Genomic DNA, 112,238 nt, shown 5'->3' on the forward strand with positions numbered 1-112,238 from the left:
ACACCGACGCCTCGAACCACGACTCGGGCAACACGTCGCTGCACACCGACTCGCACAACACCGACAACTCCGGGTCGCACAACATCACCGACTCGCAGAACCACGACTCGCACGACACCGACTCGTCGGACTCGAACAACTCGTCGATCGAGTCGCACGAGACCCACAACGCGCTCGTCGACGCCAGCCACGCGTCCCCGGTCCTGGACGCGCTGCACGTCGCCGGCGTCTGAGCAGGTCCACCCATCGGGTGAGCGGTCCCCGGGGACGAGCGGCACGGCGGTCGGAGCGGGCCGCGTAACGTCCCCGGGGTGACGAGGGAGCCGGGACACGGGAGACCGTGTCCCGGCTTTCGCGCGTGTCGGGGAGGGACATGAGCAGGGACCTGGTCGACCTCGTCGAGGTCGCCCGCCGGGCGGCGACGGCCTACGGCCGGCCCGACCTGGAGAAGCGGCTCTCGACCGTGGCCGCGACGGTCGCGGACGACCGGGCGCGCGTGCTCGTCGTCGGCGAGTTCAAGGCGGGCAAGACCGAACTGGTCAACGCGGTCCTCGGGGGACGGGCCCTGCCGACCGACGCGCACCGGGCGACCACGGTCCCCACGGTCTGCGTCCACGGCGCGGAGCGCGCGGTGAAGCTCGCCCGAGCGGTCGAGGGCGGCGAGGAGCAGCAGCAGATCGCGCCCGCCCAGCTCGCCGAGCACGTCACCGAGGCGGGCAACCCCGACAACGCCGCGGGCTGGTCGTACGCCGAGGCCACGCTGCCGGTGGACGTGCTCGAGGGCCTGCGGCTGGTCGACACCCCGGGTGCGGGCGGGCTCGCCTCCCCGGCGTCGGTGTCGACGATGGCCGAGCTCCCCGGTGCCGACGCGGTGCTGCTCGTGTGCGACGGCGGACGCGAGCTGACCGCCCCCGAGCTCGCCCTGGTCCGGACCGCGGTCGCGGTGTGCCCGACCGTCGCGGTCGTGCTCACCCGCACCGACCTGCACCCGCACTGGCGCCGGATCGCCGAGCTCGACCGCGCCCACCTGGACCACGCGCACGACTCGCTGCGGCGGGTCCCCGTGCTCCCCACCTCGGCCGCGCTGGCCCTGCACGACGAGGCGTCGCTGCTGGCCGAGTCGGGCGTGCCGGAGGTGCGGGAGCTGCTGCGCTCCGAGGTCGTCGGCGGCCGCCACGCCCGGCGGACCCGGATGGCCGCGGACGAGGTGCTGGTGGTCTGCGAGCAGCTGGCGGGCCGCTTCCGGGCCGAGCGGGACGCCCTGTCCGACCCGGGCCGCGCGCAGCGGATCAGCGACGAGCTGGAGCGGTCGAAGGTCCGGGTCGTGGCCCTGCGCGACCGTGCCGCCCGGTGGCAGCAGACGCTCAACGACGGCACCCAGGACCTCGTCTCCGACATCGAGTACGACCTGCGCGACCGCCTCCGCACGGTCACCACCGACGCCGAGGCCGCCCTGGACGACACCGACCCCGCGAAGACGTGGGAGCAGTTCTCGCCGTGGCTGCACCAGCAGGTGTCGGCCGCGGTCTCGACGAACGTCGTCTGGGCCGAGGAGCGCACGCGGTGGCTCGCGGAGCGGGTCGCGACCCACTTCGCGGAGGACGGCGCCGGCGTCCTGCCCCCGATCGCGTCGCCGGAGGGGCAGGCCCTGTCGGCCGACCCGGTCGGGCTGCTGGCCGCGCCGGACCACGAGAAGTTCGGCCTCTCGCAGTCGCTGATGATCGGCATGCGCGGCTCCTACGGCGGCGTCCTGATGATCGGCATGCTGACCACCATCGCCGGGATGGCCCTGCTCAACCCGTTCTCGATCGGGGCCGGTCTGCTGCTCGGCTCGAAGACGCTGGTCGACGAGCGCAAGCGCGCCCTGCGCCGTCGGCAGGCCGAGGCCAAGCAGGCGGTCCGCCGACACGTCGACGACGTCATCTTCCAGGCGGGCAAGAACTCCCGCGACATGCTCCGCGAGGTCCAGCGCACGCTGCGCGACCACTTCACGACGACGGCCGAGGAGCTCGAGCGCTCGCTGAACGCCACCTCGCAGGCGGCGAAGGCGGTCGAGGCCGACGGGGCCAAGCGCCAGGCGCGGCTCGCCGACGTCGAGGCGGAGCTGGAGCGGCTCGACGCGCTGGAGAAGCGGGCCCGCCGGATCCGGGAGAGCGTCGGCACCGCCCGGCTGGTCGGCGCGTGAGCGGCGCCGCCGACACGCGCACCCGCCTCACCGACCAGGCCCGGTCCGTCGTCGGGAACGCGCAGCGGCTGTACGGCAGCGGGGCGCCGGACGCGGCGACGGGGTGGGCGCGGGCGGTGCTGGCCGACGCGCGGGCCCGGCTCGACGAGCCGCTGCGCGTGGCGCTCGCGGGAACGCTCAAGGCCGGGAAGTCGACGCTGCTCAACGCCCTGGTGGGGGAGCGGGTGGCGGCGACGGACGCGGGGGAGTGCACCCGCCTGGTCACCTGGTACCGCGACGCGCCGTCGCCGGGTGTGCTCCGCGAGGACGTCGACGGGCGCCGCGGGCCGATCCCGTTCGCGCGCGACGGCGAGGGCCTGCGGATCGACCTGCGCGGCGTCGATCCGGCGCGGGTCGGGCGCCTGCTCGTCGACTGGCCCTCGCGCGGGCTCGCGGAGACGACGCTGGTCGACACCCCGGGGCTGGACTCGATCCGCGAGACCAACTCCCGGCGCACGCTCGCCTTCGTCACCCCCGACGACCGCCCGTCCGGCGCCGACGCCGTCGTCTACCTGATGCGCCACGCCCACCGGAACGACGTCGGGTTCCTCGAGGCCTTCGCCGACCTCGCGCAGGGCGGGGCCGGCGGGTTGGGCGCGGTCGGCGCGTCGGGCACCGTCGTGGTCCTCTCCCGCGCCGACGAGATCGGCGGCGGGGGCCTCGACGCCATCACGACGGCGGGTCGGGTCGCCGAGGCCTACCGCTGCGATCCGGCGCTGCGGCCGCTGTGCCAGACCGTCGTCGCGGTGGACGGGCTGCTCGCCGAGACCGCGCGGACCCTGCGGCAGACGGAGTTCACGGCGTTGCGGGCGCTGGCCCGGGCGCCGCGCGCCGAGGTCGACGCGCTGCTGCTCTCCGCCGACCGGTTCTGCTCGGCCGAGCCGCCCGCCGTCGTCGCGGAGGCCCTCGCCTCCGACCCGGACGGCGTCCGCCTCGACGCGACGACCCGACGTGCGCTCATGGACCGGTTCGGCGTCTACGGCATCCGCACCGCGACGACCGTGCTGCGCCGCGGGGCCCGCACCGGGCGCGGGGTGACCGACTCGGTGTCGCTGGCCGAGGAACTGGTGCGCCGGTCGGGGCTCGAGGAGCTGCGCGAGGTGCTGGCCTCGCGGGTGGTCGGGCGGCGTGACGTGCACAAGGCCCGGTCGGCGCTGCTCGCCGTCGAGATGGTGCTGGCCCGGGTGCCGCGCCCCGACGCCGGGCCGCTCGCCGCCGAGCTGGAACGGGTCCTCACCGGCGCCCACGAGTTCACCGAGCAGCGCCTGCTGGCCGCCCTCCGGCAGGGCCAGGTGACCATGCCGGCCGACACCCAGCCGGAGGCCGAGCGACTGCTGGGCGGCGACGGTCCGGGCCCGGTCGAGCGCCTCGGCGGGGCCGACGACGTCCGGGCGGCGACCCTGGAGGCGCTCGACCGCTGGCGTACGCGGGCGGAGTCGCCGCTGACCTCACGCGCGGCGGCCGAGGTCGCCCGGGCCGTGGTGCGCTCCTGCGAGGGGATGCTGACGCACGGCTGAGGTGGGCTGCGCCCCGGGGAGTACCTCTCCGCGTTCCGGCACGGATCAGGACGCACGGGCGCGGAGCGCACATCCGACCGCCCCCAGCACCAGCGCGGCGCCCACCAGGACGACCGGACGGAACTCCTCGCCGAGCACCAGCACGCCGGTCAGGTAGGCGACGACCGGCACCGCATACGCGTACGTGCCGACCAGCGACACCGACGCGTGCCGCAGCAGCCACGTGAACAGCGCGAACCCGGCGAGCGAGTCGACGACCAGGAGCACGGCCACGGCCACCCACGAGGAGGCGTTCCCGACGACGGGTGTGGCCGGGTCGAGCACCAGGCCGGCGGTCAGCACCAGCGCGCCGCCCGCGACGAGCTGCACCGCCGTCGCCGCGCCGAGCGCCGGGAGGACGACGCTGCGGGCGGCGACGAGCGTCCCGGCCGCCCACAGCACGCTCGACGCCACGATCACCAGCGCCCACGGGGTCCAGCCCGGTCCGCCCGCCTCGGCCAGCACGATCACGGTCACCCCGGCGAGCCCGATCGGCAGGCCCAGCAGCTCCCGCCGCGACGGCCGGTCGCCGGTGAGGGCGCGGAGGACGACGAGCCACAGCGGGATCGACGCCGCGAGCAACGCCGCCGTCGATGCGGGCACATGGACCACGGCGAGTGCCGCGCTGCCCTGCGCGCCGAGCAGACAGCCGCCGACCAGCGCGGCCCGCCGCAGTGCGAGCGGCCCGGTCCGCCGCAGGTCCCGGGCGTGCACGACCGACAGGACCAGACCCGCCGTCAGGAAGACCGCGCCGGAGGTGGTGAGCGGCGGGAGGGTCGCGACCACGACCCGCATCGCGGGGAAGGACGAGCCCCAGCAGAGCCAGAGACAGACGAGGGCGAGCAGGACGCGGGCGGACATGACGACAGGAGAAGTCCGGGAGCCCCATGAGTCCAACGACTTCTCCTCCTACCCGGCATGATGTGCGCTCATGGACGTCGCGCTGGCCCAGCTGGACGCCGTGCTCGCGCTCGCCGAGCACGGCAGCTTCACCCGGGCGGCCGCGGCGCTGGGGCGGACGCAGTCGGCGGTCAGCCGGTCGGTCGCGACCCTGGAGCGGCGCCTGGGGGCGCCGGTCGCGCACCGAGGGCCGGTCGTGACGCTCACCGCGACCGGCCGGGAGGTCGCCGAGCACGCCCGCGCGGTGCGGGAGCACCTCGACGCGGTGGCGGGGCTCGCGCGGCGCGCCGAGCGGGCCGACCTGCGGATGGGGGCGGTGCACTCGGCGACCGTGCGGCTGGTGCCGGCGGTGGTGCGGCGGGTGCCCGGCCGGGTGTGGGTCGTGCAGGGCGACGACGACGAGCTGGCGGCCTGGTTCGCGGCCGGGACGGTCGACCTGGCGGTCTCGACGTGGGGCCCGGAGGAGTTCGCCACGGCCGACGTGCACCTCGCGCGCGAGGACGCGTTCCTCGCGGTGCTGCCGGCACGCCATCCGCTGGTGGGGCGGGGGCCGGTCGGGTTGCGGGCGCTGGTCGAGGCGGGGGTCGCCGACCCCGGGGGGACCTGCGGGCCGCAGTTGGCGGACGGCTACGTCGCGCACGGCGAGTCGTGGGTGCCCGCGCACGTGGTGCGCGACGTCGGGACCGTCCTGGCGATGGCGGCGGCCGGGATCACCGTCGGCGTGCTCCCGGCGTTGGCGTTGCCGGACCCGCTGCCCGCGGGTGTGGTCGTCCTGCCGCTGGACCCGCCGTTGGGCCGGACCGTGCACGTCCACGTGCGGTCGGTGCCGGGCGCGGCGGACCTGGCGGAGCTGTTGGCGTCGGTCTGACCCCCGCTCCGACCGGCCGCGCGAGCGGCACCCGGTTACCGTCGGCGGAGTGATCGTTCTCGACCTCGGTGGCGTCCTCGTCGCGTCGGACCAGGTGATGACCGCCGTCGCGGACCGGCTCGGGGTGCCCCGGCCGGCGCTCGAGGCGGTCTACTACGGGCCGCCCCGGCAGGCGTTCGACCTCGGCGGTGCCGACCTGGACTACTGGACCGCCGTGGGGGACGAGCTCGGCGTGTCCGTGACCCCGGAGGACGCCGCCGAGCTGACGGTGATCGATGCGCGCAAGTGGGCGGACCTGACGCCGGGCTCCGCGGAGTTCCTCGCCGCGCTCGCCGGGCGTCGCACCGCGGTGCTCTCGAATGCCCCGGCCCATCTGGCCCGCACCGTGCGGGACGCCGGGTGGTCGCGGGGCTTCGAGACGTTGGTGTTCTCGGCTGAGATCGGCCTGGTGAAGCCGGATCCCGCGATCTACGCCGCGGCCGACGAGGCCTACGGGACGGCGCCGGGAGAGTGCGTCTTCTTCGACGACCGCCCCCGCAACGTCGAGGCGGCCCGCGAGCACGGCTGGGAGGCCCACGTGTGGGAGGGGCCGGCGGCGGCGCTGGACCGCCTCGGCGTCAGGACGGGGTGAGGCGACCGACCAGCTCCTCGGACACCTGCCAGACGCGCGCCGCCTCGGCGTCGTCGCGCAGCGGCTTGTAGAGCGCCTGCTCGGCGGGTCCGCCGCCGACGTGTCCGGGGCCGGACGGTCCGTAGAGGTGACCGCCGCGGGCGTCGGGGGAGGTCGCGGCGAGCAGCGCGGGCAGGGCGGCGGACTCGGGCGTCCCGGTGAGACCGATCCGGGACAGGAGGCCGATCACGGCCCGACCGCGTGCCGGGCGCGCCCGGCCGAGCTCGCTGCGCGCGTTGAGCAGGTTGGTCGGCGCGACCCCGGGGTGGGACAGCAGGCTGGTGATGCCCCAGCCGTTCGCCCGGCTGCGCCGCTCCAGCTCGAGGCCGTAGAGCCCGAACGCGACCTTCGACTGGCGGTAGGCGGCCATGCCGTCGTAGGAGCGCTCCCACTGCAGGTCGTCCCAGTGGATCGGCCCGCGGGCCGCGGCCACGCTGATCTGGTGCACAACGCGGGCGCGCCCGGCCTGGAGCAGCGGCATCAGTCCCGCGACCAGCGCGACGTGCCCGAGGTGGTTGGTGCCGAACTGCAGCTCGAACCCGTCGGCCGTGACCTGCCGGTCGGGCGGGGTCATGACGCCCGCGTTGTTGATCAGTAGGTGGATCGGCCGGCCCTCGCGGCGCAGGGTGTCGCCGAGAGCGCGCACCGAGGTGAGCGAGGACAGGTCGAGGTCGCGCGGGGCCACCCTGGCCGCCGGGGCCTGGCTGCGGATGGCGGCGAGCGCGGCCTCCCCCTTGCGCGTGTTGCGGACGGGCAGCAGGACCTCGGCGCCGGCGACCGCGAGCCTCGTCGCCAGGTGGAGGCCGACACCGTCGCTGCCGCCGGTGACGACGGCGAGGCGGCCGGTGAGGTCGGGGACGGTGATCTCCCGCATGGTGTCTCCTTCGGTGGGCTGGCACCGAGACTGCTGTGCTTCGCGGCGGCTCACCACGGCCCGCTCATCAGGGGATCGGCGGTCCGCCCCTACGGTCGGCGCGTGGAGCTGACCCTCGACGAGCTGCGCGCGGTGGCGACCTTCGCGGCCGCGTGCGCCCGCCCGGTCCTCCCGCTGTTCGAGGCGAGCTTTCCCGATGACGGGCGCCCGCGGCTCGCGATCGCGGCTGCGGCGGCGTTCGCAGAGGGCGGTCCCCGGACGAAGGCCATGCGCGACGGGGCCTGGGGTGCGCAGCGGGCGGCGAGCGGAGCCTGCGACGCCGGCTCGCCGGTGGCCGAGCAGGCCGCACGTTCCGCCCTGGCGGCGGCCGGGGCGGGATATCTGCACCCGTTGCCCGACGCGGCTCAGGTCCGGCACGTCCTCGGCGCTGCGGCACACGCGCTGCGGGCCCGGGAGCTGGCCGGTGATCCTGCGCCGGTGGCGGCGACGGCGGACCTGGCCGGACCTGTCGTCAGGACGGTGCTGCAGCGGTACCCGGCCGCGCCGGCCGGCGGGGGACGGATCGGTGAGCTGATGCGGGCGCTGGACGCCGCGGTGCGCGACGTGGGCAGTTGATCATGCCGAGCGCGACAGGGCTCTGATGTCAGCGGTGGCACACGGCGCACGCTGAGCGTCAGCAGGTCGCCACGGTGGAGCTGGCACTACCCTCCGCGGGCGTGCGGCAGCCCGACGACCTCGACACCGTCCGCGCGTCCTACGACCGCGTGGCCGACGCCTACGTCGAGATGGTGGAGTCGACGGGGCTCGGCGACATCCGGACGCACCCCTGGCTGGAGGCGGCGGTCGACGCGTTCGCGACGTCGGTGGCCGGGCTCGGCCCGGTGCTCGACGTCGGGTGCGGGCCCGGGCTGGTGACGGCGTACCTGGCCGAGCGGGGCCTCGACGTGAGGGGTGTGGACCTCTCGCCACGGATGATCGCCCACGCCCGGCGGCGGTACCCGACGTGCTCGTTCGACGTGGCGTCCGCGACGGAGCTGGACCTGGCCGACGCGTCGTACGGCGGTCTGCTGGGCTGGTGGTCGCTGTTCAACCTGCCCCGCGACGCGCTGCCGGAGGTCCTCGCGGCGTTCGCGCGGGCGCTCGTGCCGGGTGGGCGGCTGCTTGTCGCGACGCACGTCGGCGACGAGGACCGGGTCCGCACTGAGGTGTACGGCCACGCCGTCACCTGGACCACGTACCAGTGGCGGCCCGAGCAGCTCGCGAACCTGATCGAGGGCGCGGGCCTCACGACCGTGGCCGAACTCCGACTTCCGGCCGAGCCGCCGATCGGGCCGACGGTGGTGATGTGCGCGCAGCGCACAGGGTGGGATCGGCAGGGCGTGGCTGGCGACGGACCGGAGCGGTAGGCAGGAACCGTGATCGATCGGACGGGGCTGGCGGAGTTCCTGCGACGCCGTCGGGAGTCGTTGCAGCCCGAGGACGTCGGGCTCCCGCGCGGCGCACGGCGGCGGACCAGCGGGCTGCGCCGCGAGGAGGTCGCCGCGCTCTGCCACATGTCGACCGACTACTACTCGCGGCTCGAACGGGAGCGCGGCCCGCAGCCGTCCGAGCAGATGGCGGCCTCGATCGCGCAGGGGCTGCACCTCTCGCTCGACGAGCGCGACCACCTGTACCGGCTGGTGGGGCACGTACCGCCGAGCCGCGGCGGGTCGGGCGACCACATCGGTCCGGGCCTCCTGCGGGTGCTGGACCGCCTCACCGACACCCCGGCCGAGATCACCACCGAGCTCGGCGAGACGTTGCGCCAGACCCCGCTCGGGGTCGCGCTCACGGGCGACCTCACGAGATTCCGCGGCCCCGCCCGCAGCATGGGCTACCGGTGGTTCACCGACCCGGCGAGCCGGGAACGGTACGTCCCCGAGGACCACGACCACCTGTCGCGCATGTTCACCTCGGGGCTGCGGCAGATCGTCGGACAGCGGGGTCGGGACTCCGCCGCCGGCCGGCTCGCCGACGACCTGCTCGACCGCAGCGCGGAGTTCCGGACGCTCTGGGAGCAGCACGAGGTCGGGGTCCGACCCCGGGAGCCGAAGCGGTTCCTGCACCCCGAGGTCGGGGTCCTCGAGCTGAACTGCCAGCACCTGCTCGACCCGGACCAGTCGCACCGCCTGCTCGTCTACACCGCCGTCCCGGGCAGCGAGAGCCACGAGAAGCTCCAGCTGCTCGGGGTCATCGGGGCGACGGTGTAGGAGGCCTCAGACCGACTCGGTCGCGGATGGGGCGACCGTGCGCTCTGGCTCCTTGGTCGAGAACAGCATGAAGCACCGAGTACCTGCTGCCCGGACTCGTGGGAGAGGGGCTCAAGCGCGGGCTGCCGCTGTCGCGGATCGCGGAGCTGACCTCGACCGCCCCGGCGCAGCGTTTCGGCCTGGGCGCCACCAAGGGCGACCTCGCGCCCTGGTTCGACGCCGACATCGCGCTGGTCGACCCCGACCGCTCGTGGACCGTCGACCCCGCCGACTCCGAGTCGACCCAGGAGTACACGCCGTTCCGGGGCTGGCGATCGGCTCCACCGTCACCCGCACGTTCCTGCGCGGACGGACGGTCTACGCCGACGGGCGGTGGTGGGGGAGCCGTCGGGTCGCTTCCTGTCGCGACCCATCGCACGCTGGCGGGGCCGTTCGGCGGAGATCAAGTTCGTCCGGACGGTCGCTGGTTCTGTTCGAACGTGTGTTCGATACTGGAGTCATGACCGCGCCTCTGCTCGAACTCGACCCGGCCTCGCTGCCGGGCGAGCTCGTGGAGGCCGAGCTGCGGGCGGCGTTCGCCGTCGAGAACCGGGCGGCGTGGACCAAGCTGCGGTGGCTGCGGGAGGCGTGCCGTTCGCGGGCAGGCACCACGGTTCGCGAGGTCGGTCGCGACGACGGGGCGGTGGCTGCGGCTGCGCTGGGCTGGTCGGCGTCCATGGCCGGAGCGCGGCTGGAGCTGGCCGACGGTGTCCTCGAGCGGCTGCCCGCCCTCGGGGAGGCCATGGCCTCGGGCGTCCTGGAGCCGACGAAGGCCTGGTTGTTCGTCTCGACCCTGCGCGAGCTCGACCGCGAGCGGGCCGTCGCGGTGGTCGACCGGCTGCTCGCCCGCGCACCGCGCACCCCGCACCAGAGGCTGCGCGAGATGATCGAGATCGCCGCAGCGGAGATCGACCCAGACTGGGACGAGGCGCGCCGGGCCGCAGCGCTCGCCCGGGCGCGTGTGCTGGCGCGGATCGGACCTTCCGGCGCGGCCGAGCTGTCCGGCCTCGACCTGCCGTGGGAGGCCGCCAAGGACGCCTACGACCACCTCGTCGCGGTCGCCGACGCGGTGCTGGTCCGGCTGCGCGTCGCCGGGGTGGACGAGAGCGAGGGCGTCGTCCAGGCGCACGTCTTCGTCCGGCTGCTCGGCCGCGACCACCTGGGCCACGACGACCCCGACCTGGTCGCCCGTCTGACCGCCGAACTCCTCCCCGCGAATCCCACGGCCCGCGGTGACGACGGCCCGGATGCCGACGGTCCTCAAGACGGCCCGGACGGCAACGGTCCGGACGACCATCCGGACGGCGACGGACCCGGCGACGGACCCGGCGACGGACCCGACGACGGACCCGACGACGGCCCGGACGACGGTGGCCCGGACGACGGTGGCCCGGACGACGGTGGCCCGGACGACGGTGGCCCGGACGACGGCGCCGACGACGATCCCGCGGCCGGCGGCACGCATGGCGACGTGAGCCCCGACCCGGCTGAGGGCTCCCCCTCACGGGACGGCGCGGGCGCGACGAGCGCGGACGCGGACGACCCCGGCCGGTCCCACGCGGTGGGCTCCCGACTGTCCTTCCGGCGTCGCGTGGCGGTTCGGCTGGGGCTCGCGACCCTGCTCCGGTTCGACCGTCGCCCCGCCGAGATGCCCGGCTGGGGTGCCGTCGCCGCCCCGACGGCCCGGGCGCTCGCCCTCAGGCGGAGGGCGGGTCGATGGCGCCTGCACCTCTACCGCCGGGTCGACGGGTTCCTCGAACACTCGCTGCTCGTCGAGCCGGCCGGCGGCAGGCCCGGCGCACACGACGACCCGCACTGCGCCCAGATCGTCGAACTCGCGGCCTTCACCGACGAACTCGACGCCCTCGATCCCGCGGACGTGCTGCACGGCGACCTCGTCGCGTCCGCCCAGGCGGCGCTGGCGCATGCCCGCGCCCACCCCGAGCGGCACCCGGCTCACAGCGACCGCGACGCCGCTCGCCGGTTCCCGGGCGCCGACCTCGACGACTGGGTCCGGGCCCGGGACCGCACGTGTCGCTTTCCCGGCTGCTCACGCCCGGCCTACGGCGCCGACCTCGACCACACCGTCGCGGTGACCGACGACGGACTCACCCTCGCGGACAACCTCGGCGCACTCTGTCGACGGCACCACCGACTCAAGCACACCCCGGCCGCCGGCTGGGTCCTCGAGCAGCCCGACGCCGGGCTCTTCGTCTGGACCACCCCGAACGGCACCCGTCACGAGGTGCGGCCGGAGCCCTTCGAGCCCCTCCTCGAGATCCCTGCGGCGACCGGTCCCGCCGTGCCCCTCGCGGCGTTCGCTCCGCCCCGCGACACGCGGCCGTGGCGGGCGCGACGCAACCGCTACGGGCACGTCACGAGTGCGGCGCGGGCGACGGTCGTCGCCATCCGGGCCGCCGACCGGGAGCGCCGGCCAGCTCCACCCGTCGACGACGAACCGCCGTTCTGACGCTCCGAGGTCACGAACCCACGGCGCGGAGGACGAGGTCCAACAGACGTCCGACGCGGACCCGGTCGTCGGCGTCCTGCAACGTGACGAAGGTGCCGACCAGCAGCGTCACGACGTCGTCCGCCTCGACCCCCGCGCGCATCGACCCGTCCGCCGCACCCGCCGTCAGGAACCTCCCGACCGCCTCGTCGACCACCTCCCGCGTGCGCAGCGAGGCCAGCGACCCGTCGGCGACCATCGCGCGGAAGGTGTCGGCCATGCCCCGCTTGGTGAGGACGAACTCGGCGTAGCGGTCGAGCCAGGCGCGGAACGCCGTCGCGGCGTGGGGGCCGGGGTCGACGTCGCGGCACAGGGACTCGAGCTCCGTGCGGTAGACGGCCGCGACGAGCGCCTCGCGGGTGGGGAAGTGCCGGTACAGCGTCCCGATCCCGACCCCGGCGTCCCGCGCGATCTTCTCCAGCGTCGGATCCCCGCTGCGATCCCCCGTCGCTCCGCTCGCCCCGGCGAGGAACGCGGCCGCGGCGGCCTCGAGCAGGCGGGCACGGTTGCGCTCGGCATCGGCGCGGGGCATAAGTGGAGGCTCCTCCGGTTCACGTGCTAGCGTCGTCGGGCAGAACCGGAGGCTACTCCGGATCAGCGGACGAGAGGAGCCATCATGCGTCCCGGAGGCACCGCGAAGCTGGGGGAGCACGAGGTCGTGCGCGTCGGGTACGGCGCGATGCAGCTGCGGGAGGCGGGTCCTGACGACGGGTCGGTCGCCGTCCTGCGGCGCGCCCGCGAGCTGGGGGTGGACCACGTCGACACCGCCGAGTTCTACGGCGACGGCGTGGTCAACCGCCGCATCCGGGCTGCACTCGCGCCCTACGACGACGTCGTGATCGTCACCAAGGTCGGCGCCGAGCCCACGACGGGGGAGATCGATCTCCGCCTCGCCCAGCGCCCCGAGCAGCTGCGCGCGCAGGTGGAGGCGAACCTGCGCTCGCTCGGGGTGGAGCGGCTCGACGTCGTGAACCTGCGCCGCGCCGACGCCCCGCCCGGGCTCCTCGCCGAGGGCGACCAGGTCGTGGACCTCGACGACCAGCTCGCGGCCCTGACCGCCCTGCGCGACGAGGGGACGATCGGCGCGATCGGGCTCTCGCACGTGTCGGCCGAGCAGCTGCGCCGTGCCCTCCCGGTCGGCGTCGTCTGCGTGCAGAACGCGTACTCGCTGGTCGACCGGTCGTCGGAGCCGGTGCTCGACCTCTGCCGCGAGCGCGGCATCGCCTGGGTCCCGTACTTCCCGCTCGGCAGCGCGTTCCCCGGGCAGACGCACGTGACGACGCTGCCGACCGTGCAGCAGGTGGCCGCGCGGCTCGGGGCGACGCCCTCGCAGGTCGGGCTCGCCTGGGTCCTCGCCCGGTCCCCGGAGGCGATGGTGATCCCAGGGACGCGGTCGGTCGCGCACCTCGAGGAGAACGTGGCGGCCGGGTCGGTGTCGCTCACGGCGGAGGACCTCGCGACACTCGACGCGTGACCCGGTTCGTCCTCGTCCACGGAGCCGGCGGCGCTGCGGCGTACTGGTCGCGGGTGCTGCCGCTGCTGCCCGACGCGGCGGCGGTCGAGCTGCCGCCCGACGCCGCGACGTGGGAGGAGTGCGTCGGCGTCGTCCGCGACGCGGCCGACGCCGGCTCGGTGCTCGTCGGGCAGTCCATGGGCGCCTTCGTCGTCGCCCTCGCGGCGGCCTCCTTCCCGACGTCGGGTGTGGTGCTGCTGGCACCGATGGTCCCGGCGCCGGGAGAGACCGCCGGGGCGTGGTGGGAGAACACCCGGCACGCCGACGCCGCGTCCGAGGCCGCGACCGGGCAGGGACTCGACCCCGCCGCCGTCGTGCCGGGCCCCGGGTTCGACGGCGACGTGACCTTCCTGCACGACGTGCCGCGCGAGGGTCTCGTCGAGCCGCCCGACCCGTCGTGGCCACCGGCGGCGCTGTTCGACGCGCCGTACCCGCTCGAGGCGTGGCCCGACGTCCCCACCCGGGTCCTCGCCGCCCGGGACGACCGGCTGTTCCCGCTCCCGTTCGTGCAGCGACTCGCTCGCGAGCGGGCCGGGGTCGAGGCGGAGGTGCTCCCCGGCGGGCACCTGGTGGCGCTGGCGCAGCCGGGCGCGGTCGCCGCGGCTCTCCTCGCGTGACACGGTGGAATCCATGGCGGACGACATCGAACGGGCGCGGGAGCTCATCGCCGGAGCGCAGCGGATCACCGTCCTCACGGGCGCCGGGGTCTCGACCGACTCCGGGATCCCCGACTTCCGCGGCCCGCAGGGAGTGTGGACCCTCAACCCCGCCGCCGAGCTGATCTGGAACTACGACAACTACGTCGCCGACCCCGAGGTCCGCCGTACGGCGTGGCAGGAACGCGTCGAGCACCCGATGTTCAGCGCCGTGCCCGGGCGCGCACACCAAGCGCTCGTCGACCTCGAGCGCTCGGGAAAGCTGTTCGCGCTGCTCACGCAGAACATCGACGAGCTGCACCAGAAGGCCGGGTCGTCGCCGTCGCTGGTGGCGGAGCTGCACGGCTCCAACCACGGCACGGTGTGCCTGACCTGCGGGGCGATCGCTCCGATGGCCGACGCGCTGGCGCGGGTGCGCGCGGGCGACGACGACCCCGCCTGCGAGCGATGCGGCGGCATCCTCAAGGCGACGACGATCATGTTCGGCGAGATGCTCGACGCGGACGTCCTCATGCGGGCCCGCGAGGCGGCGATCGCCTGCGACCTGTTCCTCGCGGTCGGCACCTCGCTCGGCGTGCACCCGGCGGCGGGCCTGGTCGACATCGCGGCGCAGGTCGGCGCCGAGGTGATCATCGTCAACGCGGAGCCCACGCCGTACGACCCGATCGCCTCCGTCGTCCTCCGCGGCGGCATCTCCGAGGTGCTGCCGGAGGTGCTCCGCAGGTGAGCACTTCTCCGTGCCAGAACACGGATTAGTGCTCACCTGCGAAGCACCTTGCGTTCGAGCGCACTCGAAGTCCTACGGTCGGACCGTGCCAGGATCCATTCTCGGAACCGCCGTCCGTCGCGTGGAGGACCCGGAGCTGATCCGCGGTCGCGCCACCTACGTCGACAACATCGTCCCACCGGGCGCCCTGCACGTCGTCTTCGTGCGGTCGCCGCTGGCGCACGCGCGGCTGGAGGACGTCGCCGTCGACAAGGCCCGCGAGGCGCCCGGCGTCGTCGCGGTCCTGACGGCGGACGACCTCGTCGACCTGCCCGACCACCGGCCCTTCATGGTCCTCAACGACGCCTGCGCCCGCCCACTGCTGGCCCGCGGCAAGGTGCGGTTCGTCGGGGACATGGTCGCCGCGGTCGTCGCGACCACGAAGGCCGAGGCGGTCGACGCCGCCGAGCTCGTCGAGGTGGACTACGACCCGCTCGAGCCCGTCGTCGACCCGGAGGCCGCCCTCGCTGCCGGGGCCCCGCTGCAGTTCGAGGAGCTCGGCTCCAACCTCGCGGCCGGGATGCGCGACCCCGACGATGTCGACCCGTTCGTCGGCGCCGACGTCGTCGTCCGGGCCCGCATCGTCAACCAGCGGCTCGCCGTCGCCCCGATGGAGGGCAACTCGGTGACCGCCGAGCCGGGCGACGGGACGTACGAGACGACGATCCACGTCTCCACCCAGATGCCGCACGGGCTGCGCGACCAGGTCGCGAAGCAGTGGGGCTGGGACCCCGCGCGGGTGCGCGTCGTCGCCCCGCACGTCGGCGGCGGATTCGGCGGCAAGGCCGGTCTCGCCCCGGAGCACGCCGTCGTCATCGAGCTCGCCCGGCGCCTCGGACGGCCCGTCACCTGGACCGAGACCCGCAGCGAGAACCTCACCGCGATGCCGCACGGCCGCGGCCAGGTCCAGTACGCCGAGCTCGGGCTGCGCCGTGACGGCACCTTCGTCGGCCTGCGGGCCCGCGTCGTCGGCGACGCCGGCGCCTACGCCGGGTTCGGTGGCGCCCTCGCGCTCGGCCCGACCCGCAACATGGCCCAGGGCGTCTACCGCATCCCGACGATCTCCTACGGCGCCGCTGCTGCCCTCACCACGACGACGCCGATGGGCGCCTTCCGCGGGGCCGGTCGCCCCGAGGCGGCGGCGATGCTCGAACGGCTCGTCGACATGGCCGCGCTGGAGCTGGACGTCGACCCCGCCGAGCTGCGCCGCCGGAACTTCCTCGCCCCCGACCAGTTCCCGTACACCACCGTGACCGGCTCCCTGTACGACTCCGGCGACTACGTCAAGCCGCTCGACGAGGCCCTCCGCCTGGCCGGCTACGAGGAGCTGCGCGCCGAGCAGACCCGTCGTCGGGAAGCCGGCTCTCGGGTCGCACTGGGTATCGGCCTCGCGGTCTACGTCGAGGTCACCGCGGGTGGCGCGGCGCAGGAGTACGGGAAGGTCTCGGTCGACGACGACGGCGGCGCGACCGTCGCCGTCGGGACCTCCGGGCACGGGCAGGGCCACGCGACGTCGTTCGCGATGATCGTGTCCGACCGGCTCGGCATCCCGATGGACCGGATCCGCTTCGTGCAGTCCGACACCGCGGCCGTCCCGCACGGCGGCGGCACGGGCGGCTCGCGCTCGCTGCAGCTCGCCGGCTCGAGCGTCCTCGTCGCCGCCGACACGGTGCTGTCCCGGGCCCGTGAGGTGGTCGCGTCGGTCTTCGAGGCCGCGCCCGAGGACATCGCGGTTCTCGACGACGGGTCGGTCGGCGTGGCGGGCGTGCCCGGACGGTCGCTGGGCTGGCAGGAGGTTGCCGCGGCCGCGCACGAGCAGGGGGTGTCGCTGGCCGAGGCGCGCGACGAGTCGCAGCCCGGCGCGACCTACCCGTTCGGCGCGCACGTCAGCGTCGTCGAGGTCGACCTCGACACGGGGCGGGTCACGCCCGTCCGGCACATCGCGGTCGACGACTGCGGGCGCGTGCTCAACCCGACGCTCGTCGCCGGCCAGCAGCACGGCGGGTTGGTGCAGGGCATCTCGCAGGCGCTGTGGGAGGGCTTCTCCTACGACGCCGACGGCAACCCCGTGACCGGCTCCTTCGCCGCCTACCTGCTCCCGACCGCCGCCGAGCTGCCGACGTTCGAGGCCGCGTCCACCGAGACGCCGACCCCGTACAACCCGCTCGGCGCCAAGGGGATCGGCGAGGCCGCGACGATCGGGTCGACCCCGGCGGTGCAGAACGCGGTGGTCGACGCGCTCGCCCACCTCGGCGTCCGGCACGTCGACATGCCGCTCACCCCGGACCGCGTGTGGCACACCGTCCGCGACGCCGAGGCGGGCACGCTCACCGAGCCGTGGTCGGAGCCTCCGGCCGTCTTCGCGACCCTCCCGGTGCGCGGCGCCTCGGCCGACCCGGAGGCGGCGTCGGTCGACGTCTGACCCGGATCGACGCGAACGGCCCCCGACGACGGGGCCGTTCGCGCAGGCTGGGGGCATGACGGAGCTACCTGACCACGTGCCTCGTCCGGTCCGCGCAGGTCGCCGGAGACCGGGTGGCGGCCCGGCGTCGCCACCGGCAGCGCCTGCGGGAACGACCCCGCGTGATCGACTGACGTATCCGGGAACCGGTGACGGTCGCACCGGTTCCGCGGCGTGGTCGGGGGACCGGGCTGACCGTGCGCGACGTCGCCGGTCACGGCGCGGTGCCGACCAGCACCTTCAGCTCGCTGAACAGCTCCGCCCGGCTCTCGGACCCCAGCCGGCGGCGGATGCGCGCCACGTGGTGCTCCACCGTCTTCGTCGAGAGGAACAGCCGCCCGGCGATCTCCCGGTAGGTCAGGCCCTCGAGGACGAGCTCGGCGATGTCCCGTTCCCGGTCGGTGAGGGTGGCCTCCCGGCGGGCGCGGGTGACCGCGACGGCCCGGGAGGACCCGGCGTCGGGAACGGGGACGGGTGCGGGAGCGGTGGGGACGCGTCCGGCCTGCAGGGTCCGCGCGCAGGCGAGGAGGGCGGCGGAGTCGGCGCGGTCGGTGGTCCGGATGGCGGCCTCGCCGGCGAGGCGGGCGCCGTCCCGGCCGAGGCCGACCGCGCGCAGGGCGGTCGCGGCCGCGTTCACGGCGTCGGCGTCGACCTCGCCCGCCAGCACCGCGAGCCACACGCGGGCGGCGCGGGCGGGGGCGACGGCGCGGTCGTTGACCAGGGCGGCCGTTTCGAGGGCGGTCGCGTGGGCGCCGGCTCCGGTGTGGTCCTCGGCGGTGATCGCGGCGTGCAGCCGCGCCCAGTGCCACGAGGTCGACCACGACGGCGGGTCGCCGAGGGACGCGAGCAGCGCGGTCGCCTCGGCGAGGTGCGGCTCGACCCAGCGGCTCTCGCCGAGCCGGGCGGCGGCGATCGCGAGCTCGCCGACCGGGAGCAGGGAGTACAGGTCGACCGGGTGGCGCAGCAGCGCCTGGCGCGCGCGCGACCACAGGTCGAGCAGGCGCCGGGTGTCCCCGGCGTGGCGGGCGAGCGCGACCTCGCAGGCCACGGTCACGAGCGCGTCGCGCGCTTCGGGGGTGCCCGGGAGGTCGTCGGCCGCGGTCAGCGCGGCGCGGGCGGCCGACTCGTCGTCGCGCAGCATCGCCGACCACGCCCGCAGCAGGACGTGGCGGCGGCGGAGCGCGGGCCCGCCGAGGTCGGCGTCGGCGGCGAGGTCGAGCAGCGGCTCGGCGAGCTCGGGCTCCCCCCGGTGCAGGGCGAGCAGCGCGCCGATCGCGGCGGGGGAGTCCGCGGCAGGAACCTGCTCCCCGGTCGCCGCCAGCGACGTCGTCGCGCGGACCAGCAGCGAGAGCGAGGTGCCCGCGCTGCCGTCGCGGCCGTCGACCGAGGCGAGCAGCCCCTGCGCCAGGAGCGCGTCGGCGCCGTCGCGCAGCCCGGGCAGGACGTCGGCCGCCGGGGCGAGGGCGGCCCGCGCCTCGGCGAGCGCACCCGTGCCGAGCAGGCTCACCACCGCGTCCGGCGTCCCCGCGCCCTGGCGCGCGAGCCACCGGTGCACCTCCGCGGCCCGGGCGAGCAGCCCGCGCTGGGGCAGGACCGCCGCGAGGACCCGTGCGCCGAGCAGGCGGTCCGGCCCGTCCTGGGTGCGCAGCGCGACGTCGGCCAGGCGCAGGGCCGTGTCGGAGTCGCCGGCGAGGGCCGCGTCGGCGGCCGCGGTGGCGCCGTCCGGGCCGGTCACGAGGCCGTCCCGGTCGTCGGGGTCGCCGACCCGCTGGGGGTGGGACCTGCGGCGACGGGGGTGTCGGCGACGCTCGGTGTGACCACCGGCGCCACGGGGGCCTGGGCCGCGGGCTCCGGCGCCGGGCTCGCGACGTCGGAGGCGGGGGGCGCCGGGGCGACGGCGGCCGGGGCGACGGCGGCCGGGGCGACAGGTCGCGGTGCGGCCACGGGCGGCGTCCCCCCGGAGGCCTGCGGCCGCAGGTTCTGCGCGGTCGGCGTCCGCGAGGAGCGGGTCGTGGACGCCGCGCGCCGGGTGGTGGTCTCCTCGGCGGCGCCGTTCCCCACGGTCCCGTCCCCGTTCCCGACGGCGGGTGGTGGGGCGGCGGGGGAGGAGGCCGGGACCAGGGGGCTCGCCGGGGCCGCCGCGCCCGGCGTGGCGGACGGGGCGGTGGTGGTGGGAGCGGGCGTCGTGTCCGCGGTCCGGGTCGAGGTGAGACCGGGGATCGGGACGGTGACGGCCACCGCCGCGAGCACGACGATCGCGAGCGCCACCAGGATCCAGGTGCGGTGGCGGCGCAGCGGGCCGTGCGGGGCGAGCTCGCCGACCGGGGCGGCCGCGGTGGTGACCGGTGGTCGCGGGACGTCGTCGCCGGCGATCCGCGGGCGTTCCATGAGCGCCGTCGACCCCGGGCGGGCGGGCCGGCGGACCTCCTCGTCGGCCGCGGGCAGTGCGGACGCGGGACCCCAGTCGTCGGTCGACCGCCGGTGCACCCGGGCGGCCGCCGCCCCGACCGCGGCCCCGGCGGTGACGGCCGCCCCGACCGCGGTGTGCCGCTCGACCGGCGCCGGGCGCTCGGCCTCGAGCCGACGCCGCTCCCGGACGTCCGCCGCGACCGCGGCGAACGCGCCGTGACCCGCCGTCGGGGAGCCGGAGGCCGGTCCGGTCAGGGCTTCCTGACGGCGGGCGGCCGCGTGTCCGGCGGCGGCGAGGGCCGCGCCCTCGGCGACGACGGTGACCGGGTCGAGCTCGGGGTGCACGGGGCGGCCGAGCTCCTCGGCGAGCAGGCGTGCGACCAGCGGGATGCGGGCCGAGCCGCCGACGAGGACGACCTGGTCGGGCGTGACCCCGGCCGCCTCGACGGTGCCCGCGAAGGCGTCGACGGTCGCCGCGACGAGCGGCGTGATGCGGGCCTCCAGGTCGGCGCGGGTGACGCGGACGGTCGTGTCCAGCGGTCCGATCGTCACCCGCACCGGCGCCTCGGTGTCGGCCGAGAGACGCTCCTTCGCCACCCGCGCGGAGCGCTGCAGGGCCGCGAGGGCGTGGCGCGAGGCGTTGTCGTCGAGGGCGGCGAGGGCCTCGTCGAAGGGCGCGCCGAGCTCCTCGCGGACGTGGGCGAGGACGGCGGCGTCGACGTCGGTGCCCCCCGCCCGGACCGGCGCGCCGGAGTCGGCGAGCACCTCGGTGGTGGTCGTCCCGGGTCCGGCCGCACCGGCCTCGACGCCGGACGCGACCACGCCGCGCGCGCCGCGCCGGACCACGGCGGCGCGGAACCGGCGGCCGCCCAGGTCGTAGACCGCGGCGACCCGGCCCGCGCGCAGACCACCGAAGGTCGCCGCGGCGAGCACGGCCGCCCGCGACTCGGCGACCAGCGTGGCGTGCCCGAGGCCGACCCGGACCAGCGCGCGGCGCAGGGTGCGCTCGCGGTGTCCGCCCCACCCGGCGGGGTGGGTGACCGCGAGCGAGCGGGCGGCACCGCCCTCGAGGGCGGCGACCCTCCGCACGGCCGCGAGGACGATCTCGGCCGCCACGTCGTCGGCGCGCCACGGCTCGTCGCCGACGATCAGCGGGACGTCGTCGCCGAGGCGGGCGGTGACGTCGCGGACCGCGCGGTCGGGCTCCAGGCCCGCGCGCCGCTCGGCGTCGGACCCGACCCGGACCACCCCGTCGCTGCCGCGGTGCGCGGTCGCGGGCATGCCCGGCGAGCCGTCGGCCCCGAGGGGCACGGGCTCGGTGCGGGCCTCGCCGTCACGCAGGACCGCCGCGACGACGGTCGTGCTGCCCAGGTCGACCCCGAGGTCGTAACCCACCGTATTCCCCCATCACTCGGTCGACCGCACATCGGCGCTCCCCCGTCAAGCGCAACATACTGCGCCAATCGGAGGATCGAGAGTCACGGTTGAGGCATGCCACCCGAGTGGGCGTCGAGAGTCGGGTGAACGGTGGGGCTGCTGGGGTGAACGGGACCCCCGGGACGGTCACGCCCCGGGGGTGGTCGGATCCCCCTCCTCCCCGGATCGGGTTCGCGGGGTCAACACCGATGTCCGCGGAGCCCGGGATTCCTAACGTTGCTCCCAACGCCGGATCAGACAGGTCCGGAAGGAGCAACCCTGGAGATCACGATGCCGGCGACCGAGGCCAAGACCCTGCTGCAGTTCCTGCTCGACCTCCTGCGTGACCCGCAGGCCCAGGCGGAGTTCGACGCCAACCCCCAGGGCGCGCTCACCGCGGCCGGCCTCGACGGGATGTGCTTCGCCGACGTGCGCGACGCGCTGCCGCTGGTCATGGACCACGCGCCCGCCGCCGTCGCCGCCCGCTACGACGACGACGTCCGCGCCGCCTCCGCCTCGGCCGTCGCGGTCGTCGGCGAGGAGCACCACCACGGTGGGCACGGCGAGCACCACTGGATCCCCGGCCCCGTGCTCCCGCCGCACGCGCCGGAGGTCGACAAGGTCATCCAGCAGCTGCAGTACGTGACGAACAACTACGCCTACGACTCGCACGACATCGAGACCAACCTCGAGCAGAACATCCGCGCCAACGGCGACGTGACCACCACGCTCAACCAGCCGGTCGCCTCCGGCGACGGCGCGGTCGCGGCCGGCGGCGACATCACCTCCCCGGTGGCCACCGGCGCCGGTGCGGTGGCGGGCGAGGGCAACATGGTCAACCACGACGGCACCGCGTCCTTCGGTGCGGGCGACGCCTCCAGCGTCGGCGGCTCGATCGCGGCCGGCGAGGGCGGCGCGGTGTCGCTGAACGACACCGCCACCGGGGCCAACACCGACGAGTCGGCCACCAACTTCGGTTCGGGCGCCGCGTCCTCGCAGGCCCCGGCGACCCACACCGAGACGCCGACCACCACGGTCACCCAGACCGACAACTCGCAGGCCAACGAGACCGACAACTCGACCCACACCGCGACCAACAGCGGCGCGGGCGACCTCGACGCCGGCCGCGAGGCGACGCCGCTGTTCGCCCACGAGGACGCCTCGGGCACCGCCGACGCCGACACGCTCGCCGCGCACGAGCCGCAGCACCACGACGTGGTCACCCACGCGTAGTCCGCACCGATGTCCCGGGGGCTGCCCCCCGCACTCCGCCCCCGGGACGGGTCGTGGCGACCGCGCCCGCCGCGACCCGCGTCGAACAGCCGGGACCCCGTCACGTCCGGGGTCCCGGCTGTTCCCGTATGGGCCCGTGGTTCCTCCGTCCGGGCGTCCGCGTCGCTCCGGCAGGGGCGGGTCGGCGCGTTAGAGTCGGCCGGACGGACCAGGGGGCTGGTCCTTCTGGGCTGATATTCGAGGGCGGAGACCGACGCGGGGGGCCGACGTGGAGGGGCAGCGACCGGGACCGGACCGGGACGAGGCGCGCGCGGTCACCGCGCTCGCGGTCCGGGCCGCCTCGGCCTACGGACGCCCCGACCTCGCGGCCGACCTCGGGGCGGCCGCGGACCGTCTCGCCGACCCCGGTGCCCGCGTGCTCGTCGTGGGGGACTTCAAGCAGGGCAAGAGCTCGCTGGTCTCCGAGCTCGCCGGCGCGGCGGTCTGCCCGGTGCACGACGACGTCGCCACCCGGCTCCCCACCGTGGTGCGCCACGGCCCGGAACCCGCGGCCGTCCTGGTCGGGACCGACGACGAGGGGACCGAGGTCCGCCGGCGGGTCGGGACGACCGAGCTGACCGCGGCGGTCACCGGCCGCGCCGTCGACGGCGCCGGGTGGCGCCACGCCGAGGTCGAGCTGCCGGACGGTCTGGTCGGGGACGGGCTCGTCCTCGTGGACACCCCGGGGGAGGGCGGTCCCCGCTCGGCCCGCGGGCTCGCCGTCCGCGCCGGGTTCCCGGCCGCACACGCCGTCGTCGTCGTGACCGACGCATCCCGCGAGCTGACCGCCCCCGAGCTCGACCTGCTGCGCGCCGCGGACCGGCAGTGCGCCACCGTCGTCGTCGCCCTGACCAGGATCGACCTGCACCCGCGCTGGCGGGAGGTCCGCGACCTGGACCTGCACCACCTGCGCGCCCACGACCTGCCGCAGGTCCGCGTCGTCGGGGTGTCCGCGTCGCTGGCCGCGCACGCACGCCGGACCGGCGACGACGCCCTGCTCGCAGAGTCCGGGGTACCGGCGCTGGCGGGGCTGCTGCGCGCCGAGGTGGCCGACCCCGCCGGGGCCCGGCACGCCGTCGCGGTGCTCGACCAGGTCGCCGAGGCCGTCACCGAGTTCTCCGCGGCGCTCGAGGCCGAGCGCGTCGGGTTGGAGGACCCCGAGCGGGCGGCCGGGATGGCCGCCGAGCTGACCGCGGCCCGCGACCGCGCCGCCGAGCTCCGGGAGCGCAGCGCCCGCTGGCAGCAGACGCTGGCCGACGGCGTGACCGACCTCGTCTCGGACATCGACTGGGACCTGCGTGACCGCATCCGGCACGTCGTGCGCGCCGGGGAGGAGGCGCTCGACGCGGCCGACCCGGCGTCGTCGTGGGACACGTTCGCGCCGTGGTTCACCGAGGAGATCTCGGAGGCGGTCACGACGACGTTCATCTGGGCCGGGGAGCGCACCTGGCGGCTGGCCGAGCGGGTCGCCGAGCACTTCGCGCTCTCCGGGGACTCGGTGCGCTCGCAACTGCCGGGAGCACCGTCGGTCGTCCCCCCGGGCGCCCAGGCCCTCGTCGCCGGCCGCCCGGAGCCCCCGGAGTCGCCGCTGGAGCAGACGATGCCCGGCGGGATGGTGGTCCGCGCCGAGCTGCCCGACGTCCCGGGGATCGACCTCCCGGAGCTGGAGAAGATCGGCTGGGCGAACGGGCTCGTCGTCGGGATGCGCGGGTCCTACGGCGGGGTGCTCATGGTCGGGATGGTGACGACGCTGTCCGGCCTCGCCCTGATCAACCCGTTCTCGGTGGGGGCCGGCGTGCTGCTGGGGTCGAAGACCATCCACGACGAGCGGAAGCGGGCGCTGCAACGACGGCGGGCGGAGGCCAAGCAGGCGGTCCGGCGCCACGGTGACGAGGTGCTGCACCTGGCGGGCAAGCGCTCCCGGGACCTGCTGCGCGACGTCCAGCGGACACTGCGCGACCACTTCACGGCGCAGGCCGAGTCGCTGGCACGGTCGGTGTCGGAGGCGGTGACCGCGGCGGCCGCGGCCCAGGAGATCGAGAGCGGCCGGCGGGAGCGGCGCCTGCGCGACGTGCAGGCCGAGCTGGCCCGCGTCGAGCTGCTCGCCGGTCGGGTCGCGACGTGCCGGGCGGGATTCGTCGCCGCCCTGCAGCGTGCGGGGAACCCTCGTGCCACACGAGCGCCCGGATCCTCCCCTCACGACCGCGCGCTCACCGGAAGCGGTGTCGCATGAGCCGCCTCCTCGACGAGACGCGCGGCGTCCTCGACCACGCGATCACCGTCCTCGCGGGCGACCCCCACGCCGTCGCCACCCTCACCGCACACCGGGCACGGCTCGGCGGACCCCTGCGGGTGGCGCTCGCGGGGTCGATCAAGACCGGCAAGTCGACGTTGCTCAACGCGCTGGTCGGCGAGCAGATCGCGCCGACCGGCGTGGGGGAGTGCACCCGGGTCACCACCCACTACGCCGACGGCCCGAGCCCCCGCATCGGCGTGACCTACCGCGGCACCCGTCGGGACGCCGACCCCGTCGAGCTGCCCGCCCTGCACCGCCGTGGCTCCCTCGTGATCGAGACCGAGCGGCTCGACCTCGCCCGGGTCGCCGCCCTGCACGTCGACTGGCCCACCCAGCACCTGCGCGACGTCACGCTCATCGACACCCCGGGCGTCGACTCGGCGGTCACCCGCAGCGTGTGGGGGCAGCCGGACGCCGACGACTCCACCCCCATCGACGCCGTCGTGCACCTCGTGCGCCACCTGCACGAGCCCGACGTCGCCTTCCTCGAGTCCTACGGCGACCGTGTCGCGGAGAACGTCGGCGCCGCCGGCACGCTCGTGGTGCTCTCCCGCGCCGACGAGGTCGGGGGCGGCCGCGTCGACGCGGTGATGGCCGCCCAGCAGGTCGCCCGCCGCTACCGCACCGATCCGGCCCTGCGTCCGTGGTGCGCCACGACGACGACCGTCGCGGGCCTCGTCGCCGAGACCGCCCGCACCCTGCGCGGCGTGGAGTTCACCGCGCTGCGCACCCTGGCCCGCCTCGACCGCGCGGAGCTCGACGCCCAGCTGCTGACCGCCGACCGCTTCGTGGCGGCGTCCGGGGTGCTGCCGTCCGGGACGCGGCTGGCCCTGCTCGACCGGTTCGGCCTGTTCGGGGTCCGGCTCGCCACCTCCCTGCTGCGCCGCGGCGTCGACGACTCCGCCGCGCTGGCCGCCGAGCTCGCGCGCCGCAGCGGCCTGGACGAGCTCCGCGACATCCTCGCGACGCGTTTCCTCGCCCGCCGCGACGTCTTCCAGGCCCGCTCGGCCCTGCTCGCCGTCGACCGTCTCCTCGCGCGGGCCCGGAACGCCCCGACCGCGGGCGGGCCGTCGCGGCCGTCCCCGGTACCGCGCCCGGCACCGGCCGGTCTCGCCGCGCTCGCCGAGGACGTGGAGCGGGTGCGGGCGGGTGCCCACGGGATCGTCGAGCTGGACACCCTCACCCGGCTGCGCCGCCGTCCGCTCGACGTCCCCGGCCGCGGCGCCGGGCTGAGCGCGGAGGCCGAGCGCCTGCTGGGCGACCAGGGCCCGTCGGCGTCCGCCCGGCTCGGGGTGGCCGAGGAGACCGGGGCGGGGGAGCTGCGGGCCGTGGCCCTCGCCGCGCTGGGGCGCTGGCGCGGGCACGCCGAGAACCCGCTCGCCGACCCGGACACCGTGGAGACCGTGCAGGTCGTCCTCCGCTCCCTCGAGGGGATGCTCGCCGAGCTCCCGCGCCCGGTGCCCGTCGGCGTCTGACCCGGGCGCGACGCGCTGCCGACCCCCGACGTGGCGCGCTGCTGACGTCCGGCGTCAGCGGTGGGTCACGGCTGACGGCCGGGCGGCGGGAGGAATCCTGAGTCGACCGCGCTCACGGCCGTCCCACCCGGGACCCACGTCTCGCCTACGATGGGATGTCGGGTTCTCGAACAGCGTGGGGAGGTCGACGACATGAACGCCGAGGAACGCCGCATCGCGGTACTCCGCGCGATCGTGGCCGACTTCGTCGCCACCAACGAACCCGTCGGCTCCAAGGGCATCGTCGACCGGCACAACCTGGGCGTCTCCAGCGCCACGGTCCGCAACGACATGGCCGCCCTGGAGGACGAGGGCTACATCATCCAGCCCCACACCAGCGCCGGCCGGATCCCCACCGACAAGGGCTACCGCCTGTTCGTCGACCGGCTCTCGCAGGTCAAGCCGCTCTCGGCCGCCGAGAAGAAAGCGATCGCGACGTTCCTCGACGGCGCGGTCGACCTCGACGACGTGCTCCGACGCAGCGTGCGGCTGCTGGCCCAGCTCACGCGCCAGGTGGCGGTGGTGCAGTACCCGACGCTGACGCGGTCGACGGTGCGCCACCTCGAAATCGTGAGCCTCACCCCGGCGCGCCTGATGCTCGTGCTGATCACCGACACGGGCCGGGTCGACCAGCGGGTCGTCGACCTCGGCGACGTGCTCTCCGACGAGGACGTCGCCCGCCTGCGCGCGCTGTTGAACCAGGCCCTCGTCGGGAAGCCCCTGATGACGGCCGCCGCCGCGGTCGCGACCCTGCCCGAGGAGGCGTCCGACCTGCGTACCGTGGTCACCACGGTGAGCGCGGTGCTGGTCGAGGCGCTGGTGGAGCATCCCGAGGAGCGGCTCGTGCTCGGTGGCACCGCCAACCTCGCCCGGCAGGGCGCCGACGCCGCCTCCCTGCGCGGGGTGCTCGAGGCGCTCGAGGAGCAGGTGGTGGTGCTGCGTCTGCTCGCCGCCTCCAACGACCCGGCGCAGGTCACCGTGCGCATCGGTGAGGAGAACGAGGCCGAGGACCTGTTCGCCACCTCGACGATCTCCATCGGTTACGGCCCGGTGTCCGCACCGGCGCTCGGCGGGATGGGCGTCGTCGGACCGACCCGGATGGACTACCCGAGCACGATCGCGGCGGTGCGGGCCGTCGCGCGGTACGTCGGCGAGATCGTCGGCGGACGCTGACCGGAACGCTCCCCAGAACCAACGGATCAAGGACGACATCGGACTGTGGCCACGGACTACTACGACATCCTCGGCGTGAGCCGGGAGGCCGACGACGCGGAGATCCGCCGGGCGTACCGGAAGCTCGCCCGCGAACTGCACCCCGACGTGAACCCCGACGCCGCGGAGCGGTTCCAGCAGGTCAAGAGCGCCTACGAGGTGCTCTCCGACCCGGAGAAGCGCCGCATCGTCGACCTCGGCGGCGACCCGAACGCCACGGCGGGCTCGGGCATGGGCGGCGGGTTCGGCGGCGCCGGCTTCGGCGGGCTCGGCGACATCATGGACGCCTTCTTCGGCGCGGCCGGGGGCGGCGGACGCGGCCCGCGCGGGCGCGTGCAGCCCGGCGAGGACGCCCTGATCCGCATCGACCTCACCCTCGAGGAGTGCGCGGCCGGGGTCGCGCGCGAGCTGACGGTCGACACCGCGGTGCTCTGCGAGCGCTGCCAGGGCGGCGGCGCGGAGGCCGGGTCGCACCCGATCCCCTGCGACACCTGCGGCGGGCGCGGCGAGATCCAGAACGTGCAGCGCAGCTTCATCGGCCAGGTCGTCACGGCCCGGCCGTGCCCGGTCTGTCGCGGCCTCGGCGAGATCATCCCGAACCCGTGCCAGCAGTGCGGCGGCGACGGCAGGGTCCGGGCGCGGCGCACCGTCACCGTGCAGGTGCCCCCGGGCGTCGGCGACGGCATGCGGATCCGGATGGCCGGGCAGGGCGAGGTCGGGCCCGGCGGCGGTCCGGCCGGCAACCTGTACGTCGAGGTCACCGAGGCCCCGCACGAGTACTTCGAGCGCGACGGGGTCGACCTGCACTGCCACGTCAGCCTCCCGATGACGGCGGCGGCGCTGGGCACCACGCTGCGCCAGCGCACCCTCGAGGGCGACGAGGAGCTGCACATCGACCCGGGCACGCAGCCCGGCACCGTGCACACCCTGCGCGGCAAGGGCATGCCGCGGCTGCGCTCGTCCGGGCGCACCGACGGCCGCGGGGACCTGCTCGTGCACCTCGACGTGGCGGTCCCCGAGAAGCTCGACGCCCGCCAGACCGAGCTGCTGCGCGAGCTCGCGGCGCTGCGCGGCGAGGAGCAGCCGGAGTACGCGGGCCAGGGCCGCAACGGGCTGTTCGGTCGGCGCAAGGCGGGGCGCCCCCGGTGACGTCCACCCTCTCGTGGCAGGAAAGCGTCGTCGCTGCCGCTCGACGACGGCAACGACGCTTTCCTGCCATCTCGTCGTGAGCCGGGCGGACTGGACCCGTCCGGCGCTCTTCCTCGTGGAGGCGATCCCGACGACGGGTGCGGCGGTCACCCTCGAGGGCCCCGAGGGTCGGCACGCGGCCGACGTGAAGCGGGTGACGGTCGGCGAGGTGATCCTCGTGGGCGACGGCGCGGGCACCCGGGCGCGCGCGACCGTCACCGCGGTCGGCAAGGGACGGGTGACGGCGGAGGTCGACGAGATCCGCACCGACCCGCCGTCGGGAACCCGCCTGGTCCTGGCGCAGGCCCTGGCCAAGGGTGACCGCGGGGAGCTGGCCGTCGAGACCGCGACCGAGGCGGGCATCGACGCCGTCATCCCGTGGCGGGCGGAACGCTGCGTAACGCGGTGGGACGACGGGCCGCGCGGGGCGAAGCAGCTGGCGCGCTGGCGGTCGAGCGTCACGGAGGCGGCGAAGCAGGCGCGGCGGGCGTGGGTCCCCGAGGTCACCGCGCCGCTGACGACGAACCAGCTCGCCCAGCGCCTCGAAGGTGTCACCGGACTGCTCCTGGAGGCGACGGCGGAGGTGTCGGTGGCGGACGTGGCGCTGGGCGGCGAGGTCGTGCTGCTCGTGGGGCCGGAGGGCGGGGTCACGGAGGCCGAGACCGCGCGGCTGGTGGCGGCGGGCGCGACGCCCGTGCGCCTCGGCCCGGACGTGCTGCGGACCTCGACGGCGGCCGCGGTCGCCCTCGGAGCGCTCGGGATGCGGACCGGACGGTGGGAGGCGTGATGGCCCGTCGGAGCCTGCTCGCCGCGCTGGGCCTCACGGGGTTGCTGGCCGCGTGCTCGACGAGCCCCGCCGGCACCACCCCCGCCCCGCGCCCGGGCACCCCGGAGCCCGTCCCGCTGCGCTACGGCCCGGACCCGTCGCAGTACGCGGTGCTCCACCTGCCCCCGGGCGACCCGGGGGAGGGGCCGGAGGGCGCGCTGCCCGTCGTCGTGGTCATCCACGGCGGGTACTGGCGCTCAGCCTACGGCCTCGAGCTCGGCACGCCGCTCGCCGTCGACCTGACGAACGCGGACGTGGCGGCCCTGAACGTGGAGTACCGGCGGGTCGGCGACGGCGGCGGGTTCCCGGCCACCCTCACCGACGTCGCGGCGGCGATCGACCTGCTCGCCACGCAGGGCGTCGAGACCGCCCGGCGGGCCGGCCGGGAGCTGGACCTGCGCTCCGTCGTGCTCCTCGGCCACTCGGCAGGCGGGCAGCTGGCGGCCTGGGCGGCGTCGCGGCCGCGGCTGCAGGCACCGGCGCCCGGGGCGGACCCGGTGGTCGTGCCGAAGGGCGTCGTGTCGCAGGCCGGGGTGCTCGACCTCGTCGCCGCGGCCCAGCAGAACCTGGGCGGCGGGGCCGTCCTGGACCTGCTCGGCGGCGACCCCGTGAGTCAGGCCGCCCGCTACGCCGTCGCCTCCCCGACGGCGCTGGTGCCGGCGTCGTGCCCGGTCGTGGCGGTGCACGGGACCGCCGACGACACCGTCCCGATCGACCAGTCGCGCCGCTACGTCGCGGCGGCGACGGCGGTCCGGGGGCAGGCCCGGCTCGTCGAGCTGCCCGGTGTCGACCACTTCCAGCTCATCGACCCGGCCGCGCCCGCCTGGCAGACGGTCCGCGAGGAGACGCTCGGCCTGCTGCGCTGAAAACCGGTGGCGGGTCCTGACGGCGGGTGTACCGTCGCCTCCATCATGGAGCTCTGACGACGCCTCGACCCATCGCTGCGGCCATCGCCCGGCGGGGTCCTCGCCCTCCGATCCCGGAGTGTCGTCATGTCATCGAGCCTCGTCACCACCCTCGAGCCCGTCGTCGCGCACGGACTCGCCCGCACCTTCGGCGCCCGCCGCGTCCTCGACGGGGTCGACCTCACGGTCGCGCCGGGCACCCGCCTCGGGCTGATCGGGGAGAACGGGACCGGCAAGTCGACCCTGCTGCGGCTGCTCGCGGGGACCGACGTTCCCGACGCCGGGTCGGTGCGGGTCCCGCCCGACCTCGTGTACCTCCCGCAGGAGCCCGCCGTCGGGGCCGGGGTGACCGTCGGCCGGCTGCTCGACGACGCGCTGCGCCCGTTGCACGACGCGGTCGGCCGGCTGGAGGAGCTCGCCACGCGCATGGCGGAGGAGGACGTCGCGGCGGAGTACGACGCCGTGCTCGCCTGGTCCGTCGCCCACGACGCGTGGGACGCCGACCGCCGCGCGGAGGTCACGGCGGCGACCCTCGGGGTGGCCGACCTCGACCGGGACCGCCCGGTGGACACCCTGTCCGGCGGCCAGCGCACCCGGCTCGCCCTCGCGGCGGCCCTGGTGCGTCGGCCGGCGGCGCTGCTGCTCGACGAGCCGACCAACCACCTCGACGACGAGGCCCTCGACCTGCTGGAACGCAGCCTCGTGGACCTGCCCGGCGTCGTGGTGGCCGCGAGCCACGACCGGATGTTCCTCGACCGCGTCGCCACCGAACTGCTCGACCTCGACGCCGGCGTCCTCGGCACCGACGGTCGGGGCGGGCGCCGCTTCGGCGGGTCGTTCGCGGAGTACCTGGTCGCCCAGGCCGACTCCCGCCGCCGCTGGGAGGAGACGTTCGCCGCCCAGCAGGAGGAGATCGCGGCGCTGCGCGCGCGGACGCACGTCGACCTGCGGTCGGTCGCCGCGGGACGGGGGCCCACCGACAACGACAAGTTCATCCACGCGTTCAAGGGCGCCGGGGTCGAGCGGGCCCGCGCGCGGCGGGTCCACGACGCCGAGCGGCGGCTCGAGGTCGCCGAGCGCGAGGCCCTGCCGAAGCCCCCGGAGCCGCTGCGCTTCGACGCCCCGGTGACCGGCGGGGCGGCGACCGTGTCGGTCCGGGGCCTCCGGGTGACGGGGCGGCTCACCCTGAACCGGCTCGACGTCGGCGCGGGGGAGAAGCTGCTGGTCACGGGGCCGAACGGGACGGGGAAGTCGACGCTGCTCGACGTCCTCGCCGGGGAGCTCCGTCCCGACGCCGGGACGGTGGCGGTCGGCGCGCGCCGGGTCGCCCTGGTCCGGCAGGACCCGATCTTCGACCGGCCGGACCTCGCGGCCGGCGCGGTGTACGCGGCGGCGGTGGGGGCGGAGACGGCCGAGGCCGTGCCGCTGCGGTCGCTGGGGCTGCTGCACCCGCGCGACCACGGCACCGCGGTCGGCGCCCTGAGCGTCGGGCAGCGCCGCCGGCTGTCGCTCGCGGTCGCCGTGGCGGTGCGCCCGGACCTGCTCCTGCTCGACGAGCCGACCAACCACCTCTCGCTGCGCCTGGCGGGGGAACTGGAGGTGGCGGTGGGCGCAACGACGGGCACCGTGGTCGTGACCTCGCACGACCGCTGGTTGCGGTCGCGCTGGTCGGGTCCGACGCTGGATTTGACTGTCGGAGAGGCGGTCTAGACTGATTCACGCACGCATCACCGCACGGGGAGCACGCATCCTGAGTCCCACGTCCACCGACTCGTCCGGCGAGTCGCGCATCGTCGTCCCCGAGTCCGCGCTGCTCGCGCTGTTGGGCAAGCGTGACGAGAACCTCCGCGAGGCCGAGGACCTGCTCGACGCCGACGTCCACGTCCGCGGCAACGAGCTGACCCTCACCGGCGCCCCGCCCGACGTGGCGTTCGCCGAGCGGGTCTTCGCCGAGCTGGTCGTCCTGGCCAGCCGGGGCCAGCAGATCGACCCCGACGCCGTCCGGCGCACCGTCCGCATGCTCGGCGACGACGCGGCCGAGTCGGCGTCGCCGGCCGAGGTGCTGAGCCTCGACATCCTGTCGCGGCGCGGACGCACCATCCGGCCGAAGACGCTCAACCAGAAGCGCTACGTCGACGCGATCGACGTCAACACCATCGTCTTCGGGATCGGCCCGGCCGGCACCGGCAAGACGTACCTGGCCATGGCGAAGGCCGTGCAGGCGCTGCAGGCCAAGCAGGTCACCCGGATCATCCTCACCCGGCCGGCCGTCGAGGCGGGGGAGCGGCTCGGGTTCCTGCCCGGGACGCTCTCGGAGAAGATCGACCCGTACCTGCGCCCGCTCTACGACGCGCTGAACGACATGATGGACACCGAGTCGGTGCCCAAGCTGATCGCGTCGGGCACGATCGAGATCGCGCCGCTGGCCTACATGCGCGGCCGGTCGCTCAACAACGCCTTCATCATCCTCGACGAGGCCCAGAACACCACGCCGGAACAGATGAAGATGTTCCTGACGCGGCTCGGGTACGACTCGAAGATCGTCGTCACCGGCGACGTCACGCAGGTGGACCTGCCCGGCGGGCAGACGTCCGGCCTGCAGGTCGTCCGCGAGATCCTCGACGGCGTCGACGACGTGTACTTCAGCGAGCTGACCAGCGCGGACGTGGTGCGGCACCGCCTCGTCGCGGAGATCATCGACGCCTACGGCCGGTGGGACGCGCGGCAGAGCGAGGGGCCCAAGGCCGTGCCGCCGCGCAACGGACCGCCGCAGAATCGTCGGGAACGGCGGAACCGCTAGATGAGCATCGAGATCGCCAACGAGTCCGGGGTCGACGTCGACGAGGCACCGATCGTCGACGTCGCCCGGTACGCGCTGGACCGGATGGGCGTGAGCCCGCTCGCCGAGCTGTCGATCCTGCTCGTGGAGCTCGAGCCGATGGCCGAGCTGCACGAGCGGTGGCTCGACCTGCCGGGGCCCACCGACGTCATGAGCTTCCCGATGGACGAGCTGGACACGGCCAAGCGGCCGGACGCCCCGCCGTCGGGGCCGAGCCTGCTCGGCGACATCGTGCTGTGCCCCGCGTTCGCGCGGGACCAGGCGGTGTCGGCGGGGCACACCCTCGACGACGAGCTGCACCTGCTCACCGTCCACGGCGTGCTGCACCTGCTGGGATACGACCACGCCGAGCCCGACGAGGAGGCCGAGATGTTCGGCCTGCAGGGCGAGCTGCTCGGCGCGTGGCGGGCCGAGGTGGCGGAGCGGGCGCGCGCGGAACGGGACCGGCTGACGCGGGAGCGTCAGCGGGCTGCGGACGCGAAGCTGCTGGGCACGGTCGGGCTGGACGAGAGTTCGACGTGACCGCCGCCCAGATCGGGCAACTGATCGCCGCGCTCGTCCTGGTCCCGCTGGCCGGGGTGTTCGCGGCGGCCGACTCGGCCATCACCACGATGTCCCCGGCGCGGGTCGAGGCACTGGTGCGCGAGGGCCGGACGGGGGCGCGGGCGCTGGCCGCGGTCGTCGCCGACAAGCCGCGCCACCTCAACCTCCTGCTGCTCATGCGGCTCGCCTGCGAGGCCGTGGCCACCGTGCTCGGCGCCTACGTGGCGCTGCAGCTGGTGTCGGCCGAGGGCTGGGCGGTGACGATCGCGGCGCTCGTCGTCATCGTCGTGTCCTACGTGCTCATCGGCGTCGGGCCGCGCACGATCGGCCTGCAGCACCCGTACGGCGTGGGGCTCGCCGTCGCCGTGCCGATCCGCGCCCTCGCCCGGCTGCTGGGCCCGCTGGCGTCGCTGCTGATCCTCGTCGGCAACGCGATCACGCCCGGACGTGGCTTCCGTGAGGGACCGTTCAGCCAGGAGGTCGAGCTGCGCGAGCTGGTCGACATGGCCGAGGCGCGCGGGCTCGTCGACGACGACGAGCGCTCCATGATCCAGTCGGTGTTCGAGCTCGACGACACGATGGTCCGCGAGGTGATGGTCCCGCGCACCGAGATGGTGTGGATCGAGCGGGACAAGTCGGTCCGCCAGGCCCTCGCGCTCGCACTGCGCTCGGGCTACTCGCGCATCCCGGTGATCGGCGAGAACGTCGACGACACCGTGGGCGTCATCTACCTCAAGGACCTGGTGCGGTTCACCACCGCCCGCCAGAACGACCCGTCGAACTCGCCGGCCGACCACGCCGGCGCGGTCGGCGAGATCATGCGTCCCGCGGCCTACGTGCCCGACTCCAAGCAGGTCGACGACCTGCTCCGCGAGATGCAGCGGACCCGCAACCACATGGCCCTCGTCGTCGACGAGTACGGCGGCATCGCGGGTCTCGTGACGATCGAGGACATCCTCGAGGAGATCGTCGGGGAGATCACCGACGAGTACGACACCGCCGAGCACCGGCCCCTCGACCGGCTCGAGGACGGGTCACTGCGGGTCTCCGCGCGGCTGCCGGTGGAGGACCTCGAGGAGGCCGCGGGCGTCGAGTTCGAGGCCGAGGACGTCGACACCGTGGGCGGCCTGCTCGCCCAGCGGCTCGGCCGGGTCCCGCTGCCGGGTGCGGAGGCCGAGGTCGGGGGCCTGCGTCTGCGCGCCGAGGGCGGCGAGGACGATCGGGGCCGGATGCGGATCGTGTCGGTGCTGGTGTGGGACCCGCACCCGGCGCCGTCGGAGTCCGCCGCCGACGGGTCGGAGGACCACGGCGACGACGCCGACACGCTCGTGAGTGCGAGCGGGAGACGGACCGGGGCCGAGCTCGGCCGCCGGGCAGGAGACGCAGCGCAGCGGAGCTCGACCATGTGGTCGGGAGAGACGGGAGAGGGCCAGCGTGGGTGACGTGTCAGGAGTCCCGGGACCGAACCCGCGGCACGACGTCGTCGTGGTCGGCGGCGGCATCGTCGGGCTCGCGGTGCTCACGGCGCTGCTCGACGCCGGGCACACGTCGGTCGCCCTGGTCGAGCGGGAGTCGTCGCTGGCCGGGCACCAGACGGGGCGGAACTCCAACGTCATCCACTCCGGGCTGTACTACGCGCCGGGCTCGCTGAAGGCCCGGCTCGCGGTCGCGGGCTGCGCGGAGACGAAGGCGTTCTGCGCCGAGCACGACCTCCCCTTCCTCGAGTGCGGCAAGGTCGTGGCGGCCACCGGCGAGGACGAGCTGCCGCGGATGGCGGAGCTGGTGCGCCGGGGCCGGGCCAACGGCGTCGAGGTGCACGAGCTCGACGCGGCGGGCGTGCGCGACCGCGAGCCCGCCGTCAGCGCGGTGGCGGGCCTCTTCGTCCCCTCGACCGGGATCTGCGACTACGAGGCGATCACGGTGAAGCTGGCCGAGCTCGCCGTCGCGCGCGGCGCGGTGATCCACACCGGGCGCGCCGTGCGGTCGACGGTGCGCCGGCGTCGGGACGTCGTGGTCCACACCGACGGCGGCGACCTGCTCGCCGGGCAGGTCGTGGTGTGCGCGGGGCTGCGCTCCGACGAGATCGCACGGGCCTCGGGCTTCGACCCCGGCGTGCGGATCGTGCCGTTCCGGGGCGAGTACTCCGACCTGCGCGGACCGAAGGCCGACGCGATCCGGGGCCTGGTCTACCCGGTGCCCGACCCGGCGTTCCCGTTCCTCGGCGTGCACGCCACGCGTGGGGTGGACGGTTCGGTGCACGTCGGGCCGAACGCCGTCCTCGCGCTGGCCCGCGAGGGCTACGACTGGCGGACCCTGAAGGTGCGCGAGCTCGCCGGCACCCTGACCGACCCCGGATTCCTCGCCCTCGCGGCCAGGCAGTGGCGCTACGGGATCGGCGAGATGCAGCGCTCGCTGTCGAAGGCCGCCATGGCGAAGGCGGTCGCGAAGATGCTGCCCGGCACCACCGCCGCCGACCTGCACCCGCCGCACGACGTCATGCGCCGGGCCGGGGTGCGTGCGCAGGCGGTGCGGCCGGACGGGTCGCTGGTCGACGACTTCCTGTTCGCCGAGGACCGTGCCGAGGACGTGTCGGTGCTGCACGTGCTCAACGCGCCCTCCCCGGCGGCCACCGCGGCGCTGCCGATCGGACGCGAGATCGTGGCCCGCCTCGAGGGCAAGTCGGTGGAGGCCGCGTGACGCAGCCCTGGCCGGAGGACTTCCGTTCCGGGTTCGCCTGCTTCGTCGGGCGGCCCAACGTCGGGAAGTCGACCCTGACGAACGCGCTGGTGGGGCAGAAGGTCGCGATCACCTCGTCGCGGCCGCAGACCACCCGGCACGCCATCCGCGGCATCGTGCACCGCCCCGACGGGCAGCTCGTGCTCGTCGACACCCCCGGGCTGCACAAGCCGCGCACGCTGCTGGGGGAGCGGCTCAACGACGTCGTGCGCACCACGTGGGCCGAGGTCGACGTCGTCGGGTTCTGCGCGCCGGCCGACCAGGCGGTGGGACCGGGCGACCGGTTCATCATCTCGGAGCTGCGCAAGATCGCCGACCGGACACCCGTCGTCGGGATCCTGACGAAGACCGACCTCGCGCGCCCGGAGGTGATCGCCGAGCGGCTGCTGGAGCTGCAGCAGCTCGCCGACTTCGCCGAGATCGTGCCGGTGTCGGCCGTGTCGGGGAAGCAGGTCGAGCTGCTCACCGAGCTGCTGCTCGCCCAGATGCCGCCCGGCCCGCCGCTCTACCCCGAGGGCGAGCTCTCCGACGAGCCGGAGACGACGATGATCGCGGAGTTCATCCGCGAGGCCGCCCTCGAGGGCGTGCGCGACGAGCTCCCGCACTCGCTCGCCGTGGTGGTCGAGGAGATGGTGGAGGGGAAGACCCTCAGGATCCGGGCCGAGATCTTCGTCGAGCGGCCGTCGCAGAAGGCGATCGTGATCGGCCGGGGCGGGTCCCGCCTCAAGGAGGTCGGGACCAGCTCCCGGCAGCAGATCGAGAAGATGCTCGGCACCCAGGTGCACCTCGACCTGTTCGTCAAGGTGGCCAAGGACTGGCAGCGTGACCCCCGGCAGCTGCGCAAGCTGGGGTTCTGACCGCCGGCTTGGTGGCAGGAAAGCGTCGTTGCTGTCATCCAGTGGCAGGAACGCCGCATCGTCGGGGGGCGATCAGCCGAGCGCGGCGAAGAGCGGCGTGAGCTGGCCGGAATCGACGTACTGCGCGAGCCCCGGCTCCCCGCCGAGGGTCACACCAGGCAGCGTCCCGGGCTGCGGAACCTGCGTGACGTGAACCTCGCGCCGGATGGGGCGGCCAACCTCGCGCCGAGGGTCACACCAGGCAGCGTCCCGGGCCGCGGAACCTGTCTGACGTGAACCTCGCCGGAGCGGGCCCCTACATCGAGTAGGAGTACGAGAAGCTGCCGCCGTTGGCGATGATGAGGACCCAGAACAGGATCCACATCGCGCAGCCGATCCCGCCCAGCACGAGCGCGGTGATCGCGAGCGGCCGGCCGTTCTCGCCCGAGCGCGCGATCTGGCGCAGCGACACCCAGCCGCACACGACGGCGGCGAGCGGTACGAAGAACGCCGCGATCAGAGCGACGATCGACAGCACGTTGGTGCGCCGGGCGACCGGCGGGCCGTACCCCGCGGGCTGGGCCGGGGGTTGGCCGTAGCCGACCGGCTCGGGGGCGAAGGGCTGCTGCTGCGGAGTGGTCATGACGGGTTCCTCCCGGCTCGATGTGACGGAACGTGACATTAGCGGGGAGCCACTCCCCGTCGTATAGGCCGGACGAGTGAGCAGGGCGGGATGTCGGACCGGAGTGCCAGGATGGGTCCGTGGGCTTCTACCGCGACACCGGTGTGGTGCTGCGGTGTCAGAAACTCGGCGAGGCCGACCGGATCGTCACGCTGCTGACCCAGCACCACGGCAAGGTGCGCGCCACCGCGAAGGGCGTCCGCCGGACCACGTCGAAGTTCGGCGCCCGCCTCGAGCCGTTCGGGCACGTCGACCTGCAGCTGCACACCGGACGCAGCCTCGACATCGTCACCCAGGTGCAGACGATCGACGCCTTCGGCGGGGATCTCGTCGCCGACTACCCGCGCTACACCGCCGGCTGCGCACTACTCGAGACCGCCGACCGGCTCACCCCGGAGGAGGGCGAGCCCGCCCGCGAGCTGTTCCTGCTGCTCGTCGGCGCGCTCCGCGGCCTCGCCCTCGGGCGCCGCGACCCGCACCTGGTCCTCGACGCCTACCTGCTGCGGGCCATGGTCGTCGCCGGCTACGCGCCGGCCGTCACCGAGTGCGCCCGCTGCGGGGTCGAGCCGGAGACTCCCCTGGACGCCCCGGACGGCACGCACGGCTTCCACCGTCGCTTCGCGGTGGCCGCCGGGGGAGCGGTGTGCGACGACTGCCGACCCGGCGGGTCGGTGGTGCCCTCGTGGTGGACCTGGCGGCTGCTCGAGGCCCTGCGCGACGGCGACTGGAGCGTCGCCGAGCAGAGCCCGCCCGACGCCCGCCGCGACGCCGCGGGCCTCGTGGCCGCGCACCTGCAGTGGCACCTCGAGCGCCAGCTGCGCTCGCTCCCGCTGGTCGACCGCCGTGGCGCGGTCCCGCGGGTGGACCTCGAGGACGGGGTCCCGACGACGGAGGACGACGGCACCCGCCGTCAGGAAGCATCGGAAGGAGTCGTGTGAGTCCGCTGCGTCAGCGCGCCGAACGGAGTCGCGGCCGGTCGGGAGCCCGGCTGCGCGGACCGGGCGACCCGACGGTGATGGCCCCGACGCCGCACCCCTCGGGGGCCACGGCGCCGCCGATCCCGGCCGACCTGGTCCCGAACCACGTCGCGCTCGTCATGGACGGCAACGGCCGGTGGGCCAACCAGCGCGGCCTGCCGCGCATCGAGGGGCACCGGCACGGCGAGGCGCAGCTGCTCGACGTCGTGCGCGGGTGCATCGACGTCGGCGTGAAGTGGATCAGCGCGTACGCCTTCTCCACCGAGAACTGGCGGCGCAGCCCGGAGGAGGTCCGCTTCCTGCTCGGCTTCAACCGCGACGTGATCCGGCGCCGCCGTGACGAGATGCACGCGATGGGCGTCCGGGTCCGCTGGTCGGGGCAGCGCCCGCGGCTGTGGCGCAGCGTCATCAAGGAGCTCGAGATCGCCGAGGAGCTGACGAAGGACAACGACGTCGTCACCCTCACCATGTGCGTCAACTACGGCGGGCGGGCCGAGATCGTCGGCGCGGCGCGGGAGCTGGCCCGCCGGGCGGCCGCGGGGGAGATCGACCCGGAGCGCATCGACGAGCGGGCGCTCGCCCGCTACCTCGACGAGCCGGACATGCCCGACGTCGACCTGTTCGTGCGCAGTTCCGGGGAGCAGCGCACCTCGAACTTCCTGCTCTGGCAGTCCGCGTACGCCGAGATGGTCTTCCTCGACACGCTGTTCCCCGACTTCGACCGCCGCCACCTCTGGCAGGCCTGCGAGATCTACGCCTCCCGCGACCGTCGCTACGGCGGCGCCGTCGACGCGTCCCGGGTCGATCCTGCCGAGGAGAGCTGAGTGAGCCGCGAGGCCGCCACCACCGCCACCCTGCTGATCACGGCCCGCGAGGCCCTGGAGAAGTTCGTGGAGGTCCGCGTCGACGACGACGGGGCCCTCTCCTTCCGTCACGGCGACGTGCCGTGCGCGGTGCAGGGCGTCGAGCTCGTCGAGGGGCTCGCCGTCCTCTCCCTGACCTGCGTCGTCGCGTGGGACCTGCCCGACGACGACGTCCCGCGCCGGATCGCCGAGCGCGCCGGGCAGGGGCTCTTCGGCACGCTCGGCGTGGTGCGGGCCGAGGCCGGCTGGGACGTGACGCTGCGCTACGCGTTCCCGGCCGAGGACCTCGCCCCCGATCCCCTCGGCACCCTGCTCATGCTCGTCGTGTCCACGGCATCTCAGGTCCGGGCCGATCTCGTCGGCGCGTCCTGACGCTGCGGTTTACACCGATTGCACGCTCTCTGTCCGTTTTCTCCCGTAGTCTCCTCCGGACGTCGCATCCGGAGAGGAGGGCGCCCGCCGCACCGGGGGGCGTACCGGTATGACACAGCAGCAGGAGAGTCCCCCCGCGAGACCGCCCGAGGAACAGGGCGGGAGCGCCGCGGACGTGAAGGGCGTGCCGGTCGACAAGGTCGTCTTCGGCGTCGGCGCGTCCCTGGCCGTCGTCTTCGTGCTCTGGGGGATCCTCAGCACGGAATCGTTGAGCTCGGTCTCGAGCAGCATGATCGGCGGCCTCATCCAGGGCGGCGGCTGGCTGTTCATCCTCGCGGCCACCGGCTTCGTGGTGTTCGCGCTCTGGCTCGCGTTCTCGAAGTTCGGCCGCATCAAGCTCGGCGGTGAGGACGAGCAGCCCGAGTTCCGCACCGTGTCGTGGATCGCGATGATGTTCTCGGCGGGCATGGGCATCGGGCTGATGTTCTACGGCGTCGCCGAGCCGCTCTCGTTCTTCACCAGTCCGCCGCCGGGGTCGGTGGCCGGCGGAGACCAGGTGGAGGCGCTGCGCACGGCGATGGCCACGTCGCTGTTCCACTGGACGCTGCACCCGTGGGCCATCTACGCCGTCGTCGGGCTCGCGATCGCCTACTCGACGTTCCGCAAGGGTCGTCGGCAGCTCATCAGCCAGGCCTTCATCCCGCTGATCGGGGAGAGGGCGGCCAACGGCACGCCCGGCCGGATCATCGACATCATCGCGATCTTCGCGACCGTCTTCGGCTCGGCCGCCTCGCTCGGCCTCGGCGCGCTGCAGATCGGCGGCGGGCTCGACGCCACCGGCTTCCTGCCCGACGCCGGCAACGAGGTGCTCGTCCCGATCATCATCGTCCTGACGGCGGCGTTCATCCTGTCCGCGGTCTCGGGCGTGGCCAAGGGCATCCAGTGGCTCTCGAACATCAACATGGTGCTCGCGGGCGTGCTGGCGCTGTTCGTGTTCGTGGTCGGCCCGACGGTGATCATCCTCGACCTGCTGCCCACCGCGGTCGGCGCCTACTTCTCCGAGTTCTTCGAGATGGTGGGCCGGACGGAGGCCACCGGCGGCGCGCCGATGCTCGACTGGCTCTCGTCGTGGACGGTCTTCTACTGGGCCTGGTGGATCTCCTGGACCCCGTTCGTCGGCATGTTCCTCGCGAAGATCAGCCGGGGTCGCACGATCCGGCAGTTCGTCGGCGGCGTCATGCTGGTGCCGAGCCTGGTCTCGCTGATCTGGTTCGCCATCTTCGGCGGCACCGCGATCACTCAGCAGCAGCAGGGGCTGAACCCGGCCGGGGCGGACACCGAGTCGCAGCTGTTCTCGGTGCTGCAGGCCTACCCGCTGGCCACCGTCACCGGGATCCTGGTGATGGTGCTGGTCGCGATCTTCTTCGTGTCCGGCGCGGACGCCGCGTCGATCGTCACCGGCACGCTCTCGCAGCGCGGCACCGACGAGCCGAAGAAGTGGGTCGTCATCTTCTGGGGCGCCACGATGGGTCTCGTCGCCATGGTGATGCTGCTGGTCGGCGGCGAGGACGCCCTGTCCGGGCTGCAGAACCTGACGATCCTGGTCGCCGCGCCGTTCGTGATCATCATGATCGCGCTCTGCGTCGCCCTCACCCGCGATCTCAACCACGACCCCGTCGTGCTCCGCGAGATCAAGGGCACCGAGGTGATCGAGCAGGCCATCGACTACGGCACCGACAAGCACGGGGACGACTTCTACCTGCGGGTGCAGTCGTTCCCGGCCGACGCCGACGGTCCGTGGCGCACCGCGGTGAACGACGCCGGGGAGCGTGTCACCTACGCCGACGTGCGGCGCAACGCCGACCCGTTCCGGGAGTCCGACGAGCCGGTGCCCGCGGACGCGCCGGAACGCGGCCGCCCCGACGCCGACGGGATCGACGACACCCTGCAGGTCGGTCCGACGGGTGGCGCCGAGCGCGAGACCGCCGGTCGCCCGAGCGCCGACCGGGAGTAGCGCACGCCGCACCGTGGCCCGTCCCCGCGCGTCGGGGGCGGGCCACGCTGGTGTCCGGGCCGGCCGCGAGACTCACATGAGGCAGCCTCGACGTTCCGCGGGCATGCCTGGTGTGCACCTCGGCGCCCCGGGTCAGCGCGGGCCGGGCGAGGGACCCGTCGTCAGGAACGGCAGCCCGAGCAGGTCCCGATGATCTCGACCGTGTGATCGATCTCGGCGAAGCCGTGCTCCACCGCGACCTTCTCCGCCCAGTGCTCGACGGCGGGCCCCTCGACCTCCACCGTGCGCCCGCAGACCCGGCACACGAGGTGGTGATGATGGGTGTCCGAGCAGCGGCGGTAGGAGGCCTCGCCCGCCGTCGTGCGCAGGACGTCGATCTCGCCGGCGTCGGCGAGGGCCTGCAGCGTGCGGTACACGGTCGTCAGGCCGATGCCCTCGCCGCGGCGGCGCAGCTCCTCGTGGATGTCCTGGGCGGAGCGGAAGTCGTCGAGCTCGTCGAGGAGGTCGCCGATCGCCGCCCGCTGCCGGGTCGACCGCTGCCCGGGGACGACGGTCGGCCTCGATTCAGAGACCATGGGTCGAGCTCCGCCGTGCTGCGTCTCCCGCACTCATGCGTCCTCCTGCACGTGGTCGACGGCATCGACCACGATATGGGCCAGGTGATCGTCGACCAACCGGTAGACGACCTCGCGGCCCCGACGTTCGCCCCGGACGACGCCGGCGGCCTTGAGGACGCGCAGGTGCTGGCTGATCAACGGCTGGGTGACGCCGAGCGTGTCCACCAGCTCGTGCACGCAGCGTGGTGACTGCCGCAGCTGCATCACCACGGCGATCCGCACCGGGGCGGCCAGCGCGCGCAGCAGCTCACCCGCGGCCTCGAGGGTGGCCGGCTCCAGCAGCGGCGGCGGCGCGGGAGCGGGGGCCGGGGCCTCGTGGGAGATCGTCATCGCAGCGCCACCCCGATCGTCACCAGCACCAGCACCGCGAGGATCAGGCTCCGCGCCAGCCGCTCGGGCGGCGACATGCGCCCCCACGTCGTCGCGAGCAGCACCGCGACCCCGGCGGCGAGCAGCGCCAGCAGCAGCGCCCCGACGACGCCGCCGAGGAGCACCCCGGCGGCGAACACGACGGCCACCAGCGCGAACACCAGCACCGGCGGCGCACCCGCCAGCGGGCCCACCCCGGGCAGCAGCGGGCGGCGCAGGTCGCCCCGCCCGTTCCGTCGTCCGCGTCCGTTCGCCACGGCGCTCCTCTCCGGTGACTCCCGTCGACCTCCAGAATCCCATACTGACACCGGGTGTCGATAAGGTCCGGCGGTGCTCCTCGTCTGCCGCTTCCGTCCCGCCGACGAGGGCGAGTTCCTCACCCGCGCCCGGCGGGCGGTCGGGCTGCTGGCGGGGCAGCCGGACTGCGAGCGGGTCGAGCTCGCCCGGGCCGTCGAGGCGCCCGGGCAGTGGGTCCTCGTGGCCGTCTTCGCGTCGCTGACCGCCTACCGGCGCGCGCTGCAGCCCTTCGACGTGCGCGAGCACGTGGTGCCATTCCTCTCCGAGGCCTCCACCGCGGACGAGGCCACCTTCGAGCGGCGGCTGACCGGCCTTCCCGACGGCGGGTGCGTCGAGCACGCGAGCATCCTCGACTGAGCCGCTCGCGCCCGGTCGATACCCTGGGAGGGCCACCGAGCAGCATCAGGAGAGACCGAAGTGCCCACCCCCACCGGAAGCGCCCGCATCGAGACCGTCGTCAACCTGTGCAAGCGACGCGGTTTCGTCTTCCCCTCGGGCGAGATCTACGGCGGTACCCGGTCCGCCTGGGACTACGGGCCCCTGGGCGTCGAGCTCAAGGACAACATCAAGCGCCAGTGGTGGCGGTTCATGGTGCAGGGCCGCGACGACGTCGTGGGCCTGGACTCGAGCGTCATCCTGCCGCGCCAGGTGTGGGTCGCCTCCGGCCACGTGGACGTGTTCACCGACCCGCTGGTCGAGTGCACCAACTGCCACCGCCGCTACCGCGCCGACCAGCTCGCGGAGGACTTCGCCGAGCGCACCGGCGGCCCGTCGCTGGAGACGGTCGACGCCGAGGGCAAGGTCGGCTACGACCTCTCGACGGTGCCCTGCCCGAACTGTGGCGTGCGCGGCCAGTACACCGCGCCGCGCGAGTTCAACATGATGCTCAAGACCTACCTCGGCCCGGTGGAGTCCGAGGAGGGCCTGCACTACCTGCGCCCGGAGACCGCGCAGGGCATCTTCGTGAACTTCGCCAACGTCATGTCGACCGCGCGCAAGAAGCCGCCGTTCGGCATCGGCCAGATCGGCAAGAGCTTCCGCAACGAGATCACGCCGGGCAACTTCATCTTCCGCACGCGCGAGTTCGAGCAGATGGAGATGGAGTTCTTCGTCGAGCCGGGCTCCGACGAGCAGTGGCACCAGTACTGGATCGACGAGCGCACCCGCTGGTACACCGAGCTGGGGATCGCGCCGGAGAACCTGCGCCACTACGAGCACCCCAAGGAGAAGCTCTCCCACTACTCCAAGCGCACGGTGGACGTGGAGTACAAGTTCGCGTTCAACGCCGGCCAGGAGTGGGGCGAGCTCGAGGGCATCGCGAACCGCACCGACTTCGACCTCACCACGCACTCGAACCACTCGGGCGTCGACCTGTCGTACTACGACCAGGCCACCGACTCCCGGTACCGGCCGTACGTCATCGAGCCGGCCGCGGGTGTCGGCCGCCCGATGATGGCGTTCCTGCTCGAGGCCTACACCGAGGACGAGGCGCCGAACGCCAAGGGCGGGGTCGACAAGCGCACGGTGCTCAAGCTCGACCCGCGCCTGTCGCCGGTGAAGGCCGCCGTCCTGCCGCTCTCCCGCAACGCCGACCTCTCGCCGGTCGCCCGGGACGTGGCCGCGCGCCTGCGGCAGCACTGGAACGTCGACTTCGACGACGCCGGCGCCATCGGTCGCCGCTACCGCCGCCAGGACGAGATCGGGACGCCGTTCTGCGTGACGGTCGACTTCGACTCGCTGCAGGACCAGGCGGCCACGGTCCGCCACCGCGATGCCATGACCCAGGAGCGGGTGGCCTTCGACCAGCTCGAGGGCTACCTCGCCGCACGGCTCATCGGCTGCTGAGGCCCGTCACGACGACGGGTGCGGCGAGACCGTCGGACCCCTCACCTACCCTGGTTCCCGTGACCGAGCTGAGTGAGGTCCTGGCCGGGGGCGACGACCCGGCCGCCCCCGTCGGCGTCGTCCGCGTGCTCGCGCGGCACGGCTTCGGCACCGTCGAGCCCGGGCAGCTCCTGGCGGCCCGCGGCACGCTAACGGGCGAGATCGTCACGGCCGGCGACCTGCTGCGCGGGGCGCTCGACGCGCCGGCCACCGAGCTGGTGCGCACGGCCCTGAGCGCGCCGGGCACCCAGGAGGCGCACGTCGCGGAGGACGACGCGGTCGCCGCGGGGCTCGCCTGCGCCGGCGGGGCCACGCTCCTCGCGCACCCCCTGGCGGGCGACGCCGCGCACGCCCTGGCCCGCGGGTTCGCCGACGGCGTCCCGGCGGCGCTGGTCTCCACCGCGGACGGGACGGCGGCGCTGGTCCTCGTGGGCGGCGACCTCGCCGAGCGCCACGGCACCCTCGGCTCCACCGACCTCGACGCGGCCGCCGCGGAGCACCTGACGGCCCTCCTGCGGCGCGGGGCCACCGCCACGGAGCGCACCGAGCTCGCGGGCACCGACGTGCTCGTCGACCTGTGGGTGCCGGTCCCCGCCCTGCTCGTGGTCGGCGCCGGCGCCCTCGGGGAGGCCCTCGCCGCGCAGGCCGCCGTCCTCGGCTGGGGCTGCCGCACGACGAGCACGGTCGCCGAGACCACGGCCGCGGTCGAGGCGTTCACCGACGCCGACGTGCTCGTCCTGCTCGACCACGACCCGGCCTTCGACGAGGCCCTGCTCGCCGGCCTGCGCCACGGGCGTGGGTTCCTCGGCGCCCTGGGCTCCCGCCGCACCCAGGCGGCCCGACGGGAGCGGCTCCTCGCCGCCGGGGTCACCGAGGAGCAGCTCACCGCGATCCACGGACCGGTCGGGCTCGACCTCGGGGCCCGCACGCCCGCCGAGACCGCCGTGTCGGTCGTCGCCGAGGTGCTCGCCGTCCGCTCGGGCCGGGATCCGGGAGCGCTGTCCGCCGGGCGCGGGCAGATCGGGGCGTGAAGCGCGGGGACGCCGCGCCGCGGAGCTCGACCGGACGGTCCCGCTCCCGGGCGGCCCTGACGTGGGCGCCGCGGGTGGTGGTGGGGGCGCTGGTGATCGCGCTGCTGCTCGTCGGCGGCACGGCCGCGCGGGTGTGGTGGCTCGGCCGCGTGGACGAGCGCAGTCCCACCGACATGATCCTCGTGCTCGGCGCCGCCCAGTACGACGGCCGCCCGTCCCCGGTGCTCGAGGCACGCCTGGAGCACGCCCTGGCGCTCTACCAGCAGGGGGTCGCACCGCGCATCGTCACGGTCGGTGGCGCGGCCCGCGGGGACCAGTTCTCCGAGGCCGAGAGCGGCGACCGCTGGCTCACCGACCACGGCGTGCCGAACCGCGACGTCCTCCCGATCGACGAGGGGCGCGACACCCTCGGCAGCTTCGAGGCCGTCGGTTCGGTGGCCCGGCAGCGGGGGTGGACCTCGGCGGTGATCGTGTCCGACCCGTGGCACTCGCTGCGCTCGCGCACGATGGCCCGCGACGTCGGCCTCGACGCCACCACGTCACCGGCCAAGGGCGGCCCCGTGTCGCAGACGCGGCGCACGCAGTTCTTCTACATCGTCCGCGAGACGGCGGGGCTGATCTACTACCACCTCGCCCACGCCTCGTCGGACTTCTCCGACCCCGGCCTGCAGTGACCACCGCGCCGATCCTCCGTCGGGACGAACGCTTCTCGCCCGAGGCCCCCAAGCGCGGCCGGGACGGACGCTCGCCGTTCGCCCGGGACCGCGGGCGGGTGCTGCACTCGGCGGCCCTGCGGCGCCTCGCGGGCAAGACCCAGGTGGTGGGCCCGGGGGAGGACGCCGAGGTGACCGGCGTGCCGCGGACCCGGCTGACGCACTCGCTGGAGGTCGCGCAGATCGGCCGCGGGATGGCCGAGGACCTGGGCCTGGACCCGGACGTCGTCGACACCGCGGGGCTCGCGCACGACATCGGCCACCCGCCCTTCGGCCACAACGGCGAGCGCGCGCTCGACGCCGTCGCGGCCGAGGCGGGTGGGTTCGAGGGCAACGCCCAGACGCTGCGGCTGCTGACCCGGCTGGAGCCCAAGGTCCTCGAGGACGGCCCCGCGTCCGGGCTCAACCTCACCCGGGCCACGCTCGACGCCTGCATGAAGTACCCATGGCGTCGCAGCAGCGGGGGTCGATCGAAGTTCGGGGTCTACGCCGACGACGCCGAGGTGTTCGCCTGGATCCGCGACCCGGCCGACCGCCGGGCCTGCCTCGAGGCGCAGGTCATGGACTGGGCCGACGACGTCGCCTACTCCGTCCACGACGTCGAGGACGCCATCCTCGCCGGGCGCATCGACCCGGTGCGGCTCGCCGTTCCCGACGACGGGTTGATCGCCCTGGCGGCCGCGACCTTCGGCGGCGACCCCGACGAGCTGGGGGCGGCGGCGGAGCGGCTGGCGGCCTACCCGCCGTTGCGGGCGGTGGCCGGGCTCGCCACCCCCGGCAGCCTCACCGCCCAGGTCGCGCTCAAGCGCCTGACCAGCGAACTCGTCGGCCGGTTCGTCGCCGCGGCGGTCGAGGAGACGGTCGCGACGACCGGCCGCGAGTGCCCGGAGCCTTCCGACGACCTGGTCGTGCCGCCCTGGGCCCGGGCGGAGGTGACGCTGCTGAAGGCCGCCGCGGTGCGCTGGGTGATGTCCGACCCCGCGCGGCTGCGCGCCCAGGAGGTCGAACGGGGCATCCTGACCGACCTGGTCGGGCGCCTGTGGGACGGCGCGCCGGAGGCGTTGGACCCCGCGTTCCGCCCGGCATGGGACGCTGCCCCGGACGGTGCGGCGCGCCTGCGCGTCGTCGTCGACCAGGTGGCGGTGCTGACCGACGCCCAGGCCCGGTCGTGGCACCACCGCGGGGAGGGACGATGAGCGACACCATGGCGGTGCCGGCTCCGACGCGGGTGCGCGCCCTGCCCGCCGGCCTCGCCCGGCGGGCCCGCCGCCGTCCCGTGACGGTGACCGCGGTCGCCCTGACCCTCGCCGTCGTCGCGTACGGCCTGCTCATCTGGCAGCGACGCTGGGTCTCCGACGACGGTCTGATCTTCCTGCGCACCGTCCGCCAGATCCTCGAGGGCCACGGCCCCGTCTTCAACGTCGGCGAGCGCGTCGAGACCAACACCTCCACGCTCTGGACCGTCGTCCTGCTCGGGCTGGCCCTGCTGCCCGTGCCCCCGGAGCCCGCGGCGCTCGTGGTCGGCGGTCTGCTCTCGGTCGCGGCGCTCGGCTTCGCCATGGACGCGGCCCGGCGCCTCACCGGCCTCGGCCGCGTCGTGGTCCCGGCCGGGGCGCTCGTCGTCCTCGCCATGCCGCCGTTCTGGGACTTCGGGACGTCGGGTCTGGAGACCGGGCTGTCGTTCTCCTGGCTCGCCTTCTCCTGGTGGCTGCTGGTGCGCCGCTCCCACCGCGAGCCCCGGCTGTTCGTCGCCGAGGGGTCCCGACGACGGCCCGGGCGGGCCTGGCCGGTCGCGCTCGTCCTCGCCCTCGGGCCGCTGGTGCGGCCCGACATGGCCCTCGTCGCCGCGGTCGGCGGGGTCGCGCTCGCCGTCCTCGAGCAGCCGCGCGACCGGCGCGGGATGCTCCGCGTGGTCGGCCTCGGGGCGCTCACGGTGGCGCCGGCGCTGGCCTACGAGGTGTTCCGGGCGGGCTACTACGGCCTGCTCGTGCCCTCCACCGCGCTCGCGAAGGAGGCCGGCGTCTCCCGCTGGGGACGCGGCTACTCCTACCTGCGCGACACCGTGGCGACCTACTGGCTCCTGATCCCCGCCGCCGTGCTCGCGGTGGCGGCGCTGCTCGTCGTCGCGCAGCGGGTGACGCGGTCGGGCTGGTGGGCCCGCCGCCGGGGCGGGGTTGCCGGGCCGGACGAGGGCAGCGCCGACGTGCGCCGCACGCGGGGGTGGGACCGGGCGGGCACCGTCGCGGTGGCCGTCGCACCCGTGCTCGGCGGGCTCGGCATGCTGGTCTACGTCACGCGGGTCGGCGGCGACTTCATGCACGCCCGGATGTTGCTGCCGGCGATCTTCGCGATGCTGCTGCCGGTCATGGCCCTGCCGGTCCGCCGGCGGACCGTGGTGCCGCTGCTCGTGCTGCTCGTGTGGGCGGCGGTGGTGGGCACGAGCGCGCGCCCGAACTACCACGGCATCTCCGCGTCCGGCATCGCCGACGAGCGCGGCTTCTACACGCAGCTGCTCGGCAACCCGCACCCCGTCACCGCCGACGACTACCGCGCGCACCCCTACGTGGCGGGCGGCGCGGCGCTGGTCGCGCAGAGCCCGCGGCCGGTGGTGGCGCTGCTCGCCCGCGGTACCGGCCCGGCCGGGCCGCAGTGGGATCTCGTGCCGCTGGCGCCGGGACAGCCGTCCGGGCTGGTGTTCCTCAACCTCGGGGCGGCGGGGGCGCTGAACCCGCTCGACGTGCGTGTCACCGACACCGTGGGGCTCGCCGACCCGCTCGCGGCGCACACGACCAACGTGCCCGACGGCCGGACCGGCCACGACAAGAACCTCCCGGCGGCCTGGTTCGTGGCCGCGGGCGGGGGAGCGGCCGTGGACAGCCGCGCGGCCACCGGGGCGGACGTGGCGGCGGCGGCCCGGGCCCTGCGGTGCCCGGCGATCCAGGAGCTGCGGGACTCGGTGTCCGCCCCGCTGACCTGGTCCCGCTTCTGGCAGAACCTCGTCGGCGCCCCGGCCCGGACCGAGCTGCGCTTCCCGCGCGACCCGGTGCTCGCCGAGGTGTCGTGCTCCTCGTCCGTACGCTGACGACCAGGCGACCGAGCGGGCGACGACCGGGGGAGATCCGGTTGCTCCGAACCGGTGCACTTTGCCGTCGGCGCCGACGTGCTGACACGGCGTACCCAGGGCCGCCTGTCGTAGTCGCATTGCCCGGACGCCCGGAATGCACTGCGCTCTTCGGACCTGGCTGGTAGCCGAACGCCACGGCCCGACTGCTGCGAACGCCACGCTTCGTGACCGTCTCCGACCAGACCCCGTGGTGAGGCGAACGACCCGGACCGTCGACGCACCGTCGCGTCGCGAACGGACGATTCGCGTCGAGCTACTCCGTTCGGAGTCGTTGCCGCTCACGCTGGGCGAACCTACGGTGCGTCGGTCCAGTTCAGTCCCGTTCTTCGGACCAACGAAGGATTCGCGTGGTCGCACTCGGTCGGGGCACCACCCCCGTCGACGCGGTCCCGCTCGCAGCCAGTCCGCGAGCGGTCACCGCTCTGCCGGAGTCCCTGGTCGCGCTCCGTGATCTTCCCGGAGCCCGGTACGTGCTCGTCGTCGATGCCAGCGGGGAGCGCGTCCGCGGGGAGCTCGGCGGCCCGCCCGACGCGGACCTCGCGGTCCTCTCCTGGGCGAGGCGGCTCGCGGACGTGTCGCGGGAACGCGGGCGCGCGATGGAGGACGTCGTCCTGACGACGGAGTCGGCCTTCCACCTCGTGCGGTCCGTGCCCGGCGTGGGCGAGGACGTGTGGGTGGCCCTGCGCATCGACCGGGAGCACGGCAACCTCGCGCTCGCCCGGCGGGCGCTCGCGGCCCTCGTCGGCCGGTCCCGGGCCGTGACCACCCGTGCCCTGCCGTCGGGGCCGGCCGCTCCGGTCTCCGGGTCCTTCCCCGCGCCCCGCGTGGTGCCGGCGGCGCCCGACGGGTTCCGTTCGGGCACCGGGCCCGCGACCGGGTCGCTGCCCGCCGCGATGCCGTCGGCCGGTACCCCGATGCCGCCCGCACCCCGCCGTGCGCCCGACCGGGAGCTGCCCCGACCCGCGACCCGCCCCGGCGCCGACGTGCCCGCCCTCGCGTTCCTGCCGCCGAGTGCTCCGGCCGACCGTCCGGAACTCGTGGCGCCCGAGGAGGTCCCGCCGCCCGCCGTCCCGGCGGTTCATGCCCCTGGCGTCGGCGAGGTGTCGTCGACCGGCGAGTCCCACGATGGCGAGCTGCACGCATCCAGCGGGAGCAGCGCGCCATCGTCGGGCCCGGAGCCGGCGGAGGAGCCGGAGTCGGCGCCGGAGACCGTGCCCGACGAGCCCGGCCTCTGGGACCCCCGCCGTCGTCCGCTGACGGTGCGCCAGGCCCGGACCTGGCGGACCGCCCCGGAGGTCCCGCCCGCCCGGGAGCCGGCCGAGCCGATGGAGTCGGCGCCGTCCGCGCCGTCCGCGCCGTCCGCGCCGTCCGAGCCGATGGAGTCCGCGCCGTCCGCGCCGTCCGCCCCGGTGATCCCCGCGCCGCGGGCGGCCTCGCTGTTCGCGCCCGTCGTCGTGGTCCCGCCGCCGCCGTCGCCGGTCGACGACGACACCACCGAGGTCCCCGCCCCGGTGCCCTACCCGATCATCACCGCCCCGCCGCTCGAACCGGCCCCCGAGCCGGTCGTGACGGCCCCCGGACCCGCACCGGAGGAGGAGCCGCCCGCCACCGACGCCGGGCTGCCCCGACGTGTCCCCGGTGCGCACCTGCGGTCGCCGACGCCCGCACCCGAGCCCGCCCCGACCGCCGCCGCGCTGTCGACCGGGCTCCCGGGGTGGAGCACCGAGCCGTCCGTCCTGCGCCGCCTGCTCCTCGGGCTGCGGCGCCTGACCTGACCTCTCGCCGTTCCCGCCCTCCCCGACCCCGCCCGAGACCGCGGCGACCCACCCCGATCCCCCGAACACCACCAGAACCGGAGCGAGCCATGGCCGACATCGACTACATCCTCAACGCCGCGACCAACATCAAGGGCGCCTTCGCGGTCGCGCTCGTCGACTACGAGAGCGGCATGACCCTCGGTTCGCGGGGCGGCAGCGCCGAGTTCGACCTCGACGTCGCGGCGCCGGGCAACTCGGAGGTCGTCCGGGCGAAGTTCGACGTGATGGCGAAGCTGGGCCTGCGCGAGACGATCGAGGACATCCTCATCACCCTCGACACCCAGTACCACATCATCCGGCCGATCTACTCGCGCTCGGACGACGACAAGCTGTTCCTCTACCTCGTGCTGAACCGCCAGCAGGCCAACCTCGCGATGGCCCGTCGTGACCTGCGCATGATCTGCTCGCGCTTCTCCATGGACGACCCGACCGTCGCTCCGGCCGAGCCCGGGTACTTCCCGCAGCAGGCCGGACGACGCTGACCCGCCGCCGGTGGCGCGTCATCGTCATGTGACGTGCGTGCGGTCGGACGGCCTGTCGACGGTGCTCGCGTCGTTGCTCGCCGACCGGCGCGTCCTGGCCGCCACGCTCGTCGACGTCGGGAGCGGGTTCCTGCTCGACGCCTGCACCCGCGACGACGGGCTCGCCGATCTCGAGCTCCTCGGAGCGGCCCACGCCGACCTCGCCCGCACCGGCGCGACCCTCGCGCCGGGCGGCGGGGCGCTCGTGCTCGAGACCGCGGACGGCCGCGTGCACGTGCTGCGGGAGGTCGACGACCCGCACGGCGACCGGATCGTCCTCACGGCGGTCGTCCGTGGGTCGGCACGGGTCGTCGCCCGGGTGCGGCAACGGCTGGCCGAGGTGCCGGTCGAGGCGCTCACGGCCGGACCGACCCTCCAGCGCCGTCCCGTCGACGGCCGGTGGGACCTCGCGCCCGCCACACCCGACGTGCCCGCCGTCGCCCCGGAGGGCCTCCCGGGTCTCGACCCGGTCCCGACGACGGCGGACGGCGCGGCCTGGGCACCGCGGAGCGAGCCCGCCCCGTGGGCGACCGCGATGACCCCACCGGCGGTCGAGCCGGAGCAGCCCGAGCCGGACCGTGACCCGTCGTCGGGCCCCTCGGAGGCGCTCACCCGACCATGATCACGTCGCGAGGGAACGCCCACGGCGGTCGCGAAGATCGACATGGCCATGGTGGTCCCCTCGACGTGATCATGGTCGGACCTGATTCGATGCCCGGCATGGACCACCTGATCGTCACCGTCGACGGCCACGCCCCGCAGATCGACCCGACGGCGTGGGTCGCGCCCGGCGCCGTCGTCGCGGGGCGCGCGACGCTCGGGCCGGAGGTCGGCATCTGGTACGGCGCCGTGGTCCGGGCCGACAACGACACGATCACCGTCGGGGCCGGGTCCAACGTCCAGGACGGCTCCGTGCTGCACGCCGACCCGGGCTTCCCGTGCACGGTGGGGGAGAACGTGACCGTCGGGCACCGTGCGGTCGTGCACGGGTGCACGGTGGAGGACGACGTCCTCGTCGGGATGGGCGCCGTGATCATGAACGGCGCGACGGTCGGGCGAGGCTCGGTGATCGCCGCCGGCGCGGTGATCTCGCAGGGCGTGAGCGTCCCGCCGGGGTCGCTCGTCGCGGGCGTGCCGGGGAAGGTCCGCCGCGAGACCACCGAGGACGAGCAGGCGTTCAACGGCGTCAGCGCCGCGGCCTACCGCCACCTGCTCGGCGTGCACCGCACGGCCACCGACTGAGGCGGGTCACTCCGCCAACGGCGTGGAGTCGTCCGGCGCCGGACCGATCGGCTCGTCCGGCGCCGGAGCGTCGTCCGGGGCGGCCGGCATCGACTCCAGGATGAGCTGCTCGCCGTGCTCGGCGTGGCGCCGGGCGAGCTGCTCCGCGCGGTCGCCGTCCCGGTCGCGGATCGCGTCGAGGATCGCGGCGTGGTCCTCCCACACCCAGGCCGGCGCACCGCCCTGGAGCAGTACCTCGCCCATCACACGCTGCACGTTGCGCCACATGACGCCGGCGCTCTCGGCGAGCAGCGGGTTCGCGGTCGCCTCGACGACGGCGCGGTGGAACTCGACGTCGTTGCGGACCATGAGCGCGAACGACCGGTCGTCGAAGGCCTGACGCCCGGCGACCACGATCCGGGTCGCGTGCCGCAGCCAGTCGTCGGTGTGGCGGTCCGCCGCGAGGCGTGCCGCCTGGCCGTCGAGGATCGCCCGCAGCTCGTAGAGGTGGCTGACGAAGTCGCGTTCCAGGGGCGCCACCTCGAGGCCGCGCCGCCCGAACTCGCGCACGAGACCCTGATTGCGCAGCAGGAGCAGGGCCTGCTGGATCGGCTGGCGGGAGACGTTGAAGCGTTCAGCGAGCTGTTCCTGGCGCAGCGGGACGCCCGGCGCGAGCCGGCCGGTGCAGATGTCGTCCACGATCGCCTCGAAGACCTGCTCGGTCCGCGAGGGCCTCTGCGGCAGCTCCGCCATCGGCCGTCCTCCCGTGTGCCTCCGTCCCCGCTGCTGGATCAACGGATCCCGACACGGCACCGCGCCGCCCCCGCATGGTAGCGGGCGGTGATCGCCAACTCATCCTTGACTTCTGAATTCAGAATGTCGCACCGTGGAGTGACATGCGCCACGTCCATGATCGTGGTGCTGATCACCTCGACGAGGAGGGTCCATGGCGGACCGGCAGGACGCGGAGCGCAGCGGAGCCGGCCCGGCCCGTCGGCCGGTGCAGGTCGCGAGCCTGGTGGCGGAGTTCCTGACCGAGCACGGGGTCGACCGCGTGTTCGGTCTCCAGGGCGGCCACATCCAGCCCATCTGGGACCAGCTCGCACGTCGCGGGGTCCGCATCGTCGACGTCCGCGACGAGGGCTCGGCGGTGCACATGGCGCACGCCCACACGGAGCTGACCGGTCAGACCGCCGTCGCGATGGTGACGGCCGGACCCGGCGTCACGAACACCGTGACCGCCGTGGCCAACGCGTCGGTCTCGCGCATCCCGCTGCTGGTCATCGGCGGCTGCCCGCCGATCCCGCAGTCGAACATGGGCCCGCTGCAGGACATCCCGCACACCGCGATCCTGGAGCCGGTCACCCGGTTGGCGCGGACGCTGCGCAGCGCCGACCAGGTCCTCCGCGAGTTCGACGAGGCCTGGGCGCGCGCGTCGGGCGACCGCGGCGAGCCCGGCCCGGTCTACCTCGAGATCCCCACCGACGTGCTCCGCCGCGAGGTACCTCCCGCCCTCCAGATGCGCGAGCACCTGCGGGCGAAGCCCAAGCGCCGCCCGCAGCCGCACCCCGACGACGTCGCCGCGGCGGCCGACCTGATCCGCGCCGCGGAGAAGCCCGCGATCATCTCCGGGCGCGGGGCCCGGACCACCGACGGGACCGACCTGGTCCGCCTGCTCGACGCCTCCGGCGCGGCCTACCTGGACACCCAGGAGAGCCGCGGCCTCGTGCCCGACTCGCACCCGGCCGCCGTCGGGAGTGCGCGGTCCGCGGTCATGCGCGACACGGACCTGCTGATCACCGTGGGCCGCCAGCTCGACTACCAGCTGGGCATGGGCTCCCCGGCGGTGTTCCCGCACGCGACGGTCGTGCGCATCGCCGACACCGCGAGCGAGCTGATCGACAACCGCCGCGGCGAGGTCGAGATCCTCGCCGAGCCGGGCGCGACGCTGGCCGCGATCGCCGACGCGCTGAAGGACCACACGCCCGACACCACCTGGCGTGACGAACTGAAGGCCAAGCACCGGACGCGGGCCGAGGACTACCGGCAGGCCCTGCACACCACCGAGAACGGCGCCGACGGGCACATCCACCCGAACCGGATCTTCGGAGCGCTCGACGCGCTGGACGGAGACGCCCTCGACCTCGGCGACGCGATCATGATCGCCGACGGCGGGGACCTGCTGTCCTTCGCGCGGCTCGGCATCACCCGCGCACGGCGCTACCTCGACGCCGGGGCGTTCGGCTGCCTCGGCGTCGCGACCCCCTTCGCCATCGGCGCCGCGCTCGCGTACCCGGACCGCCCCGTGGTGGCCGTGACCGGCGACGGCGCCTTCGGCATCACGGCCACCGAGATCGACACGGCCGTGCGCCACGGCGCGAAGATCGTCGTGATCGTCTCGAACAACCGCGCCTGGAACATCGAGCGGTACGACCAGGAGGAGAACTACGGCCTGGTGGCCGGAACGCTGCTCGCCGACTCCGACTACGCCGCCATGGCCCGGGCGTTCGGGGCGCACGGCGAGCGGGTCCAGTCGGCCGAGGACCTGGAGCCGGCGATCCGGCGTGCGCTGGAGAACACGCCCGCCGTGGTCGACGTGGTCACCACGCAGGACGCGCCCTCGCCCGACTCCGGCAAGGGCCTCGGCTTCGTCCCGGACTACCAGGCACTGACCCCGTGGAACGACGCCGAGGTGGCCCGGCGTCAGGAAGGGCTCTGACGTGGCACGGATGGAGGAGTGGGCGTTCCCCACCCGCTACGACCAGGACTACCTGCCCGCCCCCGACTCGCCGTACTGGTTCCCGGTGCGGGAGACGATGGACCCGGCCGAACGGGACGCGGCCGTGCTCGTGCGGCTCCGCGAGGTGATGGAGTACGCCTACGCGAACTCCGGCTTCTACCGCACGAAGTGGGACGCGGCCGGGCTCAAGCCCGCGGACATCACGTCGTTCGAAGCCTTCGAGCAGGTCCCCGTCGTCACCAAGGCGGAGATGCGGGAGTCGCAGGCGAACCACCCGCCGTTCGGCGACTACACCTGCGTCGAGCCGTCGGAGATCCACCACATCCACGGCACCTCCGGCACGACGGGCGCCCCGACGGCCTTCGCGCTCGGCCGGCGGGACTGGGAGGTCATCGCCGACAACCAGGCCCGGATCCTGTGGGGGATGGGCGTCCGGCCCGGCGACACGGTCTTCGTCGCCGCGCTGTTCTCGCTCTACCTCGGCTCCTGGGGTGCGATGACGGCGGCCGAGCGCCTGCGCTGCACCGTCCTTCCCTTCGGCGCGGGCGCCCAGGGGATGACGGCGCGGGCGGTGAACTGGCTGGCCCGGATCCGGCCCGCGGCCTTCTACGCGACGCCGTCCTACGCGCTGCGCCTGGCCGAGGTCGCCGAGAAGGAGAAGATCGACCCCCGCGAGTTCGGGCTCAAGGTCATGTTCTTCTCCGGCGAGCCCGGGGCGTCGGTGCCCTCGGTGCGCAAGGCGATCGAGGACAGCTTCGGGGCGACGGTGATCGACTGCGGGACGATGGCCGAGATGACGCCGTTCATGTCGGCGTCGGCCACCGCGGGGACGCCGGACGGGATGCTCCTCTGGCAGGACATCGTCTGGCACGAGGTCTGCGACCCGGAGACGTTCCGCTCCGTGCCCTACGGCTCCGAGGGCACGCCGGTCTACACCCACCTCGAGCGCACCTCGCAGCCGATGATCCGGCTCGCCTCCAACGACCTCACCCGCTGGGTCATGGAGGACAACCCCTGCGGACGCACCTATCCGAAGCTGCCCGACGGCGTGTACGGCCGGATCGACGACATGATCCACATCCGCGGGGAGAACGTGTACCCGACGGAGGTCGACAACTACCTGCGCACCGTCGAGCACTACGGCGGCGAGCACCAGATCATCGTCCGCCGCACCGGCTCGATGGACGAGATGATCGTCCGCGCGGAGTGCACCCTGCCCGACGGGCAGCGGTCGGAGTTCGAGTCGATCACCGGCTCCGGGCTGCAGTCCTTCCTCGGCGTCCGCGTGACCTTCGAGTCCGTCGACGCCCGGACCCTCGAGCGCGCGGAGCACAAGTCGCGCCGCGTGGTCGACGAGCGCACGCACAACCAGCGCTAGACGCACCTCGACGAGGAGGAGATGGGAATGACCGTGCACACCGAGAACGGCGACCGGGTCGGGGAGGCCCCGGCCCCCTGGGGTGCGCCCGAGGCCACCGTGGAGCCCGGGAAGGGCGGCGGCTACTTCGAGACCGGCCGACCCCGGCTCGGCGGGCTCGAGCGCCCCGTGCAGTTCAGCGAACCCCGGCAGGCCGTGATCAGGGCGCTGGCCGACACGATCATCCCGCCGCACCCGGACTGGCCGGACGCGAGCGCCGTCGACATCGTCGCGTTCTGCGGCCGATACATCACGCCGACCGGCTACAAGAACAAGCACTTCCCGTGGGCCGACGAGGACTCGTTCGTCGCCGCGCTGGACGAGCTCGGCCAGGCGTTCGTCGATGCCGACCGAGCGAGCGGGCCACGGCGTTCGAGGCCCTGGAGAAGGCGGAGGACCCGTTCTTCGAACAGATCCGCGCCCTCGTCTACTACGGGTACTACTCGCGGCCCGAGGTGGTCATCGCGATCCGGAAGAACGTCCCGGCCGGCAAGGACTACCACGGCCCGCCGCTGCCCTACGGCTACATCCAGTCCCTCGAGCCGTGGGACGAGACGACGCTCGCGCAGGCGAACGACAACGGCTCCTACCTCGAGACCGACCAGGTCGAGCGCGTCGACCTCTCCAAAGTCACCTGGATCCAGTGAGGCACCCATGGCCAGCTACGAAGAAGTCGACGTCCTGATCATCGGCGCCGGTCCGGGTGGGGCCGGTGTCGCCTACGAGCTCAAGGACACGGGCGCGAAGATCGTCTGCCTCGAGCAGGGCCCGTGGGTCACGGCCCCGGAGCACCCGCACTACCACGACGAGTGGGAGATCGAGAAGCAGCGCGGGTGGGCCTACGACCCGAACGTCCGCCAGCTGCCCGAGGACTATCCGGTCACCGGGACCACGACGCCGTACATGATGAACAACGTCGGCGGCTCGACCGTGCACTACGCCGGGCACTGGCCGCGCTACAAGCCGGTCGACTTCCGCAAGGGCACCGAGCACGGCCTCGAGGGCACGATCGACTGGCCGATCTCCTACGAGGACCTCGCGCCGTTCTACGACCGCAACGACGCGATCTACGGCATCTCCGGTCTCATCGGCGACCCGTCGTACCCCGACCGCAAGAACGCCCAGCGCGACCCGATGGTGCTGCCGGGCAAGCTCGGGCTGAAGTACGCGAAGGCCTCGCGCGACCTCGGCTGGCACTGGTGGCCGTCGGACAACGCCGTGATCACCCGCCCCCGCGAGAACCGCGAGGCCGACGTGGGCATGGGCAACGAGCTCTCCGGCAGCCCGACCGGGTCGCTGTCGACGCCGGCCCACGCGCACTGGCCCTACAACGTCCGCGCCGGGGTCGACCTGCGGACGATGGCCCGCGTCGAGACGATCACCGCCGACGGCGGCAGGGCCACGGGCGCGGTCTACATCGACCGCAACACCGGCAACCGCCACGAGATCCGCGCGAAGATCGTGGTGCTCGCGGCCAACGGCATCGGCTCACCGCGCATGCTGCTCGCGAGTGCGCAGAAGGGCCACGAGAACGGTCTGGCGAACTCGAACGGCATGGTCGGCAAGCACCTGATGCACCACGTGTTCTCGTTCTGCGACTCGTGGTTCGACGAGCCCGTCGAGGGATTCAAGGGCTCCTTCGGGTCGCCCATGTACTCGCACGAGTTCTATCACACGGACGTCAACCGCGGATTCGTCAACGGATTCGGCATGCAGGTGGCCCGTTCCTTCGGTCCGTCCTACGCGGCGATGGGCACGCACACCGGCTACACGGCGCCGTGGGGGGAGAAGCACCGGGACTTCTTCGCCAACCACTTCGCCAACCACCTCATGGTCTTCATGTTCGGCGAGGACCTCCCGGTGGAGACCAACCGCGTCACGCTCGACCCGGACGTGACCGACTCCGACGGCATCCCCGCCGCCCACGTGAACTACGAACTGCACGAGAACGACATCGCGCTCGCGAAGTACGGCATCGAGAAGATCTTCGAGGCCACGCGGGCGGTCGGAGCGGTCGAGACCAACGACACCGGGGTCCTCTACCCGCCGCCGGCCTGGCACCTCATGGGCACCTGCCGGATGGGCAACGACCCGCAGGACTCGACGCTCAACAAGTGGTGCCAGACGTGGGACCTGCCGAACCTGTTCGTCGTGGACGGCTCCACGCTCACCACCGGCGGAGCGGTCAACCCGACCTCGACGATCGGTGCCCTCGCGGTGCGGGCCGGCGAGTACATCAAGCGCAACCACGACCACATCACGAGCCAGAGGACGACGCCGACGATGTGAGCTGCGCTCAGGTGAGCAGTAATCCGTGCTCCAGCACGGATTACTGCTCACCTGCACCGCACCGTAGGGTCGGTCCGGTGACGTACGAGGTGACCCAGGACGACACCGCACTGGCCCTCGGGAGCGGCGACGTTCCCGTGCTCGGCACCCCCCGGCTCATCGCGTGGCTCGAGGCCGCGACGCTCGAAGCGGCCCGCCCGAAGCTCGCGGACAGCCAGACGACCGTCGGCACGGCGGTCCGGGTCAAGCACCGTCGTCCGACCCGCGTCGGCGGCACGATCACCGCGTCCGCGAAGCTCACCGCCGGCCCCGACGAGAAGGGTCGCCTCTCCTTCTCGGTGTCCGCGGTCGACCACGACGGGTCCACCGTCGCCGACGGAGAGATCGACCGCGTCATCGTCGAGCGGATGGGCGCGTTCGCCTCCTGATCACGCCGGGCCGGTGACGACGGCGACGGCCGTGTCCCGCAGGGCCGCCGTCGCCGCGTCCGGGTCCAGGCCGCACAGGTCCAGCAGCGTGAAGACCGACTCGGCGCTGATCACGACGGCGAGCCGGGTCGCCAGCGCCGCCCGCGTCGGCGACTCCGGCAGCGGCGTCAGGGCGTGCTCGATGAGGGCGAAGCGGTGGGCCGCCCGCGTCCCACGGCCGGTGAGCGACGCGGCGACGATGGCCCGCACGGTGGCCTCGTGGCCGATGGTCCGCTCGGCGAAGGCCGTCGCGACCCGCGCGACGCGCTCGGTCAGGTCGTCCACCCCGTCCAGCGGCACCATCTCCGCCGGTGCCGGCCACGTGTCGCCCACGGTCTCGCGCAGGAGCGTCACGAGGTCGGGGTAGTAGCGGTACGCCGTCGCCTCCGAGACGCCCGCCCGGGCGGCGACCGCCGGCATGGTCACCTCCGCGTTCCCGACGACGAGCTCCTGCGCCGCCGCGGCGATCGCCTGCCGGGTCCGCTCCTTCTGTCGAGTTCGCACCGCCATCGTGAGAGCGTACTTGCACGAAGCCTCCCGAAGCGACTACCGTCCCGTCGTGAAAGTTCACTCTCACGAGAGAAGGTCAGCATGACCGAGGTGTCGATCGTCGGCCCGGAGGCGGGGGAGATCGCGCCGCTGGGCCCGGTCACCATGCGGATCCTCGAGGACGGGAGCACCACCGACCACCGGCTCGGGATCAGCGAGATCACCATCGCGCCGCACACCGAGGGCCCGCAGCAGCACCGGCACGCCCAGCACGACGAGGGCTTCTACGTCGTGCGCGGGACGGCCCGCTTCACGGTCGGGACGACGACGCACGACGCCCCCGCGGGCACGCTGGTCATGGTTCCGCCCGGGGCGCCGCACACCTTCGAGAACCCGGGCGACGAGCCCGCGGTCCTGCTCAACACCTTCACGCCCGACCTCTACGTGCAGTACTTCCGCGACCTGCGGGCGATGATCGAGAGCGGCCGGCCGATGTCCCCGGAGAACGTGACCCCGGTGATGGCGCGGTACGCCACGGTGCCCTCGACGGAGTACGCGCCGGCGGTCGCCGAGCAGGGGAGCGGCCGCCCGGTGATGGTCCTGCACGGTGGCGGAGGGCCGTTCTCGGTCGCCGGGCTCGCGGCGCAGCTCGGCGCCGACCACCACGTCCTCGCCCCGACCGTCCCGGGCTTCGACGGCACTCCGCGGCCCGAGGGCTGCCGGACCGTCGCCGACGTCGCCGCCCGCTTCCTGACGGTGCTCGCGGAGCGCGACCTGCACGACGTCGCCCTGGTGGGCAGCTCGATGGGCGGTTGGGTCGCCGCCGAGATGGCGTTGCAGGACACCGACGGACGCGTCGGGTCGGTGGTGTTCGTCAACGCGGTGGGGATCGAGGTGCCCGACCACCCGGTCCGCCCGATCCTCGGCCTGCCGATCGATCAGATCGCCGAGTTCTCCTACGCCGACCCGGACCGCTTCCGCATCGACCCCACCACCCTCCCGCCCGAGCGCCAGGCCGTGATGGCGGCCAACGCAGCGGTGTTCGCCGACTACGCGGGCGAGCCCTACATGCACGACCCGACGCTGCTCGGGCGGCTCGGTGGGATCCCGGTCCCGACCGCCGTCGTCTGGGGCGAGGCCGACCGGATCGTCGACCTCGACTACGGCCGGGCCTACGCCGCGGCGCTCGGGGCCCCGTTCACCGTCGTCGAGGGCGCGGGTCACCTGCCGCACATGGAGCAGCCGGCCGCCACGCTCGCGGCGGTCACGGCCGTCGTCGACGGGCCCGGCCGGATGCGGCCCCGGCCGCAGCGCCCGTCGTCGTAAACTCGCCTCCGTGGCGGGACGCATCCGGGACTCCGACATCGCGGAGGTGCGCGACCGCAACCGCATCGACGAGCTGGTCGGCGACTACGTGGCCCTGCGACCCGCGGGGCCGGGCTCGATGAAGGGGCTCTGCCCCTTCCACGACGAGAAGTCGCCGTCGTTCCAGGTGCGGACCAGCCACAACACGTACCACTGCTTCGGGTGCGGGGCGCACGGCAGCGCCATCGACTTCCTCATGCAGATCGACCAGCTCGGGTTCGTCGAGGCGGTCGAGAAGTTGGCCGACCGGGTCGGGTTCCGGCTCACCTACGAGGGCGGCGGGTCCAGCGTCCAGCGCGACCGCGGGACGCGCTCCCGGCTGCTGGCCGCCAACAAGGCCGCGGCCGAGTTCTACGCCGGGGAGCTGCGCGCGCCGGGGGAGGCGCAGCGCGCCCGGGAGTTCCTCGCCGAGCGCGGGTTCGACCAGGCGGCGGCCGAGCAGTTCGGGTGCGGGTTCGCGCCCGGCGGCTGGGAGAAGCTGACCAAGCACCTGGTAGGCCTCGGGTACACGCTCGACGAGCTCGAGAAGGCCGGGCTCTCGGTGCCCGGCCAGCGGGGCCACCGCGACCGGTTCCAGCGTCGCCTGCTCTGGCCGATCCGCGACCTGGGCGGCGACGTCGTCGGGTTCGGGGCGCGGCGGCTGTTCGACGACGACCGCATCGAGGCCAAGTACCTCAACACCCCCGAGACGTCGATCTACCACAAGTCGAAGGTGCTCTTCGGGCTCGACAAGGCCAAGCGCGACATCGCGAAGTCCCGCCAGGCCGTGATCGTCGAGGGCTACACCGACGTCATGGCCATGCACCTCGCCGGCGTGCCGACCGCGGTCGCGAGCTGCGGGACGGCGTTCGGCGAGGACCACGTCGCGGTGCTGCGCCGGCTGTTGCTCGACGACTCGTTCGACCGCGGCGAGGTCATCTACGTCTTCGACGGCGACGCCGCCGGGCAGGCCGCCGCGCTGAAGGCCTTCGACGGCGACCAGCAGTTCTCCGCGCAGACCTTCATCGCCACCGCCCCCGACGGCATGGACCCCTGCGAGCTGCGCCAGGCCAAGGGCGACACCGCGGTGCGCGACCTCGTGGCCCGCCGCTCGCCGCTGTTCACCTTCGCGATCCGCTCGATCCTCGACGAGTACGACCTCGGCACCGTCGAGGGCCAGACCGCCGCGCTGAAGCGCTGCGTCCCGCTGGTCGCCCAGATCCGCCAGGTCGAGCTGCGCGACGGCTACGCCCGCCGGCTCGCGGGCTGGACCGGGTGGGCCGACGAGGCGCAGGTGGTCCGCCGCGTGCGCGAGACCGCGGGCCAGCCCGTGGACCAGCGCCAGGGCTCTTCCCGACGGCGGGTGCGGCCGGTCGAGCAGGCCGCTCCCGACGGCCCGGCGCTGCCCCCGCGCGACGACCCGCGCCTGCGCGTGCAGCGCGAGGTGCTGAAGTCGGCGCTGCAGGTGCCGGCCCTCGCCGGCCCGGTGTACGACACGCTGCCCGACGACGCGTTCTCCCACGAGGGCTACCTCGCGGTACACCGGGCGATCCTCGCCGCCGGCGGGACCTCGACCGGCTACTCGGGGGCCTCGTGGGTCGCCGCGGTCACCGAGGCGATCACCCCGCCGTCGTACGGCCGGCTGGTGGCCGAGCTCGCCGTCGAGCCGATGCAGTCCCGGGAGGCCGACGACCACCGGTACGTCTCCTCGATGCTCACCGCCCTGCAGGGCGCGCTGGTGGAGCGCCAGGTCGCGGAGATCAAGTCCCGGCTGCAGCGCATCTCGCCGGTGACCGACGCCGACGAGTACCACGAGCTGTTCGGCGACCTCGTCGCCCTCGAGCAGTACAAGAAGGCCCTGCGCGACCAGGCGATCGGCGGGCAGTGGTCGGCGTGAGTCGTGGTCCTCGCCGCGAGAGTGACGTGAGGCAGCTTTCTGGCGCTGCGAGCCTGCCTGGTGTGCACCTCGGGAGGGACGCGTGAGGTTCACCGACCGTCTCGCCTCGGTCCTGCTCGGTCGCGAGATCACGCCCGAGGGGTTCACCGGCACGCTGGAGCCCGAGGAACGGGTGCTGGCCGACGCGCGGACGCGGGCGGGCGACGTCGTGCTCGCGACCGACCGCGGCCTCTGGTTCGGCGACCGCCGGGCGCCGTGGCACCTCGTGTCGAAGGCGACGTGGGCGAACGGGGCCCTGACCGTGGTCGAGGCGACCGAGTCGGCGCGACACGGTTCGGTGGTCGTGCTCCGCGACGCCGCCCCGGTCCGGCTGCCGCTGCCCGACCCGGGGCGGGTGCCCGAGACCGTGCACCGCCGGGTCACCGCGGTGATCACCACCCGACAGCACCACGACCTCCCCAGCGGCGGCGCCTGGTTCGTGCAGCGCCGCACCCCGGAGGGCATCGAGGTGCACGTGCGCCCCGACCCCGGGACCGACACCGACGAGGTGCTGACGCTCGCCGAGGGGATCGCCGAGAAGCTCGGCTGACCTAGGGTCGACCGTCACCGACACCCGTGGGGGACGAATGGACACGATGGCGCTCGCGCGCGACGAGCGGACCGACTTCGCGGAGTTGCTCGCGGGACTGACGCCGGAGCAGTGGGACGCCCCGACCCTCTGCGTCGGCTGGCGGGTCCGTGAGGTCGTCGCCCACGTGTACAGCTACGAGGACCTGGGCTGGCTCGGCCTGGCCGCGCGGATGGCGCGAACCGGCTTCAACGTCGACCGGGCCAACGCCGCGGGCGTCGCCGACCACGCCGCGAAGGACCCGCGGGAGCTCACGGACCTGGCCCGGAGCCACCTCCGACCGACGGGCCTGACCTCGATGCTGGGCGGCCGCATCGCGCTGACCGACGGGATGATCCACCAGCAGGACATCCGCCGGCCCCTCGGACTGCCGCGCAGCATCCCGGACGAGCGGCTCGCCGCGGCCCTCGACACCGCGCGCATCGCCCCCACGATCGAGGGGGCGAAGCGCGTGAAGGGCCTGCGCCTGGTCGCCACCGACCTCGACTGGAGCCACGGCCGGGGCGACGAGGTCCGGGGGACCGGAGAGGCCCTCCTCCTGGCGATCGCCGGCCGCCGTGGGATCGCGGAGGAGCTGGAGGGTCCGGGCGTCCGGACCCTGGCCGCACGCGCGTAGGGAGCCTCCGTGAGCCCGTCAGCGGGGTCGAGGGTGTGGCTCCGTGTCAGGTCGGTGGCAGGTCACGGCTGCGGGGTGGAGGAGTCCGCCGAGGATGTCCCGGCAGGAGGATCGAGTCGGTCGCGGAGGATGTCGCGGAGACGGTGCGCAGCCTTCACCGAGCACGGCCAGCCGGCGTAGAACGCCAGATGGGTGGCGAGTTCCGCGAGTTCGTCGGCGGTGACGCCGTTGTCGAGCGCCAGTCCGAGGTGGAGGTCGAGTTCGGCATCGCGGTAGAGCGCGAGGAGAGCTGCGACGGTGATCAGGCTCCGATCGCGTTTGCTCAGAGCCGGACGCTCCCAGACGTCTGCGTAGAGCACCTCGTCGGTGAGATCGGCGAGCTTCGGGGTGATGTCCCCGATGGTGCGCTGTCCGGGCTTCTGCGTGGTCATCGTCGGGGGCCTCGGGTGATGGTGGGGCACGATCGCGTGGGTGGGGCTGTCACGCCGCACAGTCTCGGAGCGCGGCAGTCCCTGGACGAGGTGCCGGCGAGACAGATGGCGTCAGGATCGGGCCATGGGGCGTCACCGGATCGGTGCCGCTGCCCCGCTCTCATCGGCGCGACGCCAAGACACCGACGGAGGGGGTTTCGGGTGCGTGAGAGCAAGCCCGATCGTGCGGTGGTCGGGCCGTGAAGGCCCTGACCTGGGGGAGTGCTCCTCCTACTGGACTCGAACCAGTAACCCTGCGATTAACAGTCGCATGCTCTGCCAATTGAGCTAAGGAGGACCGTGCAAGCGGGCCGGTCCGGTGTCCGATCCGCTCGTCGTAGACCGTACCCGACCCCTCTCCGCGGCCGTCAGGCAGGATGGGTCAACGCCGTCGTCGGGAGGATCCGGACATGAAGTTGCTGCCGTTCGCGCTGGGTGTGGGCGTGGGCTACGTACTGGGAGCCCGCGCGGGACGGGAGCGCTACGAGCAGCTCTCGCGTGCGTACCGCCGGGTGGCGGACAACCCGCAGGTGCAGGCGGCCGCCGGCGTCGCCCAGGCGAAGGCGGGCGAGGCCGTGCACGCGGCGGTGAACGTCGCGAAGGAGAAGGTCGCGCCGTCGTCGGGACCGGGCCAGCCGCAGGGCCACCAGCCCGCCGCCCCGGGTCGTTCGGCCGGCCCCGGGCGCTGACGACCGCACCTCGAGAACCGGACGGACCGGACTCTTCGGGCGGGCTTTACCAGCCCTGGAGGCGCTGTTCAGCGGTTGTTCCCCGGCGTGGGCGTCGGGTGGTGGTCGCGCGTACCTACCGTGCGTGGTGATCGCGCCCGTTCGCCGCCCGGAGGGACCCGCCAGGGCATGGACATCTCACTGATCGTCATCGTCGTCATCGTGACGGCCTTGGCCTTCGACTTCACCAACGGCTTCCACGACACCGCCAACGCCATGGCGACCTCGATCGCGACCGGGGCGCTCAAGCCCAAGGTCGCGGTGCTGATCGCCGGTGTCCTCAACATCGTCGGCGCGTTCCTGTCGGTGGAGGTCGCCAAGACGATCTCCAGCGGGCTGGTCGACGAGACGAAGATCAACCCGTACATCATCTTCGCCGGCCTCGTCGGTGCCATCCTCTGGAACCTGCTGACCTGGCTGCTCGGCCTGCCGTCGAGCTCGTCGCACGCCCTGTTCGGTGGCCTCATCGGCGCCGTGCTGGTGGCGGCGGGCGCGGGCGCGGTGCACTTCCCGACGCTGCTCTCGAAGATCATCCTCCCGGCCGTGATCTCCCCGGTCCTCGCCGGGGTGATCGCCCTGGTCGGCACGGTCATCGCCTACCGCAGCACCCAGCGCTCCGACGACGAGACGGTGAAGAAGGGCTTCAAGGGCGGTCAGATCGTCTCCGCCTCGCTGGTCGCGCTGGCGCACGGCACGAGCGACGCCCAGAAGACGATGGGCGTCATCACGCTGACCCTCATCGCCGCCGGCGTCCTGGCGCCGAACTCCGGGCCCCCGATCTGGGTGATCCTCGCGGCCGGTCTCGCGATCGGCCTGGGCACCTACCTCGGCGGCTGGCGCATCATCCGGACCCTCGGCAAGCGGGTCTCGGACATCCAGACCCCGCAGGGCTTCGCCGCCGAGACCTCGACGACGGCGGTCATCCTCGCCTCCGCGCACCTCGGCTTCGCGCTGTCGACGACCCAGGTGGCCACCGGCGCGATCTTCGGGGCCGGCGCCGGCCGCCGGATCGCCGGCGTGCAGTGGGGCGTCGCGGGACAGATGGCGGTCGCGTGGATCCTGACCCTCCCCGCGGCGGCCGTCGTCGGTGCGGTGGCGGCCTTCGCCGCCTCGCAGGGCGTCGTCGGGACCGTGCTCGTCGGGGTCGTCGCGGTCGCGGTGGCGGTCGGCATCTACGCGGCCTCGCGCCGCACGCCGGTGACCGCCGACAACGTCAACGACGTGCCGGCGCCGGTGGCCCCGGACGAGCAGCGTGAGGTGGCGCAGGCATGACCGGGCGAGCGAAGCGACGGGAGAAGTAGATGAGCATCGCGTGGGGTTCCCTCGGACTCGTGGCGCTCGTGTCGTTCGCCGCGGCGATCGTCGTGACGGCGCTCGTCTCGTTCGGCATCGTCGGGCTCGCCGCCCGGGCGCCGCGGGCCGACGGCCCGGAGCCGGCGCTCTCGCCCGCGGTCGGCACCGCGGTCGGGGCGATCTGCCTGACGGTGGCCGTGCTGATCGTCCTCTACGGGCTGTACCTGATCGTGGCCTGAGCGGCGTTCTCGGGAAAGTCGGCGGGGGTCGTCGAAACGACGGCCCCCCGTTCGACGTCGGGTCGGAAGGACGCCCACCCCGAGAGAGGCCCGCCATGACCAGCACCGCCCGTCGGATGTTCGACCTCCTCGAACCCATCTGCCTCGTGACGTACCTGGAGGACGAGACCAACGAGGAGTACGCCGCCCTGGGCCACCGCACCTACTGGGACGGGTACTTCGCCGCCCGGGCCGCCGGCCTGGGCCGCGTGTCGGCCGAGGTGGTGGACGCGGCGTTCTACAGCTTCGCGCCGGGCGAGGTCGCCCGGCACATCCCGAGCGCGTGGGAGACGGCGTCGCCCGCGGAGTCCTTCGCCGCCCAGCAGCGGGGGAGCGTGGCGTCGCTGCGTCGCATCCTGGGTGAGCAGGCCGACGCGCCGCACGTGGCCCGCGCGGCCGACCTGACGCTGCAGGCCGCGTTCGGGGCGCCGGTCGCGGGGCGGGTGATGTACGCCGGGATGCGGACCCACCCGGTCCCGGAGGAGCCGCTGGCCCGGTTGTGGCACGCGGCGACGATCCTGCGGGAGCACCGCGGGGACGGCCACGTCGCCGCGCTGGTCGGGGCCCGGATCGGCGGCACCGAGGCGCACATCCTCTCGGCCCTGGACATGGGCATCCACCCGGCCGAGTCGTTCGGGCGCGTCCACCACCTGCCGCAGCGGCGCCTCGCGGCGGTGATGGAGGGCCTGCGCGAGCGCGGGCTGGTCGACGCCGAGGGCCGGTTCACCGACGCCGGGCGGGAGACCAAGCAGCGCGTCGAGGACCTCACCGACGCGGCCGCCGCCGCGCCCTACGAGTCGCTCACCCCGGCCGAGCTCGACGAGCTGATCGCCTCGCTCGAGCCGATCACGGCGGTCCTGACCGCCCCGGCGCCCACGGCCTGACGGTGGGCCCGGTCACACCCGGACCGCCCCGCGGGTCGGCAGGATTTGGTGGGATCGGGCCATGGCCACGCTCCCGATCCTCGACCTGGCGCAGCTCGACCGGGACGGTTCGGCGGCGGAGCGGTTCCGGGCCGACCTGCGCGACGCGACGCACGAGATCGGGTTCTGCTACCTCGCCGGGCACGGCATCCCCGACGACGTCGTGGCGGGCGCCTTCGCCGCGGCGCAGCGGTTCTTCGATCTGCCCGACGAGGACAAGCGTGCCGTCGAGATGCTGCGCAGCCCGCACTTCCGCGGCTACACGCGGACGGGCGGTGAGCTGACCCGCGGGCAGGTCGACTGGCGCGAGCAGATCGACCTCGGGGCGGAGCGCCCGCGTTGGAGCGCCCGCGACGCCCCCGACTACATGCGCCTCGAGGGCCCGAACCTGTGGCCGGCCGCCCAGCCCGAGCTGAGGACGGTGTTCACCGACTGGGAACGCCGCTGCACCGTCGTCGCGCAGCGCCTCATGGAGGCGTGGGCGCTCTCCCTCGGCGGCCCCGCCGACCTCTTCGACGGCCTGTTCGGCGACCGCCCCTCCACGCTGATCAAGCTCGTCCGCTACCCGGGCCGCGAGGAGCGGGGCCAGGGCGTCGGCGCCCACCAGGACCCCGGGGTGCTCACGCTGCTGATGATCGAGCCGGGCAGGGGTGGCCTGCAGGTCGAGCGCGACGGGGAGTGGATCGACGCGCCCGCCGTGCCCGGGGCCTTCGTCGTCAACATCGGGGAGCTCCTGGAGTTCGCCACCGACGGCTACCTGCGGGCCACGGTGCATCGCGTCGTGTCGCCGCCACCGGGGGAGACGCGCCTGTCGATCCCGTTCTTCTTCAACCCCGCGCTCGACTCGACGGTGCCCCGCGTGGAACTCCCGCCGGAGCTGGCCGACCGGGCCCGGGGCGTGACCGTCGACCCCGACAACGTCATCTCCGGCACCTTCGGCGAGAACATGCTCAAGGCACGGCTGCGCGCGCATCCCGACGTCGCCGCGGCCCACCACCCCGACCTGGTGGCTGCCCTGGCACGATGATCGTCCGTGGCGGGTTTCGCGGTGTCGGACTGGCTCGAGGACCGCTGGTTCATCCGCTCGCACCTGCTGCAACGACGGCTCGTGGGCACGGTCGGGTTCGCCCTGCCGGTGCTCGTGGTCCTGTTCGCCTGGGCCTGGGCGCTCGTCGTCGACGCCGCGAACGGCACGCACGTCGCCCCGAGCTTCTGGGACTCCGTGCAGAGCTCGATCAGCGCGTACTACTACACGTACTCGGCCAACATCTTCGTCGGCGCCCAGATCGCCTTCGCCGTGTTCCTCGTGACCTACCGCTACGGCGTGTGGGAGCGTCGCGTCGGCGTCGTGGCGGGGCTCGGCGCCGCGGTCGTGGGGCTGTGCCCGACCACCCCGAGGGACCCCACGACGCTGCAGCGGCTGGTCGGCGGCCTGCACCTCACCGCCGCCGCGGTCTTCTTCGTCGGGATGGCGGTCTTCTGCCTGTTCCTGTTCCCGCGGGACCCGGGCGCGGCGGTCAACACGGTGCCGCGGGGTCGTCAGGTGCTCTTCCGGGTGTGCGGCGTGATCATCGTCGTGGCGCTGCTCGTCGCCCTCGTCGGCGGGTTCGTGCTCGACGACGCCACCCGCGACGCGATCCGCTTCCTGCTCTGGCTGGAGTCGGTCGCGGTGTTCGCGTTCGCCCTCGCCTGGCTGGTCAAGGGGCAGGATCTGAAGCCCTGACGTCGGGTCGGGGCACGATGGGCGGATGCCGCCCGCCCTGTTCGCCGGCTTCTGGGTCTCCGACCTCGAGGCCGCGATCGCCTGGTACTCCGCGCTGCTCGGCGCCGGGCCGGTCATGCGCCCGAAGGACGACGAGGCGGTCTGGGAGATCGCCGAGGACCGGTACGTCTACGTCGAACGTGCCGCGGACCGGGCCGGGCACTCCCACGCCACGGTCTTCCTCGACGACCTCGACGGGTTCCTGACGGCGGCCGGGGTCCCGCCGGCCTCGACCGAGACCTACGACGACGGTGTCCGCAAGGTGGTCTTCCGGGACCCCGACGGCAACGAGTTCGGCGTCGGCGGGGCCCCGTGAAGAGCAGGATCCGGTCGCGCCGAGCGAAGTGGTCGCTCAGCGAACGGATCGCGCGGCGGAACGGGATCTCTGCCGGGCCGGGGCTCCGTCAGCCCTCGATGACCTTCTTGATCCGCTCCAGGGTCACCGGGATCGACGTGTGCGCGTCGTTCACCCGCAGCGTGACGCCGTCCTCGCCGAACGTCTCCCGGAGGGCTTCGCGCCCGGCGGGGCGCAACTCCCAGTTCTGGGTCAGGCGCGTGCCGCCGCGCTCGGGCGCCATGGTGAAGCCCCAGTGGACGAGACCGTCGCGGACCTCCCACGCGAACTCCTGCCCCGGCGTGGCGACGACGACCTCGCTGCGGGTCGACCACTCCCGGCCCGGGCGCGAGTTGTGGCCGGTGAAGTGGGCGCCGACGACGGCGCTCGTGGCGTCCTCCCACTCGCAGGACCGGGTGAACTCGCTCCACTCGCCGTGGCGGGTGACGTCGGAGACGACGTCGTACACGTGGTGCGGGGTGGCGTCGACCCACACGAAGTCGGCGAAGGTGTACGGGTCGCGGGGGTCGTCGGTCACGGTCACATCCTGTTCGGCGTCGATCGGGGGCATCGTGTGGATCATGACCACCTCCTACGCGGGAGCGTCCGCCCACTACCTGTCACCGCACCGTCGGGACCCCGTGAAGCGGTTCTGGGAGGAGCCGGTCAATCACCGCATCCTGGCCCGCGCCCTCGCGTTCGTCGAGGGCGACCCGGTGCGGGTGGTCGACGTCGGGTCGGGCACCGGCGACGGGCTCGCCCTGCTGGAGGCGGTCACCGACCGGCCGCTGGACTACACCGGCATCGACCCCGACCCGGAGATGGTCGCGACGGCGGGCGCCACCCACGAGGGCCGCGCCGGCGTGCGGTTCCGGCAGGCCGACGTGCGCGACGACCTCGCCCTCGCCCCTGACCTGTGGCTCTCCGCCGGCGCCCCCTGGTCGCACCTCGACCACGACGAATCCCGCACCACCCTCGTCCGCCTCCTGCGCGACGCCGCCCGGCGCGACCGGCCCACCGCCGTCGTCGTCGACACCCTCGGCCGCTGGTCGCCGGAGTGGCCGGCGCACTGGGCCGACGAGCGCTGGGACTACCGCATGTCGTTCTTCCAGGGCGCGGGCGACGACCCGGTCGCCGCGCCGATGAGCACCCACACCCGCTGGTCGATCGACGCCGCGGTGCTCGAGGCGGACGTCCCGCTCGCGGCGCTCGAGTTCCACGACCGCGCGATCACGGTCGGCCGCCACACCTCGACCGCCGCCTTCCACCCGGGCCTGCCGGACTACCGCGGCCTGGTCAACGCCCTCTACGACGGCGACGTCGAGCTCGACCTCACGGAGCTGGCGCTGCGCCCGCCGTCGGGAACGGCGCCCGCGGAGGTGGAGGCGTTCTTCGCGGCGTTCGCCGCGCTGTGGAACGCCCGGCTGGACCGGGCGATCGAGCAGGAGGCGGCCCTCGGCCGGTCCCCGTCCCGACGACGGGTGCTGGCGGCGGATCTCTGCGCCCTCGAGCACGGCGCCGCGCCGGGGCTCGGCGTCGGGCACTCGCTCATCGCGCTGATCGTGGTCGCACCGTGAGGGGGGTCCTGTTCGACTTCGACGGGCTGCTCGCCGACACCTACCCGGTCTGGCGCGCGGCGTCCGTCGCCGTGGTCCCGACCTGGACCGAGGAGGACGAGCGGTCGCTGCACGGGCTCGACACGGAGACCGCGATGACCCGGCTCAGCGCGCGGGCCGGGCGGGAGGTCACCCGCGAGGAGATCCTGGGCGCCTACCGGGAGCGGATCGACCAGGTGCGGCTCATGCCGGGGGCGGCGGAGCTGGTGCGCTCGCTCGACCTCCCGCTGGCCGTCGCCTCGAACAGCCCGACCGACCTCGTCGGCGAGCAGCTCGTCGCGCTGGGCCTCGGCGACGCGTTCGTCGCGGTCGTCGGGCTGGAGCCACCCCTGGCCCCGAAGCCCGCGCCGGACCTCTACGAGGCCGCCGCGCGCCGGCTCGGCCTGCTGCCGGGGGAGTGCGTGGCGCTCGACGACTCCCCGGCGGGCGTGCTGGCCGCGGCGAGCGCGGGCTGCCGGGTGATCGGCGTGTCCGCCGCGACCCTGCCGGTGGACCGGCAGGTCACGTCGCTGACCGAGCTCGTCGGCGTCGGCACCCCGGAGTGGTGACCGCCGGAATCCCCACGCGGCCCGGTCCGGCCACGTCGTACGGTGCGTGATCGTGTTCGCCGTCGATCTCACGCCCGACCTCGTCCGGGGTGCCCTCGAGCTGGAACCCACCCCGGCCGGCCTGCGCCCGCACCGGCTTCCCGCCTGGGCCCGCGCGCAGAACGTCGAGCCGCAGCTCGCGATGGCGGAGTCGCAGCCGTCGGGGGTGCGGCTCGCGTTCCGCACCGGGGCGACGACGGTCGAACTCGACACCCACCGCACCGTCCACTCCTACCGCGGCCTGCCGCCGCGCCCGGAGGGCGTCTACGACCTCGTCGTCGACGGCGAGGTCCTCGCCGCGGCGAGCACCACCGGCGGGACGGTCGTGGAGATGGACCCGATGACCGGCGAGACGGTCACGACGGCGGGCCCGCCCGGCACAGTTCGCTTCGCCCTGCCCGACGGCGAGCACGACGTCGAGATCTGGCTGCCGACCCACGAGACGACCGACCTCGTGGCGCTCCGCGCGGACGGGCCCGTGCACCCGACGTCGGGACGGGGTCGGCGCTGGGTGCACCACGGCAGCTCGATCAGCCACGGCTCGAACGCCGCGTCACCGACCGGCATCTGGGCCGCCGTCGCCGCCCGCGCGGCCGGGGTGGAGCTGACGAACCTCGGGTTCGGCGGCAGCGCGATGATCGACCCGTTCGTCGCCCGGACGATCCGTGACCTGCCGGCCGACGTGATCAGCCTGAAGCTCGGGATCAACGTGGTGAACGGCGACGTCATGCGCCGGCGCGCGTTCATCCCGGCGGTCCACGGCTTCCTCGACACGATCCGCGAGGGGCACCCGACGACGCCGCTGCTGCTGGTGTCGCCGATCTTCTGCCCCATCCAGGAGGACACCCCCGGGCCGGGGAGCATGTTCGTCGTCGACGGGCGGCTGCACTTCGGCGCGACCGGCGACCCGGCCGACGTCCCGGCGGGACGGCTCACGCTGCGGGTGATCCGGGAGCTGCTGGCCGCGATCGTGGCGCAGCGCGCCGACGACCCGCACCTCACCTACCTCGACGGTCGGCAGCTCCACGGGGAGGCCGACGAGGCGGAGCGGCCGCTGCCCGACGCGCTGCACCCCGACCCCGCGACGCACCGGGTGATGGGGGAGCGGTTCGCCGCGCTCGCGTTCGGCGAGGGGGGTCCGCTCGGCGGCTGATCCGGGCATCCTGCGGGCTCGCGACGACGAGGGGTGGCCCGACGATGCTGCTCGACCCGAACGACCCGCTGCTGGCCCACGCCCACGAGCGGCTGCACGACGAGCCGGTGATCTGGCTGGCCACGAGCCGCCCGCACGCCGTGCCCGTGTGGTTCCGCTGGGCCGACCCCGCGCTGACGGTCTTCAGCCGCCCCGACACCGCCAAGATCGCGCACCTGCGCCGCGACCCGCGCGTCGCGCTGAACCTCGACACGGCCGCGCACGGCACGGACGTCGTCCTGCTCGAGGGGCGGGCGGAGCTCGACGCGACCCCGGTCGGCGAGGAGGCGTTCGCCCGGAAGTACGCGGAGATGCTGGGGGAGCAGTCGTTCGCGGACTGGCGGGAGACCTTCTCGCTGGCGCTGACGATCACGGTGCGCCGGCTGGTGGTGTGGCGGGCGGGCGCGGACGGCCTCGAGCAGCGGTCGGTGCCATGATCGGCGCCGTGACCGAGGTGCTCAGCGCGACGGACTTCCGCGCGCCGATCGACGACCGCTGGTTCGACGACTACGTGGTGGGCGAGACCTACGAGTACGGGAAGCTCGCGCTGGCCGCCGACGACATCGTCGAGTTCGGCCGGCAGTACGACCCGCAGCGCCTCCACACCGACCCCGCGTGGGCCGCGACCGGGCCGTTCGGCGGCCTCATCGCCAGCGGCTGGCAGACGGCCGGGCTGATGATGCGGATGTACTGCTCCCACTACATCTCGGCGGTCGCGAGCCTCGCCTCCCCTGGCGTCGACGAACTGCGCTGGCCCGCGCCGCTGCGCCCCGACGAGTCCGTGCGGCTGCGGACGACGGTGCTCGAGTCGCGGCTCTCGCGCTCGAAGCCCGACCGCGGGATCGTGCGGACCGGGATCGCGGTCCTCACCGACGACGACCGCGCGGTGCTGACCGGGATCGCGATGAACATGGTGGCGGTCCGCCCCGGGTCGTGATCACGCGGCGTCGTGGCCCCCGCGGAGGCGGCGCGAGATCGCGCCGGCGATGGCGACGACCGCGGCGCGCACGGTCTCCGGATCGAGCTCGCCGGGGGGACCGACGACCGAGACGGCCGCAGCCGGGTCCGGCGTGCGACCGAAGACCGGCGCCGCGACCGACGCGTAGCCGGGACCGGCCGAGCGGGCGATGGTCGCGACCCGGTCCGCGCGGACACGGGCGATGCGCCTCTCGAGTGCGGCCCGGTCCACGAGCGCCCCCTCCGGCTCGATGCGGTGTTCGCGGGCGGTGAAGCCGTGCCGGAAGTCCTCGGGCGCGAACGCCAGGAGGGCGAGACCGACGCCGGTCCCGGCCAGCGGGAGCCTGCTCCCGACCGGGTAGATCGGGCTCCGGTCGTCGACCGGGGACAGCAGTTCGATCAGGACCGCCTCGTCGCCGTCGCGCACCCCGAGCAGGACGTGGTGCCCGGTCGCGCCGTGCAACTCCTCGAGGTAGGGCAGGGCGATCGACCGGAGGCCGTGACCCCGCGGGGCACGGGCGGCGAACTCCAGCATCCGCAGGCCGATGGTGAAGGTGCCGTCGTCGGCGCGCTCGAGCAGGCCCAGGTCCGAGAGCCGCCGTGCGAGGCGCAGCGCGGTCGAGGGCGAGAGGCCCGAGCGACGGGCCAGCTCGGCGAGCCGGAGTCCCCGTCCGGACGCGTCGAACGCGTCGAACAGCCGGACGGCACGGTCGAGCAGCGGTTCGCCGACCGGCGGCTTGCGTCCCCGGGACGACACGGAGCGCACTGTGCCACTGAATGGCACGTTCCGGGGCGCGGGGACGGGAACCGTCGACGATCACCGCATGACCGACAGCACGGCGACGTCCCCGGCGACCCGCGACGCGACGGACCGCATCGATCTCCATCACCACTACTTCCAGCAGTTCGGGGACGCCCCGGCGTCCGACGTCACGGCCGCCCTCGCCGCGGTGGCGCGCTCGACCGGCTGGCGGATGCCGGCCGAGAACGTCCCGTGGAGTCCGGAGAAGAGCATCGCGGCGATGGACCGGCTCGGGGTACGGCGCGCGGTCCTGTCGGTGCCCCAGGGCGGCAACGAGGCCGACGCCGACCACCGCCGGGCGGTGCGCCTGCTCAACGACACCGCCCACGCCGCGGTCGCGCGCCACCCGGAGCGGTTCGCCTTCTTCGCCAGCGTCCCCGTCCCCCTCGACCCGCAGGCCGCGATCGACGAGATCGCGCGCGGCCTCGACGAGCTCGGCGCCGTCGGTGTCACGCTCACGACGTCCTACGGGGAGGGCGACGACGCGCACTACCTGGGCAGTGACGTGTTCGACCCGGTGTGGGAGGACCTCGACCGCCGCGGTGCCGTCGTCTTCGTGCACGGCGACCAGACCCCCAACCGCAACCGGTGGCCGAACCGCTTCCTGCCCCTGCCGGTCACCGAGGTGCCCAACGAGACCTACAAGGCCGCCGCCGACCTCGTCACGACCGGCAAGAAACGCGCCCTGACGAACACGAGGATCGTGCTGTCGCACTCGGGCGGGAGCACGCCGTTCCTCGCCGCCCGGGTCGCGGGGCTCAGCCGGTACCTGGGCACCGCGCTGTCGGAGACCGAGCTGATCGACGACTTCCGCTCGTTCTACTACGAGACGGCGCTCTCCGGCTTCGAGACGAACCTGGCCGTGCTCGAGTCCTTCGTCCCGGCCGACCACATCCTGTTCGGCACCGACTTCCCGGCGGTCCCGGTCGAGACCGCGGCCTGGTACACCGCGAACGTCGCCGACTTCTACGCCACGCGCCCCGAGCGGCACCGCGCCGTGGTCCGCGACAACGCGGTGGCCCTCCTGCCGGCGCTCGCCTGACGGTCGTTCAGGCTCCGACCAGGTCCCCTCCGCCGTCGTCCACCCGGTCGGTCGGCAGGGCGTGCAGGAGGTGGCGCTCGGCCCCGAGGGCGGAGAGGACGAGCCGGGCGAGGGAGGGCTCGTCGTCGCGGAGCAGGGCGCGGAGGACCTCCAGGTCGGAGACCTTCCCGTGAGCGGCGCTCGGGTGGCCGGCGGTCCGGATCAGGGCCAGCACGCGGGGCGACACCGGGATCCGCTCCGTGGGGACCGCGCCGGTGCGGCACCCGGTCCCCGCGATGCCGGCGAGCGCCGCGACCACCGACGCCTCGTCCGCGCCGGCCGTGCGCAGGATCGTGGCCGCGTCGGTGTCGCCGTGGCGCAGGAGGGCCTGGAGGACGTGCTGGGTGCCGACGCTGCGGTCACCGCCGGCCGCGGCGATCTCGCGAGCCGTGGCGATGCCCGGCCAGAAAGGGACCCGGAGCCCGTGCGCAGTCACGTCCCCTCATCGCACGCAACGGGTCTTGCGTGACCCGCCGTCGGGAATCGATCCGGTCACAGCACGCGATGCGACCGACCGGGCACGGACCGAGATCCTCCCTCAGCGTTGCCCGTAGCCCCGGAACCGCTCGACGGCCTCGGCGACCTGCTCGGTCGACAGCAGCCGCGGGGTCCCGACGGCGGCCGCGCGCAGCCACACGTCGCAGAGCCACTCGAGGTGCACCGCTCCGTCGTACGCGGCGCGCAGCGACGACCCGAGCACGACCGTGCCGTGGTGGCGGAGCACCGCGGCGGAGCGGTCGGTGAGCGCGGCCGAGGTGTTCGCGGCGAGCTCCTCGGAGCCGTAGGGCGCGTACTCGGCCACCGCCACGGCGCCGCCGAAGATCGCGGTCTGGTAGTGCACCAGCGGCACGTCGTCGCGGAGCAGGGACAGCGCGACGGCGGCCGCGGAATGCGTGTGCACCACCGCCGACGCGCCGTGGCGGGCGTAGCAGAGCAGGTGCAGCGGGAGCTCGCTCGTCGGCCGCAGGGTCCCGACGACGGGCGTCCCGGCCAGGTCGACGACCACGACGTCCTCGGCGGTCATCGTGTCGTAGGCGACGCCGGAGGCGGTGACGGCGACGAGGTCGCCGACCCGCACGCTGACGTTTCCCGCGGTGCCCGCCACGAGGCGGTCCGCGACGAGGCGCCGGGCGTGGTCGGCGACCGCCGTCCGGGCTGCGAGCAGGGCGTCGTCCTCGATACCGGTCACGGCCAGGTCGTACCAGGGCCGTGGGAGCGTGCCCGGCCGCCACGTCGTCCGATCGTGTCGTCCCGGGCCGTGACGGCGACCGCCCGGCGCGTGGATCGACCGCTCCACGCGCATGCAGAGAGTGACATGGTTGTACTTTAAGTAACGTCCGACCCGTGAACGATCAGCACCGAAGGAGTGAGCAGGCGCGGGTCGCCGCCCGCTCGGTGCTCGCCAACGTGGAGTCGCTGGACGACCTCGGCGCGGACCACCGCGCGCAGGTCGTCGCCCTCGCCGAGCAGCTCAGCCGGGGGCACCTGGACCGGGCCGGCACCCTGTGGGCCGCCGCGCAGCTCCGCGGTCTGCTCGGGCCCGCGCGGGCGCTCGCGGCGCGGACCGTCGTGTCCTGGCTCGACGACCTCTGCCTCGCGGCCTGACGTCGCTAGGGTGGCGGCCATGGTGGAACGTCTCGCGGCACGTGTCGGGACGACCCCGATGCGCCTGCTCCTCGGCGGTTGGGGCGTCGCCGCCGTGCTCCTGCTCGGCGGCCTGGCGCTGGTGCTCACCGGCGCGTCGACGGCCCTCGGCTTCGTGCTCTTCATCCTCGGGGTGATCCTCACGATGGGCGTCTCCGTGAACCTGCTCCGCCTCCGGGCCGGGGACCACGTCCGCAAGCCCTCGAAGTAGCACTCCACCGGGTGAACTCATGTGGTGATCGAGGGTTGAGGCTGGACGAACGCGTGGTCCGTGCCTCACTCTTTCCTCACCGACGGACGGTTGGTGTCGGTGTTCGGGGAACGCCGACTGCCCGGGTCGGCGGCGGTCGCTGGGGAGCGGACCGCCGCCGGCCCCGGCACTCCTCGCCGCAGGTCAGGACGCTGCGGTGACCCGGTAGAGGCGCTGAGCCCCCCGGATGCCCTTGAACCGTCGGGGTGCGGCCACCCGCCACCGGAACTCCCCGCCCTGGCCCGACTCGCCGGTCCGGGCGACCACGGCGTCGTGCACCGCCGCCGTCACCACCACCTGGCCGGGCCGCGCCGTCGTCGTCACCCGCGACGCCAGGTTGACCGGCGGGCCGTACCAGTCGCCGGCGTGCGGCACACCGATCCCGTTCGCGACCCCCACCCGCACGTCCGGGCGGCCGTCGTCGGAGTCCGACCAGCGCCGCGCCAGTTCGACGGCGGCCCGGACCAGCGCCGTGGTGTCGGAGGACACCAGCATCACGGCGTCGCCGATCGTCTTCGCGAGCCGGACCGGCCGGGTGGCGATGTCGGTGGCGCAGGCCGAGAGCTGCTCGGCCACCTCGGAGAGCTCGGCGGCCGAGACGTTCTCGCCGAGGTCGGTGAAGCCGACGAGGTCGGCGAAGCACACCGACACCTCCTGGGCCCCCTGCAGCCGCCCCGCCGTCGACTCCTCGATCGCGAGGGCGTGCGAGCGGATGCGATCGGCCAGCGCCACCGAGACGAGGTGGGTCAGGTGCAGCATGTCCTGCTCGGCGATGCGGCGCGCCTCGATCGCGTAGCGCAGCGCCATCTCCGGCTCGGGCTCGCCCGCCGCCAGCAGCGCCTCGCCGAGCAGCCCGCCCAGCGCGTCGGCCATGTTCAGCACCCCGCGGCCGATCGCGCGGACGACCGGCATCATCTCGTCGTCGCTGAAGCCCAGCGCCCGGTAGCGCTCGATGCGCTCGGCGATCTCGGCGTCCTCGTCGGTGTACATCTCCTCGTCGGGGTCGCTCGACACCGGCCGGCCCAGCGCGCGGAACCACTTGGACACGACCTCCGGGTCCTGCCCCGTGTGCGCGCAGATCCCCGACATCGACCAGCCGTCGTCGGGAGCGAGCGTGCGCTCGATGAGGAGCAGGCCGAGCCGGCCGCGCTCGATGGCCTCGCGCATCGTCTCGATCCCGACGCCGTCGCCGGCGAGGGCCGAGAGGACCTCGACCCGGATCCGGCGCTCGTTCCCGGTGAGGCCCTCGAGCAGGCCGGCACGGTCGTAGTCCGTCTCCGCCATCGCCGAGCGCAGGCGTTGCGGGATCGGCAGCGACGTCAGGTGGCGCGGTGGCACGACCTCATCATGGCGAATCCCGGGGCGCGTGGCGCGGCTAGAGTGATCGCTCGATGGCCCCCAGCCTGCTCGCCACCAGCGACCTCCACGTCAATCGCTCCGAGAACGAGACCGTCGTCCGGGATCTGCACCCCACCGACCCGGGGGACTGGTTGATCGTCGCGGGCGACGTCGCCGACAAGGTCGCCGACGTCCGGTGGGCGCTCGCCCTGCTGGCCGACCGCTTCGAGCAGGTGATCTGGGTGCCGGGCAACCACGACCTGTGGACGCCGCCCGGCGACGAGGTCCAGCTCGTCGGGCCCGCCCGCTACGAGCACCTGGTGGAGGTCTGCCGCTCGCTCGGGGTGCTCACCCCCGAGGACGAGTGGCCGGTGTTCGCCGGACACCTCGTCTGCCCCATGTTCCTGCTCTACGACTACTCCTGGCGCGTGCGCCCGGACATGGCGGCCCTGTCGACCGCGGACGCGCTCGACGTCGCCCGCGAGGCCGGGGTCGTCTGCACCGACGAGTTCCTCATGGCCTCGCGTCCGCACGCCGGCCCGGCGGCGTGGTGCGCCGCGCGCCTCGCCGAGACCCGCCGCCGACTTGCCGCGCGCCCGGCCGGGATGCCGACGGTGCTGGTCAACCACTGGCCGCTCACCGAGCTGCCGCTGCGCGTCCTGCGGTATCCGGAGTTCTCGCTGTGGTGCGGCACCACCGAGACCGCGCGCTGGCACGTCGAGTACGACGCCTCGGTCGTGGTCTACGGCCACCTCCACGTCCCCCGCACCACCTGGGAGGACGGGGTCCGCTTCGAGGAGGTCTCGGTCGGCTACCCGCGCGAGTGGCAGCGCCACGACATGCTGCGCGGGCCGCTGCGCCGGATCCTCCCGGCCCCGGAGCCGGCGCCGGACCCCGAGGTGCCCGACCCGTTCACCGCCTGGGCCCTCGGGCACGGCGCGCGGTGGGAGTCGGTGCGGTGAACCCGCTCGCCGACGTGCTCCCCGCCGCGGCGGTCACCGCGGTCCGGTTCGACGACGACGGAGCCGGCCCGCTGCACCCGGACGAGGAACCCGCCGTCGCGAAGGCCGTCCCCACGCGGCGGGCCGAGTTCACCACCGCGCGGCGCTGCGCCCGGGACGCGTTGACCGCGCTCGGCGCGCCGGTCGCGGCGGTGCCGGTGGGGGAGAAGCGCTCGCCGGTGTGGCCGCCCGGGGTGGTCGGGTCGATCACGCACACCCGGGGCTTCCGCGGTGCCGCCGTCGCGTGGTCGACGGAGCTGCGCTCGGTGGGGGTCGACGCCGAGCAGCACGGTCCGCTGCCCGACGGCGTGCTCGAGGCGGTGTCCGCCGCGGGGGAGCGGGCGGTCCTCGCGGACCTGGCGGCCCGGCACCCGGGCGTGCACTGGGACCGGATCCTCTTCTCGGCCAAGGAGTCGGTCTACAAGACCTGGTTCCCGCTCACCGGCCGCTGGCTCGGCTTCGAGGAGGCGTTCCTGACGCCGGGTCCCGACGGCACCTTCCGCGCGCAGCTGCTCGTGCCGGGCCCGGTGGTCGACGGCGTGACGGTGTCGGAGTTCCACGGCCGGTGGGCGGTGCGCGGCGAGCACGTCGTGACGGCGATCGGGCTGGGGCCCCAGGTCTGAGGCCGGCCCGCCGTGGCCGCGAGCCTCACGTGAGGCAGGGTCCGGGGCGGCCGGGCCTGCCTGGTGTCGCCCTCGCGAGGGGACACCGTCAGCCCGCGCGGAACTCCTCGGAGGGGGTGTCGGCCGGGCCGTCGTCGTTCTCGGCGTCGGCGTGGTCGTCGTTCCCGTCCGGCACGGCCTGCGGCGGCGGGTAGGACGGGTTCAGCGTCACCGTCCGGGTCGCCCCGATGCCGCGGTAGCGGGCCGGGGTGCACGTGAGCACCACGACCTGGTGCGAGGACCCCGCGGCGGCCGCCCCGAACACCGCCGCCAGCCGCTCCAGACGGCCCGGGTCGGAGTGTCCGAGCGCGTCGTCGATGAGGACCGGCACACCGTCCTCGGCGTCGACGAGCGCGGCCACGGCGAGGCGGGCGCAGAGGCCGAGCTGCTCCTTCGCGCCAGTCGACAGCGCGTCGAAGGGGACCGTGACGCCGTTCAGCGTGCGCGAGACGATCCGCAGCGCCGGATCCACTTCGAGGGCGAGCGACGGTCCGAAGACGATCCGCGCCAGCCGCTCCACCTCGCGGCGGAACGGTGCGACGTAGGCCCGCCGGACCTCGTCGCGACGCCGGGCCAGGGTCTCGTGCAGCCGCACCGCCGCGGCCGCCCGCCGGGACACCGATGCGTGCTCGCGCTCGGCCGCGGCCAGCTCGGTGCGAGCCGCGGCGAGGCGGTCGTGGCGGCCCTCGCCGCCCGCGACCTGCAACCGACCGGTGACCTCGGCCCGGCGGCGCTCCACGTCGGCCGTCCGCCGGGTCAGCGCCTCCACCGCGCGCTTCGCCGTCGCGTACAGGGCCTCGACGGTCGTCGGGTCGTCGGCCTCCAGCGCGGCGGCGCGCTGCTCGTGGTCGGCCTCGAAGCGCCGGGCGCGCGCCAGCGCCTCCGTGGCGGCCGCGGTCAGCGCCTCGTCGGCGTGCTCGGCCCGGGCGGCCCGGAGTTCCGCGACGCGTCGATCCGCCTCGCTGCGCGCGACCGCCTGCGCCGTCCGGGCCGCCACGACCTCCGCGCCGGCCGTGGTCACCGACGCGTCGAGTCGGCGCCACGCGTCCTCCGCGGTGCGGGCCAGCCGGTGGGCCTCGTCCGCCAGGTCCAGGCTGCGCACCGCCTCGAGGCGGAGCGGTTCGAGGTCCTCGGGCTCAGGGTCGGCCGAGGGATCGTCGAGCAGGCCGGCCTCCTCGAACAGCCCCGGCTCGTCGGGTACCGCGCGCCGGGCGCCCCGCCGCCGCGTCGTCGGCTCCGGGGCCGCCTCGGCGGGCATCCGCTCGGCGAGGGCCGTGACCGCGGTCCGGACGTCGTCGAAGGACCGTCCGGCCAGCTCCCGCTCCACCACCGCGGCGAGTTCCCGCGACCGCGCCGCGGCCTCGCCGGCCGTCCGCAGCGCTGCCCGGGCCGCGGCCACGTCGGGGACCTCCAGCGCGGCGCACGCCGCGTCGCGGGCCGCCCGTGCGTCGGCGACCCGGCGCCGGGCGCCCTCGCCGTCGAGGCCGGGTCGGACCGTGAGCCGCACCGCCCCCGGCACGTCGATGGTCACCGCGTCGGCCACCGGCAGCGTCGTGGTCTCCCCGTCCGCGATCTCCCGGTCGGCGCCGTCGACCGTGAGCGGGGTGTGGTCGGCGAGTCCGGTGACCTCCACCGTCGCGGCTCCGGCGGCGAGCTCGGCCTCGGCCTGCACCACGGCCCGGTCCAGCGTCTCCAGCCGGTCGACCGCCGCCGCGTCCGCGCAGGGTCCGGCCACGGCCCGGGCGGCCTCGCGCCGCGCCTCCTCGGCGGTCCCGGCCCGTCGGAGACGGCCGCGCAGGTCGGCGAGCTCGGTGCGGTCGCGCGCCGCGGCGAGCGCGTCGGCCGCCGTACGGGCTGCCGCGGTGGCGGCGTCCGACGCGGCCTGGGCCCGGTCGGCCTCGGCCCGCCGCTCCGCGAGGTCCTCGCGCCTGGCCCGGTCGCCCGCTTCGAGGCCGGCCAGGATGCGCCCGGCGTCCTCCGCAGCGCCCTCGGCAGCCGCGGTCACGGCCACGAGCGACGTCCGCGCGTCCTGTCGCTCCGTGGCCCGGGCGGCCCGCTCCCGCGCCGCCTCGGCCCGCTCCGCGCTGGTGGCCACCTCCTGCTGCCGCGCCTGCAGCGCCGACCAGCGGTCCTCCAGCTCGTGCACCCGGGCGTTCTGCGTGCGCCGTTCCTCGGCCAACGACGCGGCCTCGCGGTCGAGGTCGGCGCGCAGGTCGACGTCGCGCTCCACCTCGGACACCGCCGCCGCGGCGGCCTCCGCCTCGGCGCGCGCGACCCGCTCCCGCTCGGCGGCCTCCCGCAGCGGTCCGACCGGACGCCCGTGCCCGCCGTGGTAGCGCCGGACCTCGGCGAGCGCCCGCTCCACCAGCCCCTCGGCCGCCGCGTCGGCCGCGGGCCCGACCGCCTCGGCGCCGCCACCGCCCGCGGCCCGGTCGAGCGCGCGGGTCAGCGCGTCGTGCCCGCCGAGGTCCGCCTGCCCGAGCGGGGTGTGCTGCTCCACCCGCAGCGCGAGCCACAGGTCCCGGTCCATCGTCTCGTCGAGGATCGCCAGCAGCCGGTCGTGCGCCTCGCGACCGGTCAGCTGCTCGGTGGCGGGGCCGGTGACGGTCAGCTCGGTGAGCCGGCGCCGGAGCCACCGCTTCCGGTAGACGACGCGGTACGGCCCGGTGACGAACTCGGCCTCCACCTCGGGCCCGGCGTCGCGGCCGGACGGGGCGGCGGCCCGCACGGGGGCGGCCCGGGAGTCGTCGCGGAAGTCGATCAGCAGGTCGAGGGCCACGACGGTGGAGGTCTTGCCGACCTCGTTCTCGCCCTCGAGCACCGTCACGCCGGACTCCGCGAGGTGGACCTCGCGGTCGTGCACCCCGCGGAAGTCGCGCAGCCGGATGCGGAGCAGCCTCATCGCGCCACCGCCAGGCGGTGCAGCAGCGCGAGCGCGTCGAGCGCCGCGGGGTCGGCGGCGTCACGGGCCGCGTCGGCGAGCTCGCGCGCCGCCTCGGCCGCGAAGCCGGTGAGCCCGAGCGCCTCGACGTCCGCGTCGTCGGGTCGGGTGGCGACGGCCGTCGTGTCGACCTCCAGGGCCGCGAACACCGGGGCGTGCGCCTCGGTGACCTCGTCGAGCCGCGCGCGCTGCCGCAGCGTCACCGTGCCCTCGACCGCCAGCCGCAGTGCGGTCCGCTCCGGCGCGTCGAGTGCGTCAAGGCGGGCGTCGAGCGCCGCCAGGTCGTCGTCGGTGTCGACCACCGCGTGCTCGCGGGCGAACGTCCACCGCCCCACCCGGACCGGACGCACGGACGCCGCCCCGTCGGCCCCGACGTCGACCACCAGGACGTTGCCGGGGTCGGTCTCCTCGTGCGAGGTGACCTCCGGGGCGCCGGAGTACGCGATCCGCGGCTCGCCGTGCAGCTGCCACGTGGAGTGCCGGTCGCCCAGCGCGACGTAGTGCACCCGCCCGTCGGCGAGGGCGGCGCGGCACTCGGCGGTGCGGATCACCGCGGGGTTCTGCTCGTCGGGGCTCAGCACGTCGACCGCGCCGTGCCCGGCCAGCACCCGCACCACGCCCTCGGGAGCCGGCTCCAGGGCCCGCAGCCGGTCGCCCACGAGGTCGGAGAGCGGGCGCTTGGTGGCCCACGGCGCCGCCACCACCTCGATGCCGGGCGCCACCTCGTGCACCCCCGGCGTGTCCAGCACCGTCACGTGCGGTGGGCAGCGGCGCGTGAAGTCGGCGCGGCGCATGACGAGCGAGGCGTCGGCCGGATCGTGGTTGCCGGGCAGCAGCAGCACCGGGACCGTGAACGAGCGGAGCGCCTCGCACGCGCGGCCCACCACGTCGGGCCCCACGAGGTTCGACTCGAACACGTCCCCGCACACCACGACGAAGGCCGCACCCTCGTCGGCCGCGACCCGGCCGAGGGCGGCCACCGCGTCGAGGCGGGCCTGCGCGAACCGCGCCTGCGCCTCACCGACCGCCTGCCCGACCCGACCCGCGCCGAGGAACCGCCGGGTCATCCCCAGCTGCCAGTCGGCGGTGTGGACGAAGCGCATGCTCACCTCCCCGCACGAGCACCGTAGGCCGCGCGGCCGGAGGCCCTTCCACCGACACCCCGCGTCGACCATGATCAGGAGAGCACAGGGGTCCGACAGTCACAGCGGGATCAGGTCAGCGCGTCGAGATCCAGCGTCACGCCGAGCTGCAGCGCCGCCGTCCCGCGGTGCACCGCCACCTGCCGGTACCCGCCCTCCACGAGGGAGAACTCGGTCAGCTCCACCGGCGGCCCCGGGTCGACCACCAGGTAGGTCGGGATTCCGGCGTCGGCGTACTCGTGGAACTTGACGATCCGGTCGAGCCGGCGGCTGCCGGGGGAGAGGACCTCGACCGCGAGCTCCGCTTCGCTTCGTCTCCCGCCGACGCAGCCCAGCCTAGAACGGTTCCACTCCGGTGGCGGTGACCCACAGAGCCGACCAGGCTCGCCGTCGTGACCTCCCCGATCCGCGTCGAGACCGGCACCGACCCCGCCCTCGCGGTGGTGACGATCGACCACCCGCCGCTCAACCTCTACGACGGCACGATGCACACGGCGCTCGCCGAGGCCGTCGCGCAGCTCGAGGCCGAGCGCCCGCGCGCCGCCCTGTTCCGCGCCGAGGGCAAGGTCGTCAGCGGCGGCGTCGACGTCCGCGACTCGTTCCTGCCGCTGGCGACGGACGGCGACGTCGAGCGCGGCACGCGCTACTTCGCCGAGCTCGTCGAGCTGGGCGAGCGCGTGCACCGCCTCCCGTTCCCGACCGTCTTCGCCGCCCACGGCCTCACCCTCACCTGGGCGTTCGAGCTCGCCCTGGCCTGCGACCTCATCGTCGCCGCCGAGTCCGCGAGCTTCGGCCTCATCGAGGCCACGGTCGGCCTCACCCCGGCGATGGGCGGCACGCAGCGGCTCGCGCAGCGCTGCGGCCAGGGCCGCGCGACGTACTTCGTCACGACGGCGGGCCGCTTCGGCGCCGCGGAGATGGAGCGCTGGGGCGGGGTCGACCGGGTCGTTCCCGACGACGAGCTCGACGGCTCCGCGCGCACGCTCGCGGCGGAACTCGCCGCCGGCCCGACGGTGGCCCACGCCGCGACCAAGGAGATCCTCGCGGCGTTGGCCGACGGCGGGCTCGACGCGGCCAACGCCCGCACCGCGGGCATCGCCGGGAAGCTCTTCGCCACCGCCGACCTGCGCGGCGCGATGGACTCCTTCGTCGAGCGCGGCCACGGGAAGGCGACGTTCCGGGGCGAGTGAGCCCGACCCGGCGTCGGGAACCCCTAGGTCAGCGGCAGCACGCTGATCGCCTCGAGGTCGCCCTCGCGGGTGGAGCGCTCGAACCGCACCCGGGCGGTCCGTCCGGTCAGTTCGAGGGTCGCGATCGCGTTGCCGAAGTACGGCCCGCCGATCGCGTCCCACTCGGCCGGCTCGGGCGGCACGCCCCAGCGACGCCCGAGCCGGCGGGCGATCCGGGTCGCCCGCCGGGTCCAGCCCGCCGCGAACACGTACTCCATGAACCACGGCACCGCGTTGCGCACCGGGGAGCAGGTGAGCTGGTAGACGTGCGAGCGGACGGGGGTCGGGAACGTCGCCCGCGCGGCGTAGCAGTGGTGGACGTCGCCGGAGAGCACGCAGACGGTGGCCGGGGCGGCCGACGACGCCGCGGCGCGTTCCACGAGCCGGGCGAGGCGGTCGAACGACGCGCGGAACGCCGGCCAGTGCTCCAGGTCCACGGCCTGCCGGAGCCACTCGGCCGCGCGGCTGCCGGCCGTCGCGGAACGCTCGTTCATCGACTGCACCTGGCTGATCGCGGGCGGCATCAGCCACGGGATCGACGACCCGATCAGCACGTGGTCGAGGTCCGGCGCGGCCGTCTCCGTCTCCAGCCAGGCGAAGGTCTCGTCGTTGATCATGAGGCGCTCGTCGTCGTTGAGCACCCGCCCGCAGCGTGAGTCGACCATGAGCAGCCGCGTCGTGCCGAGGTCCCAGCGGTAGCTCCAGCGGATGCCCTCCGGGCGCCCGACGGCGGCGTCGGCGCGCGCCGCGAACTCCTCGAGCACCGGGTAGGCGTCGCCCTCGCAGGCCAGCACCTTGCGGTAGAGGTCGTCGGACTCCAGCGTCTCCGGGTCCAGGTTGCCCAGGTGCTGGTAGACCCAGTAGGACGCCAGGCCGGCCCGGACGCGCGTCGGCCACCAGTCCAGCTGCGCCATCTCCTCGCGCCAGGCCTGGGAGGTGTTCCAGTCGTCGCGGATGTCGTGGTCGTCGAAGATCATCGCGACCGGCGCGGTGGACAGCAGCCAGCGCACCTCGGGATCGCGCCAGGTCTCGGCGTAGAGGTGGGCGTACTCGGGGTAGTCGGCGATCTCGGTGCCGGCCCCCTCCTCGTCGCCCCGGCGAGCACGGATCCACTCCTGCGTGCGCGGCGTCGTCTCGTCGGCGTAGACCTGGTCGCCGAGCAGGCAGATGGCGTCGGGGAGCTCGGCGGCGGCCGTCTCGTCGTCGGTGACCCCCTCCAGGCGGCGGACGAGGCGCGCGGCGTAGGCGTCGAGCCCGTCGACGCCGAGGGTGGCCTCGAGCTCCGGGTCGCCGGTCGGGGGGTAGCGGCAGGAGCCGAACACGACGCGCTGCGTGCGCTCGGTGCGGTCGGACCGGGTCCGGATGCGGGAGGGTGGCAACCCGTCGGCCGGCCACACCTTCACCCCGTCGAGGTGGACCTCGTAGGCGTGCACGCTGCCCGGCTCGAGGTCGCGGACCACCACGAGCGCGTAGTGCTCGCCGCACACGGTGAACGTCGGCGCGGCGTGCCCGAGGACCTCCACGGTGCCGGGGTGGTCCACCTCGACCCACACCGTCGCCGTCGTCGTCCCGACGTGGCGCAGGAGGGGGCCGAGGACGAGCGCGGTGCTGTCGGTCACCCCGACAGCGTGCCTCACGACGGCCCGGTGAGCCGCTGCAAGCGCCGTTGGACCTCGTCGAGCCGCGCCTGCAGCAGCGTGACCTCCGCGGTCAGCAGGGGGATCTCGGCGTCCGGGGGAAGCCCGTCGTCCGGAACGGGTAACGGGGCCAGCGGGGCCAGGACGGACCGCTCGGCTCCCTCGTCGACGGTTACCGGGACGCCCGCGAGCCGGGTGAGCTGCGTCAGCGAGAGCACCGCCCGGCGCCCGGCGCACTCGCGACACACGGCCTCGAGCCGACGCCAGCCGACGATGCCGCCGCCGACGTCGTCGAGCGCCGCGGCGGTCCGGCCGCAGCGGCAGCGGCCCAGGTGGACCGAACGCACGGTCTGGCGCTGGTAGCGCAGCCCGAGCTCGTAGGACACGTACCGGCCCGACGCCAGCACCTCGAGGAGCACGCTGCGCTCGTACTGCTCGTCGCAGGCCAGGGCGCGGGCCTGGTCGGCGTCGTGGAAGCAGTAGAACCCGCAGTCGCACCACGTCGACGGGCACCGGTGGCGTGGTGACTGCACGCAGACCGCCTCCGCCACCGTGCCGTAGACCTGGCTGCGACCGAGGGCGACGCCGTTGAAGCCGACCGCGGCGCCGTCCGCGGAGAGCATCGGGTAGGCGATCTTCCAGCCGGGCAGGGCGGGCCGGGTGCCGGTGTCGGCCCCGCCGTCCGGCTCGGCGTGGCCGCGCCGGGAGCGCGGGCGCAGGTCAGCTCCCGCTGCTGACGGGGTCCGGGGTCCGGGTCTCGGCGGGTGCCTCGTTCGTCCCCGCCGCCGGCTCCGGGGTCTCGACCTCGGCGGGTACGGGCGCGGGCGGGTCCTCGGCGATGCCGGCGGAGAGTCGACGTCCCAGGCGCATGATTGCCTCCACGAGGTCGGGTCACCCGATGGTCGGCGCCGCGGTGGGAGATGTCCAGCGATGACCCGTGATCGCAACGAACACGCGGTCATCCGTTCCACGCGGTCGGACCCGGTGTGGTCGCCCGATAGGGTGCTGCGCGCGGCCGCGCGGTGCGGCGGGCCGCACGGGGGCAGTAGCTCAGCTGGTCAGAGCAGCGGACTCATAATCCGTCAGGTCGTCGGTTCGAGCCCGACCTGCCCCACCATCCGTGCTGGTCACGGGCTTGCAGCCTCGTCGCGAGCAACATCAACACCCACAGAACCCCCACTTAATGCTCCGTCTTCTCGTCGGCGCCTGATCCGAGCGCGGCGTCGAAGGCGTCGGCCGCCTCTCGTCCGGCGGCCCGCTTGTCCATGTAGACGTCCTGGGTGATCGAGGGCCGGGCGTGCCCGATGTGCCCGGCGATCGCGCGGGCGGAGAGCCCGGCCTGATCGAGGATCGTGGCGGCGGTCTTGCGGAAGACGTGGCTGGTGACCCACTCGTAGCCGGCCGCGTCGAGGGCCTCCCGGAGCCGGGCGCCGGTGTTCTGCGGGTCGCGCCAGGACCCGCGCCCGAGGTCGTGACCGCGCGAGTTCGCGAAGACCATCGAGGTCGGTACGACGTCCTCCGGGCGCCGCTCGCGCAACATCTCCACGACGAAGGCGGGCAGCGGCAGCAGGCGGCGCGCGGCGAACGTCTTGCCCTCGTGGCGTACGAGTCCCATCCCCTTCACGCGAACGACGTTGGCGACGATCGCGACCTCGCCGGACGAACCAGCGGCTGCGGGGCTCCATTGTCTCGGCCGGTCTGCGGCCGGCGGACCTGGCCGAGCGCATCGGAGTCGACGCCAAGACCGTCGGACGCTGGATCACCAAGGGTCGCCTACCGCACCGCACCCACCGGGTCGCCGTCGCATCCGCGCTCGCGGTCGACGAGGGCTACATCTGGCCCGAGGTGGTCGAGCTGCCGGTCACGCAGTCCGCGAGCCAGGCCGAGCTGCTAGCCATGCACCCGTCCCGAGGGTCGATCCCGCACGAGACCTGGGCCCAGCTTATGGACGGTGCCCGCGAGGCGATCGACATCCTCGTCCACGCCGGGTCATTCCTCTTCGAGCAGTACGATTTCCTACACGTCATCCGCCGCAAGGCCAGCCAGGGAGTGCGCGTCCGCATCCTCATCGGCGATGAGACCTCCGACGCCGTCGCACTTCGCGCAGAGGAGGAAGGCACCACCGGTGGACTGCAGGGGCGCATCCAGCTCCACCGCCGCTACCTGCGCGACCTCGATGGTGTGCCCGGCGTCGAGGTCCGCGCACACGGCACGACTCTCTACAACTCGCTCTTCCGCTTTGACCAAGACTTGCTCGTCAACGGGCATGCCTGGGGCGCCCCTGCGGGCCAGTCGCCAGTGATGCACCTACGCCGCGTCCCGGGAGGTCGCACTTGGGACCACTACATGCGTTCTTTCGAAAAAGTTTGGGGATTCGGGGAATAACTCACTTGACGGCGAGTGGGAGCATACGCGCGTGGATGAAGGTCATGACGTCGAGATGCACGCCGTCTTCGTTGGTGAAGTGCACCCGGTCTCGGGAGGCTGGGCCTTAGACGACCCGATCGAGATTCCTTTCGGAGACTCTCATTGGACGATGATCCTGAGTTCGAGCAGGGTGCACGTGGTCGTACGCGGAGAGATGCCTTCTGATATGGAAACCTTTATCAACGAGGTAAGGGCCGTCTCTCAGGGATGTATCGATAGTCTGGGCATGCTGCTAGGTGCATCTCTAAGACTGGAACTTACTTCAATCATAGTCAACGGAAATAGAATTTACCTGCCGTCGCCTTTCTGGTATGCGAAGGCGGTTAGTCGCGTTGAGGGTGACCGGCTCATTCCGGTCGTAGCCGCTGCGGTTTCGGAACCTCTGGCTCGGTTGGCGTTGGCAGACCTTCGCGTTGCTCAGACTTCGCCTGACGATTCAGGGTTTTTGGCGTATCGTGCCGTCGAGAGCGTGCGTCAGTACTTCTTCTGCCCCGCCGATGGTAAGCGGTCTGATGAGAAGTCATGGGAGCGATTGCGAACGTCCCTCGACTTCTCGAAGTCCGAACTTGTCCGGTTGTCTGAGTTGGCAAGAGTTCGTCGACACGGCGGCCTCCCGCGCCATACGGAAGCCGAACGGATCGAGTCCTTCGACATCGCTCTGAGAGTGGTGAAGTCGTTTCTAGAATTTCTACATAGAGTCGAAACGCCGGAAGCGTCCTCTGGGTCTGACTGAGTCTGGGCGCCGAAAGCGGATACTCCGCGTGACAACGGGTGGGGGGTTGATGATGGTAATTCGAAAGGGCCGAGAAGCGTCACCGAGTATCGAGGCACTCGGAGTGTTCGCTGAGTTTGACGTGTCATCTCGCAACACCACGTTAGGAGATTTTCAGCGCCGCCAACAGGTGGTCGAGATGTTCAGCAAAGGACTCGATGAGTCACTCGCCCGCGACTCGCGGCTGCATGGTGTTCGAGTTCAGAATATGTTTTACGCGTTAGTGGTTGTGCTTGGTCAATTCAAACTTTTCAAGGTCGAGGACTCTGGCAATTTCTATTTTGACGACAGCGCTGGCGAGGTGGCCCTTCCTGACTTCCGCCTAGTTGACGCAGACGGAGAGCAGTTCGTAATCGAAGTCAAGAATGTGCCGCCGTCGAGCGCCCTCGAGACTACTGTCCGAAAGAAGATGCTCTTAAGGCAACGTCGTTACGCTCAGTTGACGTACGCCCGACTTTTGTATGCGCACTACTGGTCGGGCTTCAATTTGTGGACACTAATTGACAGCTCGATTCTAGATGGTAGTAAGGACGACTCTGAATCGAATCTTCGACTATCTTTGCCTGATGCAATGAAGGCTAATGAAATGAGCCGTCTCGGAGATGCGATGATTGCGACGCGCTCACCATTAACGATGCAGATACGAGCGGATCGCTCACGAGGTCGGAAGCATGGACGAGACACTATCGACGACCTCGAGAAACTTGAAGTCAGTTTCTCTATCTCTGACGTTCGCTACTTTAGTGAAGGCAATCTCATCGAGGACGAAGTTGAGCGCAACCTTGCACACTTTCTCGTATTCTTTGGTCGCTGGGAGACACGCGACTCTATAGAATTCGACGACGACATGCCTGTGTCGATGAGCTTCGTCTCGCGGCCGGAGCCAGAGGAGGATACGCAGAGCTCTCAGGGTTTCACGAACATCGGGACTCTTAGTTCTATGTACTCGACGGCTTTCAATGTTAAAACGCTCGATCGAGACTCTCAAATAACTGGCCTTGCCGAGCAGCCAAAACCAGAGTTCCTTTCGGGTCTACTTCCTGGCGAGTATTGGGAGCGCGACTCCCGCGTACTTCCGATCTGGAAGTTCGTGCAGCGGGCGCCAGAGCCGTGAGGACGAGTGCGGGAGCGGCACGCGTCCTAGGATGCTTGGCATGGCTCGAGTTGATTACTACAACGATCCGACCGCTCCGCGAGCTAACAGTCTCGTGCCGTCGGTGACAGCTGCAGCGCGTGACGACCGTGGGCGCATACTCCTCGTCGAGAAAGTTGATAACGGGTTCTGGGCTCTACCGGGCGGCGCTATGGAGCTTGGAGAGTCGATCCGGGACGCAGCGATCCGAGAGGTGGAAGAGGAGACCGGTGTGCACGTTGGAATCATCGGACTCGTTGGTATCTACACCGACCCAAGACACGTGATGGAGTACGACGATGGCGAAGTTCGCCAGGAGTTCTCGGTATGCTTCCGCGCTCGCCCACTAAGCGGCGAGCCGAGAAAGGACGGGACGGAGACGAAGGCGGCCCGGTGGGTCGATCCGGTCGAGCTATCAGGACTGTCCATCCACCCAAGCATGCGTCGACGGATCGACGCCGCGCTGGCGGGCGGAAGCGAGCCGGAGATCGTCTAAGCGGGGGCGGCCAACCGGCTGGTAGTGCGCTCGGTCGCGGCCGCAATGTCGGGCCGGGCGCGCGTCATGGCACGGCCAACGATGGAGTCAGGCTCGAAGCGGGCGAGGATTTCGGCGAGGCGGTCGGCGTAGTCGAAGGATTGGCCCCGGGGGCCGGTGGTCATGTCGGCCGTCCAGAGCGCGTCGGGCACCGGACCTTCCTCGCGGGGCCATTCGGCCAGCTCGTCGGCGAGGTCCCGTTCCTCGGCCTCGAAGGTCGCGGCTGAGTGGTGAGCGACCAGCGCGCATAGACGAGGCGAGTGGCCCCGAGCGGCGAGGTAGCGGGCACCGTCGATCGGGTGGAACCCGGTCTGCACCAGTCCAGGCGCGTATCCCAGGTCATGAAACCAGGCCGCAACGACGAGGAGGTCCCGGTCCTGCTCTGGCACCGCGGCGGACAGCTCGTCCGCACGGCGGGCGACCTGCTGAGTGTGCGTCCACCGCGCGCCGAGAGGGGCCAGCAGCTCCCGTGCGAGATCGGCAGCGGCAGCGGGTCCTGGACGTTCCTGCACGGTCACGACTGTAGGACTCTGCGCGACCGCAGCACCGCGCGCGCGTCGTCACGCCAGCCGTACGGCTGGAACTCGTGGCGTGGAACCGTCACCGGGCCGAGCGACAGTCCAGGCCAGACCACGAGCGGAGAGCCACCTACGGGCACCGTCGAGGCCGTCGCGCTCGGCGGCGGCGAGGAGGTCGGTCTCCTGCCGGACGCCGATGATGTGCTTCCACGCCTCGCGAGGGATAGCGATTCCTTCGTCTGCCTCCTGGTCATCGGCGGCGATCTCCTCGTCGCTCGCCTCCTGGCCGAGGCCAGCGAGGGTGCCTAGGTCCCGGCGACCCGTAGACCAGGTGAGCTGCCGCCGTCCGTCGCTCGCTGCTTCCCACTCCCACCACCGGGCCATGTCGGTGGCTTCGTAGGTCTTCGCGACGTCGCCGAGGAGCTGCATCGGGGTCCGGCCTCCGTGGCGGTGGCCTTCCTTGCGGTGCCCGCTCGTCACTTCGTGGCGTTGGCGTCCGCTGCTGTCCTCGCGATCGTCGCAGCGGCCATCGTGCTGGACACGCTCGTAGGTAGCGACTTCGTCATGTGGGCCGGGCTGGCGCTGATCGTCGGCGCCTGGACGATAGTTTTGGTCATGCTGGCGCGACGCTACGGATGGCACAGCGGAGGACCAGGAAACGGCTGAGGCGGCGTCTACCCCGGCGCTGCCTAGGGCTGGAGCTGATCCAAGATCGTCTCCCCACCTTTCCCCCACGGAAGCGCGAGGAGTGGGCATGACCGGCCGGTAGGAGTGGTGAGGAATCGCCGGACGTTCCGGCAGCTCAGAAGCCACATCACGGACCACCGGCAGACCACCGGCCGCTACGACGCGACATCCGTCAGGTCGTCGGTTCGAGCCCGACCTGCCCCACCCTTCCTGCCGGCCTGCGATCGTGGGTGGCGGCGGATCCGAGCGCGGCGCCGGAGCCGCGCCTGCGGCTGTTGGTGTGGTGATAGTTAGCTGTTCAACCGCTGGGGGAACAGCGGATAGGACACAGCTGAACCCCGGGCGCTGCCGAGACCGTGCAGCGTGCCGGTACGTGCAGTCACTTCGGGGAGTGGGTGCAGCGTGGGATTCGCCGACGTGCCGTACCACCAGGGGCCGCGGGACCTCGAACGACGGAAGGCGTTGCAGAACCGGGCGGCGACGGTCATCGCCGCGTTGGAGGACTGGACGGCCGCCGGTGTCCGGGACGAGGTCCTCGTCGCGATCCGGTACCACGCGGAGCATCTCTGCGACCTGTCCGAGGGCGCGCCGCTCTCCCCGCTGGCGTGCCGGGCCCACGCCTACGGGCTGGCGGCACTTCTGAGCTTTCTCGACGCGACCCAGGCAGGGCACCTCGCCACGGACCTCTTCGAGATCATCGCGGAGTGGACCGACGAGTCGGGTACGTGACCGGAGCGGAGAGCGCGGCTCGAGGACCACGTCCTGCAGTCGATGCTCCGCGCCGAACATCCCGTCGCGAGGACCGGCCGGCGGCGCTGTCTGCTCAACGCCGCCGGCCTCACCCAGCAGATACCCGATCGGTCGTGCGTCATTCCCTGGGGCACGGCCACGTCGCCGGGGCAGCGGGACGGACGCGCCACTCGTTCGGGTGGTCCTGGACCCGTCGCAGTCCGCGTCAGCGAGCCTCGTCTGCTGGTCCTCCCGGGTGACGCCGTCGCGTGTCGCGGCGTCCCGGTCACACACGATCACGCCTGCGACCGGACCAGGACGATGATCGGGCGACATTCGCCGGGTCGACCCGGCGTCGGAGCGCCGGCTCGGCGGATCAAGTCCCCGGCCGCGCCGACCGTCGAGAGGGACATGACCGTCTCCCTCGACCACCTCGCCGTCCCGAGCTCCCGCGAGCCGGCCTCCGGTCGCTTCCCGGCCGTGCGGTCCGACGTCCCCGGTGCGGTCGCCGCGCTCCGCCGCGCCGTCGCCGACGGCACGGTCCACCACCACGGGGCCACGCCCGTCGTCGCGACCGTGCGGGTGTGGGCCGCGGGCGGTGACCTCGACGCGCAGCGGCGGGCCTGCCCCACCTGCGCCGGCTGACGCGGGGGAGGAGGCTCCCGAGACGTGATCCCCGAGCCCGACCTCCCTGAGTACCCGACCCCGCTGGCCACCCGGCTGCGGGACCTCGCCGCGGAGGCGCCGGACGCGCCGGCGGTCTCCGACGGCGACGCCGCATTCACCCACGACCAGCTCGACCGGCACACCAACCGGCTCGCGCGCACCCTCGCCGACCGCGGGGTCACCCGTGGCGACCTGGTCGCGATCGCGCTGCCGAACACGGTGCACCACGTCGCGGCCAGCGTCGCGGCGTGGAAGCTCGGCGCGGTCCCGCTGCCGCTCTCGGCCCGCCTGCCCGACGCCGAGCGGGACGCGGTCCTCGCCGTCGCGCGACCCGCCGTCGTGATCGACCGGGCGCCGGAACCGGAGAGCGCGGACGACTCCCCGGTCCCCCCGGTGATCGGCCCCTCCTGGAAGGCGCCCACCTCGGGCGGTTCGACGGGCACGCCGAAGGTCATCGTCGCCGGTCAGGCCGCGTGCACCGAACACGTCCTCGCCCGCGCCGACGGTCTGCGGATCGACCGCGACGGGACGTTCCTCGCCACGGCCCCGCTCCACCACAACGCGCCCTACATGTTCAGCCTCATGGCGCTCCTGCAGGGCCACCACGTCGTGCTCATGCAGCGCTTCGACGCGGCCCGCACGCTCGAGCTCGTCGCCGAGCACCGCGTCACCTGGCTCTACCTCGTGCCGACGATGATGTCGCGGATCCTGCGGACCGTTCCCGACGCCGGGTGGGGGCACCTGGACAGCCTGCGCACCGCCCTGCACGTGGGGGCGCCGTGCCCGCCCGAGGTCAAGCGCGGCTGGCTGGCCCGGCTGCCCCGCCCGGAGATCCTCGTCGAGCTCTATGCGGGCACGGAGTCGCAGGCGAGCGCCATGATCGACGGCCGGGACTGGCTCGCCCACCCCGGCTCGGTCGGACGGGTCACCCGCGGGCACGTGCGCATCACCGACGACGACGGCCACGAGGTGCCGCCCGGCGTCGTCGGCGAGCTCTGGATGCGCCCCGAGGGCGCCCCGACCTACCGCTACCTCGGCGCCGAGCCGCGGGCCCGCGACGGCTGGGAGTCCCTCGGCGACCTGGGATCGTTCGACGAGGAGGGCTACCTGTACCTCGCCGACCGGCGCGCGGACATGGTCGTCGTCGGCGGCGCGAACGTGTACCCCGCCGAGGTGGAGGCGGTCCTGCTCGCCCACGCGGCGGTGCACGACGCCGTGGTGGTGGGGGTTCCCGACGACGACCTCGGCCGGGTCGTGCACGCCGTGGTCCAGGCGGAGCCGGGCGTCCAGGAGGCCCTGCGCGAGCACGTGGCCGGACGGCTGAGCCGGCACAAGCAACCCCGCGGCTACACCTTCGTCGACCACGCGCTGCGCGACGACGCCGGGAAGGTCAGGCGCGCTGCCGTCGCAGCCGCAGTTCCAGATCGGTAGCCGACACCGGCGGGCTCCAGAAGTAGCCCTGCGCGTAGCGACAGCCGAGCTGCCGGAGGGCGTCGGCCTCACCCGCCGTCTGGACCCCCTCGGCGATGGGCACGAGGTCGAAGGCGTGGGCCATCACGAGGATCGCCGCCGTGATGCGCATCTGCTGCTCGTCGACGTCGAGGTCGCTGACCAGCGAGCGGTCGATCTTGACCTCGTCGACGAAGGCCCGGCGCGCGTAGCCCAGGGACGAGCTGCCGGTGCCGAAGTCGTCGATCGCGACCCCCACCCCGGCCGCCCGCAGCTCCTCGAGCGCCTCGCGGGTGAGGGCGTCCTCGCCGAGCAGGCGGTGCTCGGTGATCTCGACGGTGACGTCGCGCGGCGCCAGCCCGTGCCGTCGGGTGCAGTCGACGATGTCCTCGACGAACCGTGGAGCCCGCAGCTCGACCGGGGAGACGTTGACGTGGACGGTGAACGGGACGTCCCCGAGCACGCTCGAGCGCCACCGGGCGACCTGGGCGGCCGCGGTCTCGAGCACCCACAGGTCGAGCGCCGTGATCAGCCCGGTGTCCTCGGCGACCGACAGGAACATGTCCGGCGTGAGGAACCCGCGCTCGGGGTGGCGCCAGCGGGCGAGGGCCTCGACGGCGACGACGCGGTCGGTCTCCAGGTCCATGATCGGCTGGTAGAGCACGACGAGCTCGCCGGTGATCAGCGCGGTGCGCAGCTCGTCCGCGAGCCGGGTCCGGGCCTGCGCCTCGCGACGCATCGCCGGCGCGAACACGCTCACCCCGCCCCGGGACCGGGCCTTCGCGCGGTACATCGCGGTGTCGGCGTCCCGCAGGAAGTCGTCGGTCGAGCCGCCCTGCCGGGTGCCCAGCCGGACCCCGACGCTGGCGCTCACCCAGCACGTCCGCCCCTGCACGACGACGGGTGCCGCGAGGACCGCGCGGATGCGCTCGGCGATGTCGAGGGCCTGCGCGGCGCCGGCGTCGTGGACGAGGATCGCGAACTCGTCGCCGCCGAGCCGCGCGACGGTGTCGGTCTCGCGCACGACGCCGCGCAGTCGCTCGGCCACGGCGACGAGCAGCGCGTCGCCGACCGCGTGGCCGAAGCTGTCGTTCACGGCCTTGAAGCCGTCCAGGTCGAGCACGAGCACTGCGGGCACGACCCCGGAGGCCTCGGCGTCGCGCAGCCGCTGGGCGAGCAGGGTGCGGTTGGCCAGCCCGGTCAGCGGGTCGGAGAGGGCGAGCAGCTCCAGCGCGGCGTGCGCGTCGGCGAGCTCGCGGGTGCGTTCGCTGACCCGGCCCTCGAGGTCGTGGGTCAGCCCCTGGAGCTCCTCGGCGAGCATGTTGAGGCCGACGACGATGGCGTCGATCTCGTCGGACTCGTGCGAGGGGTGCAGGCGCGCGTCGAGCCGGCCCGCGGCGAGTTCCACCACGAACCCCGCCAGCTCGTCGAGCCGACGGGCACGATCCTCACCCGTGTGCGCGGTCATCGCGGCGCCGTCTGCTCGACACGCAATCGAGCTTACGGCAGCGCTACGACGAACGGAGCAACAGCGATAACTCTTTCGGTCTACTCGCGATTGCGCCGCGCTTCGGCGCCGGTCTCCTCCGCGTACCCGGGGTCGTCGCCGGCGACCCGCCCGACGAACTCGTCGGTGTCCCCGGTCCCGGTCGTCGACATCTCGTCGCCGTGGGTCTCGTCGTCGGGGTGTTCGCCGCCGGTGGCCCGGCTGCTCGCCACCCGCGGGTCCTGCGGCACGTCCTGTTCCGACGGCTCGCCGGCCGCGGGCGGCCCGAGTGCGCCGTCCTCGCCCTTGATCGCATCGGCGGCTTTCGAGAGCGCGTCCTTGAGTCCCATGCTCCGGGGTGCCTCCGGCAGGTGAGCACTAATCCGTGTCAGGACACGGAAAAGTGCTCACCTGCGGAGCACCTAGTGGGCCATCGCCGGTCCGTCGGAGGGCGTCGGCTTCCCGTGTCGCAGCATCAGGGCGAGCGGGACGCCGAGCGCCGTCAGGATCGCGGTGACGTAGAGCAGGTCGTTCATGGCCGTGACGAACGAGAGGCTCTGCAGCCGGGAGTACATCTGGTACTCCATCATCATCCCGCTGGACCCGTCCGGCATCGAGGCCGTCCCGGTGCGGTCGGCGGACGCCTGGGCCTGCTGGATCGTCATCATCGCGGTCATGGCGGCCAGGCCGATCGCCGACGAGGCCCGCTGGACCAGCGTGTTCACGGCACTGCCGTTCTCCGAAAGGAACGACGGCAGGGAACCGAGCCCGCCCGTCATGATCGGCATCATCGCGAGGCCGATGCCCGCGGCGCGGGCGGCGAGCAACATCTCGAGGTGGCCGTGGGAGACGTCGATCGTCATCCCGGCGAGCTCCCACGTCGTCCAGGAGACGATCGCGAGGCCGAGCGCCGCGGGGATCCGCGCCCCGATCTTGTCGTAGATGAACCCGGCCGCGGGCATCACGAACGCCATCACGAGCGCCTGGGGCAGCAGGAGCAGACCGGTCTCGAACGCCCCCAGTCCCTGGTACTGCTGCAGGAACACCGGGATGTAGAAGAGCACGCCGAACAGGCCCATCGAGATGATCGCGATGAGCAGCAGCGAATTCGTGAACGGCCAGTGGGCGAACACCCGCAGGTCCAGCAGCGGCTCGTCGACCTCGAGCTCGATCACCACGAACAGCGCCAGCGCGAGGACGCCGACCGTCAGCAGGATCAGGGTCGGGTAGGACGTCCAGCCCCAGGTCGGCCCCTCGTGCAGAGCCAGCAGCATCGAGAAGAGCCCGACGGCGACGGCGAGGAACCCGGGGACGTCGAGCTTCTTGCCCGCCGTGCGGGAGAACGTGGGCAGGAAGAAGATCGCCGCGAGGACCCCGACCACGCCGATCGGCACGTTGATGAAGAAGATCAGCCGCCAGTTGACGTACTCGACGAGGTAGCCGCCGAGGGTCGGGCCGATCGCCGGCGCGAAGATGATGCCGAGGCCGTAGATGCCCATGGCCGCGCCGAGCTTGTCCTTCGGCACGATCTTGTACAGCGCCGCCAGGGCCACCACCGGGATCACGCCACCCGGGATGGCCTGCAGGATGCGGAAGGCGACGATCGAGTTGATGTCCCACGCGAACCCGCAGAGCGTCGAGAAGATCGCGAAGAACACCATCGCGATCGTGTAGACCCGCCCGAGTCCGTAGCGGATGCCCAACCAGGCGCTCGCCGGGACCACCACGCCCTCGCAGAGCGAGTACGCCGTCGACACCCACTGCATCTGGTCGGTGGTGGCGCCGAAGTCGTTCTGCATCGTCGTGATCGCGACGTTGACGATGCTGATGTCGAGGACCGACATGAACATGCCGGCGACCAGCACGAGCAGCGGGACGATCCAGGTGTTCCCGCCGGGCTTCCCCGCCGCCCGCCCCGTTCCCGACGACGGGTCGGGTCGGCTCGGGGTCGTCGGCTCCGGAGCTGACGCCGGACGGGCGGGGGGTGCTGCGGGCGCTGCGGTCGCCGTCGCGGCGGGCCGCGGCGCGTCCTCGACGAGCCCGGTCCGGGCGTCGAGGTCGGTGTCGGTCGACATGCCGCCTCCTGCGTCAGCGATCTCGTTCGGGGGCCACCCTTCGTGGTACCCGCTCCATCGCGAATGTGGCAGTGAGTGTCAGCAACTATCGACGAGAGCTACATCACCGGATGCGGCCGAACGAGTAGTCCCCGAACAGGTTGCCCAGCTTCACGGTCTGCCCGGTCTCGGGGGCGGTCCACATCTTGCCGCCGCCCGCGTAGATCGCGACGTGGTAGATGTCGCCGGGCGAGCCCATGAACACCAGGTCGCCGGGCTGGGCCTGGCTCTGGGAGATGTGCTGCGCGGCGTCGTACTGCTGCTGCGCGGTCCGCGGCAGGCTGATGCCCATCTTCCCGAACACGTACTTCGTCAGCCCGGAGCAGTCGAAGCCGCTCGGGGTGGTGCCGCCCCACTCGTAGGGGACGCCCTTGAACGCGGCGGCCTGCGACACGATGCGCTGGCCCAGCGAGCCCAGGCTCGCGGGCGCGGCCGCGGCGCTCTTCTTCGCCGCGGCGGCCTGCTTCTTCGCGGCCGCCTGCTGCTCGGCCTGCTGCTCGGCCTTGGCGGCGGCGGCCTTCTGGGCCGGGGACACCGTCTTCACGGCGGGCGCGGCGGCCGCGGGGGCGGCGGCCAGCGACACCGGTGTCACGGTGGCCTCGCGCGGGGCGGGCACGGCGGCGGCGTCGGAGGAGGAGACGGAGAGCAGGTTGGTACCGGTGCTCGCCACGTCGGCGTCGCCCAGCGACGGGAAGGTGCCCGTGGAGCCGGCGACGGCGGCCGCGCTCGCCGTGACGAGGGCGGCGGCGATGCCGGCGCGGGTGAGCGAACCCGTGGTGAGGGGACCGGACGCGGTGCGGGGCCCGCCGTGTCGGCGGCGCGCGGGGGCCGGGTCGAGCCCGATGGCGCCGAAGGGGGCGGTGAACGGGGCACCGGCGACGGCGGCGTGTCGTGCCATGGGGAGATCTCCTGGCCGGAGACGGTGGCTCGGGGTTCCACCGCTCCCGTCCTGCGGCCGCTCGGGAGGACTCCGGATCGCTGGGGATCGGTCCGGGGTCCGCACGCGGTCGTCCCTCGTCCTCCACCCGGGGAGCGGGCCACCGGGACGGGACGGTGACCCGGGCGGAGAGCGCGGTGGCCCGTCGGGTGACGAGCCGCCGTGACCGTACCGAGACCTTTCCGTGATCTACAGACCCCGTGCCTTCCGGCGCAGCGGACCGCTCGACGTCCGGTGGTCGCGCGAGGCGACCGTCCGGCGCGGAGGTGTCGACACCCGTCGTCGGGACGGGACGGCGATACCGCCGGGTGGAGCAGGAGGTCGGCGAACGGCGGCACCGCTTCCGGGGTCCGACGTCCCGCTCGGGACTTTCGTCCGGTTCCGTCGTCCGCGCCCGCTGGTCGGGCGGTGGCGCCGAGCGGTGAGGTGTACAGTTCGAGATGAACAGGTTGGACTGTGTTTCTCCGATCGGGGGCGGGTGTGGACGGATCGGCGGTGGACACGGCCCGGGCCGTGCGGGTGACGCTCGGCCGGCTGCGTCGGCGGCTGCGCGAGAACTACGACCGGGCGGAGCTGACGGCGTCGCAGCTCGGCGTGCTCACGCGGCTGGACCGCGAGGGCCCGGCCACCGTGAGCGACCTGGCCGCGGCCGAGGGGGTGCGGCCGCAGTCGATGGCGATGGCGGTCGGGGCCGTGATCGAGCGGGGCTTCGTACGCCGCGATCCCGATCCCGACGACGGGCGTCGTCAGGTGGCGTCGTTGACCCCGGCCGGGCGCGAGCTGTTGGCCACCTCGCGGGCGGCGGGCCAGGGATGGTTGGCGGGCGTGCTCGCCGAGCGGCTGACCGGAGAGGAGCGGGCGCGGGTCGTCGAGGCGATGGAGCTGCTCGAGAAGGTGATCGGATGACCGCGACCCGGACCGACACGTTCGACCGTCGCCTGCTCGCGCCGATGGTGCTCGGGTCGATCCTCAACCCGGTCAACTCCACGCTGATCGCGGTGGCGCTCGTGCCGATCGGGATCGCGCTGGGGGCGTCGGCCTCGCAGACGGCGTGGCTGGTGTCCGGGCTGTACCTGGCGACGGCCGTCGGGCAGCCCGTGACCGGGCGGCTCGTCGACCTCTACGGTCCCCGACCGCTCTACCTCGTGGGGACCGCGCTCGTCGGGCTCGGCGGCCTGCTCGGGCTGCTCGCGCCCGACATCGGGACGCTCGTTGCGGCTCGCGTCGTGATCGGGCTCGGCACCTGCGCGGGCTATCCGGCGGCGATGGCCCTCGTGCGTCGCGAGGCGGAGCGGACGGGGCAGGACAGCCCGGAGACGGTGCTCACCGTGCTCTCGGTGGCGACGCAGACGATCGCGGTGGTCGGGCCGACGCTGGGCGGCCTGCTGATCGGGCTCGGCGGGTGGCGGTCCACGTTCGCGGTCAACCTGCCGCTCGCCGTGCTCGCCCTGGCGGTGGGTTGGTGGCGGCTGCCGCGCGGCGCGGGGGAGCGGTCCACGCAGGAGCGGGTGGTCTCGCTGGTCGACCCGGCGGGCATCGCCCTGTTCACCGTCACGCTGGTGTCGCTGCTGCTCGTGCTGGAACGCCCGGCGCTGTGGCCGCTCGCGGGTGTCACGGTCGTCGCCGCCGGGGCGCTCGGGTGGTGGGAACGGCGTGCCGCCCACCCGTTCCTCGACGTCCGGGTGCTCGCGGGCAACGGCCCGCTGCTGCTGACCTTCCTGCGTGCCCTGCTCGGCGCCACCGTCTCCTACGCGATCCTCTACGGGTACACGCAGTGGCTCGAGCAGGGCCGCGGGCTGTCGGCCTCCGGCGCCGGTCTCGCGCTGCTGCCGATCTTCCTGGGCGGCATCGGGGTCGCGGCGCTCACCGGTCGGCGCCGGGAGATCCGCGGGAAGCTGCTGGTGGGGTCGGCGGCGCAGATCCTCGTCGCGGTCCTGCTGCTGTTCCTCGGCTCGACGAGCCCGATCTGGCTCATCGTCGTCGTCGCCCTCGTCGCGGGGGTGCCGCAGGGCCTGAACAACCTCGCGATCCAGAACGCCGTCTACCGCCAGGCCGACCCGGAGCGCACCGCCTCCTCCGCCGGCCTCATGCGGACCTTCTTCTACCTCGGTGCCATTGCAGCCGGCACCACCGGCGGGTTCGCCTTCTCCGCCGACGGGGCCACGACGGCCGGGCTCCACGTCCTCGCGGTCGTGATGCTCGTGGCGTCCGGCCTCTTCCTGCTCGTCACGATCCTCGACCGCTCCCTCGCCCGGCTGGAGGCCGCATGACCCTGACCACCGTCGACCCCGTCGCCGCGCTCGTGGTGATCGACCTGCAGGAGGGCCTGCGGGCGGCACCGACCGTGCCGTCCCCGCCCGACGACATCGTGGCGCGGACCGCCGCGCTCGCCCGCGCGTTCCGCGACCGCGGCTCGCCCGTGCTGCTCGTGCGGGTGACCGTCGACGGCGCCGGCTTCAGCCCCGGCCGCACCGACGCGGGACACCGCGGCACCGGGACCCGGCCCGAGGGCTGGGACGAGGTCGTCGCCGAGCTCGCCGACCTCGGCGACGCCGTGATCACGAAGCGGAACCCGGGCGCCTTCGTCGGTACCGACCTCGACGTCCAGCTCCGCCGGCGCGGCGTGACCCAGGTCGTGCTCACCGGCATCTCCACCTCGATGGGCGTGGAGAGCACCGCCCGCGCCGCGTTCGACCTGGGCTACCACGTCGTGCTCGTCACCGACGCCGTGGGCGACCTGGACGAGGCGTCGCACCGGCACGTGGTCGAGCGCGTGTTCCCGCGGATCGGCGAGACCACGACGACCGACGAGGCGCTCGCGATGCTGGGTCTACCGTCGGGCCGATGAGCGAGACCAGCACCGTCGCGATCGAGATCGTCGAGCGCATCGACGACGACCTGCTCGACGCGATCCGGCACCTCCTGCCCCAGCTCTCGCGGTCGGCGACCTTCGACGAGCAGACGATCGCGTGGGTGGTGCAGCACGAGGCGTGCACGCTGTTCACCGCCGCCGTCGACGACGTGGTGGTGGGCGCGCTGACGCTGGTCATGTACCCGCTGCCGACCGGTCTGCGGGCCCACGTCGACGACGTGGTGGTCGACGACGTGGCACGCGGCCGCGGCGTCGGCGAGGCGCTGGTCCGCGCGGCGCTCGACCGCGCGGTGGAGGTCGGCGCCCGCACCGTCGACCTGACCTCGCGGCCCTCGCGGGAGGCGGCGATCCGGCTCTACGAGCGGTGCGGCTTCGTCCGCCGTGACTCCACCCTCTTCCGGTGGACACCGCCCGAGGCGGGGTAACCCGACGTCGTGACCGATCTCCCCGCGGCGGACGCGAAGAACTGGGGCGGGCGACTGCCCCGCAACGAGTCGCTCGACCTCGACGACGACCAGCAGGCCGCCGCCGAGCGGATCCACCAGCGCCAACAGCGCTGGGCCGAGAAGTCCGGCTTCGCCGCGACCGACGACCAGGGCGGCCTCATCGGACCGTTCAACTCCTTCGTGCTGCGGCCGGGCCAAAGCGCTGGGTTCAACCAGTGGGTCGCGAACGACCAGCGGAACTCCTCGCTCCCGGCGCCGATCCGGGAGGTCGTGATCCTCACCGTCGGCGTCGCGTGGGACGCCGCGTACGAGATCTACGCGCACGTGGCCGTCGCCCGGTCGGTCGGGCTCTCCGAGACCGTGATCGAGGGCCTGCGCACCGGGTCGACCGAGGGCTTCACCGGCGAGGAGCTCGCCGCCCACCGGTTCACCGCCGAGCTCGTCCGCGAGCACCGGGTGGCCGACGCGACCTACGCCGCGGCCGAGGCCGCGTTCGGCCGCGACGGCGTCCTCGACATGGTGCACCTCGCGGGCATGTACCTGGCCACCTCGGCCCTGCTCAACGCCTTCGAGGTGCCGGCCCCGGAGATCCCGCCGGCGCCGTGAGCGACCTGTACGCGCCGCCGCGCCCGCTGCCGTCCATGGCCGACACGCACCCGGAGGCCTTCCGTCGGCTGACCGGCGAGCCCGACTTCCTGCTGCTCGGCGCCCGGCGTCTGGGTTAGGGTGCCCTTACCATTCGCGGTGCTCCAGGAGGTCGACCCGCATGACCAATCCGTTCGACGACGAGAACGGCCGCTTCCGGGTGCTGGTGAACGCCGAGGACCAGCACAGCCTGTGGCCGGTGTTCGCCGAGGTGCCGAGCGGCTGGACGGTCGTGTTCGGTGACGGGCCGGACGGGGCGGCCCGCTCCGAGTGCGTCGACTACGTCGAGGAGCACTGGACCGACCTGCGCCCCCGGAGCCTGCGCGAGCGCCTGGCGGCCGACGCGGCGGGCTGAGCGGAGCCGACCCGTCGTCGGGAAGGCCCTTCGGAGGCTTCCGGCGGCGGGGCGCCACCGGCAGACTCGCACCGGTGGGGACGACCATCGTGGGCGCGCGCGTGTTCGACGGGGAACGGTCGCTCGGGCCGGCCACGGTGGTGGTCGACGACGCGGGGACGATCGGGTCCGTCGAACCGGGGGAGCGGGCGCCGGTCGACGGCGAGGTGGACGCCCGGGGCGCCACGCTGCTGCCGGGGTTGATCGACGCGCACGTCCACCTGCGCGGCGCGGGGAACCTCGGCCAGGACCTGCGGCACGGGGTGACGACCGTGCTCGACATGTTCTCCGCCCCGCCGCAGTTCACCGCCATGCTGCGGCGGCGGGCCGGGTCGCGGGACGACGAGGCCGACCTGCGGAGCTCCGGTCTGATGGCCGGTGCGGTCGACGGCTGGCCCGCCGTGATGCTGCCGCCCGACCCGACCGGCTGGCGCATGCCCGGGCTCGCGGGGCCGGACGACGCCGAGCGCTTCGTGGCCGACCGGGAACGCGAGGGTTCGGACTACCTCAAGGTCTTCGTGGAGAACGCCGCCGACGTCTCGCGGCCCACGCTGTCGCCGGAGACGGTGGCGGCGGTGTGCGGGGCCGCGCGTCGGCGGGGACTGCTGACCGTCGCGCACGCCCCGACGCGCTGGGCCTTCGCCACCGCCCGCGCCGCCGGGGTCGACGTGCTCACCCACCTGCCGCTCGACGGGCCGGTCGAGGCGGCGGCCGACCTCGCGGTGGTGCCGACGCTGACGATGATGGCGGCGCTGAGTTCGCAGGATTCGCTCCGTGACCTGCTCGCCGACCCCCGCCTCACGGCGCGGCTGCCGGGCGAGGTGGTCGCCGGACTCGAGGCGGGGGACCGGGGCGGCCTGCCGACCTCGTCCGCCGCCGGTGCCTCCTACACGCACGCCGAGGACAACCTCGCCCGGCTGCTCGAGGCGGGCGCGACGATCGTGGCCGGCACCGACGCGAACGACGTCCCGGGGCGTCCGGCCGCCGTGCTGCACGGCGCGTCGATGCACCTCGAGCTCGAACTGCTGGTGCGCGCGGGGATGACGTCCGCGGACGCGCTGGCCGCGGCGACCTCCCGGGCCGCGGACGTCTTCGGGCTCGCCGACCGCGGGCGCATCACCGCGGGACGACGGGCCGACCTGCTCCTCGTCGGCGGCGACCCACTGGCGGACATCACGGCGACCCGCGAGCTGCGCACGGTGTGGCGCGGCGGGACCGCGCACGACCTGTCGTCACCACGCCCCGCGCCCGGCCGGGACGTGGTGGGTCCCGCGCGACGTCGTTAGGACGACTCCGCGTCGCCGAACACCAGCGTCGCCTCGCCGTCACGGACGGCGGTGACGCGGTAGGTGACGTCGTTCAGGGTGTTCGACCCGCCGGGTCCCGACGTGATCCGGGAACCGTCGGCGGTCGTCGTGACGGTGTCCGGTCCGACGTCGGTGACGGTCACGGAGCCGGCGTCACCGAGGTCGACGACGGTGCCCGGCGTGGCGGTGACGGTGCACTGCGCGTCGGGACACTCGACGGTGCGCGTGCCGCTCGGCTCGTTCCCGACGGCGGGTGCGGACTCGGCCGCGCAGGCCGTGCCGCCCAGGCCGACCAGACCCGTCGTCAGGAACAGGGCGAGACGTGGCAGGACCCCCATGGCGGCGGAGTCTCGCAGCCGGGGTGGCACCGGGCGGGAACCGACCCGCCCGGTGCCACCAGTGGGTGACCGGTCGATCAACGAGGCCCGGTCGGCAGGACCTGACGGCCCCAGGTGGCGTTCGTGACCACCGCGAACGAGGCGTACCAGGCCGCCAGCGCGGTGAGGATGCCGAGGTAGCCGCCGATGGTCGCGATGCCGTCGGTGCCGGTGAGGTCCCCGATCGCGAGCAGCAGGAACGTCAGGAACAGCAGCACGAAGACGGCGATGAGGGCGCCGGTGGTGCGCAGCGAGGCGATGGCCATGTAGCCGGTGAAGATCGCCCAGCCGAGGAGGAAGAGCCCGGCGCCGGTCGTGGCCTGGCCCGTCGGCAGGCCCGGCTCGACGAACTTGACGAAGGCTGCGAAGGCGAGCCAGAACGCGCCGTAGGAGACGAACGCGGTGGCGCCGAACGTGTTGGCCTTGCGGAACTCGAAGAGCCCGGCGATCAGCTGCGCGAGCCCGCCGTAGAACAGGGCCAGCGGCAGGACGGTCGACTCCAGCGCCTCCGGGGCCAGTCCGGCGTTGAACAGACTGAGCAGGAACGTGGTCAGCGCGAACGCCGCGAGCCCGAGCGGGCCCGGGTCGGCGAAGCTCCGGGTCGGATCGGCGGCGTGCTCGTCCATCGTGGACGCATGCACTGCACCGCGGCTCTCACTGGTCGTGGACATGGTGGTCCTCCCCGTCGACATGATCGAACGGCCCCCGAGTTCCACCAGGAGTGCTGTTTCAATCACATTTCGCGAGGTTACTTGGCTGAACCGTGCGAGCTCGGACGAACAGGACAGTACGATGCGCGGCCACTCCTGCGAGCGTCGCCGTGACGGCCGCGGCCGGCAACGGGTCGACGCCCGTCCGGACGGCGAGCACCGTCGTCAGCAGGGCCATCGCGGCGGCCGCGACGAACGGGCTCACGACGCCGGGTCGGGCCGTCCAGCACGCCCACGCCGCGATCCCGGCGGTGACGACGGCGACCACCGCGGGCGTCGCGACGTCCGCGCCGGCGCGGGGGAGACCGGCGAGGAGCGTCAGCCCGTGGGCGGCGAGCAGGACCGCGGCCGCGACGACCGCCGCGCGCTCGAGGTCGGGGGTGACGACGACGGGTCGGTGCGCGACGAGCACCGCGGCCGCGGCGCTCGCGCCGACCGGGACCACGACGAGCAGCGCCGCCGGGGCGGGGAGGCCGGGACCGACGGCGCCCGTCAGCGTGGCGGCCACGGCGACGGCGGCGCCCAGCACCGTGAGCGCCGGGCCCTCCGGGCGGCCGGTGACCAGCGCCGCCGCCGCGAGGGTCAGCACGCCGGGCACCACGAGGGCGGCCACCCCGACGACGAGCGCGGCGGCACCCGTCGTCGGTACCGCGAGCAGGAGCAACGCGCCCGTCCCCAGCACGAGCAGTGCGGGTACGAGCGAGCAGGCGGCGAGCAGGGCGCAGGCCGCGCCGAGGGGCCGGGTGAGCGACAAGGGGACCTCCGCGATGGTGCGACCATCCGGAGCATCGGCGGTACGGCTGAACGAGTGACACCACCGCCGAGGGTTCGCTCGATCGGGTGTCAGGCGCGGCGGGCGATCCCCGCGACGAAGGCGGCCTGGCCGGCGTGCTGGATGTCGTCGTCCACGACGCTGATGATGCGCACGCCGCGGGTCACGGGCGGGTCCCAGGCGTCGTCGATGACCTCGTCGAGGTCGTCGTCGGAGAGGGAGCGCAGGTAGTCGACGGTGCGGTCGTGCACGGCGTCGTGGTAGTCGACGAGCATGGCCGGGTCGGTCACGTGGACGGCCGCGACCTGCTCGGAGGTGTGGCCGTAGCCGATCGACGCCGGGTCGAGGTCGAACCCGAAGGCGTCGGCCCAGCCCTGCGAGGTGTAGACCTGCTGGTGCCCGGCGAGGTCGGCGATGTGGTCGTCCTGCACGCGGGTGAGGTGCCAGACGAGCCAGCCGACCGGGTTCGCGTCGCCGTCGAGACGCAGGTTGAGGGCACGTTCGTCGAGGCCCTCCACCGCGCGGTGCACGTCGGAGCGGACCCGGCCGAAGGCGTCCACGAGGACGTCGGAGCTGTTCACGCCCCCGGTGTACCCCCGCTGTCCAGCCGGATCCACACATCGAGTGGACCCCTCCCCGGCCCCGCGCGTCCCGGTAACGACGCTCCGGCCCAGCCCCGAGTCCTGCCCGTGCGGCGACGAGAGGGGTTGGCCATGGGGACGCGGCGACGGGCGGCGGGCGTGCTGGCGGGGTTGGTGCTCGGCGGGGCGACGGTCGGGATCGGGGTGGCCCACGCCGACGACATCGTCTGGGGCTGCCCCTCCGGCTACACGCTCAGCGGGACGAGCTGCCGCGCGGCGGACGGGGCGACCATCGCGGCGCTCGGCCTCCTCCCGGGCGACGTCGACCCGGACACAGGGGAGGTCCTGCTGCCGATCGTCACGAATCCGGACCCGACCACCGACCCGACCACCGACCCGACCACCACCGCGACGACGACGCCCCCTGCCACCACGACGACGGCGCCGCCGGTCGCCAGCACGACGACGGCGCCGCCGGTCACGAGCACGACGACGGCGCCGCCGGTCACGAGCACGACGACGGCGCCGCCGGTCACCAGCACCACGGCGCCGCCGGCTCCGGCGTCCACGGGCGTGCCGCCCGTGCTGCCCTGTCCGCGGCCGGTGGCGGCACCCGCCGTCGGGAACGACGTCGTCCGGACAGCGGCAGCGGTGGAAGCGGCCAAGGTCCGCCTGGCGACGGACGTGCGTCGCGGTGCCGCGCCGGAGGTGGTCCGGGCCGATGCCCAGGCCCTCGCGTCGGCGATCCGCGGTCACGCCGCCGCCCTCACCGTGCAGCGGCTGCAGGGCATCTGTCCGCGCTGACGGACCCCGGCCGGCCGGCGCAGCACCTGTGGCCAGGGGTGACGACCGGATAACGAAGGGTCACCGGATGAGGCGTCACCTGACGACCCGGGCTGGCCCGTAGCCCGTTCGGGCCAGTGAGATGGCCTCTCGTGGGGACGTCGAGGAGACCGGGTCGATGAGCACGCTGTCGGAGTCGCCGACCGCAGCCCTCGGCCCTGCGGAGCCCGCCCGTCGGGTGCCGTGGTGGGTCGAGGCGCTCGGCCTGCTGCTCGCGCCCGGGGTCGTGGCACTGGTGCTGCGGTTCGGGCAGGTGCCGCCGGCGTCCGGTGACGTCGGACTGCGCTACGTCCTCGCGCTGGTCGC

At 73.9% G+C, this 112,238-nt stretch carries 119 protein-coding genes and 2 tRNA genes (2 of these 121 only partly in view); 86 read left to right on the forward strand and 35 right to left on the reverse strand.

Going from position 1 to position 112,238, the window contains the following annotated elements:
* The 3 genes from QSK00_RS05120 to QSK00_RS05130 all read left to right on the forward strand — a co-directional run.
* On the forward strand, positions 1–233 hold the end of the coding sequence (locus QSK00_RS05120; protein ID WP_285588252.1) for an IniB N-terminal domain-containing protein. It extends 709 nt beyond the left edge of the window; the window shows 233 of its 942 coding nt (coding positions 710–942); its start codon lies off the left edge, out of view; it ends in the stop codon at positions 231–233.
* Positions 234–373: 140 nt separating this feature from the next.
* Positions 374–2,185, forward strand: coding sequence for a dynamin family protein (locus tag QSK00_RS05125; RefSeq protein ID WP_285588254.1), 1,812 nt, complete (start codon positions 374–376; stop codon positions 2,183–2,185).
* Positions 2,182–3,741: a dynamin family protein gene (locus tag QSK00_RS05130; RefSeq protein ID WP_285588256.1), complete on the forward strand. Its 1,560-nt coding sequence runs from the start codon at positions 2,182–2,184 to the stop codon at positions 3,739–3,741. The genes QSK00_RS05125 and QSK00_RS05130 overlap by 4 nt, the downstream gene beginning before the upstream one ends.
* Positions 3,742–3,786: 45 nt before the next feature.
* Here the strand turns inward: QSK00_RS05130 and QSK00_RS05135 are convergent, their stop codons facing one another.
* Positions 3,787–4,641 carry an EamA family transporter gene (locus QSK00_RS05135; RefSeq protein ID WP_285588258.1) on the reverse strand — a complete coding sequence of 285 codons (855 nt, stop codon included), beginning with the start codon at positions 4,639–4,641 and terminating at the stop codon, positions 3,787–3,789.
* A 70-nt stretch (positions 4,642–4,711) separates the two neighbouring features.
* Between QSK00_RS05135 and QSK00_RS05140 the strand changes: the two genes are divergently transcribed.
* Positions 4,712–5,548, forward strand: a complete 837-nt coding sequence (locus QSK00_RS05140) for a LysR family transcriptional regulator (RefSeq protein ID WP_285588261.1) — start codon at positions 4,712–4,714, stop codon at positions 5,546–5,548.
* Positions 5,549–5,597: 49 nt separating this feature from the next.
* The gene (locus tag QSK00_RS05145; protein ID WP_285588262.1) at positions 5,598–6,179 is read left to right on the forward strand and encodes an HAD family hydrolase; all 582 of its coding nucleotides are present in this window, start codon (positions 5,598–5,600) and stop codon (positions 6,177–6,179) included.
* Here the strand turns inward: QSK00_RS05145 and QSK00_RS05150 are convergent.
* Positions 6,166–7,092, reverse strand: coding sequence for an SDR family oxidoreductase (locus QSK00_RS05150; RefSeq protein WP_285588264.1), 927 nt, complete (start codon positions 7,090–7,092; stop codon positions 6,166–6,168). The genes QSK00_RS05145 and QSK00_RS05150 overlap by 14 nt on opposite strands.
* Before the next feature lie 102 nt (positions 7,093–7,194).
* On the opposite strand from QSK00_RS05150, the gene QSK00_RS05155 reads away from it, so the two are divergent.
* The 4 genes from QSK00_RS05155 to QSK00_RS05170 all read left to right on the forward strand — a co-directional run bounded on the left by QSK00_RS05155 (position 7,195) and on the right by QSK00_RS05170 (position 11,850).
* Positions 7,195–7,707: a putative immunity protein gene (locus QSK00_RS05155; RefSeq protein ID WP_285588266.1), complete on the forward strand. Its 513-nt coding sequence runs from the start codon at positions 7,195–7,197 to the stop codon at positions 7,705–7,707.
* Positions 7,708–7,808: 101 nt separating this feature from the next.
* Positions 7,809–8,498 (forward strand): class I SAM-dependent DNA methyltransferase, encoded by a 690-nt coding sequence (locus tag QSK00_RS05160; RefSeq protein ID WP_285588270.1) that lies wholly within the window; start codon positions 7,809–7,811, stop codon positions 8,496–8,498.
* 9 nt (positions 8,499–8,507) lie between these two features.
* A complete protein-coding gene (locus tag QSK00_RS05165) occupies positions 8,508–9,341 on the forward strand; it encodes a helix-turn-helix transcriptional regulator (protein ID WP_285588272.1) in 834 nt (277 codons plus the stop codon).
* 499 nt (positions 9,342–9,840) lie between these two features.
* Positions 9,841–11,850: an HNH endonuclease signature motif containing protein gene (locus QSK00_RS05170; RefSeq protein WP_285588274.1), complete on the forward strand. Its 2,010-nt coding sequence runs from the start codon at positions 9,841–9,843 to the stop codon at positions 11,848–11,850.
* Positions 11,851–11,860: 10 nt separating this feature from the next.
* Here QSK00_RS05170 and QSK00_RS05175 read toward each other — a convergent pair whose 3' ends face one another.
* Positions 11,861–12,421: a TetR/AcrR family transcriptional regulator gene (locus QSK00_RS05175; protein ID WP_285588276.1), complete on the reverse strand. Its 561-nt coding sequence runs from the start codon at positions 12,419–12,421 to the stop codon at positions 11,861–11,863.
* An 84-nt stretch (positions 12,422–12,505) separates the two neighbouring features.
* Between QSK00_RS05175 and QSK00_RS05180 the strand changes: the two genes are divergently transcribed.
* The 4 genes from QSK00_RS05180 (at position 12,506) to QSK00_RS05195 (ending at position 17,246) form a co-directional block, all read left to right on the forward strand.
* Positions 12,506–13,363 (forward strand): aldo/keto reductase, encoded by an 858-nt coding sequence (locus QSK00_RS05180; protein ID WP_285588278.1) that lies wholly within the window; start codon positions 12,506–12,508, stop codon positions 13,361–13,363.
* Positions 13,360–14,019: an alpha/beta fold hydrolase gene (locus QSK00_RS05185; RefSeq protein ID WP_285588280.1), complete on the forward strand. Its 660-nt coding sequence runs from the start codon at positions 13,360–13,362 to the stop codon at positions 14,017–14,019. Before QSK00_RS05180 ends, QSK00_RS05185 begins: the two co-directional genes overlap by 4 nt.
* 13 nt (positions 14,020–14,032) lie before the next feature.
* On the forward strand, positions 14,033–14,785 hold the full coding sequence (locus tag QSK00_RS05190; RefSeq protein WP_285588282.1) for an SIR2 family NAD-dependent protein deacylase: 753 nt from the start codon (positions 14,033–14,035) through the stop codon (positions 14,783–14,785).
* 85 nt (positions 14,786–14,870) lie between these two features.
* On the forward strand, positions 14,871–17,246 hold the full coding sequence (locus tag QSK00_RS05195; RefSeq protein WP_285588285.1) for a xanthine dehydrogenase family protein molybdopterin-binding subunit: 2,376 nt from the start codon (positions 14,871–14,873) through the stop codon (positions 17,244–17,246).
* 253 nt (positions 17,247–17,499) lie between these two features.
* Here the strand turns inward: QSK00_RS05195 and QSK00_RS05200 are convergent, their stop codons facing one another.
* Both QSK00_RS05200 and QSK00_RS05205 read right to left on the reverse strand, forming a co-directional pair.
* Positions 17,500–19,020: a helix-turn-helix domain-containing protein gene (locus QSK00_RS05200; RefSeq protein ID WP_285588288.1), complete on the reverse strand. Its 1,521-nt coding sequence runs from the start codon at positions 19,018–19,020 to the stop codon at positions 17,500–17,502.
* The gene (locus QSK00_RS05205; protein WP_285588290.1) at positions 19,017–21,089 is read right to left on the reverse strand and encodes an Hsp70 family protein; all 2,073 of its coding nucleotides are present in this window, start codon (positions 21,087–21,089) and stop codon (positions 19,017–19,019) included. Before QSK00_RS05205 ends, QSK00_RS05200 begins: the two co-directional genes overlap by 4 nt.
* Positions 21,090–21,401: 312 nt before the next feature.
* Here QSK00_RS05205 and QSK00_RS05210 point away from each other — a divergent pair, with 312 nt between their 5' ends.
* From QSK00_RS05210 to era, 13 genes are all read left to right on the forward strand, one after another.
* Complete coding sequence (locus tag QSK00_RS05210; protein WP_285588293.1) at positions 21,402–22,343, forward strand: IniB N-terminal domain-containing protein; 942 nt, start codon at positions 21,402–21,404, stop codon at positions 22,341–22,343.
* 268 nt (positions 22,344–22,611) lie between these two features.
* On the forward strand, positions 22,612–24,615 hold the full coding sequence (locus tag QSK00_RS05215) for a dynamin family protein (RefSeq protein WP_285588295.1): 2,004 nt from the start codon (positions 22,612–22,614) through the stop codon (positions 24,613–24,615).
* The gene (locus QSK00_RS05220; protein WP_285588297.1) at positions 24,612–26,153 is read left to right on the forward strand and encodes a dynamin family protein; all 1,542 of its coding nucleotides are present in this window, start codon (positions 24,612–24,614) and stop codon (positions 26,151–26,153) included. Before QSK00_RS05215 ends, QSK00_RS05220 begins: the two co-directional genes overlap by 4 nt.
* Positions 26,154–26,345: 192 nt before the next feature.
* Positions 26,346–27,365 carry a heat-inducible transcriptional repressor HrcA gene (hrcA, locus tag QSK00_RS05225; RefSeq protein WP_285588300.1) on the forward strand — a complete coding sequence of 340 codons (1,020 nt, stop codon included), beginning with the start codon at positions 26,346–26,348 and terminating at the stop codon, positions 27,363–27,365.
* A 45-nt stretch (positions 27,366–27,410) separates the two neighbouring features.
* Positions 27,411–28,553 (forward strand): molecular chaperone DnaJ, encoded by a 1,143-nt coding sequence (gene dnaJ / locus QSK00_RS05230; RefSeq protein ID WP_285588303.1) that lies wholly within the window; start codon positions 27,411–27,413, stop codon positions 28,551–28,553.
* A gap of 76 nt (positions 28,554–28,629) precedes the next feature.
* Complete coding sequence (locus tag QSK00_RS05235; RefSeq protein WP_285588304.1) at positions 28,630–29,379, forward strand: 16S rRNA (uracil(1498)-N(3))-methyltransferase; 750 nt, start codon at positions 28,630–28,632, stop codon at positions 29,377–29,379.
* The gene (locus tag QSK00_RS05240) at positions 29,379–30,284 is read left to right on the forward strand and encodes an alpha/beta hydrolase family protein (protein WP_285588306.1); all 906 of its coding nucleotides are present in this window, start codon (positions 29,379–29,381) and stop codon (positions 30,282–30,284) included. The genes QSK00_RS05235 and QSK00_RS05240 overlap by 1 nt, the downstream gene beginning before the upstream one ends.
* A gap of 126 nt (positions 30,285–30,410) precedes the next feature.
* Entirely contained in the window at positions 30,411–32,033 is a 1,623-nt protein-coding gene (locus QSK00_RS05245) for an ABC-F family ATP-binding cassette domain-containing protein (protein ID WP_285588308.1), read from the forward strand.
* Positions 32,034–32,070: 37 nt separating this feature from the next.
* Positions 32,071–33,123 (forward strand): PhoH family protein, encoded by a 1,053-nt coding sequence (locus tag QSK00_RS05250; protein WP_285589497.1) that lies wholly within the window; start codon positions 32,071–32,073, stop codon positions 33,121–33,123.
* Positions 33,124–33,684 (forward strand): rRNA maturation RNase YbeY, encoded by a 561-nt coding sequence (ybeY, locus tag QSK00_RS05255; protein WP_285588311.1) that lies wholly within the window; start codon positions 33,124–33,126, stop codon positions 33,682–33,684.
* Positions 33,681–35,147 carry a hemolysin family protein gene (locus QSK00_RS05260; protein WP_285588313.1) on the forward strand — a complete coding sequence of 489 codons (1,467 nt, stop codon included), beginning with the start codon at positions 33,681–33,683 and terminating at the stop codon, positions 35,145–35,147. The genes ybeY and QSK00_RS05260 overlap by 4 nt, the downstream gene beginning before the upstream one ends.
* A gap of 1 nt (position 35,148) precedes the next feature.
* Positions 35,149–36,402: an L-2-hydroxyglutarate dehydrogenase gene (gene lhgD / locus QSK00_RS05265; RefSeq protein ID WP_285588315.1), complete on the forward strand. Its 1,254-nt coding sequence runs from the start codon at positions 35,149–35,151 to the stop codon at positions 36,400–36,402.
* Entirely contained in the window at positions 36,399–37,298 is a 900-nt protein-coding gene (gene era, locus QSK00_RS05270) for a GTPase Era (protein ID WP_285588317.1), read from the forward strand. The genes lhgD and era overlap by 4 nt, the downstream gene beginning before the upstream one ends.
* A 295-nt stretch (positions 37,299–37,593) precedes the next feature.
* On the opposite strand, the gene QSK00_RS05275 is transcribed toward era, so the two are convergent.
* Complete coding sequence (locus QSK00_RS05275; protein WP_285588320.1) at positions 37,594–37,920, reverse strand: DUF4190 domain-containing protein; 327 nt, start codon at positions 37,918–37,920, stop codon at positions 37,594–37,596.
* 119 nt (positions 37,921–38,039) lie between these two features.
* Here QSK00_RS05275 and recO point away from each other — a divergent pair, with 119 nt between their 5' ends.
* From recO to QSK00_RS05295, 4 genes are all read left to right on the forward strand, one after another.
* The gene (gene recO, locus QSK00_RS05280) at positions 38,040–38,897 is read left to right on the forward strand and encodes a DNA repair protein RecO (RefSeq protein WP_285588321.1); all 858 of its coding nucleotides are present in this window, start codon (positions 38,040–38,042) and stop codon (positions 38,895–38,897) included.
* A gap of 77 nt (positions 38,898–38,974) precedes the next feature.
* Positions 38,975–39,760: an isoprenyl transferase gene (locus QSK00_RS05285; RefSeq protein WP_285589498.1), complete on the forward strand. Its 786-nt coding sequence runs from the start codon at positions 38,975–38,977 to the stop codon at positions 39,758–39,760.
* Positions 39,761–40,171 carry a hypothetical protein gene (locus tag QSK00_RS05290; RefSeq protein ID WP_285588323.1) on the forward strand — a complete coding sequence of 137 codons (411 nt, stop codon included), beginning with the start codon at positions 39,761–39,763 and terminating at the stop codon, positions 40,169–40,171. It begins immediately after the preceding gene.
* A 109-nt stretch (positions 40,172–40,280) separates the two neighbouring features.
* Positions 40,281–42,185 carry a BCCT family transporter gene (locus QSK00_RS05295; RefSeq protein ID WP_502872014.1) on the forward strand — a complete coding sequence of 635 codons (1,905 nt, stop codon included), beginning with the start codon at positions 40,281–40,283 and terminating at the stop codon, positions 42,183–42,185.
* Between the two features lie 161 nt (positions 42,186–42,346).
* Here the strand turns inward: QSK00_RS05295 and QSK00_RS05300 are convergent, their stop codons facing one another.
* Genes QSK00_RS05300 through QSK00_RS05310 form a run of 3 tightly spaced genes read right to left on the reverse strand, consistent with a single transcriptional unit; the run spans position 42,347 to position 43,428 of the window.
* A complete protein-coding gene (locus QSK00_RS05300; RefSeq protein WP_230750431.1) occupies positions 42,347–42,760 on the reverse strand; it encodes a Fur family transcriptional regulator in 414 nt (137 codons plus the stop codon).
* A 33-nt stretch (positions 42,761–42,793) separates the two neighbouring features.
* The gene (locus QSK00_RS05305) at positions 42,794–43,132 is read right to left on the reverse strand and encodes an ArsR/SmtB family transcription factor (RefSeq protein WP_285588331.1); all 339 of its coding nucleotides are present in this window, start codon (positions 43,130–43,132) and stop codon (positions 42,794–42,796) included.
* Positions 43,129–43,428, reverse strand: coding sequence for a DUF6703 family protein (locus tag QSK00_RS05310; protein WP_285588333.1), 300 nt, complete (start codon positions 43,426–43,428; stop codon positions 43,129–43,131). Before QSK00_RS05310 ends, QSK00_RS05305 begins: the two co-directional genes overlap by 4 nt.
* 73 nt (positions 43,429–43,501) lie before the next feature.
* On the opposite strand from QSK00_RS05310, the gene QSK00_RS05315 reads away from it, so the two are divergent.
* From QSK00_RS05315 to QSK00_RS05360, 10 genes are all read left to right on the forward strand, one after another.
* Entirely contained in the window at positions 43,502–43,825 is a 324-nt protein-coding gene (locus QSK00_RS05315; protein WP_285588334.1) for an antibiotic biosynthesis monooxygenase family protein, read from the forward strand.
* A 60-nt stretch (positions 43,826–43,885) separates the two neighbouring features.
* Positions 43,886–45,313 carry a glycine--tRNA ligase gene (locus QSK00_RS05320; RefSeq protein WP_285588335.1) on the forward strand — a complete coding sequence of 476 codons (1,428 nt, stop codon included), beginning with the start codon at positions 43,886–43,888 and terminating at the stop codon, positions 45,311–45,313.
* A 59-nt stretch (positions 45,314–45,372) separates the two neighbouring features.
* The gene (locus QSK00_RS05325) at positions 45,373–46,383 is read left to right on the forward strand and encodes an XdhC family protein (protein ID WP_285588336.1); all 1,011 of its coding nucleotides are present in this window, start codon (positions 45,373–45,375) and stop codon (positions 46,381–46,383) included.
* A 74-nt stretch (positions 46,384–46,457) separates the two neighbouring features.
* Positions 46,458–47,057, forward strand: a complete 600-nt coding sequence (locus QSK00_RS05330) for a YdcF family protein (protein ID WP_285589500.1) — start codon at positions 46,458–46,460, stop codon at positions 47,055–47,057.
* 11 nt (positions 47,058–47,068) lie between these two features.
* Positions 47,069–48,292, forward strand: coding sequence for a deoxyguanosinetriphosphate triphosphohydrolase (locus QSK00_RS05335; RefSeq protein WP_285589502.1), 1,224 nt, complete (start codon positions 47,069–47,071; stop codon positions 48,290–48,292).
* On the forward strand, positions 48,289–50,178 hold the full coding sequence (locus QSK00_RS05340; RefSeq protein ID WP_285588337.1) for an arabinofuranosyltransferase AftB family protein: 1,890 nt from the start codon (positions 48,289–48,291) through the stop codon (positions 50,176–50,178). Before QSK00_RS05335 ends, QSK00_RS05340 begins: the two co-directional genes overlap by 4 nt.
* Positions 50,179–50,567: 389 nt before the next feature.
* On the forward strand, positions 50,568–51,995 hold the full coding sequence (locus QSK00_RS05345) for a hypothetical protein (RefSeq protein WP_285588338.1): 1,428 nt from the start codon (positions 50,568–50,570) through the stop codon (positions 51,993–51,995).
* Positions 51,996–52,084: 89 nt separating this feature from the next.
* Complete coding sequence (locus QSK00_RS05350; protein WP_285588341.1) at positions 52,085–52,519, forward strand: hypothetical protein; 435 nt, start codon at positions 52,085–52,087, stop codon at positions 52,517–52,519.
* Between the two features lie 37 nt (positions 52,520–52,556).
* Positions 52,557–53,180, forward strand: a complete 624-nt coding sequence (locus QSK00_RS05355) for a hypothetical protein (RefSeq protein ID WP_285588343.1) — start codon at positions 52,557–52,559, stop codon at positions 53,178–53,180.
* A gap of 98 nt (positions 53,181–53,278) precedes the next feature.
* Complete coding sequence (locus tag QSK00_RS05360; RefSeq protein ID WP_285588345.1) at positions 53,279–53,800, forward strand: gamma carbonic anhydrase family protein; 522 nt, start codon at positions 53,279–53,281, stop codon at positions 53,798–53,800.
* Between the two features lie 6 nt (positions 53,801–53,806).
* Here QSK00_RS05360 and QSK00_RS05365 read toward each other — a convergent pair whose 3' ends face one another.
* Complete coding sequence (locus tag QSK00_RS05365) at positions 53,807–54,532, reverse strand: GntR family transcriptional regulator (RefSeq protein WP_285588346.1); 726 nt, start codon at positions 54,530–54,532, stop codon at positions 53,807–53,809.
* Between the two features lie 193 nt (positions 54,533–54,725).
* Between QSK00_RS05365 and QSK00_RS05370 the strand changes: the two genes are divergently transcribed.
* The 5 genes from QSK00_RS05370 to QSK00_RS05390 all read left to right on the forward strand — a co-directional run bounded on the left by QSK00_RS05370 (position 54,726) and on the right by QSK00_RS05390 (position 60,653).
* Positions 54,726–56,498: a 2-hydroxyacyl-CoA lyase gene (locus QSK00_RS05370; protein WP_285588347.1), complete on the forward strand. Its 1,773-nt coding sequence runs from the start codon at positions 54,726–54,728 to the stop codon at positions 56,496–56,498.
* A 10-nt stretch (positions 56,499–56,508) separates the two neighbouring features.
* Entirely contained in the window at positions 56,509–57,897 is a 1,389-nt protein-coding gene (locus QSK00_RS05375; RefSeq protein ID WP_285589504.1) for a phenylacetate--CoA ligase family protein, read from the forward strand.
* Positions 57,898–58,220: 323 nt separating this feature from the next.
* Complete coding sequence (locus QSK00_RS05380; protein ID WP_285588354.1) at positions 58,221–58,583, forward strand: hypothetical protein; 363 nt, start codon at positions 58,221–58,223, stop codon at positions 58,581–58,583.
* Positions 58,584–58,590: 7 nt separating this feature from the next.
* On the forward strand, positions 58,591–60,225 hold the full coding sequence (locus tag QSK00_RS05385; RefSeq protein ID WP_285588355.1) for a GMC family oxidoreductase: 1,635 nt from the start codon (positions 58,591–58,593) through the stop codon (positions 60,223–60,225).
* 77 nt (positions 60,226–60,302) lie between these two features.
* A complete protein-coding gene (locus QSK00_RS05390; RefSeq protein ID WP_285588359.1) occupies positions 60,303–60,653 on the forward strand; it encodes a thioesterase family protein in 351 nt (116 codons plus the stop codon).
* On the opposite strand, the gene QSK00_RS05395 is transcribed toward QSK00_RS05390, so the two are convergent.
* On the reverse strand, positions 60,654–61,202 hold the full coding sequence (locus tag QSK00_RS05395; RefSeq protein ID WP_285588362.1) for a TetR/AcrR family transcriptional regulator: 549 nt from the start codon (positions 61,200–61,202) through the stop codon (positions 60,654–60,656). It abuts the gene before it with no gap.
* Positions 61,203–61,283: 81 nt separating this feature from the next.
* On the opposite strand from QSK00_RS05395, the gene QSK00_RS05400 reads away from it, so the two are divergent.
* The 4 genes from QSK00_RS05400 to QSK00_RS05415 all read left to right on the forward strand — a co-directional run bounded on the left by QSK00_RS05400 (position 61,284) and on the right by QSK00_RS05415 (position 65,666).
* Complete coding sequence (locus QSK00_RS05400) at positions 61,284–62,507, forward strand: alpha/beta fold hydrolase (RefSeq protein WP_285588364.1); 1,224 nt, start codon at positions 61,284–61,286, stop codon at positions 62,505–62,507.
* Positions 62,508–62,517: 10 nt separating this feature from the next.
* Complete coding sequence (gene dnaG / locus QSK00_RS05405; protein ID WP_285588366.1) at positions 62,518–64,422, forward strand: DNA primase; 1,905 nt, start codon at positions 62,518–62,520, stop codon at positions 64,420–64,422.
* A gap of 82 nt (positions 64,423–64,504) precedes the next feature.
* A complete protein-coding gene (locus QSK00_RS05410; RefSeq protein ID WP_285588368.1) occupies positions 64,505–65,011 on the forward strand; it encodes a hypothetical protein in 507 nt (168 codons plus the stop codon).
* A gap of 46 nt (positions 65,012–65,057) precedes the next feature.
* Entirely contained in the window at positions 65,058–65,666 is a 609-nt protein-coding gene (locus tag QSK00_RS05415) for a maleylpyruvate isomerase family mycothiol-dependent enzyme (RefSeq protein WP_352231089.1), read from the forward strand.
* 62 nt (positions 65,667–65,728) lie between these two features.
* Here QSK00_RS05415 and QSK00_RS05420 read toward each other — a convergent pair whose 3' ends face one another.
* The gene (locus QSK00_RS05420; protein WP_285588373.1) at positions 65,729–66,097 is read right to left on the reverse strand and encodes a carboxymuconolactone decarboxylase family protein; all 369 of its coding nucleotides are present in this window, start codon (positions 66,095–66,097) and stop codon (positions 65,729–65,731) included.
* Positions 66,098–66,361: 264 nt separating this feature from the next.
* Positions 66,362–66,434 (reverse strand) — tRNA-Asn (locus QSK00_RS05425).
* Positions 66,435–66,546: 112 nt separating this feature from the next.
* Here QSK00_RS05425 and QSK00_RS05430 point away from each other — a divergent pair.
* From QSK00_RS05430 to QSK00_RS05460, 7 genes are all read left to right on the forward strand, one after another.
* Complete coding sequence (locus QSK00_RS05430; RefSeq protein WP_285588375.1) at positions 66,547–66,825, forward strand: hypothetical protein; 279 nt, start codon at positions 66,547–66,549, stop codon at positions 66,823–66,825.
* 168 nt (positions 66,826–66,993) lie between these two features.
* Complete coding sequence (locus QSK00_RS05435) at positions 66,994–68,136, forward strand: inorganic phosphate transporter (RefSeq protein WP_285588376.1); 1,143 nt, start codon at positions 66,994–66,996, stop codon at positions 68,134–68,136.
* A gap of 29 nt (positions 68,137–68,165) precedes the next feature.
* Complete coding sequence (locus QSK00_RS05440) at positions 68,166–68,396, forward strand: hypothetical protein (RefSeq protein WP_285588378.1); 231 nt, start codon at positions 68,166–68,168, stop codon at positions 68,394–68,396.
* A 95-nt stretch (positions 68,397–68,491) separates the two neighbouring features.
* Positions 68,492–69,319, forward strand: coding sequence for an SCO6745 family protein (locus tag QSK00_RS05445; protein ID WP_285588379.1), 828 nt, complete (start codon positions 68,492–68,494; stop codon positions 69,317–69,319).
* A 61-nt stretch (positions 69,320–69,380) separates the two neighbouring features.
* Positions 69,381–70,385, forward strand: coding sequence for an isopenicillin N synthase family dioxygenase (locus tag QSK00_RS05450; protein ID WP_285588384.1), 1,005 nt, complete (start codon positions 69,381–69,383; stop codon positions 70,383–70,385).
* A 6-nt stretch (positions 70,386–70,391) separates the two neighbouring features.
* Positions 70,392–71,081: a DUF998 domain-containing protein gene (locus QSK00_RS05455; RefSeq protein WP_285588389.1), complete on the forward strand. Its 690-nt coding sequence runs from the start codon at positions 70,392–70,394 to the stop codon at positions 71,079–71,081.
* Between the two features lie 25 nt (positions 71,082–71,106).
* On the forward strand, positions 71,107–71,436 hold the full coding sequence (locus QSK00_RS05460) for a VOC family protein (RefSeq protein ID WP_285588391.1): 330 nt from the start codon (positions 71,107–71,109) through the stop codon (positions 71,434–71,436).
* An 88-nt stretch (positions 71,437–71,524) separates the two neighbouring features.
* Here the strand turns inward: QSK00_RS05460 and QSK00_RS05465 are convergent, their stop codons facing one another.
* Entirely contained in the window at positions 71,525–71,992 is a 468-nt protein-coding gene (locus tag QSK00_RS05465) for an SRPBCC family protein (RefSeq protein WP_285588393.1), read from the reverse strand.
* A gap of 43 nt (positions 71,993–72,035) precedes the next feature.
* Between QSK00_RS05465 and QSK00_RS05470 the strand changes: the two genes are divergently transcribed.
* Genes QSK00_RS05470 through QSK00_RS05490 form a run of 5 tightly spaced genes read left to right on the forward strand, consistent with a single transcriptional unit; the run spans position 72,036 to position 75,786 of the window.
* Entirely contained in the window at positions 72,036–73,031 is a 996-nt protein-coding gene (locus tag QSK00_RS05470) for a class I SAM-dependent methyltransferase (RefSeq protein WP_285588394.1), read from the forward strand.
* Positions 73,028–73,618: an HAD family hydrolase gene (locus QSK00_RS05475; protein ID WP_285588396.1), complete on the forward strand. Its 591-nt coding sequence runs from the start codon at positions 73,028–73,030 to the stop codon at positions 73,616–73,618. Before QSK00_RS05470 ends, QSK00_RS05475 begins: the two co-directional genes overlap by 4 nt.
* Positions 73,619–73,670: 52 nt before the next feature.
* Positions 73,671–74,810: a GDSL-type esterase/lipase family protein gene (locus QSK00_RS05480; protein ID WP_285588398.1), complete on the forward strand. Its 1,140-nt coding sequence runs from the start codon at positions 73,671–73,673 to the stop codon at positions 74,808–74,810.
* A gap of 44 nt (positions 74,811–74,854) precedes the next feature.
* Positions 74,855–75,286 carry a pyridoxamine 5'-phosphate oxidase family protein gene (locus QSK00_RS05485; RefSeq protein ID WP_285588400.1) on the forward strand — a complete coding sequence of 144 codons (432 nt, stop codon included), beginning with the start codon at positions 74,855–74,857 and terminating at the stop codon, positions 75,284–75,286.
* Between the two features lie 8 nt (positions 75,287–75,294).
* Entirely contained in the window at positions 75,295–75,786 is a 492-nt protein-coding gene (locus tag QSK00_RS05490; protein WP_502872015.1) for a MaoC family dehydratase, read from the forward strand.
* Here QSK00_RS05490 and QSK00_RS05495 read toward each other — a convergent pair whose 3' ends face one another.
* Positions 75,787–76,563 (reverse strand): IclR family transcriptional regulator, encoded by a 777-nt coding sequence (locus QSK00_RS05495; RefSeq protein ID WP_285588404.1) that lies wholly within the window; start codon positions 76,561–76,563, stop codon positions 75,787–75,789.
* Between the two features lie 67 nt (positions 76,564–76,630).
* Here QSK00_RS05495 and QSK00_RS05500 point away from each other — a divergent pair, with 67 nt between their 5' ends.
* Positions 76,631–77,650 carry an amidohydrolase family protein gene (locus QSK00_RS05500; protein ID WP_285588406.1) on the forward strand — a complete coding sequence of 340 codons (1,020 nt, stop codon included), beginning with the start codon at positions 76,631–76,633 and terminating at the stop codon, positions 77,648–77,650.
* 7 nt (positions 77,651–77,657) lie between these two features.
* On the opposite strand, the gene QSK00_RS05505 is transcribed toward QSK00_RS05500, so the two are convergent.
* Together QSK00_RS05505 and QSK00_RS05510 are read right to left on the reverse strand one after the other, a co-directional pair.
* Positions 77,658–78,125, reverse strand: a complete 468-nt coding sequence (locus QSK00_RS05505; protein WP_285588407.1) for a Clp protease N-terminal domain-containing protein — start codon at positions 78,123–78,125, stop codon at positions 77,658–77,660.
* Between the two features lie 102 nt (positions 78,126–78,227).
* The gene (locus tag QSK00_RS05510) at positions 78,228–78,869 is read right to left on the reverse strand and encodes a class II aldolase/adducin family protein (RefSeq protein WP_502872019.1); all 642 of its coding nucleotides are present in this window, start codon (positions 78,867–78,869) and stop codon (positions 78,228–78,230) included.
* A 164-nt stretch (positions 78,870–79,033) separates the two neighbouring features.
* Here QSK00_RS05510 and QSK00_RS05515 point away from each other — a divergent pair, with 164 nt between their 5' ends.
* Both QSK00_RS05515 and QSK00_RS05520 read left to right on the forward strand, forming a co-directional pair.
* A complete protein-coding gene (locus QSK00_RS05515) occupies positions 79,034–79,294 on the forward strand; it encodes a hypothetical protein (protein WP_285588410.1) in 261 nt (86 codons plus the stop codon).
* Positions 79,295–79,313: 19 nt separating this feature from the next.
* Positions 79,314–79,544, forward strand: coding sequence for a hypothetical protein (locus tag QSK00_RS05520; RefSeq protein ID WP_285588412.1), 231 nt, complete (start codon positions 79,314–79,316; stop codon positions 79,542–79,544).
* A gap of 183 nt (positions 79,545–79,727) precedes the next feature.
* Here QSK00_RS05520 and QSK00_RS05525 read toward each other — a convergent pair whose 3' ends face one another.
* The gene (locus tag QSK00_RS05525) at positions 79,728–80,921 is read right to left on the reverse strand and encodes an adenylate/guanylate cyclase domain-containing protein (RefSeq protein WP_285588414.1); all 1,194 of its coding nucleotides are present in this window, start codon (positions 80,919–80,921) and stop codon (positions 79,728–79,730) included.
* Between the two features lie 53 nt (positions 80,922–80,974).
* Here QSK00_RS05525 and QSK00_RS05530 point away from each other — a divergent pair, with 53 nt between their 5' ends.
* Together QSK00_RS05530 and QSK00_RS05535 are read left to right on the forward strand one after the other, a co-directional pair.
* Positions 80,975–81,883, forward strand: coding sequence for a metallophosphoesterase family protein (locus QSK00_RS05530; protein WP_285588416.1), 909 nt, complete (start codon positions 80,975–80,977; stop codon positions 81,881–81,883).
* The gene (locus tag QSK00_RS05535) at positions 81,880–82,545 is read left to right on the forward strand and encodes a 4'-phosphopantetheinyl transferase family protein (protein WP_285588418.1); all 666 of its coding nucleotides are present in this window, start codon (positions 81,880–81,882) and stop codon (positions 82,543–82,545) included. The genes QSK00_RS05530 and QSK00_RS05535 overlap by 4 nt, the downstream gene beginning before the upstream one ends.
* Before the next feature lie 88 nt (positions 82,546–82,633).
* Here the strand turns inward: QSK00_RS05535 and QSK00_RS05540 are convergent, their stop codons facing one another.
* The 3 genes from QSK00_RS05540 to QSK00_RS05550 all read right to left on the reverse strand — a co-directional run bounded on the left by QSK00_RS05540 (position 82,634) and on the right by QSK00_RS05550 (position 87,158).
* Positions 82,634–85,486, reverse strand: coding sequence for an AAA family ATPase (locus QSK00_RS05540; protein ID WP_285588420.1), 2,853 nt, complete (start codon positions 85,484–85,486; stop codon positions 82,634–82,636).
* Positions 85,483–86,628, reverse strand: a complete 1,146-nt coding sequence (locus tag QSK00_RS05545) for a metallophosphoesterase family protein (protein ID WP_285588421.1) — start codon at positions 86,626–86,628, stop codon at positions 85,483–85,485. The genes QSK00_RS05540 and QSK00_RS05545 overlap by 4 nt, the downstream gene beginning before the upstream one ends.
* A gap of 110 nt (positions 86,629–86,738) precedes the next feature.
* On the reverse strand, positions 86,739–87,158 hold the full coding sequence (locus QSK00_RS05550; protein ID WP_352231091.1) for a Uma2 family endonuclease: 420 nt from the start codon (positions 87,156–87,158) through the stop codon (positions 86,739–86,741).
* Between QSK00_RS05550 and QSK00_RS05555 the strand changes: the two genes are divergently transcribed.
* Entirely contained in the window at positions 87,060–87,857 is a 798-nt protein-coding gene (locus tag QSK00_RS05555; RefSeq protein ID WP_285588424.1) for an enoyl-CoA hydratase/isomerase family protein, read from the forward strand. The genes QSK00_RS05550 and QSK00_RS05555 overlap by 99 nt on opposite strands.
* A gap of 23 nt (positions 87,858–87,880) precedes the next feature.
* On the opposite strand, the gene QSK00_RS05560 is transcribed toward QSK00_RS05555, so the two are convergent.
* From QSK00_RS05560 to QSK00_RS05570, 3 genes are all read right to left on the reverse strand, one after another.
* Positions 87,881–89,515 carry an alkaline phosphatase D family protein gene (locus QSK00_RS05560; RefSeq protein ID WP_285588426.1) on the reverse strand — a complete coding sequence of 545 codons (1,635 nt, stop codon included), beginning with the start codon at positions 89,513–89,515 and terminating at the stop codon, positions 87,881–87,883.
* A gap of 14 nt (positions 89,516–89,529) precedes the next feature.
* Positions 89,530–90,156, reverse strand: a complete 627-nt coding sequence (locus tag QSK00_RS05565; protein ID WP_285588427.1) for a hypothetical protein — start codon at positions 90,154–90,156, stop codon at positions 89,530–89,532.
* Between the two features lie 97 nt (positions 90,157–90,253).
* A complete protein-coding gene (locus QSK00_RS05570; RefSeq protein ID WP_285588429.1) occupies positions 90,254–90,403 on the reverse strand; it encodes a hypothetical protein in 150 nt (49 codons plus the stop codon).
* Positions 90,404–90,572: 169 nt separating this feature from the next.
* On the opposite strand from QSK00_RS05570, the gene QSK00_RS05575 reads away from it, so the two are divergent.
* Positions 90,573–90,650, forward strand: a tRNA-Ile gene (locus QSK00_RS05575).
* Positions 90,651–90,713: 63 nt separating this feature from the next.
* Here the strand turns inward: QSK00_RS05575 and QSK00_RS05580 are convergent.
* The gene (locus tag QSK00_RS05580; protein WP_352231092.1) at positions 90,714–91,157 is read right to left on the reverse strand and encodes a tyrosine-type recombinase/integrase; all 444 of its coding nucleotides are present in this window, start codon (positions 91,155–91,157) and stop codon (positions 90,714–90,716) included.
* Positions 91,158–91,378: 221 nt separating this feature from the next.
* On the opposite strand from QSK00_RS05580, the gene QSK00_RS05585 reads away from it, so the two are divergent.
* From QSK00_RS05585 to QSK00_RS05595, 4 genes are all read left to right on the forward strand, one after another.
* Positions 91,379–91,918, forward strand: coding sequence for a phospholipase D-like domain-containing protein (locus tag QSK00_RS05585; protein WP_285588431.1), 540 nt, complete (start codon positions 91,379–91,381; stop codon positions 91,916–91,918).
* Between the two features lie 268 nt (positions 91,919–92,186).
* The gene (locus QSK00_RS30490) at positions 92,187–92,693 is read left to right on the forward strand and encodes a DUF8168 domain-containing protein (protein ID WP_502872020.1); all 507 of its coding nucleotides are present in this window, start codon (positions 92,187–92,189) and stop codon (positions 92,691–92,693) included.
* Positions 92,694–92,814: 121 nt separating this feature from the next.
* A complete protein-coding gene (locus QSK00_RS05590; protein WP_285588434.1) occupies positions 92,815–93,846 on the forward strand; it encodes a hypothetical protein in 1,032 nt (343 codons plus the stop codon).
* A 40-nt stretch (positions 93,847–93,886) separates the two neighbouring features.
* Complete coding sequence (locus QSK00_RS05595; RefSeq protein WP_285588436.1) at positions 93,887–94,360, forward strand: NUDIX hydrolase; 474 nt, start codon at positions 93,887–93,889, stop codon at positions 94,358–94,360.
* Here the strand turns inward: QSK00_RS05595 and QSK00_RS05600 are convergent.
* Positions 94,357–94,917 (reverse strand): HD domain-containing protein, encoded by a 561-nt coding sequence (locus QSK00_RS05600; protein ID WP_285588438.1) that lies wholly within the window; start codon positions 94,915–94,917, stop codon positions 94,357–94,359. The two genes, QSK00_RS05595 and QSK00_RS05600, sit on opposite strands and share 4 nt — an antisense overlap.
* A gap of 42 nt (positions 94,918–94,959) precedes the next feature.
* The gene (locus tag QSK00_RS05605) at positions 94,960–95,346 is read right to left on the reverse strand and encodes a hypothetical protein (RefSeq protein ID WP_285588439.1); all 387 of its coding nucleotides are present in this window, start codon (positions 95,344–95,346) and stop codon (positions 94,960–94,962) included.
* Between the two features lie 15 nt (positions 95,347–95,361).
* On the opposite strand from QSK00_RS05605, the gene QSK00_RS05610 reads away from it, so the two are divergent.
* From QSK00_RS05610 to QSK00_RS05625, 4 genes are all read left to right on the forward strand, one after another.
* Entirely contained in the window at positions 95,362–95,583 is a 222-nt protein-coding gene (locus QSK00_RS05610; RefSeq protein WP_285588440.1) for a hypothetical protein, read from the forward strand.
* A gap of 423 nt (positions 95,584–96,006) precedes the next feature.
* Positions 96,007–96,333 carry a hypothetical protein gene (locus QSK00_RS05615; RefSeq protein WP_285588445.1) on the forward strand — a complete coding sequence of 109 codons (327 nt, stop codon included), beginning with the start codon at positions 96,007–96,009 and terminating at the stop codon, positions 96,331–96,333.
* Positions 96,334–96,744: 411 nt separating this feature from the next.
* Positions 96,745–96,978: a hypothetical protein gene (locus tag QSK00_RS05620; protein WP_285588447.1), complete on the forward strand. Its 234-nt coding sequence runs from the start codon at positions 96,745–96,747 to the stop codon at positions 96,976–96,978.
* A gap of 24 nt (positions 96,979–97,002) precedes the next feature.
* Positions 97,003–98,430, forward strand: a complete 1,428-nt coding sequence (locus QSK00_RS05625; protein ID WP_285588449.1) for an AMP-binding protein — start codon at positions 97,003–97,005, stop codon at positions 98,428–98,430.
* Here the strand turns inward: QSK00_RS05625 and QSK00_RS05630 are convergent.
* From QSK00_RS05630 to QSK00_RS05645, 4 genes are all read right to left on the reverse strand, one after another.
* The gene (locus QSK00_RS05630; protein WP_285588451.1) at positions 98,390–99,916 is read right to left on the reverse strand and encodes a putative bifunctional diguanylate cyclase/phosphodiesterase; all 1,527 of its coding nucleotides are present in this window, start codon (positions 99,914–99,916) and stop codon (positions 98,390–98,392) included. The two genes, QSK00_RS05625 and QSK00_RS05630, sit on opposite strands and share 41 nt — an antisense overlap.
* Before the next feature lie 80 nt (positions 99,917–99,996).
* Positions 99,997–100,284, reverse strand: coding sequence for a hypothetical protein (locus QSK00_RS05635; RefSeq protein WP_285588453.1), 288 nt, complete (start codon positions 100,282–100,284; stop codon positions 99,997–99,999).
* Positions 100,285–100,356: 72 nt separating this feature from the next.
* Complete coding sequence (locus QSK00_RS05640; protein WP_285588455.1) at positions 100,357–102,009, reverse strand: MDR family MFS transporter; 1,653 nt, start codon at positions 102,007–102,009, stop codon at positions 100,357–100,359.
* A gap of 103 nt (positions 102,010–102,112) precedes the next feature.
* The gene (locus tag QSK00_RS05645) at positions 102,113–102,946 is read right to left on the reverse strand and encodes a C40 family peptidase (RefSeq protein ID WP_285588457.1); all 834 of its coding nucleotides are present in this window, start codon (positions 102,944–102,946) and stop codon (positions 102,113–102,115) included.
* 534 nt (positions 102,947–103,480) lie between these two features.
* On the opposite strand from QSK00_RS05645, the gene QSK00_RS05650 reads away from it, so the two are divergent.
* The 8 genes from QSK00_RS05650 to QSK00_RS05685 all read left to right on the forward strand — a co-directional run bounded on the left by QSK00_RS05650 (position 103,481) and on the right by QSK00_RS05685 (position 108,628).
* A complete protein-coding gene (locus tag QSK00_RS05650; RefSeq protein ID WP_285588459.1) occupies positions 103,481–103,891 on the forward strand; it encodes a MarR family winged helix-turn-helix transcriptional regulator in 411 nt (136 codons plus the stop codon).
* The gene (locus QSK00_RS05655; protein ID WP_285588461.1) at positions 103,888–105,255 is read left to right on the forward strand and encodes an MFS transporter; all 1,368 of its coding nucleotides are present in this window, start codon (positions 103,888–103,890) and stop codon (positions 105,253–105,255) included. The genes QSK00_RS05650 and QSK00_RS05655 overlap by 4 nt, the downstream gene beginning before the upstream one ends.
* Positions 105,252–105,833, forward strand: a complete 582-nt coding sequence (locus QSK00_RS05660; RefSeq protein ID WP_285588463.1) for an isochorismatase family protein — start codon at positions 105,252–105,254, stop codon at positions 105,831–105,833. The genes QSK00_RS05655 and QSK00_RS05660 overlap by 4 nt, the downstream gene beginning before the upstream one ends.
* The gene (locus tag QSK00_RS05665; RefSeq protein ID WP_285588464.1) at positions 105,830–106,282 is read left to right on the forward strand and encodes a GNAT family N-acetyltransferase; all 453 of its coding nucleotides are present in this window, start codon (positions 105,830–105,832) and stop codon (positions 106,280–106,282) included. The genes QSK00_RS05660 and QSK00_RS05665 overlap by 4 nt, the downstream gene beginning before the upstream one ends.
* 9 nt (positions 106,283–106,291) lie before the next feature.
* Positions 106,292–106,909 (forward strand): carboxymuconolactone decarboxylase family protein, encoded by a 618-nt coding sequence (locus QSK00_RS05670; protein ID WP_285588465.1) that lies wholly within the window; start codon positions 106,292–106,294, stop codon positions 106,907–106,909.
* On the forward strand, positions 106,906–107,028 hold the full coding sequence (locus QSK00_RS05675; protein WP_285588467.1) for a hypothetical protein: 123 nt from the start codon (positions 106,906–106,908) through the stop codon (positions 107,026–107,028). The genes QSK00_RS05670 and QSK00_RS05675 overlap by 4 nt, the downstream gene beginning before the upstream one ends.
* A gap of 41 nt (positions 107,029–107,069) precedes the next feature.
* Positions 107,070–107,303 (forward strand): MbtH family protein, encoded by a 234-nt coding sequence (locus QSK00_RS05680; protein ID WP_285588468.1) that lies wholly within the window; start codon positions 107,070–107,072, stop codon positions 107,301–107,303.
* Between the two features lie 74 nt (positions 107,304–107,377).
* Positions 107,378–108,628, forward strand: coding sequence for an amidohydrolase family protein (locus tag QSK00_RS05685; RefSeq protein ID WP_285588471.1), 1,251 nt, complete (start codon positions 107,378–107,380; stop codon positions 108,626–108,628).
* On the opposite strand, the gene QSK00_RS05690 is transcribed toward QSK00_RS05685, so the two are convergent.
* The 4 genes from QSK00_RS05690 to QSK00_RS05705 form a co-directional block, all read right to left on the reverse strand.
* Positions 108,625–108,987, reverse strand: a complete 363-nt coding sequence (locus QSK00_RS05690; RefSeq protein WP_285588472.1) for a hypothetical protein — start codon at positions 108,985–108,987, stop codon at positions 108,625–108,627. The genes QSK00_RS05685 and QSK00_RS05690 overlap by 4 nt on opposite strands.
* Before the next feature lie 77 nt (positions 108,988–109,064).
* A complete protein-coding gene (locus QSK00_RS05695; RefSeq protein ID WP_285588474.1) occupies positions 109,065–109,697 on the reverse strand; it encodes an acetate uptake transporter in 633 nt (210 codons plus the stop codon).
* A gap of 58 nt (positions 109,698–109,755) precedes the next feature.
* Positions 109,756–110,490 (reverse strand): hypothetical protein, encoded by a 735-nt coding sequence (locus QSK00_RS05700; RefSeq protein WP_285588476.1) that lies wholly within the window; start codon positions 110,488–110,490, stop codon positions 109,756–109,758.
* 89 nt (positions 110,491–110,579) lie between these two features.
* Positions 110,580–111,089: a mycothiol transferase gene (locus QSK00_RS05705; RefSeq protein ID WP_285588478.1), complete on the reverse strand. Its 510-nt coding sequence runs from the start codon at positions 111,087–111,089 to the stop codon at positions 110,580–110,582.
* 132 nt (positions 111,090–111,221) lie between these two features.
* Between QSK00_RS05705 and QSK00_RS05710 the strand changes: the two genes are divergently transcribed.
* Together QSK00_RS05710 and QSK00_RS05715 are read left to right on the forward strand one after the other, a co-directional pair.
* A complete protein-coding gene (locus QSK00_RS05710; RefSeq protein ID WP_285588480.1) occupies positions 111,222–111,893 on the forward strand; it encodes a hypothetical protein in 672 nt (223 codons plus the stop codon).
* Positions 111,894–112,050: 157 nt separating this feature from the next.
* A protein-coding gene (locus QSK00_RS05715; protein ID WP_285588482.1) for a hypothetical protein crosses the window boundary here: on the forward strand, positions 112,051–112,238 show its 5' portion. 925 nt of this gene lie beyond the right edge of the window; 188 of the gene's 1,113 nt are visible here — the first part of the coding sequence; it begins with the start codon at positions 112,051–112,053; its stop codon lies off the right edge, out of view.

It is taken from the genome of Actinomycetospora sp. NBRC 106378 (genome assembly GCF_030269685.1).
Classification (GTDB): domain Bacteria; phylum Actinomycetota; class Actinomycetes; order Mycobacteriales; family Pseudonocardiaceae; genus Actinomycetospora.

Excerpts from the sequence above, each read along its gene's own strand:
- QSK00_RS05125 (WP_285588254.1), top strand. The coding sequence starts at position 374 with ATGAGCAGGGACCTGGTCGACCTCGTCGAGGTCGCCCGCCGGGCGGCG.
- QSK00_RS05135 (WP_285588258.1), bottom strand. The coding sequence starts at position 4,641 with ATGTCCGCCCGCGTCCTGCTCGCCCTCGTCTGTCTCTGGCTCTGCTGG.
- QSK00_RS05140 (WP_285588261.1), top strand. The coding sequence starts at position 4,712 with ATGGACGTCGCGCTGGCCCAGCTGGACGCCGTGCTCGCGCTCGCCGAG.
- QSK00_RS05150 (WP_285588264.1), bottom strand. The coding sequence starts at position 7,092 with ATGCGGGAGATCACCGTCCCCGACCTCACCGGCCGCCTCGCCGTCGTC.
- QSK00_RS05170 (WP_285588274.1), top strand. The coding sequence starts at position 9,841 with ATGACCGCGCCTCTGCTCGAACTCGACCCGGCCTCGCTGCCGGGCGAG.
- QSK00_RS05175 (WP_285588276.1), bottom strand. The coding sequence starts at position 12,421 with ATGCCCCGCGCCGATGCCGAGCGCAACCGTGCCCGCCTGCTCGAGGCC.
- QSK00_RS05180 (WP_285588278.1), top strand. The coding sequence starts at position 12,506 with ATGCGTCCCGGAGGCACCGCGAAGCTGGGGGAGCACGAGGTCGTGCGC.
- QSK00_RS05190 (WP_285588282.1), top strand. The coding sequence starts at position 14,033 with ATGGCGGACGACATCGAACGGGCGCGGGAGCTCATCGCCGGAGCGCAG.
- QSK00_RS05210 (WP_285588293.1), top strand. The coding sequence starts at position 21,402 with ATGCCGGCGACCGAGGCCAAGACCCTGCTGCAGTTCCTGCTCGACCTC.
- QSK00_RS05220 (WP_285588297.1), top strand. The coding sequence starts at position 24,612 with ATGAGCCGCCTCCTCGACGAGACGCGCGGCGTCCTCGACCACGCGATC.
- hrcA (WP_285588300.1), top strand. The coding sequence starts at position 26,346 with ATGAACGCCGAGGAACGCCGCATCGCGGTACTCCGCGCGATCGTGGCC.
- QSK00_RS05240 (WP_285588306.1), top strand. The coding sequence starts at position 29,379 with ATGGCCCGTCGGAGCCTGCTCGCCGCGCTGGGCCTCACGGGGTTGCTG.
- QSK00_RS05245 (WP_285588308.1), top strand. The coding sequence starts at position 30,411 with ATGTCATCGAGCCTCGTCACCACCCTCGAGCCCGTCGTCGCGCACGGA.
- ybeY (WP_285588311.1), top strand. The coding sequence starts at position 33,124 with ATGAGCATCGAGATCGCCAACGAGTCCGGGGTCGACGTCGACGAGGCA.
- QSK00_RS05275 (WP_285588320.1), bottom strand. The coding sequence starts at position 37,920 with ATGACCACTCCGCAGCAGCAGCCCTTCGCCCCCGAGCCGGTCGGCTAC.
- QSK00_RS05285 (WP_285589498.1), top strand. The coding sequence starts at position 38,975 with ATGGCCCCGACGCCGCACCCCTCGGGGGCCACGGCGCCGCCGATCCCG.
- QSK00_RS05295 (WP_502872014.1), top strand. The coding sequence starts at position 40,281 with ATGACACAGCAGCAGGAGAGTCCCCCCGCGAGACCGCCCGAGGAACAG.
- QSK00_RS05300 (WP_230750431.1), bottom strand. The coding sequence starts at position 42,760 with ATGGTCTCTGAATCGAGGCCGACCGTCGTCCCCGGGCAGCGGTCGACC.
- QSK00_RS05305 (WP_285588331.1), bottom strand. The coding sequence starts at position 43,132 with ATGACGATCTCCCACGAGGCCCCGGCCCCCGCTCCCGCGCCGCCGCCG.
- QSK00_RS05340 (WP_285588337.1), top strand. The coding sequence starts at position 48,289 with ATGAGCGACACCATGGCGGTGCCGGCTCCGACGCGGGTGCGCGCCCTG.
- QSK00_RS05350 (WP_285588341.1), top strand. The coding sequence starts at position 52,085 with ATGGCCGACATCGACTACATCCTCAACGCCGCGACCAACATCAAGGGC.
- QSK00_RS05360 (WP_285588345.1), top strand. The coding sequence starts at position 53,279 with ATGGACCACCTGATCGTCACCGTCGACGGCCACGCCCCGCAGATCGAC.
- QSK00_RS05365 (WP_285588346.1), bottom strand. The coding sequence starts at position 54,532 with ATGGCGGAGCTGCCGCAGAGGCCCTCGCGGACCGAGCAGGTCTTCGAG.
- QSK00_RS05370 (WP_285588347.1), top strand. The coding sequence starts at position 54,726 with ATGGCGGACCGGCAGGACGCGGAGCGCAGCGGAGCCGGCCCGGCCCGT.
- QSK00_RS05375 (WP_285589504.1), top strand. The coding sequence starts at position 56,509 with ATGGAGGAGTGGGCGTTCCCCACCCGCTACGACCAGGACTACCTGCCC.
- QSK00_RS05385 (WP_285588355.1), top strand. The coding sequence starts at position 58,591 with ATGGCCAGCTACGAAGAAGTCGACGTCCTGATCATCGGCGCCGGTCCG.
- QSK00_RS05395 (WP_285588362.1), bottom strand. The coding sequence starts at position 61,202 with ATGGCGGTGCGAACTCGACAGAAGGAGCGGACCCGGCAGGCGATCGCC.
- QSK00_RS05400 (WP_285588364.1), top strand. The coding sequence starts at position 61,284 with ATGACCGAGGTGTCGATCGTCGGCCCGGAGGCGGGGGAGATCGCGCCG.
- QSK00_RS05415 (WP_352231089.1), top strand. The coding sequence starts at position 65,058 with ATGGCGCTCGCGCGCGACGAGCGGACCGACTTCGCGGAGTTGCTCGCG.
- QSK00_RS05420 (WP_285588373.1), bottom strand. The coding sequence starts at position 66,097 with ATGACCACGCAGAAGCCCGGACAGCGCACCATCGGGGACATCACCCCG.
- QSK00_RS05430 (WP_285588375.1), top strand. The coding sequence starts at position 66,547 with ATGAAGTTGCTGCCGTTCGCGCTGGGTGTGGGCGTGGGCTACGTACTG.
- QSK00_RS05435 (WP_285588376.1), top strand. The coding sequence starts at position 66,994 with ATGGACATCTCACTGATCGTCATCGTCGTCATCGTGACGGCCTTGGCC.
- QSK00_RS05440 (WP_285588378.1), top strand. The coding sequence starts at position 68,166 with ATGAGCATCGCGTGGGGTTCCCTCGGACTCGTGGCGCTCGTGTCGTTC.
- QSK00_RS05445 (WP_285588379.1), top strand. The coding sequence starts at position 68,492 with ATGACCAGCACCGCCCGTCGGATGTTCGACCTCCTCGAACCCATCTGC.
- QSK00_RS05450 (WP_285588384.1), top strand. The coding sequence starts at position 69,381 with ATGGCCACGCTCCCGATCCTCGACCTGGCGCAGCTCGACCGGGACGGT.
- QSK00_RS05460 (WP_285588391.1), top strand. The coding sequence starts at position 71,107 with ATGCCGCCCGCCCTGTTCGCCGGCTTCTGGGTCTCCGACCTCGAGGCC.
- QSK00_RS05470 (WP_285588394.1), top strand. The coding sequence starts at position 72,036 with ATGACCACCTCCTACGCGGGAGCGTCCGCCCACTACCTGTCACCGCAC.
- QSK00_RS05485 (WP_285588400.1), top strand. The coding sequence starts at position 74,855 with ATGCTGCTCGACCCGAACGACCCGCTGCTGGCCCACGCCCACGAGCGG.
- QSK00_RS05500 (WP_285588406.1), top strand. The coding sequence starts at position 76,631 with ATGACCGACAGCACGGCGACGTCCCCGGCGACCCGCGACGCGACGGAC.
- QSK00_RS05520 (WP_285588412.1), top strand. The coding sequence starts at position 79,314 with ATGGTGGAACGTCTCGCGGCACGTGTCGGGACGACCCCGATGCGCCTG.
- QSK00_RS05530 (WP_285588416.1), top strand. The coding sequence starts at position 80,975 with ATGGCCCCCAGCCTGCTCGCCACCAGCGACCTCCACGTCAATCGCTCC.
- QSK00_RS05540 (WP_285588420.1), bottom strand. The coding sequence starts at position 85,486 with ATGAGGCTGCTCCGCATCCGGCTGCGCGACTTCCGCGGGGTGCACGAC.
- QSK00_RS05545 (WP_285588421.1), bottom strand. The coding sequence starts at position 86,628 with ATGCGCTTCGTCCACACCGCCGACTGGCAGCTGGGGATGACCCGGCGG.
- QSK00_RS05565 (WP_285588427.1), bottom strand. The coding sequence starts at position 90,156 with ATGCTCTCCGCGGACGGCGCCGCGGTCGGCTTCAACGGCGTCGCCCTC.
- QSK00_RS05570 (WP_285588429.1), bottom strand. The coding sequence starts at position 90,403 with ATGCGCCTGGGACGTCGACTCTCCGCCGGCATCGCCGAGGACCCGCCC.
- QSK00_RS30490 (WP_502872020.1), top strand. The coding sequence starts at position 92,187 with ATGCTGCTAGGTGCATCTCTAAGACTGGAACTTACTTCAATCATAGTC.
- QSK00_RS05595 (WP_285588436.1), top strand. The coding sequence starts at position 93,887 with ATGGCTCGAGTTGATTACTACAACGATCCGACCGCTCCGCGAGCTAAC.
- QSK00_RS05605 (WP_285588439.1), bottom strand. The coding sequence starts at position 95,346 with ATGCAGCTCCTCGGCGACGTCGCGAAGACCTACGAAGCCACCGACATG.
- QSK00_RS05620 (WP_285588447.1), top strand. The coding sequence starts at position 96,745 with ATGACCGTCTCCCTCGACCACCTCGCCGTCCCGAGCTCCCGCGAGCCG.
- QSK00_RS05630 (WP_285588451.1), bottom strand. The coding sequence starts at position 99,916 with ATGACCGCGCACACGGGTGAGGATCGTGCCCGTCGGCTCGACGAGCTG.
- QSK00_RS05635 (WP_285588453.1), bottom strand. The coding sequence starts at position 100,284 with ATGGGACTCAAGGACGCGCTCTCGAAAGCCGCCGATGCGATCAAGGGC.
- QSK00_RS05640 (WP_285588455.1), bottom strand. The coding sequence starts at position 102,009 with ATGTCGACCGACACCGACCTCGACGCCCGGACCGGGCTCGTCGAGGAC.
- QSK00_RS05645 (WP_285588457.1), bottom strand. The coding sequence starts at position 102,946 with ATGGCACGACACGCCGCCGTCGCCGGTGCCCCGTTCACCGCCCCCTTC.
- QSK00_RS05655 (WP_285588461.1), top strand. The coding sequence starts at position 103,888 with ATGACCGCGACCCGGACCGACACGTTCGACCGTCGCCTGCTCGCGCCG.
- QSK00_RS05660 (WP_285588463.1), top strand. The coding sequence starts at position 105,252 with ATGACCCTGACCACCGTCGACCCCGTCGCCGCGCTCGTGGTGATCGAC.
- QSK00_RS05665 (WP_285588464.1), top strand. The coding sequence starts at position 105,830 with ATGAGCGAGACCAGCACCGTCGCGATCGAGATCGTCGAGCGCATCGAC.
- QSK00_RS05680 (WP_285588468.1), top strand. The coding sequence starts at position 107,070 with ATGACCAATCCGTTCGACGACGAGAACGGCCGCTTCCGGGTGCTGGTG.
- QSK00_RS05690 (WP_285588472.1), bottom strand. The coding sequence starts at position 108,987 with ATGGGGGTCCTGCCACGTCTCGCCCTGTTCCTGACGACGGGTCTGGTC.
- QSK00_RS05695 (WP_285588474.1), bottom strand. The coding sequence starts at position 109,697 with ATGTCCACGACCAGTGAGAGCCGCGGTGCAGTGCATGCGTCCACGATG.
- QSK00_RS05710 (WP_285588480.1), top strand. The coding sequence starts at position 111,222 with ATGGGGACGCGGCGACGGGCGGCGGGCGTGCTGGCGGGGTTGGTGCTC.